The organism is Micromonospora sp. NPDC049301, assembly GCF_040678715.1.
Classification (GTDB): Bacteria; Actinomycetota; Actinomycetes; order Mycobacteriales; family Micromonosporaceae; genus Micromonospora.
On the sequence record NZ_JBFAQO010000004.1, the window covers coordinates 527,699 to 618,820 of the forward strand.

Consider the following 91,122-nt stretch of genomic DNA (forward strand, 5'->3'; position numbering starts at 1 on the left):
CGACCGTGGCGAGCAACCAGCCGAGGCATCACCTGGACAGCGACCGGTGACGGCTCGCCGGAGTTCGTCGCCGCCTCCCGGGCACTGCGAGAACAGTTCATCGCCCAGCGACTCGTCGCCCTGGACTCCTATGAACGCCACCAGGACGACTTCGACACCGCGTGGCAGGAAGCGGCATGGGTCGGCAATGACTTCGGCTACCTCGACCCCGAAGAACTCGTCGAGGTCACTGAGCGAATCAAAGCCGTCATTGGCGAGTACACCGCCGCCACCCGGCCCCGCCGGCCGCACGCCCGCCGGGTCGACTTCTTCGGATACGCCGTCCCCGCCCATGACGGCCCGAGCTGATGCTGCATACACCAGGCATGCTCGCCCTATTCGTCGCGAAGCTGCTGTCCACCCTCGGCTCCTGGCTCACGCTCTTGGCGCTGCCATGGTTCGTCCTGGTGACCACTGGCTCGCCGGTGAAGATGAGCGCGGTCCTGGCCGCAGAGTTTCTCGGCGTCGTGGCACTGGGTCTGCCCAGCGGCAGGGTCGTGGCCCGGCTGGGAGTACGGCGCACCATGCTGATCTGCGACGCGGCGCGCGCACCGCTGATGGGGTTGATTCCACTGCTGCATCAGGCGGGATGGCTCAGCCTGCCGGCCCTGCTTGTGGTCTCGTTCAGTCTCGGTGCGTTCACCGCTCCGTATGTCTCTTCACAGCGGCTCATCCTGGCCGACCTCCTCGGCCCAATACGGGGCACCGACGAGAAGCTCCTCGCCCGGGCCAACAGCCTGATCGACGGTGCGACCAGAGTTGCCGCCCTCGCCGGGCCCGCCCTCGGCGGCCTACTCATCGCGCTCCTCGGACCAACCCAGGTGCTCTGGATCGACGCCGGCACGTATCTCATCTCCTTCGTCATCCTGGCCCTCTTCGTCCGGCCGCCCGCCACTGTCGCAGCCCGCACGGACAGTGAGTCCGCTCGTGCGAGCGACGAGCAGGCGGCCATGTTCGCGGGTCTACGCCACGCGCTGCGCCATCGAGCACTTCGACTCTTCGTGCTCGCCCAGACATTGGTGACCATGTCGGTCCCCGCTGTGTTCATCTGCCTGCCGGTGCTGGTGATGGACGACCTGGGAGGTGACCCTCGAACGTTGGGGCTCCTCACCGCGGCGAACGGCGCCGGCCTCGCCGCCGGCAGCCTGGTGGCCGTCACCAACCTGGGTCGGATGAACAACACCGGCCTCACCGGAGCCGCCATGCTGCAATGCGCCCCGCTATGGCTGTTACTCGTCGATCAGGCGTTCGCAGTGGCCGGCGGACTGTTTCTGGTCGGACTGGCCACGCCGTTGCTAGCCGCAACTGTCAACACCCGCGTCACCCTGCGCACCCCGACACCGATCCGACCTCACGTGATGACCGCAGTGGCGACGGTCGAACACTTCGCAGCGTTCGTCGGATACACCGCCGCCGGACCGGCGCTGCTACTCAGCGGGCTACGCACAGTCTTCGCCGTGATAGCAACCCTGGCCGCTCTAGGCGCGACCACCTTCGCCATGGCCCTACGCGCCGACCACTCGTCACCGACCGCGCCGAGTCAGCGCACTCCTGGATCCGGGCGACACCGCCACACATCGGAAGCTACAGCCGGGACGGAGCGCCATCCCTGACCGAGCTTCCTGCCGGCCTTGGCCGCGGCAAGCCAGAATCCTAACGTTGGCGCCGGCGAATACAGCAGATAACAAATACCGCGCACCGCCAGGTTCCCGCTCGGACATGTCGGTCTACGACGTGCCGCTGCTTCTCGGCGAGGGCGGAGACCCGGGGCGCGATTTCGCACTGCTCTTGCCGGCCACCGCGCGACCGAGGATCAGAGTACTGACAAACCATGTCACTTTCACTGACACTTTCGTGTCACTCAACAACAGGGGCGGCGTACGCCGACGTGGTGTCGGCGTGCGCCGCCCCTGTCGGCGACAAGCTGCGGGAGGTTACCTCGGGTCGTTGTTGAACTTCGACGTCGACCAGAAGTAGCCGAGCACCGCCAGACCCAGGCACCAGACGACCGCGAGCCACCCGTTGTGGCCGATCTCGCTGCCGAGCAGCAGGCCGCGCAGGGTCTCGATGGCGGGCGTGAACGGCTGGTACTCGGCGACCGGCTGGAGCCAGCCGGGCATGGCGTCGACCGGGACGAAGGCGCTGGAGAGCAGCGGCAGCAGGATCAGCGGCATCGCGTTGTTGCTGGCGGCCTCGGCGTTCGGGCTGACCAGGCCCATGCCGACCGCGATCCAGGTGAGCGCCAGGGCGAAGAGCACCAGCAACCCGAACGCCGCGAGCCACTCCAGGACGCCCGCGTCCCTGGACCGGAAGCCGATGGCCACGGCGACGGCGCCCACCAGGACCACGCTCAGGACCGACTGCAGCACGCTGCCGACGACGTGCCCGACGAGCACCGAGCCGCGGTGGATCGCCATCGTGCGGAAGCGGGCGATGATGCCCTCGGTCATGTCGTTGGAGACCGACACCGCGGTGCCGATCACGGTGCTGCCGATGGTCATCAGCAGGAGGCCCGGGACGATGTACGCGACGTACTCGGAGCGGTCCGCGCCGCCGCCGATGATGCCCGAGCCCATCGTGTCGCCGAACACGTAGACGAAGAGCAACAGCAGCATGATCGGGGTGAGCAGCAGGTTCAGGGTGAGCGACGGGTAGCGCCGGGCGTGCAGGAGGTTGCGGCGCAGCATCGTGGACGAATCGCGTACGGCGAGGGAGAGGGAGCTCATCGGACGGCCTCCTTGGGCTGGTGGGGGACGTTGGCGCCGCCGGTCAGGGCGAAGAACACGTCGTCGAGGTCGGGGGTGTGCACGGTCAGCTCGTCGGCCTCGATCGAGGCCGAGTCCAGCCGGTCGAGGATGGAGCGGAGCTCGCGCTGGCTGCCGTCGCTGGGGATCTGCAGCGCGAGGGACTCGTCGTCGCGGGTGGCGTCGTGCAGCGCGAAGGCCGCCGACTGGTACGTGGTCGGGTCGGTGAAGCGGAGCCGGACGTGCCCGCCGGGGATGAGGCGCTTCAGCTCCTTGGCGGTGCCCTCGGCGGCGATCTTCCCGTCGTTGAGCACGGCGATCCGGTCGGCGAGCTCGTCGGCCTCCTCCAGGTACTGGGTGGTGAGGAAGACGGTGACGCCGTCGGAGACGAGCTCGCGGATGATCTGCCACATGTTGTGGCGGCTGCGGGGGTCGAGGCCGGTGGTCGGTTCGTCGAGGAAGATGATCCGCGGGTTGCCGACCAGCGTCATGGCGAGGTCGAGGCGGCGCTTCATGCCGCCGGAGTAGGTGGAGGCGGGCTTCTTCGCGGCCTCGGTGAGGTCGAAGCGTTCCAGCAGTTCGGCGGCGGTGCGCTGACCCTCGCGCTTGGACAGGTGCTGCAGGTCGCCCATGAGGAGCATGTTCTCCGCACCGGTGATCAGGCCGTCGACGGCGGAGAACTGGCCGGTCACGCCGATCGCGGCGCGTACCGCCTGCGGTTCGGTGGCGAGGTCGTGGCCGCCGACGCGGATGGCGCCGGAGGTGGGGCCGGGGGAGATGAGGGTGGAGAGGATCTTGACGGCGGTGGTCTTGCCGGCGCCGTTCGGACCGAGCAGGGAGAAGATCGTTCCTTCGGGGACGGCCAGGTCGACGCCGTCGAGCACGACCTTGTCGCCGTAGGACTTGCGCAGGTCGTTCGCTGCGATGGCCAGGTTGGTCATGTGTCTGCTCCTCAGAGGCTGCGGGCGACGATGTCGCCGTAGGCGGTGGTCGCGTGGATGGTCAGGTCGGCGACGCCTTCGGTGTTCATGAGCGCGTTGTGGATCCGGCCGTAGCTGGTGCCGGCGTCCAGGGAGGCGGAGACGCCGTGGGCGGCGCCGACCGACACGTCACCGGCCTGGGTGCGCAGCACGAGCGTGCCGCGCACGGCCTCGGCGATGCGGATGTCGCCCTTCGCGGTGCTGATCTCGGCGGGGCCGTTGAGGCGGCCGACCACGACGTCACCGGCGAGGGCGGTGAGGCGGACGCTCGCGGCCTCGTCGAGCTCGATCGCGCCGTGGGCGCCGTCGAAGGCGACGTCGCCGAACCGTCCGACGGCCCGGAACTCGGCGCTGGCCGCCTTCACCTCCAACCGGGAACCGGCGGGCAGGTGGACGGTCACCTCGATGGATCCGGAGCTTCCGAGGATCTGGTTCTTCGTCGAGGCCTCGATCCGCAGGACGCCGTCGCGGTATTCGACGCTGGTCTGCTCCGCGACCTTCACGTCGCGGCTCTTCGACGCATCGGCGGGCAGGACCTCGACCGTGGTGTCGGCCCGGTCGGCGGCGATGAACTGGACGCGCCCCGCGGGGATGTCGAGGACGGCGGAGATCGGGGTGGGGGTGTCGAACGTCTGCATCGTGCTCTCCTCCTGCGCATGCTGTTTCTGACATCGGAAACGCTACGTTGCCTTCAGCGGTCCGGCAACAGGTCCGTTGCACAGAAATGGCTTCACCGCAGGCCAGACCATGAATATCGTTGCAACGGAGCTCGTTCTAACGCAACGATGACCAGGGTCCCCCGTTGCATTGGAATGAGTGTGAACGCTATGTCCGGCTTCGTCGACATGAGCGCGTACCGCTCGCCGGCGCCGGCGTCGTGATCTCACCGGAGTTCCGGTTCCTCGTCGGCTTCGGGCGGCCCGGCGTCGCCGCCGGGCCGTACGTCAAGTTGCGCGCCAGCGTCGGTGTGGCCAATGGGTCCGCCCTCGGCGCTCCGTTGGTCCGCTGCCGCCGGGTCGACGTGGTCCTCAAGGGAGGAACCGGGGGGCTCAACATCAGTGGGGAGCTGGCCCAGCTGATCAGCAGCCGTCTTCCCGGCCGGCCGCCGGTGAAGCTCGACCTCGAAGCCGAGGTCCTGCGGACGATCACGGAGCGGACGCAGACGATCCCCGACGTGCCACTCTGCGTCTCCTGGCGCCTGCGTCGCCGCCGCGCCGTCAGCTCACCCGCCCGTGACTGGCGCGCGCCGCGGCAACCTCCGCGGCCTGGCGCGCGCGCCAGCGCTGCTGCGCCGCGCTGTTGCACAGGCGGCAGACCCTGCGGTACCGACCGGTGTCGGGGTCGATCTCCCGCTCGTGCCCGTGTCGACAGCGCGGCTGCTGAGCGCGGCTGCGGCAGTTGTCGGCATGGCTGACCTGCCGCAGGTGGGTGGGCTCGATGCAGTCGGCAGCGCCGCAGAGGTGCTGCACCCTCAGCTGCGGGTCGTATCCGCCCACGAAGACCACGTACGCCGCGATGTGCGCCCAGGCCCGACCGGCGAGCTTCTGGTGGACGCCCCGCCGCTCTCCGTAGCCACGCACGATCAGGCAGCCGTCGTCCCGGCGGACGGCCCGATCCAGCAGGTACGCCCGCAGGCTCTCCTCGGTGAAGTGTCGGGACAGGCCCCTCAGCTGCGACAGCACGGCGCCAGGTTAGGCCAGCCGGCGAGGTACGTGCGGACGCCGGTGCGCTGCGCCCGGACTGGTGGGCGCAGCGCACCGCGGCGGCCTGCTGATGGGGCTAGCGCCCGAGCCACTCCCGGTAGGCGGTGGGCGCGATGACGGCGTCGTCGCGGGCGATGAGGACGTCGCCGGGCACGGCGGCGAACATGCCGGCGCTGTCGTCGGTGACGATGCTCCGCTGGTCACCGCGGGCCGCGAGGGTGATCCTGCCGAGCTCGACGAGCGGAAAGACATCCGGGCCGGCGATGTTGCGGACGCCCTGGAGCGGGGCGCCCATGCTGACGTCGGCGACGGCCTGCGCGACGTCGGCCGAGGCGATGGGCTGCACGGGGGTGGCGGGCAGGCGGACGCCGCTCTCGTCGGAGGTCCAGGAGATGACCGCGTCCATGAATTCGAAGAACTGGGTGACGCGAACGATGGAGTACGGCACGGGGCCGGCCTTGAGGATGTCCTCCTGGAGAACCTTGGCGCGGTAGTAGTCCAGGGCGGGGACCTGGTCGACGCCGACGATGGAGAGGACGACCGCGTGGCCGACGCCTTCACGCTGGGCCGCGGCCAGGAGGTTGTCCATGGTCGTCTGGAAGAAGGCGGGCGAGGCCTCGTCGAAGGTCGGCGAGTTCGTCAGGTTGACGACCACCTCGGCGCCCTTGAGTGCCTCGGACAGGCCCTGCCCGGTGAGGAGGTCCACCCCGGTGGACTGCGACAGCGGCACCGCCTCGTGCCCTGCCGCCTGCAAGATCTTGACAACCTGTGAACCGATGAGGCCGGTTCCACCCAGCACGGCGATCTTCATGCCCAGCACACCTTTCCTGCTGATGTAGCTCCCTGGGGCCAGGTGTCCGGCCGCGTCACTGAAGCCGGCAACTCGGACTCCCCTTGTCCGAGAACTATACTCGGACAGCAAGAGTCCGAGTAGCGGGGTGGCTAGGGTGAGGCGATGAGGATGTCCGGCGGGGTCGAGTGGGCGCTGCACTGCTGCGTCGTCCTCACCACCAGCAGCAGGCCCGTCCCGGCGGCCAAGCTCGCGGAGCTGCACGACGTCTCCGGCAGCTACCTGGCGAAGCAGCTCCAGTCGCTCGCTCGCGCCGGCCTCATCCACTCCGTGCAGGGCAAGTCCGGCGGCTACGCCCTGACCCGCGCTCCGGAGAGCATCACGTTGCTCGACGTGGTGCGGGCCGTCGACGGTCCCGGGCCCGCCTTCGTCTGCACCGAGATCCGCCAGCGCGGCCCGTTGGCGACGCCGGCCACCGCCTGCACCAAGCCGTGCCCGGTCGCCCGCGCGATGTGGGGAGCCGAGGAGGCGTGGCGCCGGGCGCTCGCCGCGGTCACGATCGCCGATCTCGCCCGGGACGTCGGCACCGACTCCGGCCCGGAGGCACTGCCCGCGGTACGCGCCTGGCTGACCGGCGCGAACGACAGCTGACCGCCGTCAGCCGGCGTGGCGTACCTCGGTGTCCCAGATCTGCGCCCACGGACGTCGCAGCCCACGGCAAACGAAGATCGGGCCGCCGTTCTCGTCGTTGTCGATCTCGACCCGCTGGTCCACCCGCCCGGCGAGCGCGCACTCGTCGAACCAGGCGTTCAGCGGGTCGGGGCGTTCCCAACCGACGACGATCACCACATCGGCGTCGGCGGGTGGCCGGCCGAAGTCGACCATGCTGTTGTGCCCGGAGTGGGCCGGCGGAAGACCACGGGCCGGGCCGTAGCGGGCCAGCGCCCCGGCCTCGCCGTAGTTGCCGGTCAGGACGACCGCGCGGGAGCGCTCCTCGGGTGGCAGGCCACGGTGGACGGTGGCGACCGAGTCGACGAACGCCGGCCAGCCGATGGTCTCGCCGGCGTCGTAGTTGACGTCGAGCACGAAAGCGGGCAGCCGGTCGGCGGGCAGCACCGGCAGCAACAGCACGACGGTCGGCAGAAGGAACGGCACCGCCGCCAGCGCGAGCAGCCCCCGACGCAGCCGGACGGCGCCGCGCGACGCCCAGGCGGCGGTGACCACCGCGCCGGCGGCGGTGAGGACCAGCAGCAGCGGCGCGTCGTAGTAGCCCTTGCCGCCGGCGATCAGCACGATGCCGACCACCACCGGCCAGGCCCAGCCCACCGCCCGGTACGCCCGCCACGCTGGCCGGCGCAGCAACGCGACGAGGCCGGCGATCCAGATCGGCACCGCGTACGGGCTGATGATGACGAACTGGAGGGTGAGCGCGTCGAGGCGACCGCTGTAGGAGCTGTCGCCGCCGGAGATCGACGCGGCCACACCGAGCTGCGGGAAACCGTTCGCCGCCTGCCAGATCAGGTTCGGCGCGGCCAGCAGCGCGGCGACCCCGGCGGCGGCGAGGACCCACCTGTCGCGCAGCAGCCGACGTGGGCCGGCGATGGCCACCCCGGCGATCAGGCCCACGGCCAGCAGCGCGGGCAGCACCTTGTTGAGCATGCCGACGCCGAGCGCCACCCCGATGCCGAGCGCCCAGCGGCTGTCACCGGTGCGCAGCAGCCGCACCGCACACCACGCCGCGACCAGCCAGGCCAGCAGGTCGACGGTGGTGGTGCTGAGCAGGTGGCCCCCGGCGAGCACGATGCCGGACAGCGCGGCGAGCAGCGCCGCGAAGCTCTGCGCGCCCCGGCCGGCGCCCAGCTGCCGGGCGATGGCGGCGACCAGCAGGACCGCGCCGCCGGCCATCAGCGCCGACGGGGTACGCAGCACGACCAGACTGCCCGGCGCGATCGTGTCGAGCAGCCGGGCCAGCGCCGGTACCAGCGGCCCCTGGTCGACGTAGCCCCAGTCGAGGTGCCGGCCGCAGAGCAGGAAGTACAGCTCGTCACGGTGGTAGCCGTAGCGGCCGGCGAGCACCAGCAGCGTCACGCTGGTCGCCGCGGCCACCAGCCACGGGCCGAGCGTGCGGGGGCCGGGCGTCGGTGGCCCCGCCGGCGGGGACGTGGGGGCCGGCTGGTGGGGACGGTCGGTGGCGGTGCCGGCTTCGCTCACGCAACCATCATCACCGATTCGCCGCGCTGCTCACGCCCTCCATCCGGCTGCTTCGGCCGTCAGCGCCCGGTCCGGCAGTGGGGGACCGCTGCGGCGCGAGTTCCACCAGCCCGCTCGTTGCTGGCCAACGCGACGTCGACGAACGCCCCGACGCCGAGCTGCGCGACGTCCGCCAGCTGGGCGATGAGCAGTAGTCGATGCCGAGTGCGTTCCGGTTCGCCGGGTAGGTCGGTGACCGGCGTTCGGCGACCGCCAGGGAGCAGTGCGGCCAGCAGCTTCCGGTCCACTGTCGGTAGCCAGTCCTCGGAGTGGTCGACCTGCGCCGCCAGCCGTGACCACCGGTCCCACCCGTCCGGGTCCAGCTCCTCGACGAGCAGCCCCGCGGTGTCCCTGAGGACCTGCTGCGCCCACGCGTGGGGCAGCCGCAGGAGGCGGTCGACGGACATCTGGAACTGCCCGTGGTCCTTCTGGTGGAGCGCCCGCACCCCGGCCACCACGGCGCTCCACAGCTCCTGCTCTGCCGGTGTGGGCAGCTGCCACATCATCATCTCCTCTCCGTTGCCGGGCAGACAGAAACCTGCTGGCCCGGGCCTCGGCGACACCTCGGCGTCGCGATCGCGGCACTGTGCCTTCTGTTTGGGGGTGCCGGCACGGGCCCGTAGGAGGCGAGGCCCGTGCCGGCCGACGGTGATCACCCCCATCACCGTCTCCGCCGGCGGCGGCTCAGCCGGGCCGTGTCGTTTTCCGGCCGTGCCGTCGCGGCGTGCTGTCGCGCCGAACGACGCTCACGTCAGTACTGATGCGGGTTCGTGGCGCACTCCTGGAACGTCCCGTTCATCGGCCGCGGCGGCCCCCGCAGCCGGCTCTACCGCCCGGTCCCGCCCTGTCGTTCGCGGCGGCCGGGGCCAGGGCAGCAAGTGAGGCGACCGTCGGGCGCTGAGGTCCTCGATCCAACCGAGCGCCAGAACCAGGCCGGTGAGGAGCACCAGGGCCACCGCCAGGTAGCCCAGCTTGCCGAGTCGCCAGGCTCCGAGCAGGTCACCGACGGCGAAGCAGACCGCGATGGCGGCGTTGTGCCAGAGGTAGATGGTCAGGGCTCGGCTGTTCAACGCGGTGACCAGCCGGTCGAGTGGCCGGACCCGGGCCAGCCAGGTCATCGGTGGGGACAGCCGCAACAGCAGCAGCACGAATCCGAGCGACCAGAAGGCCTGCGCCACCGGGATGTCGTTGAGGTCGAGCCCGGCGCCCGGGTGGGTGACGAGCCAGCCGACGGCGAGTCCCAGACACAGCGCCGCCAGCGCCAGCAGGGACCGGAGTGGGAGCCGCCGCAGCTGGCCGTCGCGGTGCGCGAAGCCCAGGAGCCAGCAGGCGCCGAACGTGGCCAGGTCGCTCAGTACCGAATTCGCCGGTCCGCCCAGTGCCGGCGCCGCGGTCTGCAGCAGGACCAGACCGGCCAGCGGCGTGAGCACGGACCACACCGGCCAGCGTCGGTACAGCGTCAACACCGCGGGGGAGAGCAGCACGAACCACAGGTACGCGACGAGGTACCACAGGACACCCGTGACGTCCGCCGCCCACGCGTTGCCGGGCGGCTGCAGCACCGGGACCAGCCAGCTCAGCAGCGCCGGCCAGGCCGGGCGGTCCGACCAGCCGTGCCAGAGCATCAGGGGCAGCACCACGACGGCCAGGGCCCACAGCGCCGGTAGCAGGCGCCGGAGCCGACCGCTGACCGCCCGCTGCGGCGAGCGGTCGAGCGACCTGGCCATCAGGGAGCCACCCAGCGCGAACATCACGCCCATGGCGGGGAAGGCGAAGCTCAGCCAGGCGGCCCCGAACATGTGGTACGTGACGACCCGAGCCAGCGCCAGCGCCCGCAACGCGTCGAACCAGCGGTCACGCCCCTCGCGTCCGGCCATCGCCGGGGACACGGCGTGGCGGTTGTCGTCCACGACGTCACCGGCCCGCTTGAGCTTGCGCCAGCCCAGCCGAGCACCGGTCACCGCGGTCACCACGGACCGGGCCAGGACCACGTACATCAGCTGGCGGTAGACGAACTGCTGGATCGGTAGGGTCAGCAGCGGGCGCATCCGTTCCCGGTCGAGCCGGAAGGCCACCGCGGCGGTCGCGGCCTGCACGACCAGCATCGCCGCCCAGGCCACCGCGGTCTTCGTCGTGTCCAGGAAGAAGAGGCCATAGAGGGCGAGCAGGTCCAGCACCGGGCCGAGCAGCGGCAGCACCACGCCGAACAGGGCGAGCATCGGCAGGCCGAACCGGCCGAATCGGCCCGAGGCGCCCCGGTCGAACACCGCGCCCCGGTGCTTCCACATCGCCTGCATGGTGCCGTAACTCCACCGGTAGCGCTGCCGCCACAACTCCCGCACGGTGGCGGGTGCCTCCGTCCAGGCGCGAGCGCGGTCCTGGTACACCACCCGCCACCCGGCCCGCAGGATCGCCATGGTGATGTCGGTGTCCTCGGCCAGGGTGTCACCGCTCATCCCTCCGACGCCGACGAGGGCGCCGCGGCGGAAGGCGCCGATCGCTCCGGGGATGGTGGGGATGAAGCCCAGCCTCTCGTAGAACCGACGGTCCAGATTGAAGCCGATGACGTACTCGATGTGCTGCCACTGGCCGAGCAGCCGCCGCCGGTTGGCGACCTTGACGTTGCCGGCCACCGCTCCGATCCGCGGGTCGTTGAACGGCTCGATCAGCCGTCGGATCGCGTTCGGTTCGAAGACGGTGTCCGCGTCGACGGTCACGATGATGTCGTGCGAGGCGTACAGGAGCCCGGTGTTGAGGGCGCTGGCCTTGCCGCCGTTGGGCTTGCGGATCACCCGGACGCCGTCCAGTCCCAGCGAGTCGACGAGATCTGCCGTGCCGTCGGTCGAACCGTCGTCGACCACGATCACCTCGATGTCCCGGTGGTCGTTGGCCACCAGCGAACGGACCGTGGCGACGATTCCGGCCCGTTCGTTGTACGCGGGCACGATCACCGACACCGGTGCGTCGAAGGTGCCCCAGGGCCAGCGGTGCGCGCGTCTGCGCCGGGCGAGCCTGCCGGCGATCAGGAGCAGCAGCAGCGTCCGGGTCAGGACGAGGACCCCGACGACCACGAAGAGCAGGGCGAGCGCGCGCAGGATCGAGTCCGCCAGCCGGATCGCCCACACCACGGGGGCGGCCTGCCAGCGGTCCGCGAGCGACGTGGGGGCGTTTCCGACGAGCGGAGCGGCGCCCTGTCGTGCCCGGTTCATTCCGTCGCTGACCGTGGTGAAGGTGTAGCCGCGCGCCTGCATCATGGGGATGAACCGGTCCAGCGCCGCGATGGTCTGCGACCGGTCTCCGCCGGCGTCGTGCAGCAGCACCACGGCTCCCGCTCCGTCGGCCGGGGTCATGTTCCGCACGATCGCGTCCACGCCGGGTCGGGCCCAGTCCTCCCCGTCGAGGTCGTTCACCACCGTCAGGTAGCCGAGCCCGCCGGCCTCGCGGATCACCGGCCAGTTCGCGTCGTCGACGGCGCTGGGCAGCGAGGAGTATGGGAAGCGCAGCAGGCTGGTCCGGACGCCGGCCGCGTCCACGATCGCCATCTGGGTCTGCGCGTACTCCATCCGTTGTCGCCATCCCGGCAGCAGGCTCACGTCGGGGTGGGTGAAGGTGTGCACGCCGAGCTCGTGACCCTCCTGGACGGACCGCCGGGCCAGGTCCCGGTGCCTGGCCACCTGCGAGCCGATCACGAAGAAGGTGGCCGGGGCCCGGTGTCGGTGCAGGACGTCCAGCACCCGGGGGGTCCAGACGGGGTCCGGCCCGTCGTCGAAGGTGAGGGCGATGGTCCGCGCGGGCAGGCGGTAGGAGCGAGGTTGGTCGTACCGGGCATCGATCACCGGCCCGCCGTTGAGGACGGCGGTCGGGACGGTGCGCTGGTCCTCGGGCTCCCGCACGTGGTCGGGTCTGAAGCTGGAGTTGGCGTACGCCTCCACCAGCAGCACGCAGATCACCACCGTCACCAGGGCCGCGCAGACGAACCGGCTGGTCCCCGGGCCGATACCGGCGGGCCGACGGTCACCGGCGCGGCCGGCGGCGCGGCGGCGACGATTCATCAGGATCATCCCGTCACCGATCGCGCGAGCTCGAGCGTGATCGGCCGGGTCGCGACGGGTGTGGGGCTGGGCTCGGCCGGAGTGGACATGGTCGGCGAGGTGGTGGCGGGCGGTGTCGGGCCCTCGGGCGGCGGGGCCGGCGGCGAGGTCGGGGCCGGCGGCGAGGTCGGGGGCATCGGCGTGGCGGACGGGCGACTGGTCGGGGGTATCGGGGCAGCGGACGGGCGACTGGTCGGGACCAGATCGGCCGGTCGGCTGGGCTCGGGATCGGGCGGGTTGATCGATGGCACGGTGGTCGCCGCCGCATCGTCCGTTGCCGGTTCCGCCGCGAGTCGTGGACCATCCACGGTGTCCTCCGGCTCGGGCGTGCGGCTCGCGTACGGATCGCCGAGCAACGGTGGCGCCGCCCGAGGAGGTTCGCCGGTCCCGCCGGCGGGGTCGCGGACGGCCACCGGAGCGGGCTGCGCGGGTGCCGGCGGACCGGGGAGCAGGGCGGTCGCGGCCATCGGCAGGTAGCTCAGCGAGGCGACCGCGACCAGCACGCCCGCGCGTCGTATCCGGCGGTGGCGGATGCCGGTGGCGTCCACGAACACCGGTTCGACGGGTCGGGACAGGACAGTGGGCGGAAGGTGCCGAGGGCGACCTGGCAACCCATCGAAAGACATGTGAACAGCCACCGGTCGAGGCTATGGGGAGCTTGTCGGTGTATGTCCTGATTCACGACACAGGTTCCGGCGGATGTTTCGCCATTCGCACATCCCGAAACACAAGCTGTGACAGGCCAAACGGAATGATCGTCGGCTGAGTGGCGAAACAGGACGCCGAGTCGCAAAAAGCACCAAAGACCCCATGGGCTTCCCGAGTGGCGAAACAGGACGAACGATGCCAACGTTCCGTGGCCAGGTCGGGACCGGTCCCCCGCGAGCGGCCGCCCCCGCCGGTCGGGGCCGGGCGGCGGTGGCAGGATCGGCGAGTTCGCTCGACCGGAAGGAAGACATGCGCTATCGCACTCTGGGCGCCACCGGCACGGTGGTGTCGACCCTCTGTCTGGGCACGATGACCTTCGGCGCGGAAACCGACGAGGCGGGCAGTTTCGCCCAGCTGGACCGGTTCGTGGAGGCCGGCGGCACGTTCATCGACACCGCCGACGTCTACTCCGCCGGCGTCTCCGAGGAGATCGTCGGCCGCTGGCTCGCCGCCCGGCCCGGCCTGCGCGACCGGCTGGTCATCGCCACCAAGGGACGGTTCCCGATGGGCGCCGGGGCGAACGACGCCGGCCTGTCCCGGGTGCACCTGACCCGCGCCCTGGACGCCAGCCTCCGGCGGCTCGGGGTCGAGGCCGTCGACCTGTACCAGGCGCACGCCTGGGACCCGCTGACGCCGCTGCCGGAGACGCTGCGGTTCTTCGACGACGCGGTCCGCGCGGGCAAGATCCGCTACGCGGGCGTCAGCAACTTCACCGGTTGGCAGTTGCAGAAGGCGGCCCTGCTCACCCAGCACCTCAACCTCACCCCGATCGTGACCCTGCAACCGCAGTACAACCTGCTGGCCCGGGAGATCGAGTTCGAGCTGGTGCCGGTCTGCGAGAACGAGGGGATCGGCATCCTGCCGTGGTCGCCGCTGGGCGGCGGCTGGCTGACCGGCAAGTACCAGCGGGACAGCACCCCCACCGGCGCCACCCGCCTCGGCGAGAACCCGCAGCGGGGCGTCGAGGCGTACGCGGGCCGCAACGCCCAGGAGCGCACCTGGCGGGTGATCGACGCGGTCGGCCAGGTGGCCGCCGAACGCGGCGTGTCCATGTCGGCGGTGGCGCTGGCCTGGCTGGCGGCTCGCCCGGCGGTCACCTCGGTGATCCTCGGGGCGCGCACCACGGAGCAGCTCGACGACAACCTGACCGCCGCCGACCTGGTCCTCGACGCGGAGCAGACCCGGTTGCTGGACGAGGCGAGCGCGCCGCCGGTGGGTGACTACCCGTACGGCCAGGCCGGTGTGCGGCAGCGCGGCCGAGACCTGCCCACGGGCTGACCGCACAATGAGCCGATGACCACGCCTTTCCCCGAGCCGACGAGCCCCGCCGGCAGCCGCACCGAGGTCTTCCTGCGCTACCTGGACTACTTCCGCGAGTCCGTGTTGACCAAGGTGTCGGCGCTGGCGGAGTCGGAGCTACGGCGCAGCGCCCTGCCGTCGGGATGGACCCCGTTGGAGATGCTCAAGCACCTGCGGTACGTCGAGCTGCGCTGGATCGAGTGGGGCTTCCAGGGGCGGGAGGTCGCCGAGCCGTGGGGTGACCGCCGCGGGGAGCGCTGGTACGTCGCCCCCGAGGAGACCCGCTCGGACCTGGTGGCGGCGTTGCGGGCGCAGGGCGCGCACACCAGCGTGGTGGTGACGGCGCACGACCTGGCGGAGGTCGGCGCGCCGGGCCCGCGATGGAACGGCGCCGACCCGGCGTCGCTGGAGCGGGTGCTGTTGCACCTGCTCCAGGAGTACGCCCGCCACCTCGGCCACCTCGACGTCGTGACCGAACTGGCCGGCGGTCCGACCGGCGAGTGACCCCGCGATACCGGCCGGGCCCGCACACCGCCTCGGCGGTGCGTGGTGCCCGGCCGGTCCGGGATGGATCACGTCGTCGGCCAGGTGAGGCGGCGTACGCCGGGGACCAGCGCGGTGCCGGCGCACGCGGTCAGGACCAGCAGGCCGGCGACGGCCAGCGGTACGGATGCCCCGAAGGCGTCGGCGGCCAGCGGCGCCAGGGCGTAGCCCAGCGGCATCGCGCCCAGGGACACCAGCCAGTCGTACGAGGTGACCCGGGCCAGGACCTCGGGCGGGAACTGGTGCTGCACGACGGTCTCCCAGACCGGGTTGAGGTAACCGAGGGCGGTCAGCGCGACCCCGTACGCGACGATCACCGCCGGGGCGGGCGCCGCGACGGCGAGCAGCAGCAGTGGCGCGGCGTAGCTGGCCAGCCCGAGGTTGGCCAGCAGCACCGGCCGGCGCAGCCGGACCCGCCCGGCCAGCAGCGAGCCGGCGAGCATGCCGATCGCGCCGGCCTGCAGGAGCAGCACCCAGGTCGCCTCGCCGCCGAGGCGGTCCAGGGCGATGGCCGGCCCGAGGGTCATCAGCACGGCGGCGGCGCCGTTCCACAGGCCGTGACCGATCAGGCTGGTCCAGAACCAGTCCCGGGCCCGGACCTCGCCGAAGCCGTGCCGCAGGTCGGCGAGGACGGAACGGCGGGGCACCGGCACGTGGCGCACCCGGAGCAGCGCGAGCAGTGTGGCGCTGACCGCGAACGACGTGCTGTCGATGATGAACGCCCAGCCTGGGCCGGCGGCCCAGATCAGAGCGCCGGCCAGCGCCGGCCCGGCGAGCCGGCTGGTGTTGGCGGTGATTCCCATCAGGGCGTTGGCCCGTTGCCGGGCGGCCTGCTCGACGGTGCCGGCGACCAGCGGGGAGGCGGTCGGGATGGCGAACGCCGAGGCGGTGCCGCCGAACGCGGAGGCGACCACGATGGTGGCCAGCGACGGGTCGCCGCCGAGCAGCTCCACGCCGACCGCGAGCTGCGTCGCGCAGCGGACCAGGTCGGCCAGCAGGGCGACCCGGCGGGCGTCGAAGCGGTCGGCGACGACGCCGCCGAGGGGCAGCAGGAGCAGCCGGGGAACCATCGCCGCGGCGAGGACGACGGCGAGCGCGCCGGTGGAGTCGGTGGCCCGCAGCACGGCCAGAGCCAGGGCGGCGGGCACCACGGCGTCGCCGACCGCGGAGACGGTGCGGCCCAGGAACAGCAGCCGGAAGGAGCGGGTACGCAGGGGGGAGGTCACCGCCACACGATAATTCGACGTCGAATATTTCGGCAATGAATATTTCGATGCGGTAAGCTCTGCCGATGACCACCACCCCCGACTCCGTCGACCGGCACGTCGAGCGTTGGCTGCCCGTCCTGCCCGACCTCGACCCCGACGTCGAGGGGGCGGTGACCCGGATGGGCGTCCTCACCCGGCACCTGCGCACGGTCAAGGAGCGGGTCCTGGTGGACTTCGACCTGCCCGCGCACGAGTACGACACCCTGCACGCACTCGCCGGCCGGCAGGGCCGTGCCGCGCCCTCGGAACTCGCGGCGGATCTCGCGATGGCGCCCGCCTCGATCACCGCGCGGGTCGACAGCCTGGTCGCCCGGGGCTTCGTGCGGCGGACCCCGTCCACAGTCGACCGGCGCAGGATCGACGTGGAACTCACCGACGCCGGCCGGGCCGCGTGGCACGGGGCGATGGACGTCCGGGGCGCCGAGGAGCACCGACTGCTCGGCGCGCTCACCCGGGCGGAGCGGCGGCTGCTCTCCGACCTGCTGCGCCGGGTGCTGCTCGTCGCGGAGCAGCCGACCGACTGAGCCGCGGGCAGCGGTGGCGGAGGCGACCGCGCCGGAAAATCGCCTGGCGGCCGGCGTACCCCCGATGGGAGGGTGACTGGCATGACAGCGGAAGCTCTCGCCGGCGCCCTGGCCGACGACGGACGCCGGCGGGTCTTCGCGGCCATCGTGCTCGGTGCGGCCAGCGCGGCCCAGATCGCCGAGCGGGCCGACCTGCCGGCGCGGACGGTGCTCACCGGCATCCGCCGGCTCACCGACGCGGGCCTGGTGACCGGCCCCGACGGCGCGCTCGCGGCCGACGAGGCGTCGCTGCGGGCGTCGGCGCGCGAACGCCGCCCGGCCGACGATGCCGCGCCGGCCGAGGACCCGGTGCTGCGGACGTTCCTGCGCGCCGGTGCGCTGGTGGGCCTGCCGGCGCAACGCGGCCGCCGGCGGGTGCTGCTGGCGCACATCGCCCAGACGTCGTTCGAGCCGGGGACGCGCTACCCCGAGCGGGCCGTGGACGAGGCGCTCAAGCCGTGGTGCGCCGCCGGCGGCTCGGACCACGCCACGCTGCGGCGCTACCTGATCGACGAGCAGCTGCTCACCCGCGAGCACGGCATCTACCAACGGCCCTGATCGTCCGGGTCGCGAACCGTCCCGTCGCGGAGCATCTTGTTAGCCTCCCTGCATGACCTCCTGCTCGCCCGCCGACGGCCCACCCGACCTGTTGTTCCTGCTCTCCTGGGCGAGCCACGCGCTCCAGACCGCGCACGCCGCCGGCCTGGCCGAGCTGGGCATCTCACCGCGCGCGCACTACGTGTTGGCGCAGGCCCGCACGGGTGACCTGACCCAGCGGCAGATCGGTGAACGCTGCGGTGTGGACAAGACCACCATGGTCGTCACGCTCGACCAGCTGGAGCGGGCCGGCCTGGCCGAGCGTCGCCCGGCCCCGACGGATCGGCGGGCCCGGCTCGTGGCGGTGACGCCGGCGGGGGAGCAGGTGCTCATGCGGGCACAGGACGTCGTGCGCCGCATCCAGGACGACCTCCTCGCCACCCTGCCCGAGCAGGACCGGGAGGCGTTCCTGCGGGCGCTCACCGCACTGGTCAGCGGCCCTCTGGCGAACACCTCCCCGTACGCGCCCGGCGGTCGTTCCGGATGCTAGTTCCGAAGAAGATAGTCTCGTGCGGGACTATCTGATACGGTCACACTCGTTCGTACCCCCGACCGAGGAGTCCGTCATGAGCGCGACCGCCGAACCATCCGTCACCACCGCCACCACCACGTCGTCACTGCGCCGCCGCGCCCTCGGCGTCGCCGCCGCCGTCCTGGCCTGCCTGGTCATCTGGGGAATCGGCGAGGCGGCCGGGGTCGACTACACCGTCGAGAGCCCGGGGCAGCCCGCCGTGGTCATCGGGCCCGGCGAGATCTTCGGGATCGCCCTCGGCGCGGCCCTGCTGGGCTGGGCGGCACTGGCCCTGCTGGAGCGGTTCGTCGCGCGCACCGCCCGCCTCATCTGGATCTCGCTGGCCGTCCTGGTGACACTGCTGTCCTTCGTGCCGCTGGTCGGCACCGAGGCCACCGCCGGCGCCAAGGTGTCCCTCGGTGCGATGCACGTGGCCGTGGCGGCCGCGCTGATCGCCCTGCTGCCGCGCCGCCGGTAGCGTCCCGGGCCGCCGGCGCCCATCCGCAGCCGGCGGCCCGGACGGCGGAAATCCGTTGACCGGGCACTGATGATCGACAGGTGACCAGCGCGCTCCGACCCACCTGGGCGACCACCACCGTCCGCCCCGACCAGCCCGACGCGGCACTGCTGCTCCGCGAGTACATGACGGAGATGGTGGTCCGCTACCACCGCCGCCCGGCCCGCACCGGGGAGGTCGACGAGGCGCTGGCCGAGATGCCCAGCGACGACCTGACGGACCCGACCGGCGTGCTGGTGCTCGCCCACCACGGTGCGGACCTGGCCGGTTGTGCCGGGCTGCGATGGTGGCCGGACTGGGCCGAGCTGACCCGGGTGTTCATCCGCCCCGCCCATCGTGGCGCCGGCGGGGGCACCGCGCTGTTGGCCGCCGTCGAGCAGCGGGCACGGGCGGCCGGGGTGGACCGGATCCGGCTGGACACCCGTGACGACCTGGTCGAGGCCCGCGCCCTGTACGCCCGGCACGGCTACGTCGAGATCCCGGCGTACTCCCAGGGCCCGTACGCCGACCACTGGTTCGAGAAGCGGCTTCGCTGAGGGCTTGACGACCGCCGTCAGTCGCGCTAAATACAGAGGAGGAACTTGAGTCATCCCGACTCAAGTCATCACCTTCGGCCAGGAGAACCGAGGAGGCACGACAATGTTGATGCGTACCGACCCGTTCCGCGAGGTGGACCGGCTCGCCGAGCAGTTCTTCGGTACGGCGGCCCGTCCCGCGATGATGCACCTGGACGCCTACCGCGACGGGGACCACTTCTACGCCGCGTTCGACCTGCCCGGCGTCGACCCGGACACCATCGATTGCACCGTGGAGCGCAACGTGCTCACCGTCCGGGCCGAGCGGCGCCGGCCGACCGGCGACGGTGTCGAACTGGTCGCCGCCGAACGCCCCATGGGCACCTTCACCCGGCGGCTGTTCCTGGGCGACACCCTGGACACCGACAAGCTCGAGGCGGGCTACGACAACGGGGTGCTGACGCTGCGCATCCCGGTCGCCGAGCGCGCCAAGCCCCGCCGGGTGACCATCAGCGCCAACGGCAACGGACGCCGGCAGATCAACGCCTGACGGATGGTCGGGGCGGGCCGAGGGTCGCGCCCGGCCCGCCCCGAGCATCACCCGCCGCCGCGGAGTCCTCCGTCGCGGCCGCGACCAGGGCTTCCCCGGCGACGGTCGGCGGATAGAGCGCGGCGAGCGCGTGGGCGGTGCCGGCGAGACGTTCCCGCAGCTCGGCCGGCGCGAGCACCTCCACCTGCGCGCCGAGCTTGAGCAGCTCGACGTGACCGTGCCGGACCGACTCGATCGGCACGGTGGTGACCAGCCAGCCGTCCGCGTCCGGCGCACCGGCGGCGTCGCGCGCCGCCCGGCTCATCGCGGGTGGGAAGAGGTGCACCGTCTGCGCCAGCGCCGCCTCCGTCATTCGTACCCGCGCCTCGGCGCGGTAGACGCCGCGCTCGTAGCGTTCGGTGTGCTCCTGCCAGGACACCGCCAGGTCGAACCCGGCCGGTCGGTCGGCGGGTTCGTCCAGCACGGTCAGGTCCAGGATGGCGCCCACCCGGTAGGTGCGTACCTGTCCGGCCGCCGCGGCGACCAGGTACCACCGGCCGGCCTTGAGCACCACGCCGAGCGGGTCGAGGGTGCGGGTCACGTCCCGGGGTTGCTGCCACCGCCGGTAGCGCACCCGGATGCGGCGGTCCTCCCAGACCGCGCCCGCCAGGGCGGCCAGGTGCGGTGTGGGCTCGGGTTCACGGAACCAGCTCGGCGCGTCCAGGTGGAACCGTTGCCGGATCCGTCCGCCCCGGTCGGCGAGGTCGGTCGGCAGCGCGGCCCGCAGCTTGAGCTCGGCGTTGGCCAGCACCGACCCCAGGCCCAGCTCGGCGGCCGGGCCGGGCACGCCGGCCAGGAACAGCGCCTCGGCCTCGCCGGCGGTGAGACCGGTCAGCCGCGTGCGGTAACCGTCGAGCAGCCGGTACCCGCCGGCCGGGCCGCGCTCGGCGTACACCGGCACACCGGCGGCGCCCAACGACTCCACGTCCCGGTACACCGTCCGGACCGACACCTCCAGGGCCTCGGACAGCTCGGCAGCGGTCATCCGCCCCCGCGTCTGCAGGAGCAGCAGCAGGGAGACCAGGCGGCTGGCACGCACCGCCCGACGGTAACCGGCACGGCGGGCCCCGACACCGTCCGGGGGCCGGTGGCCTCGGCGCGCCTTCCCGGCGAACCCACCCGGAGCTGAGAGTCTTTTTCACATGGTGTCCTCCGACGCTCCGGTGCTCGCCCGTCCGACGGCCCGACCCGCCCTCCCCGACGGGCCGGTCGACGTCACCGAGGCGTGGCTGCGCAACCGCCGGTTGTCCGAGCACACCCGCGACGCCTACCGGCGCGACGTCACCGGCTGGCTCAGCTGGTGCGCCGCCCGGGAGCTGGACCCGCTGCGGGCCAACTTCCTGCACGTCAACGAGTACGCCCGGGTGCTGGAATCCACCCTCGGCGCCCGCAGCGGCCGGCCGCTGACCCCCGCCACCGTGGCGCGCCGGCTCTCCGCCCTGTCCAGCTGGTACGACTTCCTCGTCAAGCTCGGCGCGGTGCCGGCCAACCCGGTCGCCGGTGCGGACCGGCCGCGCATCGACCGGGACCACTCCGCCACCGTCGGGCTCACCCCGGAGGAGGTGGACGCGCTGCTCAGCGCCGCCGACGCGGACACCGGCCCGACGGCCGCCCGCAACCGGGCCGCGCTCGCGCTGCTGGCCGACCTGGGTCTGCGCGTCGGTGAGCTGATCTCACTGGACCTGACCGACCTGGGCACCGAACGCGGGCACCGCAGCGTGCGCTTCGTCGGCAAGGGCGGCAAGCAACGCCGCCGCGCACTCACCCCCGGCACCGGGCACGCGGTGGACGCCTACCTGGCCCAGCGGGCCGCCGCCACCGGCGTGCCGGTGCCGCAGCTGACCGGCCCGCTGCTGGTCACCGCCAGCGGCGCCCGGCTGGACCGGCACTCGGTGTTCCGGATGGTCCGCCGGCTGGCCCGGGCCGCCGGCATCCCGGCCTGGGCGAGGCTCTCCCCGCACTCGCTGCGGCACGCCTTCGCCACGACCGCCCGCTCGGAGGGCGTCCCGCTGGAGGACGTGCAGGACGCCATGGGGCACGCCGACCCCCGGACGACCCGGCGCTACGACCGCGACCGGCACAACCTCGACCGCGACCCGGCGTACGTGGTGTGGGCGGCCCGGTCCCGCCGGCGCGGCTGAGCGTCGTACCCCCGCCCTACCGTCGGTGGATGAGACACGGTCTGGAGCTTCCCTGCGGCGGCGCCTCCGTCACGGTGTCCACCCTGGTCGAGCTGGGTGAGCTCGCCGAGCGCGCCGGATGGGACGGTGTGTTCCTGGAGGACTACCTCATCCACTACTCCGGCGACGACCCGTCCACGTACGACCCGTGGCTGGTGCTCACGGCCGGGACGTACCCCAGCCCTGCGGGCGGTGAGCCCTCAGCCCTGGGGGCGGGGGCAGATGCAGAAGGGCTGCCCGATCGGGTCGATGAGCACCACCCACCGGTCGCCGCCGGGCTGGAACTCCGGCTTCGACGCGCCGGCGTCGACCAGGTCCTTCTCCGCGACCGCCACATCGTCCACGTAGAGGTCGAGGTGGTAGCGCTTGCCGCCGGCCGGGTCCGGCCAGGACGGCGGCCGGTAACCCTCGACCAGCCCGAAGCCGATCGAGACACCACCGCCATTGATCATGGCGTACTCGGCTTGACTGTGGGTGATCTCCCAGCCCAGGGCCCGGTGGTAGAACGCGGCATGCGCGGCCGGGTCGGAGCTGTCCAGGCTGACCATCGCGAGGTCGGCGGTTGTCGTCATGCGGGCAGTCTGCCCCACGTACCTGCCAACCAGTGTCAGGTACGTCGGCGTTTCCCAGCCGGTCAGCGCGGGTCGATCGGCCAGATCGTGACCCGGTCGGCACCGCCACGGCAGAGCAGCCCGCTGCCGACCCGCCGGCAGTCGTTCACCCCCGCGGGGAGCACACCGCGCACCCGGGGACCGTCCCGGCCCACCGTCGCGACCAGGGTGCGTTCGCCGTCCGCCGCCGCCCCGAGCAGCACCAGCGGCTCGGCGCCGGGCCCTGCGCCCGCAACGGTGCGCCACCGCACGCCGTCCGGCCAGGCCCAGCGGATCTCGCCGGAGGTGGCGTCGACCGCCCACCGGCCGCGCTCGTCCTGCCCGCAGACCAGGCCCTGGCAGGCCCGCAGGGTCACCTCACCCGGCTCGACCGGCACCTGCCAGCGTCGCGCCAGCCCCGGCAGGTCGTACCCGGTCAGCGCCGCGCCGGTGTCGCTCGGGTGGCGCAGCACCAGGTGCGCGCCGATGACCTGAGGGTTGTCGGGGCCGTAGTCGGCCGGTGGCAGCCAGCCCTGCCCGTGGACCGTGCCGTCGCGGGCGTCGAGCAGCCGGGCCAGCCCGTCGTCCTGCACCAGCAGCACCCGCCCGGGCGGGTCGGGCAGCACCTCCAGCACGGCGGTGGACGGCACCGGCACCGACCAGCGGGTGGCGCCGGTGGCCGGGTCGACGCCGAGCACGGTGCCCTCGACCCGCCGCCCCGGGCCGGAGGCGCTGCGGACCTCGCTCACCGCGACCGCCGCGTCGCCGGCCGCGTACACCCGCTCGGGTCGTCGCCACAGCGGCTCGCCGGTGCGCAGCGACCGTGCCGTGGTGGCCGTCGGCCGGCGAACCTGGTCGCGTTCGACGACCAGCAGCAGGTCACCGGCGGCCTCGGCGGACCACCCGGTGGCCGGTGGCACCGCGACCCGCCACCGGGCCGGGCGGTGCGGCGCCGCAGCGTCGTAGGCGCTCAGCGTCGGCGGGTCGCTGCCCGGATCGACGACCAGCAGCAACGGGCCCGCGCTGAGCAGGGTCGCCCGGCCGGGCAGCGCCGGCCCGGGCCGGGCCGACAGGTGTACGGGTGCGGCGGCGCCGCCGAGCAGGGCGCACGCCACCAGCAGCAGGGCCACCCGCCACCGCCGGGACACCGCCACCGGCAGGGTGTGGTCGTCCAGGGGTGCTCCCCGGGCGTCGTCCAGCTCGATCAGTGTCGACATCGGTGCTCATCCGCCCACTCGCGCCGGCCGGTCAGCAGAGCAGGTCCAGGTGGTGGTGGGCGTCCTCGGCGATCTCCTCGTGCCGCAGCCCGCGCCGCGCCCACAGCCGGGCCGCCAACTCCGCCTGCTCGTCGCCCCACGCGGCGTGCCCGGCCGGGCCGAGGTGACGCTCCAGCCAGGACCGCAGCAGGGCGTGACCGGCGTACGGGTCGGCGGGGGGTGGTACCGGCTGTACGAAGCGGCTCATCGATCGGCTCCCTGGCACTGCCTTGGGGGTGTGCGACGACGGTAGACGATCCGCGGCCGCCGCGAACAGGGGCAGAACCGCGCGCCGGGCGCGGCCAGTTTTCGACTTGTCGTACCTCTCCGCGACGGTGTTCTCTACGGTCGGTAGTCGTGGGTGCCGGCCAGCCGTACAGCCGACCGGCCCGGCGGCGCCGCCCGATGCGTACCGGGCTGGCCTTCGCCGGGATCGGCGTGGCGCTGTGCTGCGTCGGGGTGGCCGGGCTGGGCGCGTGGAACCTGCAGACCGTCCGCCAGGCCGCCGGCCCGATCCGGGAGACCGCCGACGGTTTCCTCAACGAGGTGACCCTCGGCGACACCGACGGCGCGTACGAGCGGCTCTGCGCGGACGCGCGCAGCCGGTGGAGCCCGGTCGGCTTCACCAGTTGGGTGCGCACCCCGCCGATGGTCAGCGACTACGAGATCACCGACGTGTCGGTGACGACCCGCAGTGGGCGGCCACACGGCACGGTGACGGTGAAGGTGACGCGCGACGGCGGGATCAGTGAGGAACGCCGCCTGCCGGTGGTCCGCGAAGGCGGCGACTGGCGGGTGTGCGGTGACCCGTTCTGAGCCGCCGGCCATCGAGCCGGTACGCCCGCACCTGCTCCGCGAGCGGCGGGGTGGAGCCGACCACGTCGACCGACCGTCGCGGTCATCGTGGCCGACTGGTTCCGGGTCCTCCGGACCGCCGCACCCCGCCCGGCCTGACCGGGGTGGTCAGTCGCGGGGGCCGAGGTCGCCGCTGCGGTAGTGCCGCCGGCAGAGCACCTGGTAGCGCACCTCGGCGGTGTCCACGGTGTCGCCGATGACGACCTGCGCGCCCTCGCGGACCACCCGCCCGTCGACCACCCGGGCGTTGAGCAGCCCTTCGCGGCCGCACCAGCAGAGCACTTCGACCTGGATGCGGGCCACCTCGTCGGCCAGCTCGAACAGTCGCTGGGTGGCGGGGAACAGGCAGGACCGGAAGTCGGTGGCCAGACCGAACGCGAACACGTCCACGTCGTAGCTGTCGACCAGCTCGGCCATCTGCTCGACGTGCTCCACGGTGTAGAAGCACGCCTCGTCGCAGATCAGGTAGTCGACGCGTTCCCCCTCGGCCCACCGGCCCCGGACCAGGGCCCGCAGGTCCAGGTCGTCGGTGACCTCGATCGCCTCGTGCGCCAGACCGATGCGGGTGGTGACCTGGGGGCCCAGCGACCGGTCGATGCGGGTGGTGACCAGCCCGCGCCGGCCCTGCCGGGCGTGGTTGTAGTTCATCTGCAACGCCATGGTGGACTTGCCGCAGTCCATCGGCCCCCAGAAGAACTTCAACGCCGCGGCGTGCACCGGACGCCCGTCGAGCCCGCGCGCCGCCGCGCACCCGGCCGGAGCGTGCGGCTGGCCGGGGAACGGGTGGGCCAGGCAGGTCGGGGTGGCAGCGGCGTCGTCGGTCACGGTCGGGCAGCCTATCTGATCGACCAGGGCCGATCCGGCGGGCGCGGCCCGTGGTCAGAGCACCCGCGGTGGGGTGTTCCCGGCGGCGACGATGGCCCGGCGGATCGGCACGGCCAGCAGGAGCAGGAACCCGACCACGAAGAAGATCAGCAGGGAGACCAGGCCCACCCGGTACGAGGCGGTGAGCTGGAACACCAGGCCGAAGGCCAGCGGGCCGAGCCAGCTGGTGCCCTTGTCGCTGATCTCGTAGAAGCCGTAGTACTCGCCCTCCTTGCCGGCCGGGATGAGCTGGCTGAACAGCGACCGGCTCAGCGCCTGGCTGCCGCCGAGGACGAGGCCGATGGCCGCGCCGAGGACCATGAACGGCACCGGCGCCTCGGCGGGCAGCCGGAATGCGCCGATGATCACACCGGTCCAGAGCACCAGGCTGAGCAGCACGGTCTTCCAGGCGCCGATGCGCCGGGCCAGCGCGCCGAGGCTCAACGCGCCGCCGAAGGCGAGGAACTGCACCAGCAGGATCGTGACGATCAGGTCGCTCTGCTGCAGCCGCAGCTCCTCGGTGCCGTACTGGCTGGCGAGGGTGATGACGGTCTGGATGCCGTCGTTGTAGACCAGGAACGCGAGCAGGAAGAACAGCGTCAGCGGGTACGCCTTGACCTCGCGCAGGGTGTGGCCCAGCTGCCGGAACCCGTCGGTGAGCACGTTGCCGCCGCGGGCCAGCGCCGCCGCCGCGCTGGGGCGCTCCCGCAGCCAGCGCAGCGGCACCAGGGTGAACGCCGCCCACCACACTCCGGCGGAGACGATCGACCAGCGGGCCAGGTCCAGGGTGCGTTGCGGGTTGTCGTCCTCGCTGAACAGGGTGACCGCCACCAGGTTGAACGCCAGCAGCAGGCCGCCGCCGAGGTAGCCCAGCGCCCAGCCGCGGCTGGAGATGCCGTCGCGTTCGTCCGGGCCGCCGAGCTGCGGCAGGAACGAGTTGTAGACCACGACGGCCGCGCCGAAGGAGATGTTGGCGATCAGGAAGAGCGCCCCGCCGAGCAGGTAGCGGTCGCCGGTGACGAAGGCCATCGCGACGGTCGCGCCGGCGCCGGTGAACGCGGCCCCGCCGAGCAGCCGCTTCTTGTGCGCCGACCGGTCGGCGATCGCCCCGATGACCGGCAGCACGAACACGGTGAGGAACACCGACAGCGAGATCAGGTACGGGTAGTAGGAACCGGCGGCGACCCGGATGCCCAGCGGGTGCACGTACCCGTCGCAGGTGTCCGCGCCCAGCTCACAGCCGGCGGCCAACTCGGCGACGGTGGTGAGGAACGGGCCCAGGAACACCGTGATGACGGTGGTCTGGAACGCGGAGTTGGCCCAGTCGTAGATGTACCAGCCGCGGCGCTCGCGGCGCGTGCTCGCCGGTGGCGGGGTGTCGTCCACCGTGGGGGTCACGGTCTCGGCCATCGGGGGTCCTTCGCCGGTCAGGCGGCCCAGTGGCCGCGGCTGCGGTAGACGTCGCGCAGCACGCCGACGTGATCGGTCATGATGCCATCCACACCACGATCCAGTAAGTCGTGCATCTGGGCGGGTTCGTCGATCGTCCAGACGTGCACCTGCAGGCCGAGTCGGTGGCAGTAGTCGAGGAACCGGCGGTCCACCACCGGCACCCGCCCGTAGCTCGGCGGCACCTGCGCGGCGACCACCGACGGCGGCAGCCGCAGCGGGCGGCCGTGCAGCGAGGCCAGCCGCAGCCGGGCCACGCCGCGCATGCCCAGGCTGGTCGCGACCCGCCCCTCGGTGAGGGCGCGCAGCCGGGTCAACCGGGCGTCGCTGAACGAGGCGAGCAGCACCCGGTCGGCGGCGCCGACCCGGGTCACCGTGGCGACCGTCGGCTCGACGCCCCCGTCGGCCTTCACGTCGATGTTGAACCGCACCTGCGGCCACGCGCCCAGCACCTCGTCGAGCCGGGGTACGACGGCGGCACCGCCGACGCGTACCGAGGCGAGGTCGGCCCAGCGCAGGTCGGCGATGCGCCCCGGTTCGCCGGTGACCCGGCGCAGTGTCGGGTCGTGGAAGATCACCGCCACCCCGTCGGCGGTGGCGTGGACGTCGGTCTCCACGTACCGGTAGCCCAGCCCGACGGCGCGGGCGAACGCCTCGGTGGTGTTCTCGTCGCCCTCGGCGGCGCCGCCACGGTGGGCGAACGCCAGCGGCGCGGGCGCGTCGAGGTAGCCGAATCGGGTCAGCACGCAGGGCAGTATGCCGGTGGTTGGTGGCCGGCGGATGGCCGGCCGGCGTCTGCCGTCCTCCCGGGCAGGGTCAGCCCGCGCGGCGGCGGTGTGACCTGCTGGGATCGCTCGGGCGGCCGGGGTCGACGTGCCGGGGTCGGTCGGGTTCGTCCGGGCGCAGCGGGGCGAGGGCGTCGGTGATCGCGTCGATGATCCGGTGGGTGGCCCGGTGGGCCGCGCCGGGGCTGCCGGCGGTCGCCTCGCCCAGGTCGACGGGCGCGCCGAAGTGCACCCGGATCACCGGGCGGCGCCACAGCGCGCGGGCGACGCCGCGCAGCATTCCCTTCGGCGCCCGGTAGGGCAGCACCTCGTGGGCGCCCCACTGGGCGACCGGGATGACCGGGGCGCCGCAGGCCAGGGCCAGCCGGGCGGCGCCGGTCTTGCCGCGTTCGGGCCACATGCCGGGGTCCAGGCCGATACGCCCCTCCGGGTAGATGAGGATCACCGAGCCCCCCGCGACGGCGGTGGCGGCGGCGTCCAGTGCCGGGTGCACGGCGGTGGTGCCCCGGTCGACGCGGATGTGCCCGGCGTGGCGCATGGCGGCGCCGATCACCGGGGCGCGGAACAGTCCGGCGGTCGCCATGATCCGGGGGGCGATGCCGCGGGTCTGGCAGGCGGCGGCCATGACCACGGGGTCGAACGGGCTGATGTGGTTGGCGGCCAGCACCAGCGGGCCGCGGCGCAGGTGGGCGGGAACGTCGCCGGTGACCTCGATGCGGGCCAGCAGGCCGACCAGGGCCCGGGCCAGCAGTTGGGCGGCGCGCCAGATCAGCGGGGGTTGCCAGGGGGAGTGCGCGGTGTCCATCAGCGCGCCATCGTCGCACGCGGCGGTGGGCTCGCGAGGGCGGGTCGGCGGGTTTCCCGGGGCCTGCCGACCCGGGTGATCAAGGTCATTGGTCCCGGGCCGGTTCGGGCCGCTCGGCCCTGCCCATTCGTCTACGACGAGCAGTAGTATTTACTACGTCTCGTAGTATGCAATGGCTGGGGGTTCCAGGTGGACGCGTTGGACGTTGCCCGCTGGCAGTTCGGTGTCACCACCGTCTACCACTTTCTCTTCGTGCCGCTGACCATCGGCCTGTCCGTGCTGGTCGCCATCCTGCAGACGATGTGGCACCGCACCGGCAACGAGCGCTACCTCAAGCTCACCAAGTTCTACGGCAAGCTGTTCCTGATCAACTTCGCGATGGGCGTGGTCACCGGCATCGTGCAGGAATTCCAGTTCGGCATGAACTGGAGCGACTACTCGCGCTTCGTCGGCGACATCTTCGGCGCACCCCTCGCCATCGAGGCGCTGGTCGCGTTCTTCCTCGAATCCACCTTCATCGGCCTGTGGATCTTCGGGTGGGACCGGCTGCCCAAGCGGGCGCACCTGGCCAGCATCTGGGCCGCCGCGATCGGCACGAACCTCAGCGCGTACTTCATCCTCGCCGCGAACTCGTTCATGCAGAACCCGGTGGGATACAAGGTCAACCCGGACACCGGCCGCGCCGAGCTGACCGACTTCCCGGCCGTGCTGACCAACAAGGTCGCCCTGATCACCTTCCCGCACACCCTGGCCGGCTCGTTCCTCGTCGCCGGGTCGCTGGTCGCCGCCGTGGGCCTGTGGCACCTGATCCGCAACCGCGACTCCGCCGACACCGGCGCCTACCGCTTCGCCACGAAGTTCGGCTCCTGGGTGGTCCTGGTCGCCTCCGCCGCCGTGCTGTTCACCGGCGACATCCAGGGCAAGATCATGACTGACGTGCAGCCGATGAAGATGGCCGCCGCCGAGGGCCTCTACACCACCGAGAGCCCCGCCTCGTTCTCCGTGCTCACCGTCGGCAGCCTCGACGGCAGCCGCGAGGTGTTCGCCATCAAGATCCCGTACCTGCTGTCCTACCTCGGCACCGGCGACCCCAACGGCACCGTGCACGGCATCAACGACCTCCAGGCCCAGTACGCCACCCAGTACGGCGCCGGCAGCTACACCCCGATCATCCCGGTCACCTACTGGAGCTTCCGCTTCATGATCGCCTTCGGGATGGCCGCCGCCGCGATCGCCCTGCTGGTGCTCTGGAGCCAGCGCAAGGGCCGTACGCCCACCAGCAGGTGGCTGCTGCGCGCCGGGCTGGCCATGCCGGTGCTGCCACTGCTGGCCAACTCCTTCGGCTGGATCTTCACCGAGATGGGCCGCCAGCCGTGGATCGTGTTCGGCGAGATGCTCACCCGCAACGGCGTGTCCCGCAGCGTCTCGCTGGCCGAGGTCCTCACCTCGTTCACCGCCTTCACCCTGATCTACGCCACCCTCGCCGTGATCGAGGTCAGGCTGCTGCTGCGCTACGCCCGCGCCGGCGTGCCCGACGTGAGCGAACAGCCCCCCATCGACGACACCACCGACGACGCCGAGCGTCCGCTCGCCTTCGCCTACTGATCACCGGAGCCTGCCGTGGACCTCACCACCATCTGGTTTCTCCTCGTCGCCGTGCTCTTCACCGGCTACTTCATCCTGGAGGGCTTCGACTTCGGCGTCGGCATGCTGCTGCCGGTGCTCGGCCGCGACGACCGTGAACGCCGGGTCCTGATCAACACGATCGGCCCGGTCTGGGACGGCAACGAGGTGTGGCTGATCACCGCCGGCGGCGCGATGTTCGCCGCCTTCCCCGAGTGGTACGCGACCCTCTTCTCCGGCTTCTACCTGCCGCTGCTGCTGATCCTGCTGGCCCTCATCGCCCGCGGGGTGGCGTTCGAGTACCGGCACAAGCGCCCCGAGGCGTCCTGGAAGCGCCGCTGGGACGCGGCGATCGTGATCGGCTCGCTGCTGCCGGCGATCCTGTGGGGCGTCGCCTTCGCCAACATCCTGCGCGGGGTGCCGCTGGACGCCGACCACGAGTACGTCGGCGGCCTGCTCGACCTGCTGAACCCGTACGCCCTGCTCGGTGGCGCGACCACCCTCGCGCTGTTCCTCACCCACGGCGCGGTGTTCCTCGCCCTGAAGACCACCGGTGACATCCGCGAGCGGGCCGGCGCCCTCGCGGTGCGCCTCGGCGTCGGCGCGGCCGTGCTCGCGGTGGGCTTCCTGACCTGGACGCTGAGCATCCGCTCCAGCGCGGCCGCCGTCGTGCTCGCCGTCGGCGCGGCCCTCGCCCTGCTCGGTGGCCTCGCCGCCGCCCGGGTACACCGGGAGGGCTGGGCGTTCACCGGCACCGCCGTGGCGATCGGCCTGGCGGTGGCGACCCTGTTCGCGGCGCTGTTCCCCAACGTGCTGCCCTCCACCCTGGACGCCGCCGGCACGTTGACGGCCACCAACGCCGCCTCCACCCCGTACACCCTGAAGATCATGACCTGGGTGGCGGTGATCTTCACGCCGGTCGTGCTCGCGTACCAGGGCTGGACCTACTGGGTGTTCCGCAAGCGGATCGGCGTGGCCAACATCCCGCAGCACTGACCGCCGGAGGTGCGGGGCGACGCCGGCCCCGCACCGAAAACTCGGCGGTGGACGAAGATCCAGGCCGCTAGGGTGTGCCGATGCCCGCCACCGTGCACGTCCGCGAACTCACAGCCGACGACCTCACCGACGCCTGGGACCTGGGCCGGCTCGCCTTCGGGTCCGACCCGCAGCGCGCGCCGCACGCGACCGTCGAGGTGCCCGGGCTGACCCGTTACGGCGCGTTCGACGACACCGGCCGGCTCGTCGGCAAGGCCGTCGACCTGCACCACGACCAGTGGTGGTCCGGCCGGCGGGTGCCGGCGGCCGACGTCGCCGGCGTGGCGGTGGCCCCCGAGGCCCGCGGCCGGGGCGTGGCCCGCGCCATGCTCGGCGCCCTGCTGCGCGGCGCCCGCGAGCGGGGCGCGGCGATCAGCGCGCTGTACCCGACGGTGGCCGCCCCCTACCGCGCCTGCGGCTGGGAGGCGGCCGGTGTGCTGCGCGCCGTCGACCTGACCACCGCCGCCCTGCCCCGGCACCGGCCTGCCCCGCACCTGACCGTCCGTGCCGGCACGCCCGCCGACCTGCCCGCCGTCGCCGCCCTGTACGAGCGGGTCACCCGGCACCGCAACGGCCCGCTCACCCGCCGGGGCGAGCTGTTCGACTTCTTCGCCGCCGGCGGTGGACTGCCAGGTGACGCGCTCACGCTCGTCGAGGACGGCGGCGACCTGGTGGGTTACGCCAGCTGGGAACGGGGTCGGGGTTACGGCGCCGACTCGGTGCTGACCGTCCAGGAGGCCCTGGCCACCACCGCCGACGCGGCCCGGGAACTCGTCGGCGTGCTGGGCAGTTGGGCCAGCGTCGCCCCGACCCTGCGGCTGTACCCGCTCGACGGCGACGCCGTCGGCGTCCACCTGCCGCTGGAGGCGGCCCGGGAGCACAAGCGGGACCTGTGGATGCACCGGCCGGTGGACGTGGCGAGGGCGGTCGGCACGCGCGGCTGGCCCGCGCACGCCCGGGGCAGCGTCGACTTCGCCCTCACCGACGAGCTGGCCGACTGGAACACGGGCACCTGGCGGTTGAGCGTCGCCGACGGCGTCGGGGAGCTGACCCGGATCGGTGGCGAGGCCGACCTGCGGCTGCACGTACGCGGGTTCGCGCTGCTCTACGCCGGCGCCGCCCGCGCCCGGTCGGTCACCGAGGCGGGCCTGGCGCACGCCGCCGGCGCCGACCCGGACGGCCTGGACCTGCTGGGCGTCGGGGGCCCGGCGCAGCTGCTCGACTACTTCTGACCGACCACCGCGGCGGCGCCCGGCCCGGCCGGGGTCGTCGCGAGCTCGGCGTTCGCGCGCTGGGTGAGCAGGGTGAGCACCTGGCCGAAGCTGACCCCGAGCGGAGCCACGGCCCGCTCGAGCAGGGCCCGGGTGGCGTAATGGGTCTGGCCGATGACCTGACGTCGTGGCGGCCATCAACGACCTGGCCGGTCGGGGACTCGTCGTACGAGCCCCCGACCCGGCCGACCGCCGCCGCAACGTCATCAGCCTCACCGAGAGCGGCGCCGACGAGGCACGCCGGATGACCCGGACCGTCGAGCGGGTCCAGCAGGAACTGCTCGCCCCGCTGTCCGCCGCCGAACGTGACCAGCTCATCCGGCTGCTCACCCGGCTGCTCGAGCACCACAGCGGCCGGGACTGACCCGACCCGCCGGAACCGTCAGCGGGCCTCGCGCAGCTCCGCCAGCCGCGCCTCGATCTCGGCCAGCTCGGCGCGCAGCTTCTCCGCCTGCTGCTCCGCCTCCGCGCGCTCGGTGCCGAGGATCTGCTCGACCGCCTCCTGCACGCCCGGCACGTCGACCAGCGCCACCATCTTCAACGCCTCGGCCGGCTTCACCACGTACGGCTTCGCGAGGGCCTTGCTGCCCTGCTGCGCGGCGACCGTCCACTCGCCCTCGGCGTACGCCAGCGTCACCGTCAGACCCGCGGGGCCCTTCGGCTTCACGGCCTTGACCGCCCGCCGCGCCGGCGCCTTCTCCACCTGCTCCACCTTCGGCTCCTCCCGCCGCGGCGCCGGCACCCGCGGCGTGTCCAACACGAACTCCGGCTCCGCCACCGCGGGCGGCTGCTCCTGCGCCGGCGGCTCCGGCTTGGGCTCGGCGAGCCGGCGAGCGGCGCCCTTGGGGGCCATCGCGAGATCAGCGGGGGCGAACGGCAACTCGTCGCGACCGAAGCGCACCACCACGAACTCGTCGGACACCTCGGGATCGGTCAGCTCGACCACCTGGCCGACCTGACCGGCGATCTGCCCCGCCGATGCGGTGAACACCACCCTGGGCCGGCGGCCCGCCGCCAACGCCTCCCGCAGGCTCTGCACCTCGTCAGTGGACAAACCCTGGCCGGCATCCATCACAACCCTCTTCCGTACACCTGTTTGATTGCTGTCTTGATACCAGCCCGCTGCGACACCCGCCGCACGGGGCTCACGCCCGCTCAGCCGCCCAACGCCCGCAACGCCCGGTCGGCGTGCTCGTTCATGCTGACCTCGCTGTGAATCACCTCGACCACCCGCCGGTCCGCGCCGATCACGAACGTCATCCGCTTCATGCTCAACGGCCCCAACGGCAGCCGCCGCCGCACACCGAACCGCTGCGCCACCGCACCGTCCTCATCCGACAACAGCGGATAGTCGAACCCGTGCAGCCGGGAGAACTCCGCCTGCCTGGCCACCGGATCGCGGCTGATGCCCACCCGGGTCGCGCCCACCGCCGCGAACTCCGCCGCCAGGTCACGGAAATGGCAGCTCTCCGCGGTGCAGCCCCGGGTCATCGCCGCCGGGTAGAAGAACAGCACCACCGGCCCCGCCGCCAGGAACTCCGACAGCCGGCGCGGCGCGCCCGTCTCGTCCGGCAGCTCGAAGTCCTCCACCACGTCGCCGACACCCACACCCGCCACCGCGCACCTCCGTTGTCCGATCCGACGCGCGGTGAGCGTAAGCGATCACGCCCAGAGCGCTGTCACCTCATCCACCACCGCCGCGGCCTGCGCCCGCCCGGCCCGTGCGGAGCCGGCCCGCCGCGCCGGGTCCAGCACGTTGCGGCCGATCGCCGTGCGCGCGGCCGCGTCCGGCGTCACCACCGCGAGCCGCGCACCGCCCGCCTGCAACCCGGCGACCTGCGCCGACAGCCGTGGCATCGGCCCGAACGCCGCCGACGTCGGCGCGACGACCAGCACCCGCTGCGCCCCCGCCGCCAGATCCGCGTTCACGGTCGAGCGCATCCCGCCGTCGACGTAACGGCTGGCGCCGATCGTCACCGGTGGCCACACCCCGGGCACCGCGCAACTGGCGCCCACCGCGTCCACCAGGGACACGCCGCTGTCGCGGTCGAACACCACGAACTCACCGGATTCCGCGTCCACCGCCGTGACCAGCAGCCGCTGCTCCGGCCACTGCGACGTCGGCAGCCGGGCCTCGATCACCGCGCGCCGCGACGCCTCCGACGGGGTACGCGCCGCCACCGCCATCGCCCCGATCCGCGCCCGCGACCGCACCGGGTCACGGGTGCGACCCCCGGCCCACACGAGCCGCGCCACCGCCGCGAACCCCATCCGTGCCGGCTGCTCGCCCGTCGGCGGGGCCAGCTGTGCCTCGTACAACTGCTCCAGCGGCACCCCGGAGCACACCTGCGCGCCGACGACCGAGCCCGCGGACGTGCCGACCACCAGATCCGCGTCGGATACGGGCACGCCCCGCTCGGCCAGCCCCGCCAGCAGCCCCACCTCCCAGGCCACGCCCGTCACCCCGCCACCCCCGAGCACCAGCGCCCGCTCCATGTGACTCTCCTCTCGACGACCGGTCCGCGCCGGTCACGGTAGCGTCGGCAGCGCCGGCGCGCAGCCGTCAGACACCTCGGGGAGGCACCGTGGCACCTGTCACCGTCATCACCGGCGGGGGTCGCGGCATCGGCGCGGCAACCGCCCGCCGTCTCGCCGCGGCCGGCCACCACATCGCCCTGTGCTACCGCCGCGACCACGCCGCCGCCGACGCCGTCCTGGCCGATCTGCGGGCCACCGGCGCGCAGGCCGTCGCGCTCCGCGCCGACACCACCGACCCGGACCAGGTCGGCGCCCTGTTCGACGCCGCCGCGCAGCTCGGCCCGCTCACCGGCCTGGTCAACAACGCCGGGGTCACCAGCCCCATCGGGCCGTTCACCGAGCTGCGCGTCGACGACCTGCGCCGGGTCGTCGACGTCAACCTCGTCGGCTACGTCCTCTGCGCCCAGCAGGCCGCCCGCCGGATTGCCGACGGCGGGGCGATCGTGAATGTCTCGTCCGCCGCCGCCACCCTCGGCAGCCCGGGGGAGTACGTCCACTACGCCGCCGTCAAGGCCGCCACCGACACCCTCACCGTCGGCCTGGCCAAGGAGCTCGCCCCGCGCGGCATCCGGGTCAACGGGGTGGCCCCCGGCATCGTGCGCACCGACATCCACGCCGACTCCGGCGTCCCCGACCGCGCCGACACGGCCGTGGGTCGCATACCGCTCGGCCGTGCCGGCGAGCCCGACGAGATCGCGGCCGCCATCGCCTGGCTGCTCGGCCCGGACGCCTCGTACGCCACCGGCACCGTGCTGCGCGTCTCCGGCGGCCTGTGACCGGTGGTGGGTGCCGCGTCGACACGGCACCCACCACCGCCGCTCAGTGGGTGAACAGCTTCGCGGCCGTGATCACGGTCTGCGCCACCCCGTAGCCCAGCAGCGCGGCCACCACCAACCAGGAAATCCACAACCGGGCCTGCTGCCCGGACCGTCCGTCCCCGCTCATCGGGTCGCGCTCCTCTCCGCCGCCACCGGCGTCGTGTCGTCGTCTCCGTCCGCACCGCTGGCCGGCTCGTGGTACCGCTCCGGCACCGCCGTGATGAGCAGGTTCGCCACGAAGCCCACCGCCAGCAGAGCGACCATCGTGAACAGCGCCGGCCGGTACGCCGCCGCCGTCAACGTGCCCGGCTTGCCCTCCGCGTCGAGGAACCCGTTGACGATCAGCGGGCCCGCGATCCCCGCCGCCGACCAGGCGGTCAGCAGCCGACCGTGGATCGCGCCCACCTGGAACGTGCCGAACAGGTCCCGCAGGTACGCCGGCACGGTGGCGAACCCACCGCCGTAGAACGACAGGATCACGCACGCCAGCAGCACGAACAGTGCTGTGGCCGTCTGCCCGAACAGGGCCAGCAGCGTGTACAGCACCATGCCGACGCCCAGATACACCATGTAGATCGGCTTGCGCCCGATCACGTCGGAGGTGGACGACCACGCGAACCGTCCGGCCATGTTGAACAGCGACAGCAGACCCACGAACCCGCCGGCAGCCGCCACCGACACCGCCGACGTGCCGTTGTCGCGGAAGAAGTCCTGGATCATCGGGCTGGCCTGTTCCAGGATCCCGATGCCCGCCGTCACGTTGCAGAACAGCACCACCCACAGCAGCCAGAACGACCGGGTCCGCACCGCGTTGGCCGCCGACACGTTGGCCGTGGTGACCAGCGGCTTCGCCGCCACCGTCGCCGGGTCGAAGCCGGCCGGACGCCAGTCCGGCGCCGGCACCCGCACGTTCGCGACCCCGAACATCATGATCACGAAGTAGCCCAGGCCGAGCGTCACGAACAGCCACACCAGCGCGCTGCCCGACGCCGTCGACCCCGCGTTGGCCGGGTCGTAGCCCGGGTCGTAGAACGACAGCAACTGCCGGGACAGGGGAGAGGCCACCATCGCGCCTCCACCGAAGCCCATGATCGCCAGGCCGGTCGCCAGGCCGGGGCGGTCCGGGAACCATTTGATCAACGTGGAGACGGGGGAGATGTACCCGATCCCCAGACCGATGCCGCCGAGCAGCCCGTACCCCAGGTACAGCAGCCACAGCTGCTTCGTGGCGATGCCCAGTGAGCCCACCAGGAAGCCCGCCGCCCAGAAACAGGCCGAGACGAACATCGCCTTCCGTGGCCCGTTCGCCTCCACCCACGTCCCGGCGACCGCGGCGGACAACCCCAGCATCACGATCGCGATGCTGAAGATCACGCCGATGGCGGTCTGGCTGGCGTCGAAGTGGGCGATCAGCGAGTTCTTGTAGACGCTGGTCGCGTAGACCTGGCCGATGCAGAGGTGGATGGCCAACGCCGCGGGGGGTATCAGCCAACGGCTGTACCCGGGCGGTGCGACGGTGTGCCGACGATCGAGCGCGGAAAGCATGAGCTGCTTCCTCTCCGAAGCGGACGAGAAACCTGCTCATCACTTCCCCACACCGCAGCGCGGGGGCAAACCTCACCATCGCCGGACGGTCGCTCCGGTGAGCTGAGCGGTCACTCAGCCCTTTGGAGGGGTACCGGTCACCGCGCGCCACGCCTGTCCGGGCTACGACCCGCTACGCGCGGCCCCCTTTGCTCTGCTTACACGGGCGCACCAGTGACGACCCGTTTCTGTTGCGTCGGTGTAAGCAGAGCAAAGGACGCGCCGCGAGCAACGCCCGGCACGCCCGCGTCGTTGCTACCGCAGCTGCGGGGTGTGCCAGCCGCCGGCCAACGCGTCGGCGTCCGCCGGGCCCCAGCTGCCCTTGTCGTACGGCTGCACCGGCGCCGCCAGATCCAGGATCGGCTCGACGACGCGCCACTCCTGCTCGATCGTCTCCTCGCGGGCGAAGCGCAGATGCTGCCCGTCCATCGCGTCGTCGAGCAGCCGCTCGTACGCCTCCTGACGGTGACCGAGCGCCGCGCCGAAGTCCACGGACAGGTCCACCGGCCGGCTCGCGACCTCGGCGCCCGGGCTCTTCGCCTGGATCGACATCGTGATGCCGTCGCCGCGACCGAGCCGGAAGCGCAGCAGGTTCGCGGGCGCCTCGGCCCCGCCCTCGGCGCGGATGAGGGAGCGCCGCGGCTGCTTGAACTCGACCACCACCTCGGTCGCCGTTCCCGGCAGGGACTTGCCCGCCCGCAGGTAGAAGGGCACACCCGCCCACCGGGGGGAGTTGACCGTCAACCGGGTCGCGACGAACGTCTCCGTGTTCGAGTCCGGCCGCACGCCCGGCTCGTCCCGGTAGCCGGCGTACTGCCCCCGCACGGTGGTCTCCGGCGACAGCGGCTCGATCTGCCGCAGCACGGCGACCTCCGCCTCGCGGAACGCGTCGGTGTCGTCCGCGACCGGCGGTTCCATGCCGATCAGCGCGACGACCTGCAGGATGTGGTTCTGCAGCACGTCGCGGGTGGCGCCCACCGTGTCGTAGAAGCCGGCGCGCCCCTGGGTGCCGAAGCCCTCGGCGAGCGTCACCTGGATGTTGTCGATGTGCTCGTTGTTCCACAGCGGCTCGAACAGCCGGTTGGCGAACCGGAAGGCGTAGAGACCCTCGACGGCCTCCTTGCCCAGGTAGTGGTCGATGCGGAACACCCGCTCCGGGTCGAATGCCGCGCGCAGCGTGCGGTCCAGCTCGTGGGAGGACGCCAGGTCCCGGCCGAACGGCTTCTCCACGATCACCCGGCCCCGCTCGGCCAGACCGGCCGCCGCCAGACCCTCGACGACGGCGCCGAACACCGCCGGGGGGATCGCCAGATAGAAGATCGGGCGCTCGGCGTCCCGCAGGCGCTGCGCCAGCCGCTGGTACGTCACCGGGTCCGCGTAGTCACCGGAGATCATCGAGAGGTTGCGGGCCAGCGCGTCGAAGGTCTCGTCGTCGATCTCGTCGTTGGCCTCGGCGACCGACTTTCGGGCCGTGGTGACGAGTTGCTGGTCGTCCCAGGGGGAGCGGGCCACGCCGATCACCGGGACGTCGAGGCGGTCGCGCCGGGTCAGCTCGTACAGCGCCGGGAAGAGCTTCTTCGAGACGAGGTCTCCCGTGACGCCGAACAGCACTACCGCGTCTGAGCGCACGTGCATGGTACTTCCATCCGATCGAGTGAACCTGATCTTCCACCCGGGGAACCCTTCGGCCCACCCCGGAATTCCCCGCCGGGTGACCCGGGTGAGCACAGCGACAGAGCCGCGCCGGGGACGGCATCACCCGGCTCGAACGATAAGGAAGGTTTACAGTCCAGGTGCGGCAGGGGTAGCGTGCGGGTTTGATCGATGACCACCGATCACGACGAAGGCCTGGAGGTATCCGTGCGTCGCCGACCCACCATGACGCGGCTGCTGGTCATAGCCGCACTCGGACTGCCGATCACCCTTCCCGCCGCCCCGGCCGTCGCCGCGCCGACCGCCCCGGCCCGCCACCTCGACGACGTGGTCCCCGCGCCCGTCGACACCCGCCCCGACGCCCGGGGCACGTTCCGGCTCGGCCCCGCGACCGTCATCCGCACCTCGCCCGGCTCCGCCGCCGCCTGGCAGGTCGGCCGGCAACTCGCCGACACACTGCGCCCCGCGACCGGCTACCCCCTGCCCGTGCTGCCCGTACGCTCCACCCCGCTGCCCGAGATCGCCCTGGTCATCGGGGGAGCCGACGCGCGGGTCGGCCAGGAGGGCTACCAGCTCGACGTCACCCGCCACGGCGTGACGATCCGCGCCAACACCCCCGCCGGGCTGTTCGCCGGCACGCAGACACTGCGCCAACTGCTCCCCGCCCAGATCGAGGCGACCACCCGACAGCGGGTCACCTGGACCGTGCCCGGCGGACGAATCGTCGACCACCCCCGCTTCGCGTACCGCGGGGCGATGCTCGACCTGGCACGGCACTTCCACACCGTCGACGAGATCACGGCGTACGTGGACCTGATCAGCCAGTACAAAATCAACTACCTGCACCTGCACCTGACCGACGACCAGGGCTGGCGGATCCAGATCGACTCCTGGCCCCGCCTCACCGCAGTCGGCGGCGGCCCGGGCACCGGAGTCGACGGCGTCGGGCCCGGCTACCTCACCAAGGCCGACTACAAAGCCGTCGTCGCCTACGCCGCCGCCCGACACATCACCATCGTCCCCGAGATCGACATGCCCGGGCACACCAACGCCGCCCAGTCGACCTACCCCGAGCTCAACTGCGACGGCGTCGCACCGCCCCCGCGTACCGACATCGCCGTCGGCTACAGCTCGCTGTGCATCGGCGACGAGCTGACCTACCGGTTCGTCGAGGACGTCATCCGCGAACTCGCCGCCATCACCCCCGGCCCGTACCTGCACATCGGCGGCGACGAGGCCCACGCCACCACCGACGAGGAATACCGCACCTTCATGGAACGGGTCCTGCCGCTGGTCACGAAGTACGGCAAGCGCGCCTCCGGCTGGAACGAGGTCGTGCAGGTCGACCCGCCGACCGACGTCGTGGCGCAGTTCTGGGGCACCGGCACCACCAACGCCGACCTGGCCGAGGCCGCCGCCCGGGGCAACAAAGTGATCATGTCACCGGCCAACAAGGCATACCTGGACATGAAGTACGACGCCAACACCCGCCTGGGGCTGCGCTGGGCCGGCCTCATCGAGGTGTCCGACGCGTACGGCTGGGACCCGGCCACCCGGGTGACCGGCGTCGGCGAGAACGCGATCCTCGGCGTCGAGGCGCCGCTGTGGTCCGAGACACTGCGCAGCCTCGACGACATCGAGTACATGGCCTTCCCACGCCTGCCCGCGATCGCCGAACTCGGCTGGTCGACGGCGGCCAGCCACGACTGGGAGTCGTTCCGGACCAGACTGGGGGAGCAGGCACCCCGGTGGCGCCTCCAAGGGGTCGACTTCTACCCGTCCCCGCAGGTGCCCTGGCTCTGACCGGACGAGCGTGGTGGGTCCGGGCCGTGTGGGGCCCGGACCCACCACGCCGGCCGTTCTGCTGGGCGACGCCGCCACGACATGGCACCATCTCGTACGTGACCAGCAGATCCGACGAGACGGAGCACCTGCGCGACCTCGCCCGCCTGCGCCGCGTCCGCGACCGGATCGACCGGGAGTACGCCCAGCCGCTGGACGTCGAGGCGCTCGCCCGCGGCGTCAACCTGTCCGCCGGGCACCTCAGCCGCCAGTTCCGAGCCGCCTACGGCGAGTCGCCGTACGCCTATCTCATGACCCGGCGCATCGAACGCGCCATGGCCCTGCTGCGCCGTGGCGACCTCAGCGTCACCGACGTCTGTTTCACCGTCGGCTGCTCGTCGCTGGGCACCTTCAGCACCCGCTTCACCGAACTCGTCGGCGTACCGCCCAGCGTCTACCGGGCCCGGGCGGCGCGCGCGACCGTAGGGCTGCCGGCGTGCGTCGCCAAGCAGGTCACCCGACCGATCAGGAATCGAGAAGCGCGGGCCACCGAGCCGCAACTAGCGTGACCGGCATGGACATCACCATTCACTCGAGCTTCCTTCCGCACACCGACCCGGACGCCTCCCTGGCCTTCTACCGCGACACCCTCGGCTTCGAGATCCGCAACGATGTCGGGTACGGGGGCATGCGCTGGATCACCGTCGGCCCCGCCAACCAGCCCGACACGGCCATCGTCCTGCACCCGCCGACCGCCAACCCCGGCATCACCGACGACGAGCGCCGCACCATCCTCGAACTGATGGCCAAGGGCAGCTACTTCGGCGTCAACCTCGCCACCGCCGACCTCGACGCCACCTTCGCCAAGCTGGAGGGCAGCGGCGCCGAAGTCGTCCAGGAGCCGACCGAGCAGCCGTACGGCATCCGCGACTGCGCCTTCCGCGACCCCGCCGGCAACCTGCTCCGCATCCAGGAACTGCGCTGAGCCGTCCAACGACCCCAGCCATTACCCACACCGACACCACCGCCGTCGAGCTGCCCCGAGGCGCCGGCCCCCGCCCACCCGCCCAGCGTCGTCGTGACACCGAGCACCGGCTCACCCACGACATCGACGTCTGGGTGGCCAGCGCCTCGACCGACGGCACCCCCCACCTGGTGCCGCTCTCCTTCCACTGGGACGGCGAGACCCTGCTCCTGGCCACGGCGGCGGACACCCCGACCGGCCGGAACCTCGCCGCCACCCGGACCGCCCGGCTGGCCCTGGGCCACACGCGCGACGTGTCGATCATCGAGGGCGACATCGAGGTCCTCGAGATCGACGCGCTGCCGCGGGAGCGACGTGACCGCTTCGCCGCGCACACCGGCTTCGACCCGGGGGCGCTGACCACGGCGTACCGCTGGTTCCGTGTCTCCCCACGCCGCATCCAGGCGTGGCGCGAGGTGAACGAGATGCCCGGCCGCGACCTGATGCGTGACGGCCGCTGGATGGTCTGACCCTCCGGATACCGTGGTTGCCGCACCTCGCGAAGCTGACCAGGATCGCGCCAGGCGACGCCGACGGAGACCGCGACAGCGGCCCCCGCCCGACAGATGGAGACACGATGAGCAAGGCCACGAGGACGGACACGCAGTCGCCTGCCCCGCACATCGCCGACAGCCACGACCTGATCCGCGTCCACGGCGCGCGCGTGAACAACCTCAAGGACGTCAGCATCGAGATCCCGAAGCGTCGGCTGACCGTGTTCACCGGCGTCTCCGGCTCCGGCAAGAGCTCCCTGGTGTTCAGCACGATCGCCGCCGAGTCGCAGCGCATGATCAACGAGACGTACAGCGCCTTCCTCCAGGGCTTCATGCCGACGCTGGCGCGACCCGAGGTCGACGTCCTCGACGGCCTGACCACCGCCATCATCGTCGACCAGCAGCGGATGGGCGGCGACGTCCGCTCCACCGTCGGCACCGCCACCGACGCCAACGCCATGCTGCGCATCCTCTTCAGCCGGCTCGGCAAGCCGCACATCGGCTCACCCCAGGCCTTTTCCTTCAACGTGGCCTCCATCAGCGGGGCGGGCGCGGTCACCCTGGAACGCGCCGGAAAGACCGTCAAGGAACGCCGCAGCTTCACCATCACCGGCGGCATGTGTCCACGCTGCGAAGGCCGCGGCTCGGTCTCCGACATCGACCTCACCCAGCTCTACGACGACTCCAAGTCCCTCGCCGAGGGCGCCTTCACCATCCCCGGCTGGAAGTCCGACAGCTTCTGGACCGTCCGGGTCTACGCCGAGTCGGGCTTCGTCGACCCCGACAAGCCGATCCGCAACTACACCAAGAAGGAACTCCAGGACTTCCTCTACAAGGAACCGGTCAAGGTCAAGGTCGACGGCGTCAACCTCACCTACGAAGGCCTGATCCCCAAGATCCAGAAGTCGTTCCTGTCCAAGGACAAGGAATCGCTGCAACCGCACATCCGTGCCTTCGTCGAACGGGCCGTCACCTTCACCACCTGCCCCGAATGCGACGGCACCCGCCTCAGCGAGGCCGCCCGCTCGTCGACGATCGACGGCATCAACATCGCCGACGCCTGCGCCATGCAGATCAGCGACCTCGCCGAATGGGTCGGCAGCCTCAACGAGCCGTCCGTGGCGCCACTGCTCGGCGCCCTGCGGCACACCCTCGACTCGTTCGTGGAGATCGGGCTGGGCTACCTCTCGCTCGACCGGCCCTCCGGCACCCTGTCCGGCGGCGAGGCACAGCGCACCAAGATGATCCGCCACCTCGGCTCCTCGCTCACCGACGTCACCTACGTCTTCGACGAGCCCACCATCGGCCTGCACCCCCACGACATCCAGCGAATGAACAACCTGCTGCTGCGGCTCCGCGACAAGGGCAACACCGTCCTCGTCGTGGAACACAAGCCGGAAGCCATCGCCATCGCCGACCACGTCGTCGACCTCGGCCCCGGCGCCGGCACGGCGGGCGGCACCGTCTGCTTCGAGGGCACCGTCGAAGGGCTACGCGCCAGCGACACCGTCACCGGCCGCCACCTCGACGACCGGGTCTCCCTCAAGGACACCGTACGCAAGCCCACCGGCACACTGCAGATCCGCGGCGCCACCGCCCACAACCTGCAGAACGTCGACGTCGACATCCCGCTCGGCGTGCTCTGCGTGGTCACCGGCGTGGCAGGCTCCGGCAAGAGCTCCCTCGTGCACGGCTCGATCCCCGCAGGCGAGGGCGTGGTGTCGGTCGACCAGAGCCCGATCCGCGGCTCACGACGCAGCAACCCCGCCACCTACACCGGCCTGCTCGACCCGATCCGCAAAGCGTTCGCCAAGGCCAACGGCGTGAAACCGGCCCTGTTCAGCGCCAACTCCGAGGGCGCCTGCCCCACCTGCAACGGCGCCGGCGTCATCTACACCGACCTGGCGATGATGGCCGGCGTCGCCACCACCTGCGAGGAGTGCGAGGGCAAGCGGTTCCAGGCGTCGGTGCTGGAATACCGCCTCGGCGGCCGCGACATCAGCGAGGTGCTCGCCATGTCGGTGACCGAGGCCGAAGCGTTCTTCGACTCCGGCGAGGCGCGCACGCCCGCCGCGCACGCCATCCTCGTACGGCTCGCCGACGTCGGGCTCGGCTACCTCCGCCTCGGCCAGCCGCTCACCACGCTGTCCGGCGGCGAGCGGCAGCGACTCAAGCTCGCCACCCACATGGCCGAGAAGGGCGGCGTCTACGTCCTCGACGAGCCGACCACCGGCCTGCACCTCGCCGACGTCGAGCACCTGCTCGGCCTGCTCGACCGTCTCGTCGACTCCGGCAAGTCCGTCATCGTCGTCGAACACCACCAGGCGGTCATGGCGCACGCGGACTGGATCATCGACCTCGGCCCCGGCGCCGGCCACGACGGCGGCCGGATCGTCTTCGAGGGCACCCCCGCCGACCTCGTCGCCGCCAGCTCCACCCTCACCGGCCAGCACCTCGCCGCCTACGTCGGCGCCTGACCGAGCCTGTCCCATCCCTGGGGCCTGCCCGGCCCCAGGAACGGCAGTGCCCGGCCGGTGAGTCTCCTCGCCGGCCGGGCCACATTCCAGCTCCGGTCAGCTGCCGGTGCCCAGGCCCTTGAGACCCTCCAGGATCTCGGCGAAGTCGGCGGTCTCCGCCGGCGGCGGCGTCTCGATGGTCACCGCCTTGCCGTAGTCGGTGTAGTCGACCGTCATGTCGCCCATCGTGCCCATGCCCATGCTCGCGCGGCGCGGCCGGTACTGCTCGTCGACCCAGAGGTCGACCTTGATCTCCTTGACGCCCTGCTTGGCGTACTGCTTCTCGACGCCCTCCCGCAGCTTGGCGTCGACCTGCCCGAGGTAGGTCGCGACAGGGGCGGTGACGGTGTAGTGGACGGTACGCGCCCCGTTCACCGTCTCCTCGCCGACGACCGTCACACCCTCCGTCGCGAGCAGCGTCTTGACCTGCTTGGTCGGGTCGACGTCCTCGAACTGCTTGGAGATGTCCATCCCCACCTGCTCGCCCACGGCGGCCAGGTCCATCTTCATCCAGCGCTTCCCGCCCGTGTTCTCGCGGTCTTCCGCCGGAATCTCGACGTACATCACGGCACCGATCATCCGGACCGTGGTCGGAGTGCCGTCCGGGCCCGCCGTCGTCATCTCGGCCTTGAGCGGGTCACCCAGGTCCAGGACACCCTGCATCGAAATCTTCTGGCCGCCCGCCGTGCCCTTCATCGTCACGGTCATCGACTCGGACTTGTCGGTGGCGTCGATCGTCTTCTGCAACGACCCCTTGAGATCACTCGCGAGCAGCTCCAGCACGCTGGGCTGCTTCGGCGCCTCGGAGCCGGACTTCGCACCGCACGCGGAGACGGCGAACGCCGTGAGCGCTGAGACCGCGACAACCGCGGTCTTCTTCCACAGTGACACTGACAACTTCTTTCCCCCGTAGGATTCTCGGGATTCCCCAGATAGACCGCGATACGTTATCCCACGCGGCCGACCCCTGGGTGACACGTCCTCGCCGGCTGTGAACGCCCCTCACCATCGAATCGTGGGGGAGGAGCCGACCATGAGATGCCGGAGTAGCCGGTAACGGGCTTCGCCGTATTTGCGGCTTGCCTTTGGAGCAGAGGGGGAGCAGGGGACGTTGGGCCCACTGTCTCCTGCTTCCGAACACCGGCGCTGCCTGGGGCGCTGAGACAACTGGCCCGGCTGTGCCCAGTCGCGGCGCGGGGCTGCCGCCAGCGTGGGCAGACCCGCCAGAGGCGTAGGCGACTTCTGTCTCGCCTGAGCGGGCATCGACAAAGGACGACCCGGTTGTATTCTCCGGTCAAACGGGGAGGACGCATGTCAATGAATCAATCGGCGGGCGGAGAGTTCGCCCGCATGCTGGACACGACGGTCGGTGCGCTGCGGGTTACCAGTCCTGAGCCGGAGGATGAGGAGACCGCGCGCCGCCGGCGGACCGGCGAATCGGCGAACGGGCTGGTGCAGGCCGAGTTCGGCCCGAACGGCCGGTTGACGGCGCTGAGCCTGGACCCGCGGCTGACGCGGCTGGGCGCGTTCGTGCAGGCGCTCACCGACGCGCAGACGCGGATGGCGCGGGGAGGCTCGCGGTGAGCGGCTTCGAGGTCGATCCGGCGTTGCTGCGGTCCGGCGGGGACGCCGTGATCGGCGTCGCCCAGGGGTTCATTGGTGAGCTGGAGAGTTTCGAGTCGCAGATGCAGGGGTTCGGCGAGCCGTGGGGCGCTGACGACATCGGGTCGTTGATCGGCGTCGCGTACACCGCGGTCGCGGCCTGGGTGCTCGACTGCATCGGCGAGGCGGCCGAGGAGATTGGATCGGCGGGCAGTGACCTGACGCTGATGGCCGACAACTACGAGGCCGCCGAGCAGGACACGGCCGGCATGATCCAGGCCCTCCACGGACAGTTGGGTTGACGGCATGGGACTCCAGTTGCCGGGTGAGCTGATCACCGCGTTGGGTTGGATCGGGTACACATGGCCCGAGGCCGACGAGGAGAAGCTCTTCGAGATGGGCCAGGCTTGGATCGGGTTCGGCAGCACCGTCGCAACCACCGCGGGCCAAGCGGGGTCGGCCGCGACCGCAGTCTGGTCGCAGCACAGCGGCGAGTCGTTGCAGGCGTTCCAGAGGTGGTGGACGGACGCCGAGAGCGGGCCGGGCACGCTGCCGGACTACGCCCAGGCGGCGATGCTGGTGGGCACTGGTCTGATCATCTGTGCGGCGATTGTGCTGGCCCTGAAGATCCAGGTGATCGTGCAGCTCGCGATTCTGGCGTTCCAGGTGGCGCAGGCCATCGCGACCGCGGTCGCCACCTTCGGTGCGTCACTCGCCGAGATCCCGATCTTCCAGATGATCACGCGGGAGGTCGTCGGCCTGCTGATCGACCAGGTCCTCTCGGAGCTGATGGATGCCTAGCCCCAAGCCGAAGGGCTCGAAGTCACGCGGCGGCGTGCCGAAGGCGAAGGTCGGCAAGCTGGTCGGCAAGGCGGTCGAGGTCGCCGCCAAGAAGCCGAGGAAGCGGATTCCCGCGCCGCCGGTGACCCGCAACAACGACCTGCCCGAGTTTGTCCTCAAGATCAAGCGCGAGCCGACCTACAAGAAGGGACCCTTCGACCGCAAGGTCAGAGCGCTGCAGAAGCTCAGTGACGAGGGCAAGCTGTTCAAGCAGGCAAACCCCCTCGACAAGGACCCTGAGCTCACCAAGGCGTACCGCGAACGCATCCGGCAAGCGATTTTGGCCAAGTACTGGCCGCCGGGCGGCACAGCCACCGAGGAGGGCAAGGCCATGGCGGAAAAGCTTCTCGCCCGCCTGGACCGGGTCGACGCCGATCATGTCTGGGATCCGCAACTGGGCGGTCCGGACACCGTCGATAATCTGAGGCTTCTGGACTCCCATACGAACCAGGACATGGGCAACAAGATCTGGCAGAAGATCAAGAACCTGCCGGACGGAACGCCGATCCGAATAGAGGTGATTCCTTGAACCCCGACCTGCGGGAACTCATCGTGGAGTTGCGCGCCGATCTGGAGGCAGACCAGCCCGCGACCTTGCTGTGGGCGCAGATCGGCCAGGGCGCATCCGCTGACAAAATCTCCACCGACGTGCCGCAGCCGGTCCGGGACCTGCTGGAGGTCGCCGACGGCGTCCGGGCCGGCGACTTCGAACTGTGGGGCACCGCCGACGTCGACTACCGGCAGGGCATGCTCGGCAGCATGCCTGAGTTCACCGGCGTGGCCGAGGAGCCCGCCGAGTGGTACTACCTGGGTGACCTGGCCCGGGAGCCGCTGCTGCTGCGGCGCGACACCGGGGCGATCTGGTGGTTCCCGCGGACCAGCGGCGACCCCTTCTACGCCCGGGAGGAGTTCGAGGAGCTGATGCCGAACCTCGAGTACTTTCTCGCCGGCTACGTGTTCGGCCCCCTGTACGTCGATGTCGCGTCCGACGACGAGTGGTGGGAGTTCCTCGACGAGCACGGGCTGACCGCCGAAGCCGAGGACGACGAGGAGCCGGACGATTGACCGCCACGTACGAGCAGCTCGTCGGCCTGTGGGGCGCCGACGGCGTGCTGCATTTTCCGGTCGACAGGTTCGATGACGTCCTCGGCCCGATACGGCCGGAGATCTTCCCGCCCAACGGCGCCTTCCCGATGGACGTACCGATCCTGTTCACTGTCGACGTCGCCGTCGAAGGCATGGAGCTGTTCTCGAAGCTGCGCATCGAGATCGGCGACGCCGGGCCGCGCACCTACCTCGTGCTGGGCAGTTCCCCCGAGGACGGCCACCTGCTGTTCTGCCTGGACACGCTGACCGGCAGCGTCGCGCTGCTGGACCTGGAGTCGCCGAACTTCGAGCAGGTCAACGCGACGTTCGCGGCGTTCGTCGAGTTCCTGTACCGCCTCGGGCAGTTGATAAGGAACGACCCGGGCGGGCGGGAGCGCGCGGCCCGCGCCGCCGCGATCCGCGCCGACCTGATGAGGGTGGACCCGTCCGCGTTCAGCGACCCGGAGTCGTGGTGGAGCTTGGCCTTCGGCCAACTGGAGTCCACTGGCCAGTGACGGCGCAGTGATTCGATAATGCACATTATGTAAAGTAGTGGGATTTGAGCGTCCCCCGATCGGGGCAGGCGGCAGGCGGGCCGACCGAGCCGTCAAGCCGTTTCCCGGCCCGGATCTCGCTGGCCGGGTGGGGTCGGGTCAGGGTGCGAGGTGCTTCTGGATCAGTGCGATCCGCTCGTCCACCGGACCGGCCGGCACGTCGATCAGCCGGTGCCCGTACGCCTCGTACACCCGTTCGTGCACCCGCGCGAAGACCAGAGACTCGGCGTAGCCGATCTGACGTGCGGCCGTGCGCGTAACGAAGCCCAGCGGGCGGATCAGGAACACCACCTGTTGGTAGATCCGCTGACGGGTGATCCGTTCCAGCTCCGCCGAGAGGTCGGGTCCGGCCTCTCGGCCGAGGTGGCATGCCAGCGCGAGGGTGCACAGCGGCGACCGGTCGTGGATCTGCAGCACCCCGCGTGCGTCGGCAGCGATTCGGCGCCGGTGCTGGAGTCGGGCGACGGCGTCGACGAATTCGGGTTCCCGCCAGGGTTCGGCACACCCCTGCGCCTGCCGGGCCGCGATGACGTCGGTGGCCGCCTCCCGGACCACGACGTGTCCCTGTCGGCGCAGCGCCTCGACGAGTGTGGTCTTGCCGGCTCCCGGTGCGCCGGTCAGCACGTACCGCCTCCATCCGGTCAGCACGCTCCCCTCTCCTCCCCTTGCTGAAAAACCCGAAAATGCTGCATAATATCCCTTATGCATGACAAAAAGGACGAATCGCTCGGGATGCTGATCGAGGAGTTCCTGACCGCCCGGGCGACCCGCAAGCCCTCTCCCCACACCCTGGCGGCGTACCGGCGGGACCTGCACGCGGTGGCCCACCTGGTCGGCGAGGACGTCACCCCTCCCCTCCCCCTCGACGCGCTGTCGATCACCGATCTCTCCCCCCGCGTGATGCGGGCGGCGTTCGCCCGGTTCGCCGCGCCCCGGGCGCCCGCGTCGGTGCACCGGGCCTGGTCCACCTGGAACAGTTTCTTCACGTTCCTGGTCGCGGACGGGGTGGTGGCCGGCAATCCGATGCCGGCGGTCGGCCGGCCCCGGGCGCTGCTCCCCCAGCCGAAGCCGCTGCGCGGGGCGGACACCCCCGAGCTGCTGCTCGCCTCCGCGGCGCGGGACGACGGCCGGCAGCGCGATCCGTGGCCGGAGCGGGACGTGGCGGTGCTGGCGCTGGCGCTCTGCGCGGGGCTGCGGCTGTCGGAGCTGCTGGCGCTGCGGGTCGGCTCACTGGCTGGTCGGCCGGGTGAGCGGCGGGTCGAGGTGGTGGGCAAGGGTGGGCGGCCCCGGGTGGTGCCGATCGAGGCGGACCTGGACCGGGTGCTGGTGGACTACCTGGACAGTCGGGGCCGACGCTTCGGGTCGCGGTCGCTACGCCCAAACTCGGCGTTGCTGGTGGACCGGCAGGGTGAGCCGCTGCGCCGTGGCGGGCTCCAGTATCTGGTGGAGTCGTGTTACCGGCGGGCGGGGATCGGTGACCGGGTGCCGCGCGGTGCGCGGTTGCACGCGCTGCGGCACACGTTCGCGACCCGGCTGGCCGAGGACGGGGCGAGCGCGGCGGAGATCATGCGGTTGCTGGGGCACGCGTCGTTGGCGTCGTCGCAGACGTACATCGAGGTGACGGCCGCTCAGCAGCGTGACGCGGTGCGGGCGAACCGCACGAACCGCGCGCTGGCCGCCCTGGGGCCGGTCGATCCGGGGCGGTGAGCGCGGTCAGTGGGCCCGCTGGTCGGTGTCGTTGGCGGTGGTGGGCAGTGGCCCGAGTACCGCGTTGATGATGTGGATGCGCGCGTTGGTCGCCTGGTAGTCGGCGCATATCGCGTCGGCCCGGTCGGCGATGCGGGCGGTGGGTCCGGCGCGGGTGAGGGTGACGGTGGCGCCGTCGAGGGTGGTGGCGGTGCCGGCGGCCGCGAGGTCGTCGATGGGGTGGGCTCCGGCGATCAGGTGTGCCTTCAGCAGGGTGCGTAGCTGGTCGGTGTGGCGGGTCATCAGGTCGTCCCAGTTGTCCTCGGAGAACTTGGCGGCGAAGGCGTCGTCGGAGGGCGCGAGGATGGTGACGCCGGTGCCGGTGGGCAGGTCGGCGAGGACGCCGCTGGTGCGTAGGGCCGCCTCGAAGGTGGTGAGGGTGGGGATCCACCGCAGCGCCTGGTCGACGGGCTGGCCGGCGAGGAAGGTCGGGTTTCCGGGGTCGGTGCCGGTGGGCAGGGCGGCGCACAGTGGTCCGGTGACCTGGGGTGCGCTGGCGGCTGGTGGCGTGTCCGTTGTCGAGGCGGTGCAGGCGGTGGCGACCAGCAGCAGGGCGGGCAGCAGCAGGAGGCGGAGGGCGCGGGACGGTTGCGGCACGGCGGTCTCCACGGGTCGGGGTGGGGTGTGCCGGCGGCGCGGGGCGTGGTGCCCGCGCCGCCGGCAGTCCGGCTCGGTCAGGTGACGGTCACAGTGCCGCGCACTGGTTGGTGCGCGGGCCGTGCACGGTGTTGGCGACGCCGAGGTTGATCGGCGCGGGGCTGTTGCCGGTGCAGTTGAGTGGTCCGCGGATGGTGCTGCCGGCCAGCAGTGGCGTGTCGGTGCCGGTGGTGTTGGCGGACAGGTCGACGGGGCCGGTGATCGTCATGTCGATGATGGAGATGGCGTCGGTGGTGGTGGCGATCCGGAGCGGGCCGTTGATGGTGCCGTCGGCGAGGACGACGCCGGCGGCGCCGGCGGCGGTGACCGGGCCGTTGATGGTCGTTCCGGTCGCGACGAGCGCGGCGCCCGCCCGGACGGTGACGGGGCCGTTGATGGTGGCGTCGGCGGCGCAGGTGAAGCCGGTGACGACCAGTGGCCCGTTGCGTCGGCCGGTGAGGGTCGGGTAGACGCGTTCGCCGTCGGTCAGCTTCTCCACGCCCTTGGTGTCGAGCAGGAGTGGGATGAGGCCGCGTTCTGGCTGGTTGAGGGGGATGTAGTGGCCGTCGCCGGTGGTGATGACCTTCCAGCCGTGCGCGGCGATGCGCTGGGCGACGGTGGTGCCGACGCCGCCGGGTCCGTCGGTGCGGGCGCCGTTGTACTGCTCGTCGGTGAGCTTGTAGGCGCACGGGGCGTTGTCGAGGATGAGGTCGGCCGGGGGCGCGTCGAGCGGGGGCGGGCTGTCGCCGGGGTGCGGCGCGGGGTGGGCGGGGATCGGTCGGGAGCCGCGGAAGACGAGGCGGCCGGTGTTGGCGGCCTGGGTTTCGATGGCTTGCGCGCGGGCGGTGAGGATGTCGCCGCGGTCGGCGCGGTGGTAGTCGAGGAACTGGTGGAACGTCCACAGGGCGGAGAAGGTCTTGCGGCGCCGGTTGTTGGCGGTGTTGCCCTCGTCGGGTCGGGTCTGCCCGCCGGAGCTGCGCAGTTCGAGCAGGGAGTTGGCGACGTTCTTGAGCCCGAGGGTGTTGCGCAGGATGGTTTCCTCGCTGAGGCCGACGTTGCCGCCGCCTTCGCAGCCGTAGGGGCAGGCCCACCAGCCGGCTTCGGCGCCCTTGGCGTACATGTGGCCTTCGATCATGTCCTGGGACTGGTCGAAGATGGGTTGGGCGACGTTCTGGTGTCGGGGCGGCAGCATCGGCAGGTCACCGGCGCGGGAGTTGCCGAACTCGTGGCCGTCGTAGCCGGCGACGGGTCGGTAGTCGCGGACCATCCTGATGTACGCGGCGGTCTCCGGCTGGCGGATCAGGGAGTAGTCACGGTTGAGGTCCTGGCCGGTGGAGTTGCCGCGGGTGTTGGCGGCCCGGCCGTCGCCGTTGATGGTGGGGACGATCAGGACGGTGGTGTGGCTGAGCAGGTCGGTGATGCGGGGGTCGGTGCTGAAGGCGAGTTGCCGGGCCATGATGAGGCAGGCTTCGCGGTCGCCGGGCTCGTTGCCGTGCACGTTGCAGTTGATGGCCACGGGTGCGGTGGCGGCGACGGCTTCGGGGGTGGCCGGCGGGGTGGGGTGGCCGATGACGAGCATGTTGATGGGTCGGTTCTGGACGGTGCGGCCGAGTTCGACGACGCGGACGCGGTCGCTGAGGGCGTCGATGGCGGCGGTGTAGGCGTACTCGTTGGTGTCGCTGGTGTACTGCGCGGCGTGGGTGGTCTCCCACTGGGTGCGCAGTTGTTCGCCGGGGGTGTCGGGGTTGCCCCAGGGTGTGGTGGTGGTGGCGACGACCGGGTCGGAGTACGGCTGTTCGGTGGTGCCGGTGCGGGCGCGTACCCGCCAGCGGAAGGTGTCGCCGGGGTTGAAGCCGGCGTCGGCGAAGGTGGGTGCCTCCTGGTTGATCTGGCGGTTGGGGCGCCAGACGCCGACGATGGTCGGTGGGCCGGTGGGGGTGTCGTCGGCGTCGACGGCGGTGCGTTCGATCTGGTAGTCCGTGGCGCCGTCGACGGGTTGCCAGGCGAGGGTGGCGTATCCGTCGGCCTGGCGGATGGTGAGGTTGGCGACCTGGTTGGGTTCTGCCGCGCTCTGGGCGCTGGCGGGGCTTGGTGCGGTGGTGAGGGTGACGGCGAGCAGTGTGGACACGGCAATGAGGGTGGACCGCTGACGTCTCATGTGGCCTCCGACTGGGTTGATCGTGGCGCGTGTTGCGATCAGCATTCTCGTCGGAGATCGTCGATGCAATGATCTTGAGGGAATCTTGCGGCTGGGGTGGGCCTCTCCCCCGCTGGCGGGCTGCTACCCGGTGATGACGGTGGGCTGGCCGTGCGGCAGCCAGCGGACGCTACCCGTGGAGGAGGACGATCGGGTCCGGCGTGTCGCTCATGGTCAGCTCCGTGGGCGGCGGGGGCGGCGATGGCAGCGGTTCTCAGCCGAGGTCGACCAGCAGGGGCCGGTGGTCGGAGATGGTGGACAGCGGGGCGGTGACGGCGCGCACCGGTGGGAGCTGCGCGAGGGCGTGCCGGTCGGCGAGGATGTGGTCGAGTTGGACGCGGGGTTGCCCGGCGGGGTAGGTGGGGCGGCGGCCCAGTGGGTGCCAGCGGGAGATGAGCCGGGCCGCGCCGGCGGGCAGGTTGAGGTCGCCGAGCAGGACGCGGGGGGCGGGCAGCGCGCGCAGGGCGCGGACGGTCTGCCGTAGTTGGCGGGCGTTCCAGCCGGGGACGAAGGACAGGTGGGTCGCGGCGACGGTGAGCGGGCCGTGCGGGGTGTCCAGGACGGCGGCGAGGACGACGCGGGGTTCGTCGTGCAGCAGGACGAGGCCGCCGCCGGGGCCGGGGACGTAGACCGGGGAGCGTACGGGTGCGGGCTTGAGGCGGGTGACCTGCCAGCTGCGCACGGGGTGTCGGCTGATCAGGCCGATGCCGTAGCAGGGTTCGCCGTGGCCGTCGTCGTCGTGGCGCAGGGGGCGGAACTGTTCGCCGGGGGTGCCGACGACGGCGGCGGCGAAGCGGTGGTGGGGCGCGTCGAGGGCGCGGGCGGCGATGGCGGTGAGGTCGAGGTTGCCGCTGCGGCTCTGGTCGCGGTCGACCTCCTGCAGGGCCAGCACGTCGGCGTCGAGGGCGCGGACGGCGGCGGTGAGCCGGTCGGGGTCGACGAGCCCGTCGGTGAGGGATCGTCCGTGCAGCAGGTTGAAGGTGGCCAGGCGCACTCCTGCACCTTACGTCCCCGTGGCAGGGTTGCCGGGTGGTCAAGCTGCTGCTGTGTTCCGTGCTGGTGTTCGTGGCTCTGGGAGCGTTGGGGGTGTGGTTGCGGCGGGCGCGGGGGCGGTGACGTCCGGGGCGGGGAGTGAGTCTGCCCACTTCGGGGCGGGTCCGGTGGGTTGTGGTGGGGAGAATGGCCGCCCGTGGACGCCGTATCGCTGAGCACGCTCCTGGCCGCCGCGGCCCTGGCCGGCTGGGTCGACGCCGTGGTCGGTGGTGGTGGTCTGCTGCTGTTGCCGGCGTTGCTGGTGGCGGCGCCCGGGTTGCCGGTGGCCACCGCGTTGGGCACGAACAAGCTGGCGGCGATCTTCGGCACGGCCACGGCGGCGGCGACGTACGCGCGGCGTACGAAGGTCGACTGGCGGGTGGCGGGGCCGGCGGCGGGGTTGGCCGTGCTCAGCGCCGGGGTGGGTGCGGCTTTGGCCGGCGCGGTGCCGGCGTCGGCGTACCGGCCGGTGGTCCTGGTGGTGCTGGTGGCGGTGGCGGTGTTCGTGCTGCTGCGCCCCCGGCTGGGGGTGGTGGCGGCGCCGCAGCGGCGGACCCCGGTGCGGGTGGCGGCGGTGATCGCGGTGGCCGGGGTGGGCATCGCCCTGTACGACGGGTTGATCGGTCCGGGCACCGGCACGTTCCTGGTGCTGGCGTTCACCGCGCTGGTGGGTGCGGACTTCGTGCACGGCTCGGCGATGGCGAAGGTCGTCAACGCGGGCACGAATCTGGGTGCGCTCGTGGTGTTCGGGATGACCGGGCACGTGTGGTGGCTGCTGGGTGCGGGGATGGCGGTGTGCAACATCGCGGGCGCGGTGCTCGGGGCGCGGATGGCGTTGCGCCGCGGGTCGGGGTTCGTGCGGGTGGTGCTGCTGGTGGTGGTGGTGGCGTTGGTCGCGAAGCTCGGCCACGACCAGTGGCTGGCGCGGTGAGCGGGCGCTGATGCCGGTACGCGCGGAGCACGACCGGGCTGTCCTGGCCGAGCTACTGGGGCGTGATCCGGTGCTGCACGCCTACCAGTTGGGCGACCTGGACGACTTCTTCTGGCCGTACACCTCGTGGTTCCGGCGGGGTGAGCAGGTGGCGTTGCTGTATCACGGGGTGGACCCGACGACGCTGCTGGCGTTCGCGGCGCCGGCGGACACCGAAGCGGTGGCGGCGTTGCTGGCCGAGGTGGCGCCGGTGCTGCCCGCCCGGCTGTACGCGCACCTGTCCCCCGGGCTGGCCGATGCCCTGGCCGGGTCGTTCCGGCTGGATTGTGGTGGCCGGCACCACCGGATGGCGTTGACGGACCCGGCCCGCCTCGCGCAGGTGGGCTCGGCGGGTGTGGTGCTCGGTGCGGCGGACCTGCCGGCGCTGCGCCGGTTGTACGCGCAGGCGTACCCGCAGAACTGGTTCGACCCGCGGATGCTGGCCACCGGGCAGTACGTGGGGGTGCGCGACGGCGCCGAGCTGCGGGCGGTGGCCGGGGTGCACGTGTGGTCCCCGGCGTACGGGGTGGCGGCGTTGGGCAACGTCACGACCCATCCGCGCTGGCGGGGGCGGGGTCTGGGCGCGGCGGTGGTGGCGGCGCTGTGCGCCCGGCTGCGCGAGAGCGTCGCCCACGTGACGTTGAACGTGAAGGCGGACAACGCGGCGGCGGTGCGGCTCTACGAGCGGGTGGGTTTCACCCGGGTCGCCGACTACGACGAGTGGACGCTGACCGCCCGGTAGTCGGTCAGCGGCGGCGGCTGGGTGAGTCGAACCGGCCGGCGCGGATCTCGCGCAGGGCGCGGCGGCGGATGTCGCCGCGCAGGGTGTCGACGTAGAGCGTGCCGTGCAGGTGGTCGGTCTCGTGTTGCAGGGCGCGGGCGAGGAAGCCGCTGCCGGCGATGGTCAGGGGCTCGCCGTGCTGGTCGACGCCGTGGGCGGTGGCGTGCATGGCCCGCTGGGTCGGGAAGTACAGGCCGGGGATGGACAGGCAGCCCTCCTCGTCGTCCTGACGGTCCTCGGACAGCTCCAGGGTGGGGTTGATGAGGTGGCCGCGGTGCCCGTCGGCGTCGTAGACGAACACCTGGGCGCTGACCCCGATCTGCGGGGCGGCGACGCCGGCGCGGCCGGGCGCGCCGAGCAGGGTGTCCATCAGGTCGGTGACCAGGGCGCGCAGCTCGGCGTCGAAGGTGGTGACGGGCTCGCACGGGGTGCGCAGCACGGGGTCGCCGATGATCCGGATGGGCCGCATGGTCATGCGGGTCAGCGTATCGCCGGTGGTGGGGTGGTCAGCGTCCGGCCAGGGTGGCGCGCACCGGGGCGGTCTTCGCGGCGGCTTCGGCGACCTCGGCGGCGGGGTCGCTGTCCCAGGTGATGCCGCCGCCGGCCCAGGTGTGCAGCCGCTCGCCGTCGGCGGCGGCGGTGCGGATGGTCAGGCCGAGGTCGACGTGGCCGGGGGCGACCCAGCCCAGCGCGCCCATGCTGGCGCCCCGGCCGACGGGTTCGAGGGCGTCGATCTGGGTCAGGGCGGCGAGTTTCGGCGCGCCGGTGACCGAGCCGCCGGGGCAGGTGGCGCGCAGCAGGTCGGCCAGGCCGAGGCCGTCGGCGACGGCGGCGCGGACGGTGGACTCGGCCTGCCACAGGTCGCACCAGCGGCGTACGGCGAACAGCTCGTCGACGCGGACGCTGCCGGTGCGGGCGATGCGGGCCAGGTCGTTGCGTTCCAGGTCGACGATCATGATGTGTTCGGCGCGTTCCTTGGCGCTGGCGAGCAGTTCGGCGCGGCCGGCGGCGGTGGCGGGGCGGGTGCCCTTGATGGGTCTGGTGGTCAGCTGCCCGTCGGTGACCTCGACGAGGGTCTCCGGGGAGGCGCAGCCGATCGCCCAGCCGTCGCCGGTGAGCACGCCGCCGTAGCGGGCGCCGGGCAGCGCGCCGAGTCGGCTCAGGGCGGGCAGCGGGTCGCCGGTGTAGCGGGCGGCGGCGTGGCCGACGAGGTTGGTCTGGTAGACGTCGCCGCGGCCGATGGCGGCGCGGACGGCGTCGACGGCGTCGGCGTGCTGGCGGGGGGTCCAGCTCTCGGTGAACTCACCGAGCCACCAGGGTGCCGGTGGGCCGGGCGGTGTGGCCCGGGTGGGGCCGTGGTCGTAGACGACGACGGCGAGGTCGGGCAGCGCCGGCGCGGGGTCGGGTGCCCCGGCGGGGGCGCCGGCCAGCAGCGCCCCGGCGGCGGCGGACAGGTAGAGCGCGGCGCCGCAGGCGCCGGTGGCGTGGTGCGTGGGTGCGGGCCGGGTCAGGTCGTGCAGCGGCAGGCCGTGCGCGGCGAGGAACTCCTCGGCGAGCGCGGCGGGGTCGCCGCCGTCGGAGCGGCGCCACTGCAGGCGGGCGCGTTCGACGAGGGCGCCCCGGCAACCGGGCGGCGCCGCGGGTGCATCGACCAGCACCTGTGGGAGCGTTTCCACGCCGTATGGCCCAACCTTCCTCATCCGTTCAGTGGATTTCCCGCGAACCAGACCGGCACCTGCTCGATGCTGGACACTTTCGCTTGGTACTGTGCGTCACTGGTCATGTGAACCATGACACAGTGCCCCCACAGTCCGGAGAACCCGATGTGCCAGCACCAACCGACCTGCCCCTCCGCCGAAGCCATCGACCGGGAAGCCGCCCGCGTTCTCGCCTGCTTCCCTGAGCAGGGCTGGAGCCTGCTCTGCAACGGTGTCATCGTGTTCGAGGACACTGGCGAGCTGCTCCCCGACGGCAGCAGCATCGCCCCGCACCGCGGCCCCGCTCGACACGCCCTCGTGGCCTGATCGACCACTCAGCGTCACCGAATCGCCGCCGTCGACCCAGGCTAGTCCCCCGGTACGGGACATCCCCGCCCAGGTCGGCGCGGCTGCCGGGGCGGCCACCACCGCCCGCCCCGGCGTCCCGCCGTCAGTCCTCGAAGGCCTCCGGCGAGGGGCACGAGCAGACCAGGTTCCGGTCGCCGTACGCGCCGTCGATGCGCCGCACCGGCGGCCAGTACTTCCCGGCCCGGTCCACCCCGGCCGGGTACGCGCCCACCGACCGCGGGTACGGGTGCGACCACTCGTCACCGCTGACCATCGCCGCGGTGTGCGGCGCGTTCGCCAGGGGGTTGTCCCCCGCCGGCCACTGCCCCGACGCCACCTGGTCGATCTCCGCGCGGATCGCGATCATCGCGTCGCAGAACCGGTCCAGCTCGGCCAGGTCCTCGCTCTCGGTCGGCTCCACCATCAGTGTCCCGGCCACCGGGAACGACATCGTCGGCGCGTGGAAGCCGTAGTCGATCAGCCGCTTCGCCACGTCGTCCACGCTCACCCCGGTCGCCTTCGTCAGCGGCCGCAGGTCGAGGATGCACTCGTGCGCCACCAGGCCCTTGTTGCCGGCGTACAGCACCGGGAAGTGCCCGCGCAGCCGCGCCGCCACGTAGTTCGCGGCCAGGACCGCCACCCCGGTCGCCCGGGTCAGCCCCTCGGCGCCCATCATCCGCAGGTACGCCCACGGGATCGGCAGGATGCCCGCCGACCCGTACTTCGCCGCGGAGATCGCCGGCGTCGCGTCGGCGTGCGCGCCCAGCGGGTCACCGGGCAGGAACGGCGCCAGGTGCGCCCGCACCGCCACCGGACCCACCCCCGGGCCGCCGCCGCCGTGCGGGATGCAGAACGTCTTGTGCAGGTTCAGGTGCGACACATCCGCGCCGAACTTGCCCGGCTTGGCGAAGCCCACGAGGGCGTTGAGGTTCGCCCCGTCGACGTACACCTGCCCGCCGGCGTCGTGGACCTTCGCGCACAGCGACGCGATGCCCGTCTCGTACACCCCGTGCGTCGACGGGTACGTCACCATGATCGCGGCGAGCGCGTCGCGGTGCTTGTCGATCTTCGCGTCCAGGTCGACCAGGTCGACGTTGCCGTCGTCGTCGCAGGCCACCACGACCACCCGCATGCCGGCCATCACCGCCGACGCCGCGTTGGTGCCGTGCGCCGACGACGGGATCAGGCACACGTCGCGGTGCGCCTCGCCCCGGCTGCGGTGCCACGCCCGGATCGCCAGCAGCCCGGCCAGCTCCCCCTGGGAGCCGGCGTTGGGCTGCACGCTGACCGCGTCGTAGCCGGTCACCTCGGCCAGCCACGACTCCAGCTGACCGATCAGCTCCCGGTACCCGGCGGTCTGGGCGTCCGGCGCGAACGGGTGGATGTGCGCGAACTCCGCCCAGCTGACCGGCTCCATCTCGGTGGTCGCGTTGAGCTTCATCGTGCACGACCCGAGCGGGATCATGCCCCGGTCCAGGGCGTAGTCGAAGTCCGACAGCCGGCGCAGGTAGCGCAGCATCGCCGTCTCCGAGTGGTGGCTGCGGAACACCGGGTGGGTGAGGAAGTCGCTCGTGCGGGTCAACGCCGCCGGCAGAGCCGGGTCGCCATCACCGTCGAAGGCGGGCACACCGAACGCCGCCCACACCGCCTCCAGGTGCGCAACGGTGGTCGTCTCGTCGCAGGACACGCCCACCCGGTCGGCGTCGACCAGCCGCAGGTTCACGCCCCGCTCGGCGGCCGCCGCGACCACCTCGGCGGCCCGGCCCGGCACGCGCGCGGTGACCGTGTCGAAGAACGCGACGTCCGCGACGTCCACGCCACCGGCCCGCAGCCCGGCCGCGAGTCGCGCCGCCATGCCATGAGTACGCGCCGCGATGTCCCGCAGCCCGTCCGGGCCGTGGTAGACGGCGTACATGCCGGCCATCACCGCGAGCAGCACCTGCGCGGTGCAGATGTTGCTGGTCGCCTTCTCCCGCCGGATGTGCTGCTCCCGGGTCTGCAACGCCAGCCGGTAGGCGGGGTTGCCGTCCGCGTCGCGGGACACCCCCACGAGGCGGCCCGGCAGCATCCGCTCCAGGCCCGCGCGCACCGCCAGGTAACCGGCGTGCGGCCCACCGAAGCCCATGGGTACGCCGAAGCGCTGAGTGGTGCCGGCGGCGATGTCCGCGCCGATCTCGCCCGGCGCGCGCAGCAGCGTCAACGACAGCAGGTCCGCCGCGACGGTGACCAGCGCACCGACGGAGTGCGCGGCCTCGACCAGCGCCGCGTGGTCGCGGACCGCGCCGGACGCCCCCGGGTACTGCAGGTGCAGGCCGAAGAACTCACCTGGCAGCTCGTCGCGCTCGACGTCGACGACCCGCACCTCGATGCCGAGCGGCTCCGCCCGGCTGGTGATCACGGCGATGGTCTGCGGCAGCGCGTCGGCGTCGACCACGTACACGCTGCTCCTGCTCTTCGACGCGCGGCGCGCCAGGGTCATCGCCTCCGCCGCGGCGGTGCCCTCGTCGAGCATGGAGGCGTTCGCGGTCGCCAACCCGGTCAGGTCGGTGACCATGGTCTGGAAGTTCAGCAGCGCCTCGAGGCGGCCCTGGCTGATCTCCGGCTGGTACGGCGTGTACGCCGTGTACCAGGCCGGGTCTTCGAGGACGTTGCGGCGGATCACCGCCGGGGTGTGCGTGCCGTGGTAGCCCAGCCCGATCATCGACACGGCGACGGTGTTGCGTGCCGCCAGGGCCCGCAGCTCGGCGATCGTCTCGGCCTCGGTGGCCGGATCCGGCAGGTCGAGGGTGCCGTGCCAGCGGATCACCTCGGGGATCGCGGCGTCCATCAGCTCGTCGATCGAGCCGTGCCCGACGACCTCCAACATCCGGCGCTCGTCGTCCGGGCCGGGACCGATGTGACGGGTGGCGAACTGCTCTGCGGTCATGGGGGGCACTCCCGGGACGAGGTCGACGGATCGGCCTCCCCCTCTGTCGCGCCCGCACAGCGCTCCACAGTGCCTGCCCACGAGGTCCTTTTGCCTGAGAGGTTCCGGGGAGGATTTGCCCCTTCGGCGCCGCCCCGGGTGCTGTCGGGCGGTCTCTCCCACGTGGGTGGTACCGGCATGGTCAACGCTACCAGCGCCGGTGTTTCCGGCGGATGTCCTACCCCCGAGACGTCACACCCCGGCTGGGGTGACCAGCGACGCGGCATCGCCGGTGGCCCGCTCGGCGAGCGTCGGCAGCAGCGCGCCCAGCGGCGCGTCGACCCGTAGCGTGGCGTGCCCGTCACCCCGGGTCGGCCCCTGGTTGACGATCGCCACCGGAATGCCGTTTTTCGCCGCCCGAATCACGAACCGGCGCCCGGACATCACGGTCAACGACGAGCCGAGCACCAGCAACGCCCGAGCCCGCTCCACCAGCGCGAAGCAGCGCGCCACCCGCTCGGGCGGCACCGTCTCGCCGAAGAACACCACGTCCGGTTTCAACATGCCGGTGCCGCAGATCCCGCAGTCGACGGCCCGGAACGCGGCCACCTGCTCGTCGGGGAGATCCACGTCACCGTCGGGGTTCACCGCGGCGACCCGGGCCACGAAGTCCGGGTTGGCCTCGCGCAGCCGCCGGTCCAACTCCTCCCGGGAGGTCAGGTTGCCGCAGTCCAGGCAGGTCACCTCGTCGAGACGGCCATGCAACTCGACCACCGACTCGCTGCCGGCGGCGCAGTGCAACCCGTCGACGTTCTGGGTGATCACCGCGTCGACCAGGCCGGCACGTTGCAGCCGGGCCACCGCCAGGTGCCCGGCGTTCGGCTCGGCCCGGGCGATCAGCCGCCACCCCAGGTGGCTGCGCGCCCAGTAGCGCCGCCGCGCCAGCGGATCACGCGTGAACGCCTGGAAGGTCATCGGCGTGTGCCGGCGGGCCACCCCGCTGGGCCCCCGGTAGTCCGGGATGCCCGACTCGGTGGACAGGCCCGCCCCACTGAGCACCACCACCCCACCGCCAGCCACCAGCGAGGTCAACGCGTCGAGGCTCTCCGTCACCCCTCCATGCTGCCTCAGCCGCATCCCCGACGCCGAACCCCGGCCCGCCTCCGGCCGCAACACCCGACCCCCCGCCGGTAGGTTGAGCGCATGCGCGTTGTCATCGCCGGAGGCCACGGCAAGATCGCCCTACTGCTGGAGCGCGACCTCGCCCGACGTGGCGACAGCGCCGTCGGCCTGATCCGCGACCCCGCGCAGGCCGACGCGCTGCGCGCCGCCGGCGCCGAACCGGTCGTCTGCGACCTGGAACACGTCGACGTCACCGACGTCGCCACGCACCTGGACGGCGCCGACGCGGTGGTCTTCGCCGCCGGCGCGGGCCCCGGCAGCGGCGCCGCCCGTAAAGACACCGTCGACCGGGCCGCCGCCGCGCTGCTCGCCGACGCCGCCACCCGCGCCGGCGTCCGCCGCTACCTGCTGGTCTCCTCGATGGGCGTGGACAACCCGCCCGCCGCCGGCACCGACGACGTGTGGGCGGCGTACCTGCGGGCCAAGCGCGCCGCCGAGGACGACCTGCGCGGCCGCGACCTCGACTGGACGGTGCTGCGACCCGGCCGGCTCACCGACGACGAACCCACCGGCCGCGTCACCCTCGCCCGACACGCCGGTCGGGGCGCGGTCACCCGCGCCGACGTCGCCCGGGTCCTCGTGGCGCTCCTCGACGAACCACGCACCGCCGGCGCGACCCTGGAACTCGTCAACGGGCCCACGCCGGTCGCCGACGCCGTCCGCGCCACCACCACCTGACCGCGGACACGCACGCCACTCGACACACCCGGACGGCGACCGTAACCGGCCGCCATGGCGACCCGAGGAGAGCAATGGCCCCGCAACCACTCGACCACCGCTTCACCGCGCCGATCGAGAAGGACGGTACCTTCGCCACCTACGTGACCGTGCCCGACTCCGCCGAACTGCTCGGCACCCGCCGCGCCGTCAAGGTCACCGGCACGATCGACGGTCACCCGTTCAGCGCCACCCTCATGCCGTCCGGCACCGGCCCGCACTGGCTGCCCATCAGGGCCGCCCTGTGCAAGCTCATCGGCAAGAGCGAGGCCGGCGCCGAGGTCACCTTCCACCTCGACCAACGGCTCAGCTGACCGCGGCCCAACGCCCTGCCCCGCCCACGAATGGCGCCCCCGCCTCTCCGTCGCGCCTACGGCGCTACCGTCGTCGGTTCGGCGTTGCCGTCTCGTGCCGGATCCGGCGCTGCACGGGTGTCGGGGTCGGCTGCCGGGCGTGGGTCCTGGTTCCGGCGGTGGGTGCGCGTCGGCCGGAGCTGGAGGACGACGACGGACGACAGCACCAGGGCGCCGCCGACGAGCTGCACCGGGGCCAGGGATTCGCCGAGGATGAACGCGGCCAGTGCGGTGGTGACCACGGGTTCGAAGGTGGACAGGATCGCGGCGGTCGACGGGCCGGTCCGCTTCAGGCCGGCGAAGAAGGTCAGCATCGCCACGACGGTGGAGACCACGGCGATACAGGCCAGCCAGAACCATCCCGACGGCTCGACGTCGAGGTCGACCCCACCGGTGAGCAGGGCGCGTGCGCCGAGGGCGCCGGCGGCGCCGACCATCACCAGCGCGGACAGCACCACCGGCGCCAGCCGGTGCACGACGGTGTCGGCGACGAGGATGTAGACGGTGTAGGTGAGCGCGGAGGCGAAGGCGAGCAGCGCCCCGAGCGGATGGAAGCTCACGCCACCGGCGCCGAGCAGGACCAGCAGCGTTCCGCCCGACGCGGCCACCAGTGCGGCGCCGCGTCCAGGGGTGAGCCGGTCGCGGCCGAGCAGCACCGCCGCCACGGTGACCAGCACGGGGTAGGTGTAGAGGATCAGGGACAGCAGCGAGGCGTCCATCAGTTGCAGGGCCGAGAAGAACAGACTGGCCTGTGTGGCGTACCCGATGGCACCCAGCCCGACGGCGGTGGCCAGCACCCGGCCGCGCGTCGTCGCCGGCTGGCGGCCCGCTTCGCCCCGGTGCGGACCCGGTTCCGCTCGCCGTAGGCCCGGCCGCAGGAGCAGGACCATCCCCAGCAGTGCGGCGGCCAGGGTGAAGCGCACCAGCAGCAGCGCCCCGGGCGAGACGCCGGCGTCGTAGGCGAGCTTGCCGAAGATCGCCATAGCGCCGAAGCACGCCGCGGACGCAAGGCACAGTGCTGGACCCATGCCGACAAGGATCAGCGACCAGAACCGACAGGTCCAGCGATGATTCATGCAGGTGACTCGTTAGGATTCCCGCATGATTGGCCTGGATCTCCGACGGCTGCGCTTCCTCCGCGAGTTCGAGGAGCGGGGCACCCTGGCCGCGGTCGCCGCAGCCCTGGGCTACAGCCCGTCGACGGTCTCCCAGCAGCTGGCCATCCTGGAGAAGGAGGTCGGCGCCCGCCTGTTCGACAAGGCCGGGCGCGGCGTGCGGCTCACCGACGCCGGCCATTTGCTCGCCCAGCATGCGCGCCTGCTGCTGTCAGCGGCGGAGGCGGCAGAAGCCGACCTGGCCGCGTTGAGCGGTGACATCCGGGGCACCGTACGCGCCGGTGGCCTCCAGTCGGCGACCCGCCGCCTCCTGGTTCCGGCCCTGGCCCGCATGAACGTCGACCACCCACAGGTCCGCGTGGAGATCTTCGAGCTGGAACTCGAACAGTCCCTGCCAGGTCTACGGCTGGGCGCGGTCGACCTCGTCATCGGCGACGAGTACGACGGCCACCCCCGCCCCCGCCCGGCCGGGCTGCGCTTCACGCTCCTGCTCGAGGAGCCACTGAAGATCGTGCTACCGGCAGCGCACCCACTCGCCCGGCCCGCGGGCCCCGTCGCGGTCACCAAGCTGCGATCCGACATCTGGACCACCTCAGCCGAGGGCACCGGCCACCACGCCATGGTCGTCGGGACCTGCCGATCCCTCGGCGGCTACGAACCCGACCTGCGGCATCGCGCCAGCGACGCCGACGTGCAACTCGAACTCGTCCGCGCCGCGGCAGCCGTCGCCCTGCTGCCGGCCCTGACCCTGCCCACCGATGACCCCGCACTCGCCATTCGTGACATCGCCGAAGCCACCCTCAAACGCCGCCTGGTCGCCGTCACCCGAGACAACCCCCCGGCTCCCGCGCTGACCGCCCTTCTGACGGCCGTAACGGACCAGGTACCCACGCTCAACCACGGCCGCGGCTAGCCACGGCCGTTCAGCCCGGCGCCGCTGGTGGGGTCCGCCAGGCGGACCCCACCCGCCCGTCACCGCTGCTGGTGGTGCCGCGGCAGCGCCGCCTGCCCCGTCACACCGCCGACGAACGGCGCCCCCGGCGTCTCCTTCGCGATCCGGTCCATCGTGCGGGCCAAATGCTCGCTGCCATCGTCGAGATGCCGCGCCGCCGCCTGCATGTGCGACACCATCATCTCGCCGAAGATCCGCAGCGCCTCCCGGGTCGCCACCGTGTCGTCGAAGCTGGACCCGGCCGAACTGCGGTAATCCTTGACCGCCCGCTCGGCCTCCTGCTTCGCCTCCTCCGCCGCGGCCTGCATGTAGCTCTCGTACTGCACCCGGGCGTACTCGGCGACCCGCCGCGCGTAGTCGTGCGCCTGCGCGATGATCTGCTCCGCCTCCCGTTGCGCCGCGGAGAGCAGATTCACCTCCTTGGCCGCCGGCACCTTCGACGCCGCTCCCGTGCTCGGGATCACGCCGTGCCGGTGCAGCTCCACCCGGTCGTTGAGCCGCTCGTTCTCCGCGCGCAGGTTCGCCACCTGCGTCACCAACAGGTCCAGCTCATCGGCGACCTGCAACCGGAACCGGTCCACGTCCGCGTTGTCATAACCGCGCCGACCGAACGACGCTGTGCCGAACTCCCACCGCCGGACCCGGTCCGCGGTCATCCGCACCTGCACACCACCAGCGACCTGCACGCCGTCGTACCGGCTGATCGGGGTCGCGCTCATCGGGTACCTCCGGAAGTGTCACCAGCGGTCGACTGCTCCACCGCCGTACGCCAGGCCGGGCCGTACCAGTGCTTGCCCAGGCCCTCGTGATGCACCTGATCCGAGTGGTAACCCGCCCGGACCAACGTCTGCACCGCGTGCGAAACCATCTCGTCGGAACCGCACACGTACACGTGCCGGGACCGCCAGTCACCGTCGGCCAACGCCCGGTCCACGGCGTGCACGAACTCCCCCGGCCGGTTCACGTCGGCGCCCACCACGTAGGTCACCGTCAACCACGGGCACGACGACGCCAACTTGTCGATCGCGTCGCTGTCGTAGAACTCGCTCCGCGAACGGGCCCCCACGTACAGGTCCACCCGCCGGTGGGAACCCTCCGCGGCGACCTGCTCCACCAACGCCTTCACCGGCGCCCAGCCGGTACCCGCCGCCAGCAGCAGCAGATCGCTGGAGCCCGCCGACCACAACGACAACCGCTCCCCCACCGGCGCCGCCAGGTGGATGCGGTCACCCACCGCCGTCCCGTACACCAGCCGGGAGGACACCGCACCACCTGGCGCGGCCCGCACGTGCAACTCCAACGTGCCGTCCGCACGCGGCGCGTTCGCCGGCGAGTAGTACCGCCACGACCGCACTGACGGATGCGACACCCCGATCGACTGACCAGGGGTGAACGGCAGCAGGTACTGCGGGCGCACCGTCAGCACGGCCACGTCGAACGCCCGCCGCTCATGCGCGACGATCTCCGCCACCCACCACGGCGGATTGACCGCCTCCGCGGCCTGCGCGGCCTCCATCATCACCTGCGCGACCAGCCCGTACGCCGCCGCCCAGTCCTGGGCCAGCTCCTCGGTCCACTGCTCGGCCAGGAAGTGCTGCAACGTCGCCAGCAACGCCTCACCGACCGCCGGGTAGTGCTCCGCGCGGACCGCGAACTTGCGGTGGTCCGCGCCGAGATCCCGCAGGAAACCCACCAGCCGATCGACCTGGTCCACGTTGGACACGATGTGCCCCAGCGCGGTCACCAGCCGGTCCCGCTGCCCGGCCATGTTCGTCGGGAACATCTGCCGCGTCTCGGGATGGGCGAGGAACAACGTCGAATAGAAATAGAGCGGCACCTGGTCGCCGTGCCCGGCGACCAGGGACCAACTCTGCTTGAGTCGAGCCGCGTCCACGGTCAGACGCCCGGACGGTTCCCGGTGGCCACCACCTGGTCCTGCACCTGGCCCAGCACCGTCTGCACGTCGGCCAGGATGTCCGCCGGCACGCCCAACTCGGTCAACGTCACCGTCAGGTGCTCACCCACCTTGACGTAGTGCTCCACCGGAATGTTCAGCGGCTGGTGCGCCTCGGCCAACCCGCGGCCGGCGTACTCGTTCGGACCACCGAGCACCACGGTCAGCATCAAGGTCAGGTGCCGCCGCTGACCCGGCATGTTCACCTCGGCGAAGTAACCCGCCAGATCCGGATCGGCGAGCACCTTGTCGTAGAACAGCTCAACGGCCGCCTTGACCGAGCTGGCACCGCCAATGCGGTCGTAGTGCGATGCGGGAGCGGTTTCTTCGGTAACCGTCACGGTCGTTCCTTCCCAGATGGAGGGTCGCGCGGGGTCGGCGCGGAGGGGCAAGCGGCCAACCGGAGCAACGTCGTCATGCCACGGCGACACACCGGGGACCGTGACGGACCATAGCGTGTCGGCGTTTTCCGGTCAGCGCCCCCCTATCGGATTCCCGACAACAACCCGACACGCAGCGTCACCGCGACGGGACCAACATCCACAGTGGGCGAAGGCGGCAGCACACACCGTCAACAACAAAGGCCCAGGTCGGCCCGAAGACACCAGCACGCATCAGCCGGCCTGACTGTCAGTCACCGACCGGCGGCGCAAAACCAAACGTGAAAACCGGGCGCGTCGAGGGCCCGGACGGCACAACCCAGCCCTCAGCCCGCCCGCCGCCGCGCCCGCCGAGCCGCCAACTCGTCGCCCACCGGATCCGACCCGGACGCCGCCACCGGCTCCGCCGGGCCGCTCGCCGCCGGCTCCGCCGGCAGATGCGACAACGAACCCTGGATCTCCTTGAACGCCCCACCGATCGCGATCCCGAACACGCCCTGCCCACCCTGCAACAGGTCGACCACCTCCTCCGGGGACCGGCACTCGTACACCGTCGTCCCATCGGAGATCAACGTGATCCCGGCCAGGTCCTCCACGCCACGCGACCGCAGCGCCTCGATCGCCTTGCGGATGTTCTGCAGGGACACCCCCGCGTCCAACAACCGCTTCACGACCTTCAACACCACCAGATCCCGGAACGAGTACAACCGCTGCGTCCCAGAACCCGAGGCGTCACGCACACTCGGCACCACCAGCGCCGTCCGCGCCCAGTAGTCCAACTGTCGGTAACTGATGCCCACCGCGTGACATGCCGTCACACCCCGGTAGCCCACCGAACCATCACCCTCAGTCGCCACACCCGGCTCGTCAAACTCCGTACCCGGATCGGGATCCTGCGGCTCGTGCATCCGGACAACCTCCCCGTCAGTGCGGCGACGCGTCGTTTCCGGGACGCGCACCCCTCGACACGGCAACCCTATAGCCACCTTCAGGGGTTACCACGGAGGAACCGACGCGACACGCCGCGCAGCCACCGAGAAAGATCACCAGAAGCGCCAGATCACCCACAGTGACGCCCCAGGAAAAGCCGGACACACCGGCTCAGCCCGCGAAATCCTCCGGACGCACCTGCTCCAGGAACTCGCGGAACTTCTCCACCTCGTCCTCCTGCTCATCCGGGATGACGATCCCCGCTTCGCTGAGGACCTGCTCGGCACAACGAATCGGCGCACCGACCCGCAACGCCAACGCGATCGAATCGCTCGGCCGCGCCGACACCCGCACCCCGTCGCCGATCAACAGATCAGCGTAGAAGACGTTCTCCTTGAGCTCGGTGATCTCCACCGCCTGCAACGGCGCCTTCAACGCCGCCAACACGTCCCGCAGAAGATCATGCGTCAACGGTCGGGCCGGCTTGACCCCCTGCTGCTCATAAGCGATAGCCGTGGCCTCGACCGCGCCGATCCAGATCGGCAGATAGCGGTCCCCCTCGACCTCCCTGAGCAGGACGATCGGCTGGTTGCTGGGCAGCTCCACCCGAACTCCGACCACGCTCAGCTCGCGCACCGCCGCCTCCGTGTCGTTGTCACCTACGCCGCACCGCGCCCTTCCCTGCACGGTACACGGACCGCGACACGGCCGTCCCATGCGCTACAGCACCACGCCCGCGCCGGAAAGGGGTTACCCCGGCAAGCCTACGGCACGCTTCCGGAAAGAGATCTTTCCGCTCAGCCACCACCCACCGGGCACCCTCACCGCCCCAACGTCGACCGCAACCCCACCCGCACCAACGCGGCGTGCAACTGCTCCGACAACGCCACCAACTCCCGCGCCGTCTCCGCCGCCCGCGCCCGCGCCGCCGGATCACTCTGCCGCGCCAACGGCGCCACCAACTGCGCGAACAAGCCGACCTCACGGTCCGCCGCCGTCCGGTAGCCCCGCAGATGCCGCGGCTCCAACCCGTACGCCGCCAGACCCGCCACCGCCGACGCGATGATCAACGCATCCGCGTCATACCACCCCGGCGGGTCCGACACCAGCACACCCAGGCGTTCCAGCTCCACCAACGTCGACTCGTCGATCCCGCTACGCGCGACCAGATCAACCCGGCCGAGCCGCACCTGCGACGACTCGGCCGGCTCCGCCGACTCCCGACCCGGCACCGCACCATCGGGCCCCACCGCGACCAACGCAGGCCGCGACCGCCCCGGCTGCTCACCGGACGAGTCCCACTCCGCCAACTGCTCACGGATCACCCGCAACGGCAGGTACTTGTCCCGCTGCGCGGTCAGCACGAACCGCAACCGCGCCACATCGTCCCAGCTGTACTTCCGGTAACCCGCCGCCGTCCGCTGCGGCTCGACCAGGCCCTCGGCCTCGAGGAACCGCAGCTTCGAAATCGTCGTGTCCGGGAAATCCACCCGCAACTGCCCCAGCACCTCACCGATGCTCATCAGCGGCTGGGACCGGGCCGCCCCGGGTGGCGTGGAGGCCGCAGGCTCGTTCACCCCCGGCCGGCCTCCTCCTCCGGGCGCGGACCGGCGATGAACACCACCCGGAACTTACCGATCTGAACCTCGTCACCATTGCTCAACGTGGCCGCCTCGACCCGCTCACGATTCACGTACGTGCCGTTGAGGCTGCCGACATCCCGCACGGTGAACGTGCCACCGTCACGGTGGAACTCGGCATGCCGACGCGACACCGTCACGTCGTCCAGGAAGATGTCACTGTCCGGGTGCCGGCCACTCGTCGTCACATCGTGGTCCAACAGGAACCGGGCACCCGCATTCGGGCCGCGACGAACCACCAGCAGCGCCATACCCGGGGGCAACGAACCGGACATCCGGCTCGGCACCACATCGGTCTCCGGCCCTTCCAGCACTTCGTCGAGCGAGCCGAGATTGAGCGTCGAAGTGACGTCGAGCGGGGGGAACTCGTCGTCTGGGCGCGTCATGGGACCACCTCACGGATCTGTTCGGTCGGCGTCGGGTAATGGCGGGTCTGGCCGCCGGGCACTTGAACACCCGGCGGCTGGCTCCCCGTGCCCGGGAAGGCATTTCCGCAACGCTCAACTATTGGGTTCTCGGTCGACTGGGCGAGCCTAGCCAGCGCCGAAATGCAGGGCAACCGGACGCGCGAAGACATCCCACGCACCGGATCAAGCACACTCAGCCTTCGGTGATCTTGCGGTACGCGCCCGCCGTCAGCAACCCGTCCACCGCCGTCGGATCATTCGGGGTGATCTCCACCAACCAACCCGCGCCATACGGCTCCGTGTTGATCAGCTCAGGGGTGTCACCCAACGCCTCGTTACGCGCCGCCACCGTACCGGCCACCGGCGCGTAGATCTCCGACACGCTCTTGGTCGACTCGATCTCACCCAACGAGTCACCGGCCGCGACGACCACACCCGCCTCCGGCAACTGCACGTACACGATGTCACCCAACGCGTCCTGCGCGAAGTGCGTGATGCCGACCCGGACCGAGCCCGTGCCGTCACCCGCCACCCACTCGTGCTCGGCGGTGTATCGCAGATCCTCGGGAATCACCAGACGCGTCCTTCATCCATCGGTGCCCCGGACCACCCGGGCCCGGCGCGGCCGCGCCGGTCAGGAGACCGGACGGGCGTGTTCCAGCTTGATCGGCGCGTGCAGAGCCGAAACCTCGACAACCCCACGCTCCTCAACCGTCACGTTACCGCCGTCACCCTGGACCGACGCCACCACCCCACCAGGAATGTTCAACGCCGTACGCATCGTCGCCGGATCACCGATCACCGTGATCGTGAACGGCGACGCCAACCGACGCCCCTCCACCACCAGCGACCCATTCTCCCCGTTCAGGAAGTACGTCGACGCGATGATCCGCACCGTCACCCGGTCACCACCGGAGATCTGCATCGCCTCCGCGCCCGAACCCCGCAGCTCCTGAACCGCGTCCAGCACCTGGTCCGCCGAGATCGGCTTACCACCGCCGGCCTCGAACCGCAGGGTTAGACCCGGCCCCGTCGCCGGCAACGTACCCGCCAGGATGCCCAGCTCGTCCGCCCGCCGCGTCGCCTCGTCCAGCGCCGCCTGCCGCCCCTGCTCACCCGAGCGCAACTGCCGCTGGCTGTCCTCCAACGCCCGGATGTCCTGCTGCAACCGGTTCTCCCGGGCATCCAGATCCGACAGGATCCGCACCAGGTCCTCCTGGCGCGTCGCACCCAGGGTCGGATCCGTCGACGTCGTCTTGAACTGCACCACCAGCGTGAAACCCAGCAAAGCCAACAACGCCACGATCATCACACCGGCCGTGCTCATCCGGAACCGACCCGGCGCGGCCGACGCCACCGGCTCGTCGACCGGCGCCGCCGACTCGCCCGACGGCGACACGCCGCTCAGGTCCACCGTCGCGCCCTCGTCGACCGGCGCCGCCGCGGACTCCTCGTCCGGCTGCTGCCGCTCCGCCGGCCCCTGCGGCGCCAACGGGCTCAACTCGTCCGGATCCGGTGCGTCCGGCCGCGGATCCGGCTCACCCGCCGGCCCACCCGGCCGCACCGGACCGGCCGGCTGCGGCCACCCCGTACCCGTCTCGGTCTGCTCGTCACTCATCGCTGGCAAACCTACGCCCGGAACAGGTGCCGACGGATCGCCGCCACGTTGCCGAAGATCCGAACACCGAGCACGACCACCACACCGGTGGACAACTGCCCGCCCACCCCCAACTGGTCACCGAGATAGACGATCAGACCAGCGACCAGCACGTTCGAGATGAACGACACCACGAACTGCTTGTCGTCGAAGATCCGGTCCAGCTTCGCGCGCACGCCACCGAACACCGCGTCCAACGCGGCCACCACAGCGATCGGCAGGTACGGCTGCAACGCCGCCGGCACCGTGGGATCGAGCCACACACCGAGCACCACACCGGCGAGCAACGCCAGCACCGCGATCATCGGCCACCTCCGGAGGGGCTAGCGGTCGCCGGAGAACCCGACGACCCAGGACTGCCGGACCGGACACCCGACGCGGAAGGGCTCGGACTGACCGGCGGCTTGGCGTAGCGTAGCTGCGGCTCCGGCGCCGCCGGCAGGGTGAGGTCATCCGCCTCCCGCACACCGAACGACAGACCGGTCGTCTGCGCGACATCCTGCATCAGCGCCGCGCTCCGGCTGTTCTCGAACTTGCGCCGCAACGAACCCGGGCCGATCGCCGACACCTCGTACGGCCCCATCACCGGCCGGAAGTCCACCAGAATCGCCTCACCCGCCAACCGGATCGTCGACGTCGCGGTCAACCGCTGACCGTTGATGGCGACCGCCTCCGCACCGGCACTCCACAACGCGTTCGCCACCCCCTGCAGGTCGCTGTAGAGCACCCGCGGCGGCCCCGCACCCGCGCCGGTCACCGCATCCGCGTTGCCCGGCGCGTCGGCCAACCGCACCACCACACCGTCGCCGCGCACCCGGCCCAGCCCCGTGCTCGCCTCCAGGTCCCGCAACCGCGCGGCGGCCGACCCGCTCAACGCCGCGTCCCGCTGCCGACCGACCTCCTCGCGCAGCTGGTCCGCGCGCGTCGACAACCGGTCCGTCTCGGTCACGCGTTCCTTGATCTGCGCCACCAGCCCAGAGCGGGCCTTACTGCGACCGGGCTCGTCCGCCATCGTCTGCCGGTACGCCACCGCGAACAGGAAACCCAGCACCACCACCACGACCAGGCTGACCGAGCGCGCCGACCAGGCACGCCAGCCCCGGGCCGGCTCGGCGGGCGTCGCCCGACGACGGGCGGCCGCCGCGTCGGCGTACCCCGGGTCCAGCGGGTTGCGGAACAGCTCGGTGAGGAAGTCCGGCGCGTACACCCGTTCCGGGCGGCCGTCCCCACGCCGCGGCGCGCTCACGCCACCGCTCCCGGGCCCCGCGCCGCGCGCACCAGCCGTGCGGCCTGCACCACGTACATGCCACCGGCCACCCAGTAGAGCACCAGGCCCCACCAGGCCAGCCCCCAGCCGATCGCCGCGGCCGCCGTCTCCACGCTGGTCGACGCGGTGGCCAGCAGCAGCACCGGGAACGCGGCCAGCAGCAGGAACGTGGCGGTCTTGCCCACGTAGTGCACCGGCGGCGGCCCGTACCCGTAGCGGCGCAGCACGGCCAGCGACCCGAGCAGGAGCAGCTCCCGGGCCAGCAGCGCCGCGGTGAACTGCCACGGCACCACCTCCCGGGCGGTGAAGGCGATCAGCGTGGCGAGGATGTAGAGCCGGTCGGCGAGCGGGTCGAGCAGCTCCCCGAGGCGGCTCACCTGGCGCAGCCGGCGGGCGATCCAGCCGTCGACCCAGTCGGTGGTGCCACCGATGGCCAGCACGACGACCGCCGCCACGTCGGCGCGGGCGACCAGGAACAGGTAGAGGAAGAGCGGCACGCCCAGCAGCCGCCCGAAGCTGATCAGGTTGGGCAGCGTGAGCACCTGGTCACCGGGAGTCTGGTCGCCGGTGTCCCGCGGATGCTCTGCCCGAGCCGGCGGACGCGACACCGAACCTCCTCCGCGGCACGCTCCGACGCCCGGCCGACGTCGGGCGCGGCGGAGTCGTACGCGCTGTCGGGCCGGCCACCGCCGGCTCCCCTGCGGCCCCGGACGGGACCTCTCCCCCGACACGGCCCGCGATCTCAATGATCACGGGCCGGCTGAGTGCGCTGCCACTATATCGGGCTTCCGCCCGCGCTCCGGGCGCCGCCGCGTGCTCGTGGGTGCGGCTCTGCCGCACTGTGGCGTGGATCACCACGCGTAAGGCGTCCTAGGATGCTAGGGAAAGGGGTGGCGCCACGTCACGCCGTCCGCACGGCGGCGTCGGTCGGCTGGTCCGGTACCGCCTGCGTCGCCGCCCGACCGAACGCGAGCAACGCCAGCAGCAGATCGTGCTGCACGCGCGGCGGCATCCTGTCCAGCACGGCCTGCACCGCCTGCTGCCGCCGTTCGGCGAGCTCCCGCAGCAGGCTCTGCGCGGCGGGGGTCGGCACCAGTCGCACCTCGCGCCGATCCCGTGGATCGGCCACCCGGCGGAGCAGGCCGGTGGCCTCCAGCCGGTCGCAGAGACGGCTGGCCGAGGAGGGCACCACGTCCAGCAGCTCGGCCAGCCGGTTGACGTTGGTCTCCGCGCGGCTGCTGATCAGCGTCAGGACCCGCAGCTGGGTCGGCGGCACCTGGTGCCGCGAGGCGGCCGACTCGAGCACGGCGATCAGCGTCTCGGCGGCCGCGTCGATCGCCGAGGCGAGATCCGCAGGTCGCTCCACCTGATGTCCCCTGCCGTCGTCGCGCTCATGCCGGCCCGGCCCGGCGGCGGGGATTCTCACCCGCCGTCCCGATCGCGCGGACCGTGCCAGTCCAGGCAGACCACGACGGCGTCGTCGCGCAGATCGGAGTCCACGTGGTAGGCATGCAGTTCGCGCATCACCGTACCAACCGCCTCGGTCGCCGGCTGCAACCGTGTGGCACGCAGGGAACGAGCCATCATCCGCTGCCCGTACGGCTCCTGGCCCGGCGGCTCGGCGGCCCACACCCCGTCGCTGACCACGAAGACGCGGTCACCCGGCGCGAGCTGGAACTCCTGCAGCTCGTAGCGGGTCTCGGCGAACATGCCCAGCGGTAGCTGCTGCTCCAGCTTGAGCGGCTCGACCGCCGCGCCCCGCAGCCGGAACATCTGCGGCGAGCCGGCGTCGACCGCGCGTATCCGCCCGGTGCCGGTGTCCAGCTCCAACAGCAGGGTGGCCACGTGTCGGCGACCCCGGTGCTGGTAGAAGACCGTGTCCGAGGCCAGTTCCGCCTGCTCCACCAGGCCACCGCCGGAGCGGCGCGCGTTGCGCATCGCGTTCACGGTGACCGCGGTCAGCAGCGACGCGGCCAGGCCGCTGCCCTCGCCGTTGAGCACCGTCACGGTGAGCCGGTCGCTGTCCAGCGACCAGTCGAAGTGGTCCCCACCGACGGTGTACGCCGGTTCGAGCTGGCCGGCCAGATGGAACGTGCGGTGGGCGACGCTGCGCCCGGGCAGCAGGTCCCACTGCATCTCGGCGGCCATGCTCAGCCGCTCGCGGCGTCGGACCCGGCGGTACCGGTCGGTCTCCCGGTCCGCGGCGCGCATCGCCACCGCCAGGGCGCCGGCGATGTCCGTGGCGACACCCGTGACGGCCGGACCCGGTGCGGCCGTCAACTCGATCATCAGCACACCGAGCCGCTCCCCCCACACCGTCAGCGGCAGGTAGAGCCGGCACGGGCCCTCCTCGGCGGCGTCGTGGACCGGTTGCTGGCTGCTGAAGCAGCGCTGCGCCATGGTGTGGCAGGCCAGGAACCCGGCCGCCGGCAGGTCGGGATCCAGCACCGGCCAGAGCCCGCTGATCCGGTAGTCGGCGACGAACACGTCGGTGCGCACCGCGCCCAGCGTCGAGCGGATCGCCCGGTCCGCAGCCTCCGCCAACTGGTCGGGCGGGGCCTCACGCAGCGCACGCGACACCACGTCCGGCGCGTCCACCATGGTCGTCCTCTCCAGAAACTTGCTACAGGGCAAGCATCATACGGACGCCCCCGGGACCGCCGATGGCGCGGTCCTCGCCGGTCAGTCCGCCCCGCGGATCGCCAGCGCGCCCTGGAACGCGTCGGGCACCGGCGCGGGCGCGCCGTCCGGCCGCCACTGGCTGACCGGGACGATGCCGTCCGCCGTCGGCGCCCACCGACCGAGCAGCGGGGCGAACGCGGCCGGTGGACGCATCCGGAAGGCCGGCCCCATCATCGCCAGCGCCTCCGGGTGACCGGCCAGCTCCTCGGTGTCGAAGTCCACGGCGAGCATGCTGCCCGGCGCCGAGGCGGCGTACAGCTCGTCGAGGGTGCGGGCCAGCGTGTCGTCGTCGAGGAACGCGGCCAGCCCGAGGAAGATCACCCCGACCGGCCGACGGCCCCAGCCCGGCACGAAGCGGTGCAGCTGCGCCGGGTCGACGGTGCCGATGTCGGTGGCGTCACCGTAGCCGTAGCCGGCCCGGTCGCTGCCCGCGAGGATGCGCTGCCCCAGCCGGATGGTGACCGGGTCGACATCGGTGTAGAGCACGGTGGCGTCGGTGGCGACCTCGTGCACGTTGCCCATTGTGGGCACGCCCGCGCCGAAGACCAGGAACCCGTCGACGCCCTGCCCGGCGATGGCCCGCACCGCCCGGCCGAGAAAGGCCCGCAGCTCGCGGAACACCGGCGCGCACGGCCCGTACGCCTGCTCGAACGCGGTCGCGGCGGCCACGTCGACCGGGAAGTGGTGATCCCCGCCGAGCCAGAAGTCGATCATGCGGGCCGTGCTCGGCTGGTCCGGTTCACCCATCGACGACGCTCCCTCCCGGCGGGTCGTCGCCAGCGTACCGACCCGGACGCGGTCGGCGGTATCGCTCCGGCGAGCCGTCCCGACCGCGATACTGGCCCCGGCGGGAGGTGGCCGGTGAACTCGGCGAACAGCGCGGCGGTGGTGGTCGGCGTGGACGGCTCCGAGCCGTCCCTGCGCGCGGTACGCCTCGCCGCCACGGAGGCCGCCCGTCGGCACCGGCCGCTGCGCGTGGTCCACGGGTTCATCTGGCCCCTGCTGCACGTGCCGGTCTCCCCCGCCACGGACGCCCCGTCCGGCGGCGGGCTGCGCCGCCAGGCTGAGGAACTGGTCGCCGCCGCGGTGGCCGAGGCACAGGCCACCGCGCCCGGGCTGTCGGTCTCCGGCGAGATCATCGATGGGGAGGCCGCCGCCGTGCTGGTCGGCGAATCCCCCACCGCCGCCCTCATCGTGCTCGGCGACCGGGGGCTGGGCGGCTTCGCCTCGCTGGTGATCGGCTCGGTGGCGGTGCAGGTCGCCGCGTACGCCGACTGCCCGGTGCTGGTGGCCCGCGGCGCGGAACGTCCCGACGATCCGGTGCTGGTCGGGATGGACGGTTCGGCGGCGGCCCGACTCGCCGCCGAGTTCGCCGCCGAGGCCGCTGTGGAGCGCGGCGTGCCGCTGCTGGCGCTGCACGCCTACCGGCACCCGGGCAGCAGCGGCCCCGGCGACATGCAGCCCCTCGTGTACGACGAGGCGCGCCTGCACGGCGAGGAGGAGCGCCTGCTCTCCGAGTCGCTGGCCGGGCTCACCGAGAGGTGGCCCGAGCTGCGGCTGACCTGGCGGGCGGTGCACGGCCGCACCGGCGCCGTGCTCGCCGAGGCGTCCGGCTCCGCCCAGCTGGTGGTCGTCGGCGGGCAGGGGCGCGGCGAGGTGACCGGGTTGCTGCTGGGGTCGGTGAGCCAGTCGGTGCTGCACCACGCTCAGTGCCCGGTCGCCGTGGTCCGCGGTCCCCGCTGAAGCCCGGGGTTGGCGCGCTGCCAGACGGGTAGACGGCCGCGGTACGCCAACGGCGACGAAGGAGGCAGCAGATGCCAGGACCACGGCCGGGCAGCAACGCCTACGACAAGCAGCGGGCGCGGATGCGCAACGCGATCGACGACTCCGGACGGCGGGTGCCCGACGGCAAGGCCAACCAGGTCGCCAACCGGATCCTCCAGGAGGATCGCGGTCAACGAGGCGTGGTGCGCGGCGAACGCACGTACGGCCCGAAGAGTGAACGCGAACCGGGCGACCCTAAGTGAGGAGGGCCGACCTGGCCGACGGCGCCATCGCCGGCGCCGTCGGCAGTACCGCACTGAACGTGGTCACCTACCTGGACATGGCTCTGCGGGCCCGGCCGGCGAGCAGCGTCCCCGAGCAGACGGTCGACCGGGTGGCCGGGATCGCGCACGTGGACCTCGGATCCGGGGCCCCGGCGGCCAACCGCCGCTCGGGCCTCGGCGCCCTGATCGGCTACGGGCTGGGCGTCGCCGCCGGCGTCGCCTTCGCGCTGTACGCGCGTGGCCGGCGGCAGCCGCTGCCGACGGCCACCGGTGTGCTCGGGGCCGGCGTGATGACGATGACCGACGGATCCATCACCGCGCTGGGCATCAGCGACCCGCGCACCTGGCGGCGCTCCGACTGGATCTCCGACATCGTTCCGCACCTGGCGTACGGGCTGACGGCCGCCGCCACCTGGAACAGGTTGCGGCGGCCGTCACGTGGCAGTCGTTAGACCCGGTTGTCGCTCTCGTCCTCGGCGATCGGCTCACCCGCCGGGCCGTACGGCGACACCTGACCCTTGGGCACCGGCCGACCCTCGTCTCCCCGAGACGAACCGCGGTTGAGCGGGTGCCCGGTCGGCTTGGGCCCCTTGCTGTCCTGACTGGTGGCGCCCCTGGCGTTGCGCCGGAACTCCTCCTGCTGCGGGTTGACCACGGGTGTCTCCCTCCGGGTACGCAGGCGGCATCGACCGCCTCCACCGTGCGCATACCCACCCGGCCCGGCGCCATTCCGGCCCCGCTCGCCGACGGCAGGGCTAGCCGTCCGCGCGGCGGGTACCCCCCGGACGTGGGCGACGATCGAACCGTGGCGCAGGTCCTGCTGGAGCGGAGCAGCCGCACCTACGCGGAGGACGCCGGCATCCGGCTCGCCGACCGACCCGGGCCGCTGTACCAGCTGCTGGTGCTGACCACCCTGCTGAGCACCCGGATCCGGGCCTGCGTCGCGGTGGACGCCGCGCGCGAGCTGTTCGCGGCCGGCTACCGCACACCGCAGGCGATGGAGGCGGCCAGCTGGCAGCAGCGCGTCGACGCGCTGGGCAGGGGCCACTACCGCCGCTACGACGAGCGGACGGCCACCATGCTCGGCACCGGCGCCCGGCTGTGCCTGGACCGCTGGCACGGCGACCTGCGGCGGCTGCACGCGGAGGCCCGCGGCGACCTGGCCGGGCTGCGCCGCCGGCTCACCGAGTTCCCCGGCATCGGGCCCACCGGCGCGGACATCTACCTGCGCGAGGCGCAGACGGTCTGGGCCGACGTACGCCCGTACGCCGACCGCCGGACACTGGCCGGGGCGAAGCGGCTCGGTCTGCCGGGCTCACCGGACCGGCTGGCGGGACTGGTCTCCGAGCGGGACTTCGGCCGACTCGCCTCCGCGCTGGTGCGCGTGGCGCTCGGCGAGAAGTCCGCCGGCGAGATCACCCGCGTCGCCGCCCGGTAGGCGCCCAGCTCACTTCACCGTCTTGTCGCCCGGCCGGGTCAGGTGCCACACCAGCAGCGCGGCGAGCAACGCCAGCACCACCAGCCCGCCGGAGATGCCCCGGCCCTCCTCCGGGCTGCGGCCGGCGGTCCCGAAGTAGATCACCGCGAGGCCGGCCAGCACCGTCACGAACGTACGAAACCCTCGGTCCTTCACGTCTCGCACGCTATGCGGCGCGCATCCGCCACTGGCGTATTCGGTGGGGTTGTCCCCCGTTCGGGTGGTGTGCCGGAACGCTGCCCGGTCAGCGTTCGGCGGTGAACCCGCGCAGGCGCACCCGGCGGACCGCCCGGTCGGCGACCTCCACCACCTCCAGGGTCAGCCCGGGCAGCCGGACCGTCTCCCCCGGCTCGCCGGGCAGGTGGCGCAGCCGGGCCAGCATCAACCCGGCGACCGTCGTGTACTCCCGCGACAGTGGGAAGCTCAACCGCACGCCCAGGTCGGGCAGGTCGTGCAGCGGGAAGTCACCGGGCACCAGCAGCGACCCGTCCGGCTCCCGGACGACCTCGCGGACGTCCCGGTCGGTCTCGTCGTACAGCTCGCCGACCACCTCCGCCAGCAGGTCCTCCAGGGTGACGATGCCGTCGACACCGCCGTGCTCGTCGACCACCAGGGCCAACTGCTGGTGCTCCAGGCGCAGCTGCCGTAGCGCGTCGGAGACCGGGAGCGTGACCGGCAGCAGCAGCGGCGGGCGGGCCAGCTCCCCCACCGTGCCCTTCCCGGCCCGCACCAGGTCGCGGATGTGCACCACACCGGTCACCTCGTCCAGCCCGCCGGGACCGGTGACGGGCGCGCGGGACCGCCCCGCGGCGGCGAGCCGCCGGACCCCCTCACCGGCGGCGAGGTCGGCCGGCAGCGCGGTCACCTCCCGTCGGGCCACCAGGATCTCCCGCAGCGTCCGGCCGGCGATGTCGAACGCGCCGGTCAGGATCTCCCGCTGCTGGGCCGACAGGCCACGCTGACTGACCAGCATCTCCCGCAACTCCTCCTCGGTGGTCTCCTCACGGCTGGCCCTCGGGTTGCCGCCGGCCAACCGGACCACCGCGTCGGTGGCCCGGCTCAGCAGCCAGACCGCCGGCCGGGACAGCCGGGCGAGCAGGTCCAGCGGGCCGGCGCTGAGCAGCGCCCAGCGTTCCGCCCGCTGCATGGCCAACCGCTTCGGGGCCAGCTCGCCGATCACCAGCGTGACGAAGGTCAGCGCCACCGTCACCAGCACCACCGCGGTGGGACGGGCCGCCGCGCCGAGGAAGCCGAGCGGCGCGACCAGCGGACCGGCCAGCGACACCGCGGCCGCCGCCGAGGCGAGGAACCCGGCCAGGGTGATGCCGAGCTGGATGGTCGCCAGGTAGCGGTTCGGGTCACGGGAGAGCTGCACCAGCCGGTCGCCGGCTCTCGTCCGCCGCGCCAACCGCCGCAGTTGGCCCTCGCGCAGCGTCACCAGTGCCATCTCGCTGCCGGAGAGCGCGGCGTTGATCAGAATCAGCACGGCCACCAGCACCAACTGCCCGAGCTGGGCGCCCATCGCGTACCCCCGTCCGCCGCCTCAGGCCACTCAACCGCAGCGGGGACGGCTCTGGGTCGGGTTCCACGCGGCCCGCCCCGCTCAGTCGGTCTCCAGGTCGTCCAGGGAGATGGCGTGGGTCATCAGCCACCGCGCCAGCGCCGACATGCCGAACAGCCAGAGCGGGGCGGACTCGGTGGGGCCGTTGGTGGCGTAGACGGCGAACCGCAGGTCCGGGGCGCGGTACGCCTCGATCCGCCACCGGTGCTGCCGGTCCCGCCAGACCGCCGAAGGGTCCATGGCGTCACCGTAGGTGACGGTGGGTGCGGGGGTGGCCGGTTACCGGGGTCGGCGGACGCTCAGGTGACGACGATCCGGGCGTCGTCGGGCAGCCGGCGGGTCGCGCCCCGGCGGTCCAGCAGCTCCAGCAGCGGCACCGCCACCCGACGCGTGGTGTCCAACGCCTGCCGGGCGGCGGAGAGCGTGAACGGCTGGGGCAGCCCGGCCAGCACCCGGACCGCGTCGTCGAGCGCGTCGGGCAGGAGCACCACGGTGTCGGCGAGCCGCAGCAGCGCGCCGGCACGCACCGCGGCCCCGATCTCCCGGGGGCCCAGGCCCAGGTCCACGAGCCGGTCGGCTTCCGGCGCGCGAAACGGTGTGTCGGCGTACTCGGCGCGGACCCGCTGCACGGCCCGGGCCACCGGCTCGGGCAGCGCGTCGGCGCTCGCCGCGCCGACCCGACCCGCGTGGATCCGCAGTGGCGGCCGGACCAGCGCCTCGACCAGCACCCGGTCGGGCAGGGCGAGGCGCTGGCGCAGGGCGTCCACCGGCATCCCCGGCTCCAGGGGGTGCTCCCGGACGTAGCGGGCGACCTCCTCGGTCAGCTGGTCGCCGAGTCGCCGCCAGTGCCCGGGATCGGCGAGCCAGTCACCGGCCACCGGCGTGGCCTGCACCGGCACGCCCATCCGGATCAGCGTGCCGGCCCGGACCAGCCGGCGGCGGCGCAGTTCCCCGGCCAGGTCGGGACGACCGTCCAGATCGGCGAGGACCTTCGCGCGGGCGGCGGCGGCACCACGGCGGGCCAGCGGCGGCGGGGACACGTCGAGCACCCGTACCCCGCCGGCCACGTGGTGCCGGCCCGGATCGCGCAGCAGCGCCCGGTCGCCGACCAGCAGCGGTAGCGGGCGGGCCAGCCGGAGCCGGACGGTGTCCGGGCCGAGCGGGCGGACCCGGACCGGCACCGCCGCCGACCCCACGTGCAGGGTGAGGGTGGCCGGCAGGTCGGCCGCCGGGTCGCCGGTGAGCCGGACGTCGACCAGGTCGGTGCGATGGAAGCGGCCCGGGGTGAGCAGCGCGTCGCCGCGGCCGAGCCGGTCGCGGGGCGTGCCGCGCAGGTTGACCGCCACCCGGGCGACCGCCGCCGCCTCGGGCCGCGCCTGGCCGAGCGAGTGCAGGCCACGGACCCGGACCGGTTCATCGCTGCCGGCCAGCTCCAGCTCGTCACCGACCCGCAACCGGCCGCCGCCGAGGGTGCCGGTGACGACGGTGCCGCTGCCCCGCACGGTGAAGCTGCGGTCCACCCAGAGCCGCACCGGATCGTCCACCGTGGGGGCCGGCAGCCGGGCGGCGAGCCGGTCCAGGGCGGCCCGCAGCTCCGGCAGGCCCGCGCCGGTCAGCCCGCTGACCGCCACCGTCTCCACCGCGCCGAGACTCGTCGCCGCGATCTCGGCCCGGGCCCGGGCCGTCGCGGGCCCCGGATCGGCCAGGTCCGCGCGGGTCACCGCCAGCAGGCCGTACGCGACGCCGAGCGCGTCCAACGCCGCCAGGTGCTCGGCGGACTGCGGCATCCACCCCTCGTCGGCGGCGACCACGATCAGCGCCGCCGGCACCGGGCCGACCCCGGCGAGCATGTTCGGCACGAACCGCTCGTGCCCCGGTACGTCGACGAAGGCGACCGTGCCGCCGGACGGCAGGGTCGTCCAGGCGAAGCCCAGGTCGATGGTCATCCCCCGGCGGCGTTCCTCGGCCCACCGGTCGGGTTCCATCCCGGTCAACGCCCGGACCAGGGTCGACTTGCCATGGTCGACGTGCCCGGCGGTGGCCACGACGAACATTCTCAGTCGTCCCCGGGTACGCGCAGCACGGCCGTCCGGACCGTCTCGTCGTCGGGGGCGGGCACGCAGCGCAGGTCGAGCAGGAGCCGGCCACGCACCACCCGGCCGAGCACCGGCTGGTCCCCGGTGCGCAGCGGCGCGGCGTACCGCTCGGGCAGGCTCAACGCCCACGAGTCCAACTCCACGCCGGGGGCGCCCCCGCCGCCGACCACGGCGACCGTCGGCACCACCTCCGCCTTGCGGCCGTCCGCGCCGAGGCGATCGCGCAGCCGCTCCACCCGCTCGCGCAGGGCGCCCGGGTCGGCGTGCAGCGCGGTCCGGGTCGGCGTGTCCGGGCGGTGCAGGGTGGCGGCCAGCGCGGCCAGGGTCAGCTTGTCCACGCGCAGCGCCCGGGCCAGCGGATGGCGGCGCAGCCGGTCGACCAGCCCGGCGTCGCCGAGCAGCAGCCCCGCCTGCGGGCCGCCGAGCAGCTTGTCGCCGCTGGCGGTGACCAGCGCGGCGCCGGCGCGCAGGGTGCCGGCCGCGTCCGGCTCGTCGGGCAGCAGCGGATCCGGGGCGAGCAGCCCGGAGCCGATGTCGGCGACAACCGGCACGCCGAGGGTGGCCAACTGCCGCACCGGGGTGGCCGAGGTGAAGCCGGTGACCTGGAAGTTAGACGGGTGCACCTTGAGCACGAAGCCGGTCTGCGGGCCGATGGCGGCGACGTAGTCGGCGAGCGTGGTGCGGTTGGTGGTGCCCACCTCCCGCAGCCGGGCGCCGGTGCTCTCCAGCAGGTCGGGCAGGCGGAAGCCGTCGCCGATCTCGACCAGCTCGCCCCGGCTGACCACGATCTCCCGCCCGGCGGCCAGCGCGGTGGCGGCCAGCACCAGGGCGGCGGCGCCGTTGTTGACCACGTGCACGGCCCCCGCGTCGGGTACGGCGGCGGCCAGCGCGTCGAGAGCGTCCCGGCCGCGGCGGGCGCGCCGCCCGGTGGTCAGGTCCAGCTCCACGTCGGTGTGCCCGGCGGCGGCCACGACCGCGGCGACCGCGGTGGGCGACAGCGGCGCCCGGCCCAGGTTGGTGTGCAGCACGACGCCGGTGGCGTTGAGCACCGCGCGGGGGCCGGGTGCGGGCAGCGCCGCGACGGCGGCGTCGCGGACCTCGTCGGGGCCGATCTCGCCGCGGCGGGCCCGCTCCTGCGCGCGGACCACGACCGCCTTGACCCGGTCCCGCCCGAGCATCGCGGTGGCCGCGGCCAGGCGAGGGTCGGCGAGCAGCGCGTCGGTGCGGGGCACCCGGCGTCGCGGGTCCACCGGGCCGTCACGCATCGCGTCATCTCCTGCCGCCTGTTGGCGGAGACGGACGGGAATCGAACCCGCCTGGCCCGGGTCCCGGACCACACCGGTTTTGAAGACCGGGAGGGGCACCAGCCGCCTGAACGCCTCCATCGGACATTCGATCACAGCACGGGCGGGGCCGCCCGGTCAGGTGACAGATCCACCCTCGGTCCGGCGGGCTTCGACCCGCGCGCGCTGCGGCACCACCGTGTACCGGGGGTCGCGGGCGGAGGCCACGCCGCCGTAGAAGATGCCGAACCGGGTCGCCACCGAGGCGGCGAGCAGCGCGGCGCCGGAGAACGCGCCGGCCACCCGGCTGCGCCGGCCGAGCAGCGCGCCGGCCACACCGGCCGCGGTCAGCAGCCGACCGGCGCGCAGCAACTGACCCGGCCGACCCCGCCGGTAGGGCTCGCTGAGCAGGCCGAGACGGGTCTCCACGCGGTGCGCGCCGTACAGTTCCATCGCCGCGCCGGCCACCGCCATCCGGCGGGCCGGCCCGGCCTCGGCCGGCGGTGCGGCGAGCAGACCCACACCGGCGCCGCTGGCCAGCGCACTGCCCGCGAAGATCACCGGCAACTCGGGGTACGCCTCGTGCCACGACGGCACGGCCGTGTCGGCGAGCAGCACCCCGGTGTACGTGGCCAGCGCGGGCGCGGTGCCGGCGGCGAGCAGCCCGGCGGCGTGCCCGACCGGCGGCAGCGCCCGACGGGCCAGTCCGAGCAGCCCGCGCCGGGGCAGCCAGCCGGCGGCCTCGGCGATCGCGGCGACGCCGGCGGCCGGCCCGAAGGCGGTGAGGATCCAGGTGCCCACCGACATCGGCGAGGTCGGCTTGGCCACCCGGAGCATGTGGTGGAACCGGGCCGGCCGGCCCAGGTCCCTGATCAGGAAGACGGCGCTGGCGCTGACGGCGGCCAGTGAGGTGACCCGACCGGCCCGGCGCAACGCCGGTCGACCGGTGAGCTGCCCGCCCGCGGCGAGCAGCGACGAGCCGGCGGCCAGCCCACCCGTGAACAGGTACGCGGCGATGTCCCACTTCCAGACCGGCGCCTTCAGGACGGGCCGACCGTAGTACGAGGTGAACTCCGCCTCCGGCACCCGCAGCTCCTCGCCGCCGCCGCGACGACCGCCGCGCCGGCCCGCCCGCCGGCCGGTGTGCTCGCCGTTGCGCTGCGGCCGCGAGGTCAGGCCCGCGTCGGTCGCGCCGCCGCGGACGCTCGCCTCCGGCCGTGCCGGGACGTCCAGCCGGTCGGTGCCTCCGGCGGCCAGCCGGTCGCTACCCGCGGAGGTCAACCGGTCGGGGCTCTCGGCGGCCAGCCGCTCGCGGAAGCGGCGGAACAGGTCGCCCACCTCGGGGTGATGCGGACTCACGAGGAACCTCCGACGAACGCGGCGACGGTGGCCGCCGCCATGGCCAGGGCCGCGAGGCCGGCGCGTTTCCACATGGCCGGCAGGTCGCGGGTGGTCACGACCGGGTCCGGCGGCAGGCCGTACACCTCGGGTTCGTCCAGCAGCAGGAAGAACGCCCCGTCACCACCCACGCCGTCGTTCGGGTCGTGCCCGTACAGCCGCGCATCCGGCACGCCCTGCTCGTGCAGGGTCGCCACCCGCGCGGCGGCCCGCTCCCGCAGCTCGTCCAGGGGCCCGTACTGGATCGACTCCGTCGGGCACGCCTGCGCACACGCCGGGGTCATGCCCGCGCCGAGCCGGTCGTAGCAGAGCGTGCACTTCCACGCCCGACCGTCATTCTTGCGCTGGTCGATCACCCCGTACGGGCACGCCGAGATGCAGTAGCCGCAGCCATTGCAGATGTCCTCCTGCACCACCACCGTGCCGAACTCGGTCCGGAACAGCGAACCCGTCGGGCACACATCCAGACACGCCGCGTGGGTGCAGTGCTTGCACACATCCGACATCATCAGCCAGCGAAAGTCGGTGCGCCCCTCCGCGCCGGTGCCCCGGCCCGGCGGCTGCGCCCCCGGCATCCCGAGGAACTGCGGCTTCGCGCCACCGTCGCCCGGGCCACCGTCGCCCGGGCCGGCGCCGATCGGGGCGCCGAGCACGTCGGCGTGCCCACCTGCGGCCATCCGGGCGGCCGCCGACGGCACACCGGTCGGCACCCCTGGCTCCGTGCCGGTGTGCCCGCCGGTGCCGGCCGCCACGGCCGCCGACGCGGCACTGACCGGACCATCGGTCGGCGTACCCGCGAACGGCGGCGTGCCCCGGTGGCCGGCCGGGCGGGGCTGCTCGATGAACGCGACGTGCCGCCACGAGTTCGCGGTCAGCGCGCCAGTGTTGTCGTACGACATGCCCAGCAGGTCCAGACCGGAACCGGGCACCCCGTTCCACTCCTTGCACGCGACCTCGCACGCCTTGCAGCCGATACACACGCTGGTGTCGGTGAAGAACCCCATCCGCGGCGGTGCGGACGACCAACCCGCGTCCGGCGCCGGGTCCAGCGGCCCGTACAGGCTGTTCGGGTCAGGAATCATCGCGCCCCTCCCCGTCGCTGTCGGTGGTGACCACCGGGGCGTTACGGCCCGGGGTGATCCCTGCTCGCCGCTGATACTCGGCCACCAGGTCGAGCAGCGCCGGCCCGGTGGGCCGGCGGCCGGGCCGGACGTCGCAGGTGCCGACCTTGCTCTCCTGGATCAGGACGTTGGGGTCGAGGCTGATCCCGAACAGGTCGTTGGCCGAGTCCCCGGTCACCAGGCCCTCGAAGCCGAAGTGGTACGGCAACCAGAGCTGGTGGATGATCCGGCCCTCCACCCGGAGCGGCGTGAGCCGGTCGGTCACCAGCACCTTCGCCTCGATCACCGCGCGACCGCTGACCAGGTGCGCCCAGCCCAGGTGCGCCAGCCCGGCCTCGGCGGCCAACTCCGGGGACACCTCGACGAACATCTCCGGCTGCAACTCGGCCAGCGGACGGACCGTCCGGCTCATCCCGCCGGCGGTGTGGTGTTCGGTGAGCCGGCTGACCGTGAACACGTACGGGAAGACCTGACTGTGCTCCTCCGGCGGGCTCGGGTTCACCGAGTTCACCGGGTGCGCGTACGTCTTGCGGGTCGGGTTGGCCTGCTGCCGGTAGAGCGGGTTGCGCACCGGCGACTCGACCGGCTCGTAGTGGGTGGGCATCGGCCCGTCCAGAACGCCGCTCGGCGCGTACAGCCAGCCCTTACCGTCGCCCTGCATGATGAAGGGGTCGTCGCCGGCGATGCCCTGCGTCCCGGACGCGCCGGGCGGCGGCCGGTACGACGGCGGTTTGGTCTTCTCGAAGTCCGGCACGTCGTAGCCGGTCCACTCACCCTTGTCCGGGTCCCACCAGACGTACTTCTTGCGCTCACTCCACGGTCGACCCTCCGGGTCCGCCGAGGCGCGGTTGTAGAGGATGCGCCGGTTCGCCGGCCACGCCCACCCCCACTCGGCGGCCACCCAGTCCTGCTCGTGGCGGGACTTGCGCCGGGCCGCCTGGTTCACGCCGTCGGCGTACACCCCGGTGTAGATCCAGCAGCCGATGGCAGTGGAGCCGTCGTCGCGGGCCTCGGCGAACGAGGACAGCGGACCGCCGGTCGACACGTCGTACCCGTTGATCTCGCGCAGCACCGCCTCGGCGCTCGGCTCCGCGTACGGGCCGTGCGTCGGGTAGTCCCAGGTGAGGTCGAGCAGCGCCCGGTCGCGCGGCAGGTCCGAGCCGGCCAGCTTCTCGCGCAGCTTGCGGCCCAGGTGGTAAAAGAACCACAGCTCGGAGCGGGCGTCGCCCGGCGGCTCGACGGCCTTCTCCCGCCACTGCAACAGCCGCTGCGTCTGGGTGAACGTGCCCTCCTTCTCCACGTGCGAGGCTGCCGGCAGGAAGAACACCTCCGTGCGGCACTCCTCGGGCACGATCTCGCCGGTGGCCACCTCGGGGCCGTTCTGCCAGAAGGTGGCGCTCTCGATCATGAACAGGTCGCGGACCACCAACCAGTCCAGGTTGGCCATGCCGAGCCGCTGCGCGCGACCGTGCGCCGAGCCGACCGCCGGGTTCTGGCCCAGCAGGAAGTACCCCTTGATCTTTCCGTCGATCATGTTCAGCACCTGCTGGTACGTCCCGTGGTCGCCGGTCATCCGGGGCAGGTAGCCGTAACAGAAGTCGTTCTCCGGCGTCGCCGCGTCCCCCCAGTACGCCTTGAGGAGACTGGCGGCGAACGAGCGGGCGTTGCCCCAGAAGCCCTTCTGCCCCGGGTGGCGGATGCTGTCGACCCACTCGTCGAACGTGGGGTGGTCGGCGTGGTGCGGCATCGGCAGGTAACCCGGCAGCAGGTTGAACAGGGTCGGGATGTCCGTCGAGCCCTGGATGCTGGCGTGCCCGCGCAGGGCCATCACCCCGCCGCCCGGGCGGCCCATGTTGCCGAGCAGCAGCTGGATGATGGCGCCGGTGCGGATGTACTGCACGCCCACGCTGTGCTGCGTCCAGCCCACCGAGTAGATCAGCATCCCGGTGCGCTCCCGACCGGAATTCGCCGTCCACGCCTCGGCCAGTTCCAGGAACCTCTCCTGCGGGATGCCGCAGACCCGCTCCACCATCTCCGGGGTGTAGCGGGCGAAGTGTCGCTTGAGGATCTGGTAGACGCAGCGCGGGTGCTGCAACGTCTCGTCGCGGCGGGTCTGCCCGCCCACCTCCGCGCCGTGCGACTCGTGCCGCAGGCCGGCGGCGGTGTCCCGCTCCTTCGCGGTGTGCCCGCTGCCGGAGGAGTCCTCGTGCCCCTCGTACTGCCAACTGTCCTGCACGTAGCTGCCGGTCTCCGGGTCGAAGCCGGAGAAGAAGCCGTCGCCGTCCTCGGTGTCGGTGAACTGCTCGCTGACGATCGTCGCCGCGTTGGTGTACGACAGCACGTACTCGCGGAAGTCCAGCTCGTTCTCCAGGATGTAGCGGACCACCCCGCCCAGCAGCGCGATGTCCGTGCCCGCCCGGATCGGCAGGTACGCATCAGCCACCGCGCTGGTCCGGGTGAACCGGGGATCCACGTGGAAGACCTTGGCACCCCGGAGCTTGGCCTCCATCACCCACTGGAAGCCCACCGGATGCGCCTCGGCCATGTTCGAACCCTGAATGACGATGACGTCAGCGTTGGCGATGTCCTGCTGGAAATCCGTCGCACCGCCACGACCGAAGCTGGCCCCCAGACCGGGGACAGTGGCGGAGTGTCAAATACGGGCCTGATTCTCGATCTGCAACGCCCCCATCGCGGTGAACAACTTCTTGATGAGGTAGTTCTCCTCGTTGTCCAGCGTCGCCCCACCCAGACTGGAGAAACCCAACGTCCGGTTGAGCGGCCGACCCGCACCGTCGACGTCCTCCCAGGTCTGCTCGCGGGCGGCGAGCATCCGGTCGGCGATCATGTCGAGCGCGGTGTCGAGCTCCAGGTCCTCCCACTGCGTCGAGTACGGCCGGCGATAGCGGACCTTCGTCTGCCGCAACGGGCTGGTCACCAGGCTCTTGCTGGCCGAGCCCTTCGGGCACAGCCGCCCCCGCGAGATCGGGCTGTCCGGGTCGCCCTCGATCTGGCTGACCTGCCCGTCCTTGACGAACACCCGCTGACCGCAGCCCACCGCGCAGTACGGGCAAATCGAGCGGGCGACACTGTCGGCGTCCTCGGTCCGGGAGGTCAACTCCGCCGAACGGGCCGACTGCGCCGCGACGCCCCGACCCAGCGGGTCCGTGCCGGTGAGCTGCCGGTAGACCGGCCAACCCTCGATGAAGGTCCGCAGACCCATCCCCGACACCCCCTCCCACGCGAGCGACCCCATGAACATAGGTCAACCGAGGCATGTTCGCGAACCGAGGAATCGGCACCCTGCACAGACAGCGCCGCCCCCGGCCGGTGGGCCGGGGGCGGCGCTGGTGTCGGTGTGCAGGTCGCCTCTCGGCGAGTGGCACGACGCGGCTCCAGCCGAACGGTATTCCGCGAAGGCGATATTAGGTGAGGCCCGGGGACACTGAGTCACACCGACACTGTCCACAACCAGCCGACGACCCGCGTCATTCCCAGGCCACCGGTGGTCGCGGCTCCAACCCTATGGCGTACGCCGCTGGCCGGCACCCCACATTCGGGGTGCCGGCCAGTGGTCGGTGTCATGCGGTCGTGCGTGGTGTTGCGGGTCAGCTGTTCCAGTGCTTGCTGACCAGGTCGGTGGCCTGCTGCTCCCACTGGGCGTAGGCGTCGGGGTAGG

Annotated in this window: 98 protein-coding genes, 1 tRNA gene and 1 riboswitch (1 of these 100 running past the window's edge); of the genes, 40 read left to right on the forward strand and 59 right to left on the reverse strand. The window is 72.4% G+C overall.

Features of this window, described 5'->3' with window-relative positions; translation table 11 throughout:
- Together AB0K07_RS15355 and AB0K07_RS15360 are read left to right on the forward strand one after the other, a co-directional pair.
- Positions 1-348, forward strand: partial view of a winged helix-turn-helix domain-containing protein gene (locus AB0K07_RS15355; RefSeq protein ID WP_363755410.1) — the 3' portion only. 225 nt of this gene lie to the left of the window's left edge; 348 of the gene's 573 nt are visible here — the last part of the coding sequence; its start codon lies beyond the left edge, outside the window; it ends in the stop codon at positions 346-348.
- A 17-nt stretch (positions 349-365) separates the two neighbouring features.
- Complete coding sequence (locus AB0K07_RS15360) at positions 366-1,652, forward strand: MFS transporter (RefSeq protein WP_363755412.1); 1,287 nt, start codon at positions 366-368, stop codon at positions 1,650-1,652.
- Positions 1,653-1,973: 321 nt separating this feature from the next.
- On the opposite strand, the gene AB0K07_RS15365 is transcribed toward AB0K07_RS15360, so the two are convergent.
- The 5 genes from AB0K07_RS15365 to AB0K07_RS15385 all read right to left on the reverse strand — a co-directional run bounded on the left by AB0K07_RS15365 (position 1,974) and on the right by AB0K07_RS15385 (position 6,277).
- The gene (locus AB0K07_RS15365; RefSeq protein ID WP_363755414.1) at positions 1,974-2,765 is read right to left on the reverse strand and encodes an ABC transporter permease; all 792 of its coding nucleotides are present in this window, start codon (positions 2,763-2,765) and stop codon (positions 1,974-1,976) included.
- Positions 2,762-3,724, reverse strand: a complete 963-nt coding sequence (locus tag AB0K07_RS15370) for an ATP-binding cassette domain-containing protein (RefSeq protein WP_363755416.1) — start codon at positions 3,722-3,724, stop codon at positions 2,762-2,764. The genes AB0K07_RS15365 and AB0K07_RS15370 overlap by 4 nt, the downstream gene beginning before the upstream one ends.
- Positions 3,725-3,735: 11 nt before the next feature.
- On the reverse strand, positions 3,736-4,401 hold the full coding sequence (locus AB0K07_RS15375) for a DUF4097 family beta strand repeat-containing protein (protein ID WP_363755418.1): 666 nt from the start codon (positions 4,399-4,401) through the stop codon (positions 3,736-3,738).
- A gap of 579 nt (positions 4,402-4,980) precedes the next feature.
- Complete coding sequence (locus tag AB0K07_RS15380; protein WP_363755420.1) at positions 4,981-5,445, reverse strand: HNH endonuclease; 465 nt, start codon at positions 5,443-5,445, stop codon at positions 4,981-4,983.
- A 97-nt stretch (positions 5,446-5,542) separates the two neighbouring features.
- A complete protein-coding gene (locus AB0K07_RS15385; protein WP_363755422.1) occupies positions 5,543-6,277 on the reverse strand; it encodes an SDR family oxidoreductase in 735 nt (244 codons plus the stop codon).
- A 144-nt stretch (positions 6,278-6,421) separates the two neighbouring features.
- Here AB0K07_RS15385 and AB0K07_RS15390 point away from each other — a divergent pair, with 144 nt between their 5' ends.
- Complete coding sequence (locus AB0K07_RS15390) at positions 6,422-6,907, forward strand: Rrf2 family transcriptional regulator (RefSeq protein ID WP_363755424.1); 486 nt, start codon at positions 6,422-6,424, stop codon at positions 6,905-6,907.
- 6 nt (positions 6,908-6,913) lie between these two features.
- On the opposite strand, the gene AB0K07_RS15395 is transcribed toward AB0K07_RS15390, so the two are convergent.
- The 4 genes from AB0K07_RS15395 to AB0K07_RS15410 all read right to left on the reverse strand — a co-directional run bounded on the left by AB0K07_RS15395 (position 6,914) and on the right by AB0K07_RS15410 (position 13,151).
- Positions 6,914-8,467, reverse strand: a complete 1,554-nt coding sequence (locus tag AB0K07_RS15395; RefSeq protein WP_363755426.1) for a glycosyltransferase family 39 protein — start codon at positions 8,465-8,467, stop codon at positions 6,914-6,916.
- 59 nt (positions 8,468-8,526) lie between these two features.
- Positions 8,527-9,015, reverse strand: a complete 489-nt coding sequence (locus AB0K07_RS15400; RefSeq protein ID WP_363755428.1) for a hypothetical protein — start codon at positions 9,013-9,015, stop codon at positions 8,527-8,529.
- A gap of 237 nt (positions 9,016-9,252) precedes the next feature.
- The gene (locus tag AB0K07_RS15405) at positions 9,253-12,558 is read right to left on the reverse strand and encodes a glycosyltransferase (protein WP_363755430.1); all 3,306 of its coding nucleotides are present in this window, start codon (positions 12,556-12,558) and stop codon (positions 9,253-9,255) included.
- A 5-nt stretch (positions 12,559-12,563) separates the two neighbouring features.
- Positions 12,564-13,151, reverse strand: coding sequence for a hypothetical protein (locus AB0K07_RS15410; protein WP_363755432.1), 588 nt, complete (start codon positions 13,149-13,151; stop codon positions 12,564-12,566).
- Positions 13,152-13,554: 403 nt separating this feature from the next.
- Between AB0K07_RS15410 and AB0K07_RS15415 the strand changes: the two genes are divergently transcribed.
- Positions 13,555-14,583 carry an aldo/keto reductase gene (locus tag AB0K07_RS15415; protein WP_363755434.1) on the forward strand — a complete coding sequence of 343 codons (1,029 nt, stop codon included), beginning with the start codon at positions 13,555-13,557 and terminating at the stop codon, positions 14,581-14,583.
- Between the two features lie 15 nt (positions 14,584-14,598).
- Positions 14,599-15,108, forward strand: coding sequence for a DUF664 domain-containing protein (locus tag AB0K07_RS15420; RefSeq protein ID WP_363755436.1), 510 nt, complete (start codon positions 14,599-14,601; stop codon positions 15,106-15,108).
- 68 nt (positions 15,109-15,176) lie between these two features.
- On the opposite strand, the gene AB0K07_RS15425 is transcribed toward AB0K07_RS15420, so the two are convergent.
- Entirely contained in the window at positions 15,177-16,373 is a 1,197-nt protein-coding gene (locus tag AB0K07_RS15425) for an MFS transporter (protein WP_363755438.1), read from the reverse strand.
- 65 nt (positions 16,374-16,438) lie between these two features.
- Here AB0K07_RS15425 and AB0K07_RS15430 point away from each other — a divergent pair, with 65 nt between their 5' ends.
- The 6 genes from AB0K07_RS15430 (at position 16,439) to AB0K07_RS15455 (ending at position 19,668) form a co-directional block, all read left to right on the forward strand.
- Positions 16,439-16,939 carry a MarR family transcriptional regulator gene (locus tag AB0K07_RS15430; protein WP_363755440.1) on the forward strand — a complete coding sequence of 167 codons (501 nt, stop codon included), beginning with the start codon at positions 16,439-16,441 and terminating at the stop codon, positions 16,937-16,939.
- A gap of 81 nt (positions 16,940-17,020) precedes the next feature.
- On the forward strand, positions 17,021-17,536 hold the full coding sequence (locus tag AB0K07_RS15435; RefSeq protein ID WP_363755442.1) for a DUF2087 domain-containing protein: 516 nt from the start codon (positions 17,021-17,023) through the stop codon (positions 17,534-17,536).
- Between the two features lie 52 nt (positions 17,537-17,588).
- Positions 17,589-18,065 carry a MarR family winged helix-turn-helix transcriptional regulator gene (locus tag AB0K07_RS15440; protein ID WP_363755443.1) on the forward strand — a complete coding sequence of 159 codons (477 nt, stop codon included), beginning with the start codon at positions 17,589-17,591 and terminating at the stop codon, positions 18,063-18,065.
- Positions 18,066-18,141: 76 nt separating this feature from the next.
- The gene (locus tag AB0K07_RS15445; RefSeq protein ID WP_363755445.1) at positions 18,142-18,564 is read left to right on the forward strand and encodes a DUF6069 family protein; all 423 of its coding nucleotides are present in this window, start codon (positions 18,142-18,144) and stop codon (positions 18,562-18,564) included.
- An 80-nt stretch (positions 18,565-18,644) separates the two neighbouring features.
- Positions 18,645-19,139 carry a GNAT family N-acetyltransferase gene (locus tag AB0K07_RS15450; protein WP_363755447.1) on the forward strand — a complete coding sequence of 165 codons (495 nt, stop codon included), beginning with the start codon at positions 18,645-18,647 and terminating at the stop codon, positions 19,137-19,139.
- Positions 19,140-19,242: 103 nt separating this feature from the next.
- Positions 19,243-19,668 (forward strand): Hsp20/alpha crystallin family protein, encoded by a 426-nt coding sequence (locus tag AB0K07_RS15455; RefSeq protein ID WP_363755449.1) that lies wholly within the window; start codon positions 19,243-19,245, stop codon positions 19,666-19,668.
- Here the strand turns inward: AB0K07_RS15455 and AB0K07_RS15460 are convergent.
- A complete protein-coding gene (locus tag AB0K07_RS15460; RefSeq protein ID WP_363755451.1) occupies positions 19,658-20,746 on the reverse strand; it encodes a WYL domain-containing protein in 1,089 nt (362 codons plus the stop codon). The two genes, AB0K07_RS15455 and AB0K07_RS15460, sit on opposite strands and share 11 nt — an antisense overlap.
- 103 nt (positions 20,747-20,849) lie before the next feature.
- On the opposite strand from AB0K07_RS15460, the gene AB0K07_RS15465 reads away from it, so the two are divergent.
- The gene (locus AB0K07_RS15465) at positions 20,850-21,848 is read left to right on the forward strand and encodes a tyrosine-type recombinase/integrase (RefSeq protein ID WP_363755453.1); all 999 of its coding nucleotides are present in this window, start codon (positions 20,850-20,852) and stop codon (positions 21,846-21,848) included.
- 239 nt (positions 21,849-22,087) lie between these two features.
- Here the strand turns inward: AB0K07_RS15465 and AB0K07_RS15470 are convergent, their stop codons facing one another.
- From AB0K07_RS15470 to AB0K07_RS15480, 3 genes are all read right to left on the reverse strand, one after another.
- The gene (locus AB0K07_RS15470; protein ID WP_363755455.1) at positions 22,088-22,459 is read right to left on the reverse strand and encodes a VOC family protein; all 372 of its coding nucleotides are present in this window, start codon (positions 22,457-22,459) and stop codon (positions 22,088-22,090) included.
- A 62-nt stretch (positions 22,460-22,521) separates the two neighbouring features.
- On the reverse strand, positions 22,522-23,694 hold the full coding sequence (locus AB0K07_RS15475; protein ID WP_363755457.1) for a PQQ-binding-like beta-propeller repeat protein: 1,173 nt from the start codon (positions 23,692-23,694) through the stop codon (positions 22,522-22,524).
- A 31-nt stretch (positions 23,695-23,725) separates the two neighbouring features.
- The gene (locus AB0K07_RS15480) at positions 23,726-23,941 is read right to left on the reverse strand and encodes a hypothetical protein (protein WP_363755459.1); all 216 of its coding nucleotides are present in this window, start codon (positions 23,939-23,941) and stop codon (positions 23,726-23,728) included.
- A gap of 149 nt (positions 23,942-24,090) precedes the next feature.
- Here AB0K07_RS15480 and AB0K07_RS15485 point away from each other — a divergent pair, with 149 nt between their 5' ends.
- A complete protein-coding gene (locus tag AB0K07_RS15485; protein ID WP_363755461.1) occupies positions 24,091-24,549 on the forward strand; it encodes a hypothetical protein in 459 nt (152 codons plus the stop codon).
- A 147-nt stretch (positions 24,550-24,696) separates the two neighbouring features.
- On the opposite strand, the gene AB0K07_RS15490 is transcribed toward AB0K07_RS15485, so the two are convergent.
- The 4 genes from AB0K07_RS15490 to AB0K07_RS15505 all read right to left on the reverse strand — a co-directional run bounded on the left by AB0K07_RS15490 (position 24,697) and on the right by AB0K07_RS15505 (position 28,491).
- Positions 24,697-25,305, reverse strand: coding sequence for a thymidine kinase (locus tag AB0K07_RS15490; RefSeq protein ID WP_231931215.1), 609 nt, complete (start codon positions 25,303-25,305; stop codon positions 24,697-24,699).
- A 162-nt stretch (positions 25,306-25,467) separates the two neighbouring features.
- Positions 25,468-26,862, reverse strand: coding sequence for an MFS transporter (locus AB0K07_RS15495; protein WP_363755463.1), 1,395 nt, complete (start codon positions 26,860-26,862; stop codon positions 25,468-25,470).
- A 17-nt stretch (positions 26,863-26,879) separates the two neighbouring features.
- Positions 26,880-27,647: a glycerophosphodiester phosphodiesterase gene (locus AB0K07_RS15500; RefSeq protein WP_363755465.1), complete on the reverse strand. Its 768-nt coding sequence runs from the start codon at positions 27,645-27,647 to the stop codon at positions 26,880-26,882.
- A 70-nt stretch (positions 27,648-27,717) separates the two neighbouring features.
- On the reverse strand, positions 27,718-28,491 hold the full coding sequence (locus AB0K07_RS15505; protein WP_363755467.1) for a lysophospholipid acyltransferase family protein: 774 nt from the start codon (positions 28,489-28,491) through the stop codon (positions 27,718-27,720).
- A gap of 189 nt (positions 28,492-28,680) precedes the next feature.
- Here AB0K07_RS15505 and AB0K07_RS15510 point away from each other — a divergent pair, with 189 nt between their 5' ends.
- From AB0K07_RS15510 to AB0K07_RS15525, 4 genes are all read left to right on the forward strand, one after another.
- The gene (locus tag AB0K07_RS15510; protein WP_363755469.1) at positions 28,681-30,096 is read left to right on the forward strand and encodes a cytochrome ubiquinol oxidase subunit I; all 1,416 of its coding nucleotides are present in this window, start codon (positions 28,681-28,683) and stop codon (positions 30,094-30,096) included.
- Positions 30,097-30,111: 15 nt separating this feature from the next.
- A complete protein-coding gene (cydB, locus tag AB0K07_RS15515; RefSeq protein ID WP_363755471.1) occupies positions 30,112-31,110 on the forward strand; it encodes a cytochrome d ubiquinol oxidase subunit II in 999 nt (332 codons plus the stop codon).
- An 80-nt stretch (positions 31,111-31,190) separates the two neighbouring features.
- Complete coding sequence (locus AB0K07_RS15520; protein WP_363755473.1) at positions 31,191-32,381, forward strand: GNAT family N-acetyltransferase; 1,191 nt, start codon at positions 31,191-31,193, stop codon at positions 32,379-32,381.
- Positions 32,382-32,547: 166 nt separating this feature from the next.
- Positions 32,548-32,784, forward strand: coding sequence for a winged helix DNA-binding protein (locus AB0K07_RS15525; RefSeq protein ID WP_363755475.1), 237 nt, complete (start codon positions 32,548-32,550; stop codon positions 32,782-32,784).
- An 18-nt stretch (positions 32,785-32,802) separates the two neighbouring features.
- Here the strand turns inward: AB0K07_RS15525 and AB0K07_RS15530 are convergent, their stop codons facing one another.
- The 3 genes from AB0K07_RS15530 to AB0K07_RS15540 form a co-directional block, all read right to left on the reverse strand.
- The gene (locus AB0K07_RS15530) at positions 32,803-33,492 is read right to left on the reverse strand and encodes a hypothetical protein (RefSeq protein ID WP_363755477.1); all 690 of its coding nucleotides are present in this window, start codon (positions 33,490-33,492) and stop codon (positions 32,803-32,805) included.
- A gap of 83 nt (positions 33,493-33,575) precedes the next feature.
- Positions 33,576-34,037 carry a peroxiredoxin gene (locus AB0K07_RS15535; protein ID WP_363755479.1) on the reverse strand — a complete coding sequence of 154 codons (462 nt, stop codon included), beginning with the start codon at positions 34,035-34,037 and terminating at the stop codon, positions 33,576-33,578.
- 45 nt (positions 34,038-34,082) lie between these two features.
- Positions 34,083-34,916, reverse strand: coding sequence for a patatin-like phospholipase family protein (locus AB0K07_RS15540; RefSeq protein WP_363755481.1), 834 nt, complete (start codon positions 34,914-34,916; stop codon positions 34,083-34,085).
- Between the two features lie 89 nt (positions 34,917-35,005).
- Between AB0K07_RS15540 and AB0K07_RS15545 the strand changes: the two genes are divergently transcribed.
- On the forward strand, positions 35,006-35,734 hold the full coding sequence (locus AB0K07_RS15545) for an SDR family oxidoreductase (protein WP_363755483.1): 729 nt from the start codon (positions 35,006-35,008) through the stop codon (positions 35,732-35,734).
- Positions 35,735-35,777: 43 nt separating this feature from the next.
- Here the strand turns inward: AB0K07_RS15545 and AB0K07_RS15550 are convergent, their stop codons facing one another.
- The 3 genes from AB0K07_RS15550 to zwf form a co-directional block, all read right to left on the reverse strand.
- Entirely contained in the window at positions 35,778-35,903 is a 126-nt protein-coding gene (locus tag AB0K07_RS15550; RefSeq protein WP_363755485.1) for a hypothetical protein, read from the reverse strand.
- Positions 35,900-37,321: an OFA family MFS transporter gene (locus AB0K07_RS15555; RefSeq protein WP_363755487.1), complete on the reverse strand. Its 1,422-nt coding sequence runs from the start codon at positions 37,319-37,321 to the stop codon at positions 35,900-35,902. The genes AB0K07_RS15550 and AB0K07_RS15555 overlap by 4 nt, the downstream gene beginning before the upstream one ends.
- A 294-nt stretch (positions 37,322-37,615) precedes the next feature.
- Positions 37,616-38,995, reverse strand: a complete 1,380-nt coding sequence (gene zwf / locus AB0K07_RS15560; protein ID WP_363755489.1) for a glucose-6-phosphate dehydrogenase — start codon at positions 38,993-38,995, stop codon at positions 37,616-37,618.
- Positions 38,996-39,184: 189 nt separating this feature from the next.
- Between zwf and AB0K07_RS15565 the strand changes: the two genes are divergently transcribed.
- The 5 genes from AB0K07_RS15565 (at position 39,185) to AB0K07_RS15585 (ending at position 44,790) form a co-directional block, all read left to right on the forward strand.
- Positions 39,185-40,816 (forward strand): beta-N-acetylhexosaminidase, encoded by a 1,632-nt coding sequence (locus AB0K07_RS15565; protein WP_363755491.1) that lies wholly within the window; start codon positions 39,185-39,187, stop codon positions 40,814-40,816.
- A gap of 98 nt (positions 40,817-40,914) precedes the next feature.
- Entirely contained in the window at positions 40,915-41,364 is a 450-nt protein-coding gene (locus AB0K07_RS15570; RefSeq protein WP_363755493.1) for a helix-turn-helix transcriptional regulator, read from the forward strand.
- 5 nt (positions 41,365-41,369) lie between these two features.
- Positions 41,370-41,780: a VOC family protein gene (locus AB0K07_RS15575; protein ID WP_363755495.1), complete on the forward strand. Its 411-nt coding sequence runs from the start codon at positions 41,370-41,372 to the stop codon at positions 41,778-41,780.
- Between the two features lie 134 nt (positions 41,781-41,914).
- On the forward strand, positions 41,915-42,289 hold the full coding sequence (locus AB0K07_RS15580; RefSeq protein WP_363755497.1) for a pyridoxamine 5'-phosphate oxidase family protein: 375 nt from the start codon (positions 41,915-41,917) through the stop codon (positions 42,287-42,289).
- A 107-nt stretch (positions 42,290-42,396) separates the two neighbouring features.
- Complete coding sequence (locus AB0K07_RS15585; RefSeq protein WP_363755499.1) at positions 42,397-44,790, forward strand: excinuclease ABC subunit UvrA; 2,394 nt, start codon at positions 42,397-42,399, stop codon at positions 44,788-44,790.
- A 96-nt stretch (positions 44,791-44,886) separates the two neighbouring features.
- On the opposite strand, the gene AB0K07_RS15590 is transcribed toward AB0K07_RS15585, so the two are convergent.
- Positions 44,887-45,720: a hypothetical protein gene (locus tag AB0K07_RS15590; RefSeq protein WP_363755501.1), complete on the reverse strand. Its 834-nt coding sequence runs from the start codon at positions 45,718-45,720 to the stop codon at positions 44,887-44,889.
- A 420-nt stretch (positions 45,721-46,140) separates the two neighbouring features.
- Between AB0K07_RS15590 and AB0K07_RS15595 the strand changes: the two genes are divergently transcribed.
- The 6 genes from AB0K07_RS15595 to AB0K07_RS15620 are packed head-to-tail and all read left to right on the forward strand — an operon-like array spanning position 46,141 to position 48,872.
- Entirely contained in the window at positions 46,141-46,413 is a 273-nt protein-coding gene (locus tag AB0K07_RS15595; RefSeq protein ID WP_363755503.1) for a hypothetical protein, read from the forward strand.
- Positions 46,410-46,733: a hypothetical protein gene (locus AB0K07_RS15600; protein ID WP_354967884.1), complete on the forward strand. Its 324-nt coding sequence runs from the start codon at positions 46,410-46,412 to the stop codon at positions 46,731-46,733. The genes AB0K07_RS15595 and AB0K07_RS15600 overlap by 4 nt, the downstream gene beginning before the upstream one ends.
- A gap of 4 nt (positions 46,734-46,737) precedes the next feature.
- Positions 46,738-47,232: a hypothetical protein gene (locus tag AB0K07_RS15605; protein WP_363755505.1), complete on the forward strand. Its 495-nt coding sequence runs from the start codon at positions 46,738-46,740 to the stop codon at positions 47,230-47,232.
- On the forward strand, positions 47,225-47,800 hold the full coding sequence (locus AB0K07_RS15610) for an endonuclease (protein WP_363755507.1): 576 nt from the start codon (positions 47,225-47,227) through the stop codon (positions 47,798-47,800). The genes AB0K07_RS15605 and AB0K07_RS15610 overlap by 8 nt, the downstream gene beginning before the upstream one ends.
- Entirely contained in the window at positions 47,797-48,336 is a 540-nt protein-coding gene (locus AB0K07_RS15615; protein ID WP_363755509.1) for a hypothetical protein, read from the forward strand. The genes AB0K07_RS15610 and AB0K07_RS15615 overlap by 4 nt, the downstream gene beginning before the upstream one ends.
- A complete protein-coding gene (locus tag AB0K07_RS15620; protein ID WP_363755511.1) occupies positions 48,333-48,872 on the forward strand; it encodes an SUKH-4 family immunity protein in 540 nt (179 codons plus the stop codon). The genes AB0K07_RS15615 and AB0K07_RS15620 overlap by 4 nt, the downstream gene beginning before the upstream one ends.
- Positions 48,873-49,010: 138 nt before the next feature.
- Here the strand turns inward: AB0K07_RS15620 and AB0K07_RS15625 are convergent, their stop codons facing one another.
- A complete protein-coding gene (locus AB0K07_RS15625; RefSeq protein WP_363755513.1) occupies positions 49,011-49,559 on the reverse strand; it encodes an AAA family ATPase in 549 nt (182 codons plus the stop codon).
- Positions 49,560-49,613: 54 nt separating this feature from the next.
- Between AB0K07_RS15625 and AB0K07_RS15630 the strand changes: the two genes are divergently transcribed.
- The gene (locus AB0K07_RS15630; protein WP_363755515.1) at positions 49,614-50,618 is read left to right on the forward strand and encodes a tyrosine-type recombinase/integrase; all 1,005 of its coding nucleotides are present in this window, start codon (positions 49,614-49,616) and stop codon (positions 50,616-50,618) included.
- A 6-nt stretch (positions 50,619-50,624) separates the two neighbouring features.
- Here the strand turns inward: AB0K07_RS15630 and AB0K07_RS15635 are convergent, their stop codons facing one another.
- The 3 genes from AB0K07_RS15635 to AB0K07_RS15645 form a co-directional block, all read right to left on the reverse strand.
- A complete protein-coding gene (locus tag AB0K07_RS15635; RefSeq protein ID WP_363755517.1) occupies positions 50,625-51,254 on the reverse strand; it encodes a fasciclin domain-containing protein in 630 nt (209 codons plus the stop codon).
- An 88-nt stretch (positions 51,255-51,342) separates the two neighbouring features.
- Entirely contained in the window at positions 51,343-53,421 is a 2,079-nt protein-coding gene (locus AB0K07_RS15640; protein ID WP_363755519.1) for a M14 family zinc carboxypeptidase, read from the reverse strand.
- Between the two features lie 283 nt (positions 53,422-53,704).
- Complete coding sequence (locus AB0K07_RS15645; protein WP_363755521.1) at positions 53,705-54,484, reverse strand: endonuclease/exonuclease/phosphatase family protein; 780 nt, start codon at positions 54,482-54,484, stop codon at positions 53,705-53,707.
- A gap of 195 nt (positions 54,485-54,679) precedes the next feature.
- Between AB0K07_RS15645 and AB0K07_RS15650 the strand changes: the two genes are divergently transcribed.
- Together AB0K07_RS15650 and AB0K07_RS15655 are read left to right on the forward strand one after the other, a co-directional pair.
- The gene (locus AB0K07_RS15650; protein ID WP_363755523.1) at positions 54,680-55,453 is read left to right on the forward strand and encodes a TSUP family transporter; all 774 of its coding nucleotides are present in this window, start codon (positions 54,680-54,682) and stop codon (positions 55,451-55,453) included.
- 10 nt (positions 55,454-55,463) lie between these two features.
- On the forward strand, positions 55,464-56,234 hold the full coding sequence (locus AB0K07_RS15655; RefSeq protein ID WP_363755525.1) for a GNAT family N-acetyltransferase: 771 nt from the start codon (positions 55,464-55,466) through the stop codon (positions 56,232-56,234).
- Between the two features lie 4 nt (positions 56,235-56,238).
- Here the strand turns inward: AB0K07_RS15655 and def are convergent, their stop codons facing one another.
- Positions 56,239-56,748: a peptide deformylase gene (gene def, locus AB0K07_RS15660; protein ID WP_363755527.1), complete on the reverse strand. Its 510-nt coding sequence runs from the start codon at positions 56,746-56,748 to the stop codon at positions 56,239-56,241.
- 31 nt (positions 56,749-56,779) lie between these two features.
- Complete coding sequence (locus AB0K07_RS15665; RefSeq protein WP_363755612.1) at positions 56,780-58,000, reverse strand: chorismate-binding protein; 1,221 nt, start codon at positions 57,998-58,000, stop codon at positions 56,780-56,782.
- Positions 58,001-58,096: 96 nt separating this feature from the next.
- Here AB0K07_RS15665 and AB0K07_RS15670 point away from each other — a divergent pair, with 96 nt between their 5' ends.
- The gene (locus AB0K07_RS15670; protein ID WP_074310192.1) at positions 58,097-58,297 is read left to right on the forward strand and encodes a DUF5999 family protein; all 201 of its coding nucleotides are present in this window, start codon (positions 58,097-58,099) and stop codon (positions 58,295-58,297) included.
- A gap of 124 nt (positions 58,298-58,421) precedes the next feature.
- Here AB0K07_RS15670 and gcvP read toward each other — a convergent pair whose 3' ends face one another.
- Positions 58,422-61,244 carry an aminomethyl-transferring glycine dehydrogenase gene (gene gcvP, locus AB0K07_RS15675; RefSeq protein WP_363755530.1) on the reverse strand — a complete coding sequence of 941 codons (2,823 nt, stop codon included), beginning with the start codon at positions 61,242-61,244 and terminating at the stop codon, positions 58,422-58,424.
- A 72-nt stretch (positions 61,245-61,316) separates the two neighbouring features.
- A riboswitch (glycine riboswitch) is annotated at positions 61,317-61,415 on the reverse strand.
- Between the two features lie 60 nt (positions 61,416-61,475).
- On the reverse strand, positions 61,476-62,360 hold the full coding sequence (locus AB0K07_RS15680) for an NAD-dependent protein deacetylase (protein ID WP_363755532.1): 885 nt from the start codon (positions 62,358-62,360) through the stop codon (positions 61,476-61,478).
- Positions 62,361-62,426: 66 nt separating this feature from the next.
- Between AB0K07_RS15680 and AB0K07_RS15685 the strand changes: the two genes are divergently transcribed.
- Together AB0K07_RS15685 and AB0K07_RS15690 are read left to right on the forward strand one after the other, a co-directional pair.
- Positions 62,427-63,083 (forward strand): NAD(P)H-binding protein, encoded by a 657-nt coding sequence (locus AB0K07_RS15685; protein ID WP_363755534.1) that lies wholly within the window; start codon positions 62,427-62,429, stop codon positions 63,081-63,083.
- A 74-nt stretch (positions 63,084-63,157) separates the two neighbouring features.
- Positions 63,158-63,436 (forward strand): DUF1905 domain-containing protein, encoded by a 279-nt coding sequence (locus AB0K07_RS15690; protein ID WP_363755536.1) that lies wholly within the window; start codon positions 63,158-63,160, stop codon positions 63,434-63,436.
- A 56-nt stretch (positions 63,437-63,492) separates the two neighbouring features.
- On the opposite strand, the gene AB0K07_RS15695 is transcribed toward AB0K07_RS15690, so the two are convergent.
- The gene (locus tag AB0K07_RS15695; protein ID WP_363755538.1) at positions 63,493-64,503 is read right to left on the reverse strand and encodes a DMT family transporter; all 1,011 of its coding nucleotides are present in this window, start codon (positions 64,501-64,503) and stop codon (positions 63,493-63,495) included.
- A 73-nt stretch (positions 64,504-64,576) separates the two neighbouring features.
- Between AB0K07_RS15695 and AB0K07_RS15700 the strand changes: the two genes are divergently transcribed.
- Positions 64,577-65,503: a LysR family transcriptional regulator gene (locus tag AB0K07_RS15700; protein ID WP_363755540.1), complete on the forward strand. Its 927-nt coding sequence runs from the start codon at positions 64,577-64,579 to the stop codon at positions 65,501-65,503.
- A gap of 59 nt (positions 65,504-65,562) precedes the next feature.
- Here AB0K07_RS15700 and AB0K07_RS15705 read toward each other — a convergent pair whose 3' ends face one another.
- From AB0K07_RS15705 to AB0K07_RS15775, 15 genes are all read right to left on the reverse strand, one after another.
- Positions 65,563-66,261, reverse strand: a complete 699-nt coding sequence (locus AB0K07_RS15705; RefSeq protein ID WP_363755542.1) for a DivIVA domain-containing protein — start codon at positions 66,259-66,261, stop codon at positions 65,563-65,565.
- Positions 66,258-67,436 (reverse strand): globin domain-containing protein, encoded by a 1,179-nt coding sequence (locus AB0K07_RS15710; protein ID WP_363755544.1) that lies wholly within the window; start codon positions 67,434-67,436, stop codon positions 66,258-66,260. Before AB0K07_RS15710 ends, AB0K07_RS15705 begins: the two co-directional genes overlap by 4 nt.
- 2 nt (positions 67,437-67,438) lie before the next feature.
- Positions 67,439-67,837: a group 1 truncated hemoglobin gene (locus tag AB0K07_RS15715; RefSeq protein WP_363755546.1), complete on the reverse strand. Its 399-nt coding sequence runs from the start codon at positions 67,835-67,837 to the stop codon at positions 67,439-67,441.
- Between the two features lie 365 nt (positions 67,838-68,202).
- The gene (locus AB0K07_RS15720; RefSeq protein WP_363755548.1) at positions 68,203-68,784 is read right to left on the reverse strand and encodes a MerR family transcriptional regulator; all 582 of its coding nucleotides are present in this window, start codon (positions 68,782-68,784) and stop codon (positions 68,203-68,205) included.
- Positions 68,785-68,977: 193 nt separating this feature from the next.
- Positions 68,978-69,442: a bifunctional nuclease family protein gene (locus AB0K07_RS15725; protein WP_030327706.1), complete on the reverse strand. Its 465-nt coding sequence runs from the start codon at positions 69,440-69,442 to the stop codon at positions 68,978-68,980.
- A gap of 185 nt (positions 69,443-69,627) precedes the next feature.
- Positions 69,628-70,329 (reverse strand): MerR family transcriptional regulator, encoded by a 702-nt coding sequence (locus AB0K07_RS15730; RefSeq protein WP_363755614.1) that lies wholly within the window; start codon positions 70,327-70,329, stop codon positions 69,628-69,630.
- 50 nt (positions 70,330-70,379) lie between these two features.
- The gene (locus tag AB0K07_RS15735; protein WP_328416567.1) at positions 70,380-70,832 is read right to left on the reverse strand and encodes an FHA domain-containing protein; all 453 of its coding nucleotides are present in this window, start codon (positions 70,830-70,832) and stop codon (positions 70,380-70,382) included.
- A 214-nt stretch (positions 70,833-71,046) separates the two neighbouring features.
- Positions 71,047-71,427 carry a glycine cleavage system protein GcvH gene (gene gcvH / locus AB0K07_RS15740; protein ID WP_363755551.1) on the reverse strand — a complete coding sequence of 127 codons (381 nt, stop codon included), beginning with the start codon at positions 71,425-71,427 and terminating at the stop codon, positions 71,047-71,049.
- 60 nt (positions 71,428-71,487) lie between these two features.
- Entirely contained in the window at positions 71,488-72,471 is a 984-nt protein-coding gene (locus AB0K07_RS15745; RefSeq protein WP_363755553.1) for a DUF881 domain-containing protein, read from the reverse strand.
- Positions 72,472-72,482: 11 nt separating this feature from the next.
- Entirely contained in the window at positions 72,483-72,815 is a 333-nt protein-coding gene (locus AB0K07_RS15750) for a small basic family protein (RefSeq protein ID WP_007460356.1), read from the reverse strand.
- Positions 72,812-73,756, reverse strand: coding sequence for a DUF881 domain-containing protein (locus AB0K07_RS15755; protein ID WP_363755555.1), 945 nt, complete (start codon positions 73,754-73,756; stop codon positions 72,812-72,814). Before AB0K07_RS15755 ends, AB0K07_RS15750 begins: the two co-directional genes overlap by 4 nt.
- Positions 73,753-74,385 (reverse strand): CDP-alcohol phosphatidyltransferase family protein, encoded by a 633-nt coding sequence (locus AB0K07_RS15760; RefSeq protein WP_363755557.1) that lies wholly within the window; start codon positions 74,383-74,385, stop codon positions 73,753-73,755. Before AB0K07_RS15760 ends, AB0K07_RS15755 begins: the two co-directional genes overlap by 4 nt.
- A gap of 293 nt (positions 74,386-74,678) precedes the next feature.
- Positions 74,679-75,143 carry a MarR family transcriptional regulator gene (locus tag AB0K07_RS15765; protein ID WP_363755559.1) on the reverse strand — a complete coding sequence of 155 codons (465 nt, stop codon included), beginning with the start codon at positions 75,141-75,143 and terminating at the stop codon, positions 74,679-74,681.
- A 56-nt stretch (positions 75,144-75,199) separates the two neighbouring features.
- A complete protein-coding gene (locus AB0K07_RS15770; RefSeq protein WP_363755561.1) occupies positions 75,200-76,378 on the reverse strand; it encodes a PP2C family protein-serine/threonine phosphatase in 1,179 nt (392 codons plus the stop codon).
- Positions 76,379-76,459: 81 nt separating this feature from the next.
- Entirely contained in the window at positions 76,460-77,206 is a 747-nt protein-coding gene (locus tag AB0K07_RS15775; RefSeq protein ID WP_363755563.1) for an SAM-dependent methyltransferase, read from the reverse strand.
- 114 nt (positions 77,207-77,320) lie between these two features.
- Here AB0K07_RS15775 and AB0K07_RS15780 point away from each other — a divergent pair, with 114 nt between their 5' ends.
- From AB0K07_RS15780 to AB0K07_RS15790, 3 genes are all read left to right on the forward strand, one after another.
- Positions 77,321-78,202, forward strand: a complete 882-nt coding sequence (locus tag AB0K07_RS15780) for a universal stress protein (RefSeq protein ID WP_363755565.1) — start codon at positions 77,321-77,323, stop codon at positions 78,200-78,202.
- A 71-nt stretch (positions 78,203-78,273) separates the two neighbouring features.
- A complete protein-coding gene (locus AB0K07_RS15785; protein WP_007460364.1) occupies positions 78,274-78,486 on the forward strand; it encodes a hypothetical protein in 213 nt (70 codons plus the stop codon).
- Entirely contained in the window at positions 78,483-78,959 is a 477-nt protein-coding gene (locus tag AB0K07_RS15790) for a hypothetical protein (RefSeq protein ID WP_363755568.1), read from the forward strand. Before AB0K07_RS15785 ends, AB0K07_RS15790 begins: the two co-directional genes overlap by 4 nt.
- Here the strand turns inward: AB0K07_RS15790 and AB0K07_RS15795 are convergent.
- Positions 78,956-79,162, reverse strand: coding sequence for a hypothetical protein (locus AB0K07_RS15795; protein ID WP_363755570.1), 207 nt, complete (start codon positions 79,160-79,162; stop codon positions 78,956-78,958). The genes AB0K07_RS15790 and AB0K07_RS15795 overlap by 4 nt on opposite strands.
- 132 nt (positions 79,163-79,294) lie before the next feature.
- On the opposite strand from AB0K07_RS15795, the gene AB0K07_RS15800 reads away from it, so the two are divergent.
- Complete coding sequence (locus AB0K07_RS15800) at positions 79,295-79,945, forward strand: hypothetical protein (protein ID WP_363755572.1); 651 nt, start codon at positions 79,295-79,297, stop codon at positions 79,943-79,945.
- 9 nt (positions 79,946-79,954) lie between these two features.
- Here AB0K07_RS15800 and AB0K07_RS15805 read toward each other — a convergent pair whose 3' ends face one another.
- From AB0K07_RS15805 to fdh, 9 genes are all read right to left on the reverse strand, one after another.
- Positions 79,955-80,140 (reverse strand): hypothetical protein, encoded by a 186-nt coding sequence (locus tag AB0K07_RS15805; protein WP_089022156.1) that lies wholly within the window; start codon positions 80,138-80,140, stop codon positions 79,955-79,957.
- Between the two features lie 88 nt (positions 80,141-80,228).
- The gene (locus AB0K07_RS15810; protein ID WP_363755574.1) at positions 80,229-81,506 is read right to left on the reverse strand and encodes a hemolysin family protein; all 1,278 of its coding nucleotides are present in this window, start codon (positions 81,504-81,506) and stop codon (positions 80,229-80,231) included.
- An 81-nt stretch (positions 81,507-81,587) separates the two neighbouring features.
- Positions 81,588-81,785, reverse strand: a complete 198-nt coding sequence (locus AB0K07_RS15815; protein WP_109818558.1) for a hypothetical protein — start codon at positions 81,783-81,785, stop codon at positions 81,588-81,590.
- A 59-nt stretch (positions 81,786-81,844) separates the two neighbouring features.
- On the reverse strand, positions 81,845-83,599 hold the full coding sequence (gene selB, locus AB0K07_RS15820) for a selenocysteine-specific translation elongation factor (RefSeq protein ID WP_363755576.1): 1,755 nt from the start codon (positions 83,597-83,599) through the stop codon (positions 81,845-81,847).
- A gap of 2 nt (positions 83,600-83,601) precedes the next feature.
- Entirely contained in the window at positions 83,602-84,906 is a 1,305-nt protein-coding gene (selA, locus tag AB0K07_RS15825) for an L-seryl-tRNA(Sec) selenium transferase (RefSeq protein ID WP_363755578.1), read from the reverse strand.
- Between the two features lie 22 nt (positions 84,907-84,928).
- Positions 84,929-85,024, reverse strand: a tRNA-Sec gene (locus AB0K07_RS15830).
- Between the two features lie 38 nt (positions 85,025-85,062).
- On the reverse strand, positions 85,063-86,283 hold the full coding sequence (gene nrfD, locus AB0K07_RS15835) for an NrfD/PsrC family molybdoenzyme membrane anchor subunit (RefSeq protein WP_363755580.1): 1,221 nt from the start codon (positions 86,281-86,283) through the stop codon (positions 85,063-85,065).
- Complete coding sequence (locus AB0K07_RS15840) at positions 86,280-87,401, reverse strand: 4Fe-4S dicluster domain-containing protein (protein ID WP_363755616.1); 1,122 nt, start codon at positions 87,399-87,401, stop codon at positions 86,280-86,282. Before AB0K07_RS15840 ends, nrfD begins: the two co-directional genes overlap by 4 nt.
- Positions 87,394-90,666 carry a formate dehydrogenase gene (gene fdh, locus AB0K07_RS15845; RefSeq protein WP_363755582.1) on the reverse strand — a complete coding sequence of 1,091 codons (3,273 nt, stop codon included), beginning with the start codon at positions 90,664-90,666 and terminating at the stop codon, positions 87,394-87,396. Before fdh ends, AB0K07_RS15840 begins: the two co-directional genes overlap by 8 nt.
- Positions 90,667-91,122 lie beyond the last annotated feature (456 nt).

What these genes read in the sequence shown, in the direction of transcription:
- AB0K07_RS15360 (WP_363755412.1), top strand. Translation starts at nt 366, where the DNA reads ATGCTCGCCCTATTCGTCGCGAAGCTGCTGTCCACCCTCGGCTCCTGG.
- AB0K07_RS15365 (WP_363755414.1), bottom strand. Translation starts at nt 2,765, where the DNA reads ATGAGCTCCCTCTCCCTCGCCGTACGCGATTCGTCCACGATGCTGCGC.
- AB0K07_RS15370 (WP_363755416.1), bottom strand. Translation starts at nt 3,724, where the DNA reads ATGACCAACCTGGCCATCGCAGCGAACGACCTGCGCAAGTCCTACGGC.
- AB0K07_RS15375 (WP_363755418.1), bottom strand. Translation starts at nt 4,401, where the DNA reads ATGCAGACGTTCGACACCCCCACCCCGATCTCCGCCGTCCTCGACATC.
- AB0K07_RS15385 (WP_363755422.1), bottom strand. Translation starts at nt 6,277, where the DNA reads ATGAAGATCGCCGTGCTGGGTGGAACCGGCCTCATCGGTTCACAGGTT.
- AB0K07_RS15390 (WP_363755424.1), top strand. Translation starts at nt 6,422, where the DNA reads ATGAGGATGTCCGGCGGGGTCGAGTGGGCGCTGCACTGCTGCGTCGTC.
- AB0K07_RS15400 (WP_363755428.1), bottom strand. Translation starts at nt 9,015, where the DNA reads ATGATGATGTGGCAGCTGCCCACACCGGCAGAGCAGGAGCTGTGGAGC.
- AB0K07_RS15405 (WP_363755430.1), bottom strand. Translation starts at nt 12,558, where the DNA reads ATGAATCGTCGCCGCCGCGCCGCCGGCCGCGCCGGTGACCGTCGGCCC.
- AB0K07_RS15415 (WP_363755434.1), top strand. Translation starts at nt 13,555, where the DNA reads ATGCGCTATCGCACTCTGGGCGCCACCGGCACGGTGGTGTCGACCCTC.
- AB0K07_RS15420 (WP_363755436.1), top strand. Translation starts at nt 14,599, where the DNA reads ATGACCACGCCTTTCCCCGAGCCGACGAGCCCCGCCGGCAGCCGCACC.
- AB0K07_RS15430 (WP_363755440.1), top strand. Translation starts at nt 16,439, where the DNA reads ATGACCACCACCCCCGACTCCGTCGACCGGCACGTCGAGCGTTGGCTG.
- AB0K07_RS15435 (WP_363755442.1), top strand. Translation starts at nt 17,021, where the DNA reads ATGACAGCGGAAGCTCTCGCCGGCGCCCTGGCCGACGACGGACGCCGG.
- AB0K07_RS15440 (WP_363755443.1), top strand. Translation starts at nt 17,589, where the DNA reads ATGACCTCCTGCTCGCCCGCCGACGGCCCACCCGACCTGTTGTTCCTG.
- AB0K07_RS15445 (WP_363755445.1), top strand. Translation starts at nt 18,142, where the DNA reads ATGAGCGCGACCGCCGAACCATCCGTCACCACCGCCACCACCACGTCG.
- AB0K07_RS15455 (WP_363755449.1), top strand. Translation starts at nt 19,243, where the DNA reads ATGTTGATGCGTACCGACCCGTTCCGCGAGGTGGACCGGCTCGCCGAG.
- AB0K07_RS15465 (WP_363755453.1), top strand. Translation starts at nt 20,850, where the DNA reads ATGGTGTCCTCCGACGCTCCGGTGCTCGCCCGTCCGACGGCCCGACCC.
- AB0K07_RS15470 (WP_363755455.1), bottom strand. Translation starts at nt 22,459, where the DNA reads ATGACGACAACCGCCGACCTCGCGATGGTCAGCCTGGACAGCTCCGAC.
- AB0K07_RS15475 (WP_363755457.1), bottom strand. Translation starts at nt 23,694, where the DNA reads ATGTCGACACTGATCGAGCTGGACGACGCCCGGGGAGCACCCCTGGAC.
- AB0K07_RS15480 (WP_363755459.1), bottom strand. Translation starts at nt 23,941, where the DNA reads ATGAGCCGCTTCGTACAGCCGGTACCACCCCCCGCCGACCCGTACGCC.
- AB0K07_RS15495 (WP_363755463.1), bottom strand. Translation starts at nt 26,862, where the DNA reads ATGGCCGAGACCGTGACCCCCACGGTGGACGACACCCCGCCACCGGCG.
- AB0K07_RS15505 (WP_363755467.1), bottom strand. Translation starts at nt 28,491, where the DNA reads ATGGACACCGCGCACTCCCCCTGGCAACCCCCGCTGATCTGGCGCGCC.
- AB0K07_RS15520 (WP_363755473.1), top strand. Translation starts at nt 31,191, where the DNA reads ATGCCCGCCACCGTGCACGTCCGCGAACTCACAGCCGACGACCTCACC.
- AB0K07_RS15530 (WP_363755477.1), bottom strand. Translation starts at nt 33,492, where the DNA reads ATGGATGCCGGCCAGGGTTTGTCCACTGACGAGGTGCAGAGCCTGCGG.
- AB0K07_RS15540 (WP_363755481.1), bottom strand. Translation starts at nt 34,916, where the DNA reads ATGGAGCGGGCGCTGGTGCTCGGGGGTGGCGGGGTGACGGGCGTGGCC.
- AB0K07_RS15550 (WP_363755485.1), bottom strand. Translation starts at nt 35,903, where the DNA reads ATGAGCGGGGACGGACGGTCCGGGCAGCAGGCCCGGTTGTGGATTTCC.
- AB0K07_RS15555 (WP_363755487.1), bottom strand. Translation starts at nt 37,321, where the DNA reads ATGCTTTCCGCGCTCGATCGTCGGCACACCGTCGCACCGCCCGGGTAC.
- zwf (WP_363755489.1), bottom strand. Translation starts at nt 38,995, where the DNA reads ATGCACGTGCGCTCAGACGCGGTAGTGCTGTTCGGCGTCACGGGAGAC.
- AB0K07_RS15565 (WP_363755491.1), top strand. Translation starts at nt 39,185, where the DNA reads ATGACCACCGATCACGACGAAGGCCTGGAGGTATCCGTGCGTCGCCGA.
- AB0K07_RS15575 (WP_363755495.1), top strand. Translation starts at nt 41,370, where the DNA reads ATGGACATCACCATTCACTCGAGCTTCCTTCCGCACACCGACCCGGAC.
- AB0K07_RS15585 (WP_363755499.1), top strand. Translation starts at nt 42,397, where the DNA reads ATGAGCAAGGCCACGAGGACGGACACGCAGTCGCCTGCCCCGCACATC.
- AB0K07_RS15595 (WP_363755503.1), top strand. Translation starts at nt 46,141, where the DNA reads ATGTCAATGAATCAATCGGCGGGCGGAGAGTTCGCCCGCATGCTGGAC.
- AB0K07_RS15605 (WP_363755505.1), top strand. Translation starts at nt 46,738, where the DNA reads ATGGGACTCCAGTTGCCGGGTGAGCTGATCACCGCGTTGGGTTGGATC.
- AB0K07_RS15610 (WP_363755507.1), top strand. Translation starts at nt 47,225, where the DNA reads ATGCCTAGCCCCAAGCCGAAGGGCTCGAAGTCACGCGGCGGCGTGCCG.
- AB0K07_RS15630 (WP_363755515.1), top strand. Translation starts at nt 49,614, where the DNA reads ATGCATGACAAAAAGGACGAATCGCTCGGGATGCTGATCGAGGAGTTC.
- AB0K07_RS15655 (WP_363755525.1), top strand. Translation starts at nt 55,464, where the DNA reads ATGCCGGTACGCGCGGAGCACGACCGGGCTGTCCTGGCCGAGCTACTG.
- def (WP_363755527.1), bottom strand. Translation starts at nt 56,748, where the DNA reads ATGACCATGCGGCCCATCCGGATCATCGGCGACCCCGTGCTGCGCACC.
- AB0K07_RS15670 (WP_074310192.1), top strand. Translation starts at nt 58,097, where the DNA reads ATGTGCCAGCACCAACCGACCTGCCCCTCCGCCGAAGCCATCGACCGG.
- gcvP (WP_363755530.1), bottom strand. Translation starts at nt 61,244, where the DNA reads ATGACCGCAGAGCAGTTCGCCACCCGTCACATCGGTCCCGGCCCGGAC.
- AB0K07_RS15680 (WP_363755532.1), bottom strand. Translation starts at nt 62,360, where the DNA reads ATGCGGCTGAGGCAGCATGGAGGGGTGACGGAGAGCCTCGACGCGTTG.
- AB0K07_RS15685 (WP_363755534.1), top strand. Translation starts at nt 62,427, where the DNA reads ATGCGCGTTGTCATCGCCGGAGGCCACGGCAAGATCGCCCTACTGCTG.
- AB0K07_RS15690 (WP_363755536.1), top strand. Translation starts at nt 63,158, where the DNA reads ATGGCCCCGCAACCACTCGACCACCGCTTCACCGCGCCGATCGAGAAG.
- AB0K07_RS15695 (WP_363755538.1), bottom strand. Translation starts at nt 64,503, where the DNA reads ATGGGTCCAGCACTGTGCCTTGCGTCCGCGGCGTGCTTCGGCGCTATG.
- AB0K07_RS15700 (WP_363755540.1), top strand. Translation starts at nt 64,577, where the DNA reads ATGATTGGCCTGGATCTCCGACGGCTGCGCTTCCTCCGCGAGTTCGAG.
- AB0K07_RS15705 (WP_363755542.1), bottom strand. Translation starts at nt 66,261, where the DNA reads ATGAGCGCGACCCCGATCAGCCGGTACGACGGCGTGCAGGTCGCTGGT.
- AB0K07_RS15720 (WP_363755548.1), bottom strand. Translation starts at nt 68,784, where the DNA reads ATGCACGAGCCGCAGGATCCCGATCCGGGTACGGAGTTTGACGAGCCG.
- AB0K07_RS15730 (WP_363755614.1), bottom strand. Translation starts at nt 70,329, where the DNA reads ATGAGCATCGGTGAGGTGCTGGGGCAGTTGCGGGTGGATTTCCCGGAC.
- AB0K07_RS15735 (WP_328416567.1), bottom strand. Translation starts at nt 70,832, where the DNA reads ATGACGCGCCCAGACGACGAGTTCCCCCCGCTCGACGTCACTTCGACG.
- AB0K07_RS15745 (WP_363755553.1), bottom strand. Translation starts at nt 72,471, where the DNA reads ATGAGTGACGAGCAGACCGAGACGGGTACGGGGTGGCCGCAGCCGGCC.
- AB0K07_RS15750 (WP_007460356.1), bottom strand. Translation starts at nt 72,815, where the DNA reads ATGATCGCGGTGCTGGCGTTGCTCGCCGGTGTGGTGCTCGGTGTGTGG.
- AB0K07_RS15770 (WP_363755561.1), bottom strand. Translation starts at nt 76,378, where the DNA reads ATGGTGGACGCGCCGGACGTGGTGTCGCGTGCGCTGCGTGAGGCCCCG.
- AB0K07_RS15775 (WP_363755563.1), bottom strand. Translation starts at nt 77,206, where the DNA reads ATGGGTGAACCGGACCAGCCGAGCACGGCCCGCATGATCGACTTCTGG.
- AB0K07_RS15785 (WP_007460364.1), top strand. Translation starts at nt 78,274, where the DNA reads ATGCCAGGACCACGGCCGGGCAGCAACGCCTACGACAAGCAGCGGGCG.
- AB0K07_RS15810 (WP_363755574.1), bottom strand. Translation starts at nt 81,506, where the DNA reads ATGGGCGCCCAGCTCGGGCAGTTGGTGCTGGTGGCCGTGCTGATTCTG.
- AB0K07_RS15815 (WP_109818558.1), bottom strand. Translation starts at nt 81,785, where the DNA reads ATGGACCCTTCGGCGGTCTGGCGGGACCGGCAGCACCGGTGGCGGATC.
- selB (WP_363755576.1), bottom strand. Translation starts at nt 83,599, where the DNA reads ATGTTCGTCGTGGCCACCGCCGGGCACGTCGACCATGGCAAGTCGACC.
- selA (WP_363755578.1), bottom strand. Translation starts at nt 84,906, where the DNA reads ATGCGTGACGGCCCGGTGGACCCGCGACGCCGGGTGCCCCGCACCGAC.